Source organism: Paenibacillus sp. PSB04 (genome assembly GCF_025809195.1).
In the GTDB taxonomy this organism is placed as follows: domain Bacteria; phylum Bacillota; class Bacilli; order Paenibacillales; family Paenibacillaceae; genus Paenibacillus_AQ; species Paenibacillus_AQ favisporus.
Genome location: NZ_CP081301.1, coordinates 4168854 through 4284196, shown reverse-complemented (window position 1 = coordinate 4284196; position 115343 = coordinate 4168854). Strand labels below are relative to the sequence as shown.

Here is a 115343-nt window from a genome sequence, read left to right as displayed (position 1 = left end):
CCCATAATTGGGCAGCATAATGAACGGCGCTGTCTCCGATGCCGACGAGCAGCCTTAAGACAAACCACACTTTCACGCTCGGCACAAGCGGAAACAATATGACGGAGACGAGCACGAGCACGAGGCCGGCGCTCACCAGCTTCTTAAAGCCAAGCGCGCCCAGCGTCCGCTCGGCGACAAGCGTCATGGCGAACGATCCGACGTACAGGGCGGCTGCGTTTAATCCGTTGACGGAAGACGATACGCCCATTTGCTCCAAAAATATGGACAGGACCGGCAGCAGCAGCCCCTGACTGAGCCCTGCTGCAACGATCACGGTGATCAGAATGAGGTAATGAATAGATAATCCGCGATTGCTGTCGTTCTGTGTTGACAATGAAAATATCCTCCTTGAGTGCAAATCCGTTCAAACTCCCTGAACATTATAGTGGACAACCCTGCTATCAACAAGCCATAATGGAATGAGCGCACAGATTTCATAGGAGGTTATTGGTTTCATGAACTATGAAGTAAAGGTTGACGTTTCACCGATTTACGAGCTGCTTAGCAGCTTTATGGTGTACATTTCGAAGAAATGGATTCGCAACCTCGACATCGGGCCCGAATGGATCGGTGAAGTGAGCGGCAAGCTTCCACCTGAAGTGACGTCCGCCTTAGGCCCGGCCGCAGCTTGGCCATTCGACGATTACGACGTGCTGTATGCCTGGGCGATTCACCGCGCAAACGGCGATACCGTCCGCGCCTTTTTGGATTGCCTGCATGAAACGCCGGCAGAGGTGCTGTACCAAGCCGCCTCCCCTTACCTGCCTTCTTTAACCGTAAAGGAAGCTGAACGAATTCGTGATTCATATACACCGCTGCTCGAGTTATGGTATGAGCATTATTTCAAGCATGAGGAACCCGCCATTATCCCGCTGATCGAAGAGGATGCGGAGGAGAAGCGCATGCTGCTGACCAAGATGGAGCCTCAAAGCCTGGTAGAGTACGCTTCCGGCGGACTGGTGGTTGAAGATGTTCCCGGGCTGGAAACCATCGTGTTATTCCCGACCGTGCACAACCGCCCGATCAACGCTTACTGCTTTTACCGGAAAATGATGCTGATCCAGTATCCTGTTGACGTCCCTGAAGAACAGGAGGATGAGCCGCCGACCTGCCTGCTGCGCATGACGCATGCGCTGGCTGATCCGAAGCGGCTGCGCCTGCTGCGGTATGCGGCGGAGAAGCCGCGTTCCCTGGACGATATGATGCGGGATCTGAACCAGACCCAGGAGCTGCTTAAGCACCATTTGATGATCCTCAGGGTAGCGGGTCTGCTGCGCATCCATTTGGGTTCCTACAACACCGAGAAATTCAGCATTCGTCCGGACGGAGCAGCGGAGCTTCAGATGTTTCTGGAGTCCTACATCCGTCTTTAAGGAGTGACCTAACGTGAAAGCACCTGAGCAGCATATTCTGTTCGATCTGGATGACACGCTGATCCACTGCAACAAGTATTTCGGCATCGTCCTCGGGGAGTTTTTTGAATGGGTACAACAATGGTTTGAGCCCCACCAGATCAAGACAGAAGAGATTCGCAGCAAGCAGATCGAGATCGACGTTGCGGCCGTCAGCCAAGCTGGCTTCAGCAGCGGCATCTTCCCCAAATCGCTGATCGAAACATATCGCTTCTTCAGCCGCAAGTTTAACCGCCCCGTTCAGCCGGACGAAGAAAAACAGCTGATGGAGCTCGGCTTGAGCGTGTACGAGCAGGAAGTGGAACCCTATCCGGGCATGGTAGAGACGCTGGAGTCGCTGAAATCACAGGGACATCATCTGTACCTGTACACTGGCGGCGAAACGGCGATACAACAGCGGAAGATTGACCAGATGAAGCTGAGCCAGTACTTTGACGACCGGATCTACATTACGCAGCACAAAAACGAAGCGACGCTGGAGAACATCCTGAAGCAGGGCGGCTTCTACCGTCCTTCCACCTGGATGATCGGCAACTCCCTGCGCACCGATGTGATGCCGGCATTATCGGCAGGAATCCACAGCATCTATATCAAACAGCAGAACGAATGGATTTATAACATGGTGGAGCTGCAGAAGAAGCCGGACAGCTCCCTTTACACGGTCACAAGCATCGAGGAAGTTCCCGAGGTTATCCACAGCAAGGGCATTGTAGCTTCCGCAAACGCCTTGAGACAGTGAATGTGCCGCCTCGATAAAAAAAGGCAAAAAAAAGAGCGGGCCCGCCAGGGTCCGTTCTTTTTGGTTTGATTTAAGTCGAACGCTCGATGCTCAGTTTACCGGAACTTCGATCCTGCAGCACGATCCGCGCTTTATACGGTCCCCCGGTTCCGCTGAAGGACAGCAGCTGCGTACGGCCGGAAGCCAGCAGCGATTTCAGCATGTTGGCGCTGATTTTTTTGCCGGAGAACTCCTTCCAGATCACAAATCCGCAGCCGTCTTTGAATGCGGTACAGCCGTAACCCTTTTTACCTTCGATTATCTGGCCGTGGCAGCCCGGCCGAGGACATGGCCCATGTGTAAGCCGTTCCCCCGGCGGTGCGGGGGGCGCGGCAGCAGCGGCCGTTTCCGTGCGGGTCGTTCGCGAAGCGGCTCCTGTCCCCCGCCTGCCCTTCCCTGCTGCCGACCTTGAGCGCGGCTTCCCCCGGCCCTGCTCCTGATCCGTACCGAAGAGCGAAGATGGCGCCGCCTGCTGGACACCAACCTTCTCGATGATGGAGACGGTAAATTTGCGGACATTGTCCATAAATTTAACCGAGGCTGCCTCGCCCTTGGATATTTGATGCAGACGCCGCTCCCACTGCCCGGTCATCTCGGGAGAAGTCAGCAGCTCGACGCCTGCCTGGCGAATGAGCTCGACCGCCGTCCTGCCCTTCTGGGTAATCGTGATCTTTTTGCCCTGCATAGCGATATATCCGACCTTCTTCAGCCGTTCGATCGTCGCCGCCCGGGTGGCCGGCGTGCCGAGACCGCTGTCCTTCATCGCGTCCCGCAGCTCGTCGTTTTCAATCGTCCGGCCCGCGCTTTCCATCGCCTTCAGCAGGGTGCCCTCCGTATAGCTCTTCGGCGGCTGCGTAGCTTTCTCTTTGGCTTCGCTCTTGCCGCATTTCACCGGCTTCTCGGGATCCAGATCGAAAGCCCGGTCATTCCACTCCAGATTTTCTTCCTCTTCCTCCTGCTTTGCGGATTTCGTTTTCTTCCCGCTCTTATCGGTGCTCGGCATCAGAACCTTCCATCCCAGCGACAGCAGCTCCTTCACGTTCGTTTTGAACAGGTCACCCTCTACTTCGGTCAGGACTGTATGCTGCTTGTACAAGGCGGGCGGATAGAACTGGGACAAAAACCGCAGAATGATCAGGTCGTACAGCTGCTGTTCCTCCTTGCCCAGCTGGCCGGGCCGCTTAAGCGTCGGCAGGATGGCATGGTGATCCTCGACCTTCTCCGGATTGCAGATCGCCTTGTTGTTCTTGTGTACCAGAGATGCGTTGGCCCCTTCAGCCTGTTCCTTATATGAAGTGGATTTCAGCATATGCAGCGCCTTATGCATCCCTTCAATATTTTGCTCATTGACGTAATTGGAGTTGGTCCGCGGATATGAAATCACTTTATGCCGTTCATACAATGCCTGCGCGATGTCCAGCGTCTTCTTGGCGGAGAAGCCGAACTTGGCGTTTGCGTCCCGCTGCAGCAGCGTCAGGTCATACAGCTTAAAAGGATACTCCTTCGTATCTTTGACTTCGTATTTGGCGATTTTGCCTTCCTTCCCTTTGACCCTGGCGGCAATCGCCTCGGCCTTCTCCTTGGAGGTCAGCCGGTCCCCCTGCCACGTTCCCGTGTACTCCAGCGCCTCTTGACGAAAATGAGCCTTCACCTCGTAATACGTCAGCGATTCAAACGACTCGATTTCCTTCTGCCGGTCATAAATGAGCGCCAGCACAGGCGTCTGAACCCGTCCGACGGACAGCAGGGTGTTATGCTTCGTCGTAAACGCCCGGGTCGCGTTCATGCCGATAAGCCAGTCGGCCTCGCTGCGGGCCCTGGCGGCCTGCGTCAAATTTTCGAATTCCTCGGCGGCGCGCAGCTCCCTGAAGCCCTGGGCGATGCTCTCCGCGGTCAGGTCCGAAATCCACAGCCGCCGGACGGGCTGCTTCAGCTTCAGCTGCTGCTGGATCAGCGCAAAGATGTACTGCCCCTCCCGCCCCGCATCGCAGGCATTAACGATCCGGTCGCAGCGTTTTGCCAGCTCCCCGATCGTTTTCAGCTGGTCTTTCGTTTTATAATGCGGCACGATTTTGAATTGGTCGGGCATGATCGGCAGATCACGAAAGTTCCATTTCTTGTACCGGTCATCATAGGCATCCGGCTCTGCCAAACCGACGAGATGTCCGATGGCCCAGGTAATGATATACTGCTCCCCCTCCAGATAGGAACGGGCATTCTTCGCCCTCGGCTCAATGACCGCGGCAATGTTGCGCCCCATATCCGGTTTTTCTGCTATGACTAGAGTTTTCAACAATCATTCGCTCCCCGCATGGAAAAAGGCCGAGAATAGCTGCTCCCGGCCGGTTTATTCATGGATAACTTCCACGTTCTGATAGAATTGACTCTAAATTATGATAGCATACGGGAGGCCCGTTTTTCAATGCAAGCGGGAAAGCCTTTGGAGAGTCATCTCTTAGCGGCGGGGCTTCCCGCTCCAAGAATCAAGGAGGGTTACAACCAAAGCGTTGCCAGTCCCTGACGATGTCTTCTTTGGTTTCAGTCACTTGCTTTTTTTGCGGTATAGCTGAAATGCAAGCGGCATAAACACGGCAATGATACATCCCAAGCTTATCAGCGTGGCGGTCAGGGCAGCTGTATCCGCCGTACCGTGCATCAATGCCCGGGCCGATGAGGAAGCCAGGCTGACGGGGTTGTAAGCAACGACCGGACCCAGCCAATCCGGCATGGTGGACGTATCGGCAAACACGTTGCTCGTAAACATGAGCGGGTACAGCACGAGATAGGACATCGTCGTGAGCGATTCGGTTTTCCGTACGGTCAGTCCCAGGCAGGCAAAGATCCAGCTGAAACTGAAAGCATAAAGCATGACGAGCAGCATGGACAGGAGCACTCCAGACCATCCCGCTTCCGGGCGAAATCCGAGCAGCATTCCGAGCCCTAACGTTGTGATGAGTCCCACGGCGAAGGAGATGAGGTTGATGGCCATCGTACCGATGATCGCAGCGGGCTGCCAGAACGGCAGCGTTCGGAATCGGTTGAAGACACCGCGTTCGATATCCGTTTTGAGATTGATGCCGATGTACACCGTCATGGTGGTGACGGTATACACCATCATGCCTGGCAGCAGATACTGCAGGTAATTTCCCGTTGATCCGGAGATGGCGCCGCCGAACAAATACGTAAAGATCAGCAGAAAGACCGCCGGGAAAATGATCGAATCGATCGCTAAATATGCCGCGTTGCCGCTCGTTTTCCGCCATGAGCGCCAAATAAAGGTCCATACCCCCTGCGGCGCGCTCGGCCGCGGCGGACGCTCCCTCAGGTTCAGGGCTGCCAGCATTCTGGACTGTGGTTCACTCATCGGTTCTCCTCCTTCAAAGGTTCTGCTTGAGCGCTCCTGCCGGTCAGCGTGAGAAAAACCTCATCAAGACTAGGCTCTCCAAGCGAATATTGGTGCGTATAAATGCCTGCCTCACTCAGTTCCGTCAGCGCCAGTGCAGCCTGCCGCGGATCGGAGACTTGAGCCGACAGTTCGGCGGGATTCGCATGAAGCCTGGCTTCTGTTTGAAGCACGCGCCGCAGGACCTGCTCGGCTTCTCCCCGCTGCTTCGGGTCGGCCAGCCGGATTTGAATCGAGCCTGAGCCGATGGAAGCCTTTAGTTCGGCGGGCGTGCCTTCGGCGATGACGGCGCCCTCGCCGACCACTGCCACGCGGTCCGCAAGCTGGTCCGCTTCCTCCAGATACTGGGTCGTCAACACCACGGTTGTGCCATGGTCCACCAAAGCGCGCACGATATCCCACACTTCGCTGCGGCTCCGCGGATCCAGACCGGTCGTCGGTTCGTCCAAAAACAGAAGGTCCGGGGCGACGAGCATCGCCGCGGCAATATCCAGCCTCCTCCGCATGCCCCCCGAATACTTTCCGGCCGAACGCCCGGCCGCATCGGTCAGGCCAAATGCATCCAGCAGCTGTTCGGCCCGCACTTTGGCCGTTTTGGCGGAATAACCCGCCAGCCTGCCGAAGAGGACCAAATTATCGCGGCCGCTCATCCCCTCGTCCACCGCGGCGAATTGCCCGGTGAGCCCAATCCTTCGGCGCACGGAATCGGCTTCCCGCACGACGTCGAGTCCAAAGATCCGGACCGAACCGGAATCCGGCGCGAGCAGCGTGGACAAAATGCTGATCAGCGTCGTCTTGCCTGCCCCGTTGGGACCGAGTACGCCGTACACGGTTCCCTGCTCAACCCGCAGGTCCAATCCCTTCAGAACATCTTCCTTGCCGTAAGCTTTCCTTAGCCCGCGCACGTCAACGGCTGCTTCTTGTTCCATGTTCTACCTCCTACCTTGCGATTGAAATTCAACTTACACCCAAATTTTATAACACTCATGCAAATGGGAAGGCAGGCTTAAATTTTCGCTTGAAATCACAGTAACCCTGTAACAGAACATTATCATGTCCCTTAAAGCTTTTTGTGCAGCTTTTGCCGGCATGTTATCCTTGGGGGAGTGAAGATAGTCGAAGCGCATAAGGGGGAAGGGAAATGCGTTATTATAAGCCGATCGAAATCGCCAGGGAATTGCATATCAGCACAAGCGCCCTGCGCCACTATGAATCTTGGGGGGTCGTCCCCGAGCCGGAGCGGTCGGATAACGGGTACCGCCTGTACACGCAGCTGCACCTGGCCTATTTCCGCTGCCTGCGGGCTATGTTTTCAGGTTTCGGGGTCGGTATTACCTCTGAAGTGCTTCGCTTGATTCAACAGCGTGACATGGACGGAGCCTTCTGGCTCGTCAATCAGGAGCAGGCTCGTCTGCAGCATGAAAAAACGGTTGCCGAACAGACCCTGGCCTTACTCCAAGATCCCGAACTGCCGCTTGTCTCGGGCAAACGATTGAAGGGCCGCATGACGATCGGCGAAGCAGCTGAGCTTACGGATGTGCAGCCCTCGGCGATCCGGCATTGGGAAAAAGAAGGGCTGATCCAGCCGGAACGGGATCCCGAAAACGGGTACAGGCTGTTTACCCCCACGCATGTCCGGCAAATTTTGCTGATCCGCACATTAAGGAAGACGGTTTATGTGCTGGAAAACATGAAAGAAATTGTGCAGGGCGTCGAGCAGCACAGCGTTGAAAAAGCGAAGAAGGTGACGCTGGAGGCGTTATCGAGTATCCATGACCGGAACCGGCGGCAGTTCTTCGGGGTTCACTTGCTGGTCGAGCTGTGCATCGAAGAAGGACTGATCGATCCGGTAGACTACATTAAAGGCTTGTGGTTTGATTATTTCCAAAAAGCCAAAGCGGAAAAAGCACCCGGCGAAGCTCCATGAAAAGGGAGCCCTCGCTTCGGATGCATTTATTAACTTACATATGTATCAGCAGCTCCCCATTTGATAATCCCTGACCTTAGGAGAGCTTGATGTTTTTAAAGAGGAAGGTTGAGCCTGCCCGTTTACCGTTTCAGCTCCAAATGCAGGAGCGGGAACGGCCGTCCGGAACCGTCCAGCTCGGACCGTCCCGTCCGTACAAATCCATACCGCTGATAAAACGCGAATGCCCCATCGTTCTGCTCGTTGACGTCGACCCGCAGCCGGCTTCCCTTCAGCTGCTCCGCATACCGGAGTAAACGGGTGCCGATTCCTTGTCCATGCCGGTCGGGATCGACGAACAGCATTTCCACCATACCGCCGTCCAGCCCAATGAAGCCCAAGGGAACGCCGCTGTCATCCTTTTCCACCCACACCTCCACGTGCTTCAGCGCCTGCTCGTCTACAATCCGGCGGTAAAATGCGATATCTGCCTCGGTTAAAAAAGCATGCGTCTCACGAACCGCCCGGTACCACAACTCTACCAAATAATCGTGATCCTCTTCCCGATATGCCGTTATTTGTCCCATCGATTGCTGCCTCCTAACTTACATCGGTATTTGACCTGATACAGAAAAAACAGCAGCCCCGCAATAATGCGGAGCTGCTGTCCTATCATACCCGGGTTATGAGCCGACGATCTTATACCAGCACTGTCGAGCCCATCAAATATTTGTCCACTTCACGGGCAGCTTCGCGGCCTTCGTTGATGGCCCATACGACCAAGCTTTGGCCGCGGCGCATGTCGCCGGCTGCGAAAACTTTGTCCACGTTTGTGTTGTATTTACCCTTCCGCGCCTTTACGTTCGAGCGGCGGTCTGTTTCAAGGCCGAGCTGTTCGGTAATCGTCTGCTCCGGTCCGTCGAAACCGATGGCAATCAGCGCCATTTGCGCTTTGAATACCCGCTCCGTTCCCGGAATCGGCTGGTAGATTTTACGCCCGGTTTCGTCCACCATCCGCTGAATTTGTACGGTGTGCAGCTCTTGGAGGTTTCCTTCGTCATCACCCACAAATTTGGTAGTCATGATGGAAAATTCGCGCGGATCGCTTCCAAAGACCGCTTTCGCTTCTTCCTGGGCGTAATCCAGTGTGTATACGTTCGGGAACTGCGGCCAAGGGTTGTTGATCGGATCGCGCTCCAGCGGCGCCTTCTCATGCGTGCCAAACTGCGTTACGCTTGCACAGCCATGACGAAGCGCTGTTGCGACGCAGTCCGAACCGGTGTCGCCGCCGCCGATCACGATGACGTCTTTCCCTTCTGCGGAAATGTAGTTCCCGTCGGCAAGACCCGAGTCCAGGAAGCTCTTGATCGTACCGTTCAAGTACGTCATGGCATAATGAACCCCGTTCAGATCGCTGCCTTCAATGTTGAATTCGCGCGGTTTGGTAGCTCCGCCGCACAACACGACTGCATCGTAGTCGTCAACGAGCTGCTGTGCAGGAATGTCCTTGCCGATTTCGGTATTCGTAATAAACTGGATGCCTTCCGCTGCGAGCAGGTCCACACGGCGCTGAACGACGGATTTGTCGAGCTTCATCGACGGGATGCCGTACATCAGCAGGCCGCCGATGCGGTCCGCACGCTCGTACACCGTCACGCTGTGGCCCGCTTTGTTCAGCTGTGCTGCCGCGGCCAGTCCTGCCGGGCCCGAGCCCACGACCGCCACGCGTTTGCCTGTACGTTTCTCCGGTGGGTTCGGCACAACCCATCCTTCTTCAAATCCTTTATCAATAATGGCCTGCTCGATCGTCTTGATCGTTACCGGCTGGCCGATCAGGCCGACGGTACAAGAGCCTTCGCATGGAGCAGGACAAATCCGGCCGGTGAACTCCGGAAAGTTGTTCGTTTTATGCAGGCGCTCCAGCGCTTCTCTCCACAAGCCGCGGTAGATGAGGTTGTTCCATTCCGGAATCAAATTGTTGACCGGGCAGCCCGAGGTGCCTCCAGCCATATCGATTCCCGTATGACAGTAAGGTGTTCCGCAATCCATACAGCGTGCGCCCTGGGTGCGCAGTTCTTCTTCGGACATATGTTTATGGAACTCTTCCCAATCCTTAATCCGCTCTGCAGGATCGCGATCCGCCGGAAGCTGGCGGCTGTACTCCATAAAGCCTGTTGGTGTTGACATGACGCATTTTCCCCCATCCGTTCTTTTCTATCTTGTTGAAAGTTACTTCCTATCTATCACATTAACGACACGTAGATAGATTGAACCAAACCTGTACATGTATTATCCCCTGACCACGGCGCAGCTTTCGTGTTAGAGCATAATACGCTCTAGTTCATTCTACATAGATATTTCAATTATAGTATCATTTGAAACTTTGAATATTAAATGGATTATCCGCATAATTATTTGTACTATTTCACATCGAGATCACATGTCATGATAACATGAATTTCGTTTAACTTTTGCGGATATAGGTGCAGAAACGGTAGGAATACGGGTTTTTCTCATCCGTGATCCCTTCGATCTCTTCTTGCAGAATCCAGTCCCCGAAGTCTACTTCAGGGAAGTAGGTGTCGCCTTCAAACGTCTCGTCGATCCGGGTGACGATCAGGCAGTCCGCTACCGGAAGCAGCTTATAGTAAATTTCGGCTCCTCCGATCACCATGATCTCTTTATTCTTGCCGAGCTCAACCGCTTCTTCTATCGTATGAATGATCTGGGCTCCCGGTGCCTCGTAATCCGGATCGCGGGTCAGGACGACGTTGTCGCGTCCAGGCAGCGGCTTACCGCCGAAGGATTCCCACGTTTTGCGGCCCATGAGGACCGTTTTGCCCATCGTCTTTTCCTTGAAAAAAGCCATATCCCGCGGAAGCCGCCAAGGAAGCTTGTTGTCCCGCCCTATTACTCCGTTTGAGCCCATGGCCCAGATAAACGTCATTGTCATGGTCAAAAAGCTCCCTTCAACATAAAATGAAAGCCGGCTAGATGGCGACCGGCGCCTTAATGCCTGGATGATGCTGATAATTCACGAACTCGAAATCCTCGAACTTATAGTCGAAAATCGATTCGGGTTTCCGTTTGATCACAAGCTGAGGCAGCTCAAATGGCTCGCGCTCCAGTTGGGTTTTGACTTGCTCCAAATGGTTTGAATAAATATGCACGTCGCCGCCGGACCAAATGAATTCACCGACTTCAAGCCCGCACTGCTGGGCCACCATATGCGTCAGCAGCGCGTAGCTGGCAATATTAAACGGCAGACCGAGGAACGTGTCGACCGAACGCATCGTCAGCATGCAGGACAATTTGCCCCCGGCCACATAGAATTGGAATACGAAATGGCAAGGAGGAAGCTTCATGTTCTCAATCTCCGCCACATTCCATGCGCTCACGATATGTCTGCGGGAATCCGGATTCCGCTTGATCGATTCGATCACATTCGCAATCTGGTCGATATGGGTGCCGTCCGGTGCCTCCCAGTTCCGCCACTGAGAGCCGTACACCGGTCCCAAATCCCCGTTCTCGTCAGCCCACTCGTCCCATATGGAAACGCCGTTTTCTTTCAGGTACCGGATATTCGTATCGCCGCTCAAAAACCACAGCAGCTCATGGACGACCGACTTCAAATGGATGCGCTTCGTCGTCACCAGCGGGAACCCCTGGGATAGATCGAACCGCAGCTGTCGTCCGAAGACGGAAATCGTGCCGGTTCCGGTCCGGTCCTCCTTGGGGGTACCGTGTTCCAGTATGTCCTGCAGCAGCTCCAAATAGTTTCGCACTTTGTATCCTTCCTCTCAATGCCGAATGTCTATATATCTGTTGATTGTGTATATTCTAGTTTACCATGTGGGGGCATGGTTGATAAACACCTAAAAAAGTCCATCCCCAGCGACCAGAATCCGCCCGCTTGCCACGTACGGGGAACTCACTACAAAAAACGGTTCCCAGGGTCTACCCCCAAGAACCGTTCCATGCCAAAGCCTTGTTGCCGTTTCATCATCTCGAGATTATTCATATGAAAGACGCTGCGTTACCCTTTAACGGCTCCGATCGCCACGCTCCCGATGATCTGCTTGGAAAAGACCGCAAACACGATGATGATCGGCACGATGGAAATCGCCACACCCAGGTACAACAGGCCGTAGTCCATCCCGTAATAACCCTGCACGAGCGCGACCAGAACCGGCAGCGGATATTTGCTCTGCGAGAAGAACAGGACGAGCGGGCCGAGGAAGTTGTTCCAGGAGCCGATGAACGTAAAGATGCCGAGTGCGGAAACCGCAGGACCCAGAATCGGCAGGATGATCTGGTTGAACGTCCGGAACTCGCCCGCACCGTCGACCCGCGACGATTCGATGATTTCGTCCGGAATGCTTCCGTCGATAAATTGCTTGATGAAAAACACGTTAAAGGCGTTCGCTGCCGCCGGCAGAATGATAGCCGCGTAGCTGTCGAGCAGGCCGAATGTGCTGAACAGCCGGTATACCCCAATCAGGGCCAGCTGCCCGGGCACCATCATCGTGGCCAGCAAAGCGAAGAACAGCTGCTTGTTGCCTTTAAACCGGAATTTGGCGAAGCCGTAGGCCGTCAGCGCCCCGATGTACAGGGACAGCACCGTCGTGGACCCCGCAATGAAGAAGCTGTTCATGAATCCCCGCCAAATGTTGATTTTTGCGGCCATGTTGCTGTAGTTCGCCCACAGATCCTTCCCCGGCAGAAAGATGAACGATGAGGCGATGTCGGCATTGCTGTGGCTGGAGTAGATCAGCATGAGATAAAACGGGATGATACAGATGATGGCAAACCCGATCAGAAAAATATACAGCAGCACCATGCCGGCGGACAGGCGGCGTTTGGGCTTGGCGGCATACGGAAGTTCCCGCCGGATCGGTCTAATCGCTTCCATGTTATCGACTCCTTCCTCAAGCCTTCTTCCGGTTCGTCAGCACAAACGACAGGACGGAGAACAGAATGATAATGATGAACAGGCAAAACGCGATGGCGGCTCCGTAGCCAAACCGCGTGCTCTGAAACGCGACGTTGTACAGGTACATGATGCTGGTCATGGATGCGCGGTCTGGCGCTCCCGTGCCATTGGTGAGGGTAAAGGGCTGATCGAAGATCTGCATCCCGCCGATGATCGAGGTAATGACCTGGAACAAAATGATCGGTTTCAGCATCGGAACCGTAATGTGCAGGAAAACATGCTTTTTCGTGGCCCCGTCGATTTGGGCGGCCTCGGTCAGCGAAGGATCGATTCCCTGCAGTCCGGCCAAATAAATGATCATGGAGTAGCCGAAGTATTGAAAGAACAAAATCGAAGACACAATCAGCCGCATGAACCAGGCATTGTTCTTCCAGTTGATCGGATCGTGGATGATTCCGCTCTCGACGAGAAAGTGGTTCAGCCCGCCCGACTGCCAGTCGAAGATCAGGCTTACCAGCAGCCCCAGCGAAGCGGCGGTGACGATATGCGGGAAGAAGTAGACGGCACGGAATATGTTTCTTCCCTTGACGAACTTCTCGTTTAAAATAAAAGCAAGCACAAGCGAAACGGTCAGCTGAGGGATGACGGACACGCCCCAAATAAACAGCGTGTTGAGAAAGGTTTTGTAAAATATCGGGTCGTGGAATACCGCAACGTAGTTACCCAGCCCCACGAATTCCGGCGTCCGGATCCCGTCCCAGTTCGTAAAGCTGATATACAGCGAGTATAGGATCGGATACAATCCGAACAGGAGAAAGATGATAAAGAACGGTGCAATGAAAAAATAACCGTAATGGTCCTTCCGTATCGATTTGGCAAACATGGACGCACCTCCTGGTATAGGTTGTTCCAACGTTGTCGCAGCCGAATAATCAACCGCTAAGCGTCAATCCACCTCCAGCTCGGGGTACCTGAGCTTGACGTCCCGTTTAATTCTTTGGATGGCTTCTTCTTTCGTCTTCATCTTGTTGTTCAGGTACAGCTGCAGCACATTTTTGTAAATGTCATTGTTGATCACTGTATCAAAAGGCGTCCGCTGATAGCTCGGCACGTTTTTCGCTTCCTCGGAAAAGAACTCGAAGTGCTTCTGGTTCCCCAGGTAAGCGGAAGTCAGCGTCGGAGCCAGCTGGTCGTCCACCACCCGATTGCTCGTAAAGTAGTCTTGGTCATGGGCCAGCTCGGTCAAAAACTCGTGGTCGAAATTGTAGAAGTGGATAAATTTCCACGCCAGATCCTTGTTTTTGCTTTTGCTGTACATAGCGATATACGTTCCCCCGGAGCTGAACGAGGCCGGGCCGTGCGCGAGTCCCCATTTTCCCGACGTATCCGGTGCATTCGCCTTGAACGTGTATTGCAGCGCCCAGCTTGCGCCCGGATAGAACATCACCTCGCCCTTTTGCATGGAAGCTGCATATCCGGCGCTCCCGTCGTCAAATTCGGCCAGCACATGCCGCTGCCGCGCTTCCCTCACCATATCGAGCACCTTCAGGTAAGCGTCGTTGATGACAAGCTTGTTGTCCTTGACCCATGGAATGCCTTCATATGAGACGGAAATGGCGTTCCAATTCGCCAGGGCGTGCACTTTGCCCCCGCTTTCTTTGGCAACCCTTTCGCCGATGTCGAAAATTTTGTCCCAGGAGTCAATCTGCTTGCTGACTTCCTCCGGATCGTCTGTGCCCAAATATTGTTTAGCCAGGTCCCGGCGGTAATAAATGCCTCCAGGTGTCGCCTGGTAACCCAGTGCCTTGACGTTCCCTTCAGAGTCCTTTTCGTTGGCTTGCACGAAGGGATACTGCTCAGGAATTAGCTTGTTTGCATCGTACGGAGCCGCAGACAGGTTCTCCAGGTAGGGAACGTCTATCAGCTCACGGATGTTCCCGTTTTCGAGCATGAACACGTCCGGTGCCTTGGAAGCCGTCTGCAAGGCGGATTTCAGCTTGGTGATGTAAAAGTTGCCGGGGATGTTGACGAAGTTCACCTTGACCCCGGGGTACTTCTTCTCAAACTTATCAATGGCGTAATTCGCCTCATCGGTAAAGCTCCATACGGTAATTTCCTGGCTTGAGCCCGTTCCTTTTCCCGAGACCGTACACCCGGCCAGCAGGATGGACAAGCCCAGCAGACTCAGCATAAAGGTATATCCCCAATGATTTCTTCTCATGAGCACCCGTCCTTTGCTTTTCGCTTGATGTTGGTCAATCCCAGGATAACAACTAGTCCCCCCTCATCCACGATTAAAAAGGAAACGCTTACATCTAAGTTTGTTATCATTTTATGGGATTTTTGCCGGCCGGGCTCATCGGATATTGGTCTGGATTGTTCATTTATTGCGCAGTCCTGCCGCTTCGCTTGCGAAATTCGGATGGCGTGCAGCCATTGTACTTTTTAAAAATGCGGTTAAACGAGTTCAGATTGTTAAATCCGTTCCGCACAGCGATCTGCAGAATGGATTCAGAACCGCCTAGCAGCTCCCATTTAGCCTGTGCAATCCGGTATTGATTCAAGTAATCCATAACCGTCATGCCGCGGGCTTCCTTAAACAGCTTGCATAAATAAAATTTGTTAAAGTTCGTATGGTCGGCAATGTCATCCAGCTTCAGCGGCTGGTCGTAGTGCCTTTCTAGATACTCGCACACCGCCTCAATAAAGGCGAATTTTTTGCTCTCGGAGCTGGCGCCACCTGGATAATCATCCTCCATTTGCCCCGGCTTGAGCCGGATCAAACGAACGATCAGGTCGTACAACCTTGCTTTCATGGACCATTTATAACCGGGCTGCCTGCCCGATTCTTCTTCAGCAATCGCTTTCATCATCAGCGCCAAATTTGCCTTCTGCACTTGATGTGCCGGAATGACGGTATTGTGCGAAACGAGCGACTTTAAGCTTTGCTCATCCGGGCCGCTGGGGTTCGTTCCTGTTAAAAAGTGCATGCGAAATACGATAATCAGCAGCTTGCCGGTGCCGGGCAGAAAAGAATGGACTTCACCCGGCTTGATCATCAAAATCTCCCCTTTCTTCAGCTCACATAAGTGATGGTTCAGTTCGATGCGCGCCCCGCTTTCGGCCACATATACAATTTCGACTTCTTCATGCCAATGCGGCGCAAAAAGAAACGTTTCTTCTGTCTGAACCACACGAATCGGAAAATCTTCGTCCATCAGTCCTCTTTCCAGAAATGAGGTCATCGTTCCCATAACATCCCCCACCTTCCCTAGAATGAAACGTTCTGCTCTTTCTATTGTAGCAAAATCCTAGACCGGTCAGCATCATCACCCAGATGATCCCATAATTAGAAAAACAACATATCCCTCTTAATATGATATGGGTGGATTGCAAAACAGCCCCTTCTAGATGATTATTTACAGCGGTTAATGGATCCGGCTCCTTTGGCGCTAATGCCTGAAATGACGAAGTCCCTTCTATAAAAAAAGAAAGAGCCGCATGAGGCGGCTCTTTCCTTGAGTTACTTCTATACTATGATGATAACTTAGCGGCGTGGTGCGATCACGTGAATCGGATTGCCCAGCGCAAGCTCGGCGGTTTCCATCACGATTTCGCCCAGCGTTGGATGCGCATGGATCGTCAAAGCGATATCTTCCAGCGTGGCGCCCATTTCGATAGCGAGGCCCAGCTCAGCGATCAGGTTGGAAGCTTCCACCCCGGCGATGTGGCATCCCAGCACGAGCTGAGTTTCCTCGTCAAACACCAGCTTCACGAAGCCGTCCGCAGCGTTGAGGGACAAAGCGCGTCCGTTGCCCGCAAATGGGAACTTCGCTGCTTTTGCTTTGTAGCCTTTTTCTTTTGCTTCTTTTTCGGTGTAGCCTACGCTCGCGCATTCAGGATCGACGAATGCTACAGCAGGGACGACTTTGTAGTCCACGACGGAAGGATGTCCGGCGATGGCTTCAGCCGCTACTTTACCTTCATAGGAAGCTTTGTGTGCCAGCGCAGGGCCTTTAACGATGTCGCCGATTGCAAAAATATGCGGCTTGTTCGTACGTCCTTGATGATCGACTTTGATCAGACCCCGGTCATCCAATTCGATACCGATCAGGTCGAGTCCGAGCTCTCCGTCGGTGTTTGGACGGCGACCAACCGTAACGAGCAGGTAGTCGGCAGTCACTTCTTTCGTTTCGCCGTTCACGGAGTATTTCACCGTAACTTCGCTGTCGGTTTGCGTCGCGCTTTCCGCTTTGGCGTTTGTGATGATTTCCACGCCGGTTTTGGTCATGCTCTTCACAACGAGCTTCGTCATGTCCGGATCGAATCCGTTCAGGATGGAATCCAGTCCTTCGATGATCGTTACTTTTGTTCCGAATTTAGAGTACATTTGGCCAAGTTCGGCACCGATGTATCCGCCGCCGATGACAACCATGCTCTTCGGAATTTCAGGCAGGCTCAGCGCTTCTGTCGAAGACAGGATGCGGCCGCCGAACGGGAACGCTTTGAGCTCGATCGGACGGGAGCCGGTAGCGATGATGCAGTTTTTGAAACGGTAGCGAGGGGACTCGTGTTCGTTGAACACGCGCGCCTCGTTTTCGTTAATGAACATGCACTCGCCGTTGAAAATTTCAACCTTGTTGCCTTTGAGCAGGCCGGCAACGCCGCCGGTCAGCTTTTTCACAACGCCATTTTTGAATTCCTGGGTTTTGCTAAAGTCCACTTTCACGTTCTCAGCAGTTACGCCGAAAGATTCGCCGTGAACGGCAGACTCATATTGATGAGCAGCTGCAATCAGGGCTTTGGAAGGGATACATCCGCGGTTCAAGCACACGCCGCCCACTTCGGATTTATCCACAATCAGAACCTTTTGTCCTAGCTGTGCAGCACGGATAGCTGCCACGTAACCGCCGGGACCAGCACCAATCACTAATGTATCGATATCGAGAGAAGCGTCACCTACTACCATATCTTACACCTCCATAACCAGCAGCTCAGGGTTGCTGAGCAGTGATTTAATATAGTTCATAAAGTTTTGGGCTGTAGCACCATCGATGATGCGGTGGTCAAAGCTCAGGGACAGGGCCATAACTGGAGCTGCCACGATTTCGCCGTTCTTCACGACAGGTTTTTCGGTAATGCGTCCGGTACCCAGGATCGCCACTTCAGGGAAGTTGATGATCGGAGTAAAGAACATGCCGCCGGCGGAACCGATATTGGTGATGGAGATCGTGCTGCCTTTCATTTCTGCCGGAGCCAGTTTGCCGTCACGGCCGCGTGCCGCAAGGTCACGGATCGCGTCAGCGATCATCCAGATGCTCTTACGGTCGGCATCTTTGATGACCGGTACGATCAGACCGTTATCCGTATCGGTTGCGATACCGATGTTGTAGTACTTCTTGTAGACGATTTCGTTGTTTTCTTCGTCGATCGTCGCGTTCAAAGCAGGGAATTGACGGCTGGCCGCCACAAGCGCTTTGACGATGAACGGCAGATAAGTGACCTTCGTGCCTTTCTTCTCGGCGATCGGTTTCATGCGGGTACGGAATGCCACCAGCTCGGTTACGTCCACTTCGTCCATGATCGTAACGTGCGGAGCTGTATAAGCCGATTTTACCATGGCGTTAGCGATCGCTTTACGGATTCCTTTGAACGGTACGCGCTCTTCTTCAGCACGCGGATCTGCAGCAGGCGCTGCCGCCGCTGCAGGAGCCGCCTTGTCTTCAGCTTTCGCTGCTGCAGGTGCTGCCGCTTGACCGCCGCCGTTCTTGAAGGCTTCAACGTCTTCTTTAGTCACTTTACCGTTGTTGCCCGTTCCGCTCACTTGCGTGATGTCAACGCCTTGCTCACGCGCAAACTTGCGCACGCTTGGCGTAGCCAGCACTTCTTTGTTCGGAGCTGCAGGAGCCGGAGCTTGGTCAGCGCCGCCTTCTTTGGCATCAGCAGGGCTGCTTGCCGCAGGGGAAGAAGTTGTATCCGCGCTGCCTTTTGCTGCGTCTGCTTCTTGGGCACCGTGATCGCCGGCAGGAGCTTCCTGCTCAGGCACTTCGCCTTCCGCATCGATAATGGCGACTACTTCGCCCACACGGCACACCTGTCCGTCCTTCGTGAATACTTCCTGTACTGTGCCGTTAACCGGACAAGGCACTTCTACAACCGCCTTGTCGTTCTGCACTTCCATAATGATGTCGTCGTCTGTTACTTTATCGCCGGGCTTGATATGCATTTTGATAATTTCGCCTTCATGCAAGCCCTCTCCCAGTTCGGGGAACCGATATTCAAATTTTGCCACGTTACTACCTCCCTATTGAATGACTGCGATTCTTAGAATTCCATGACTTTGTTGACTGCAGCGATGACTCGAGCCGGTGTAGGAAGCCATGTATCTTCGATTTGGGCAAAAGGATATACCGTGTCAGGTCCAGCTACGCGCAGTACTGGAGCTTCCAGGTGAAGAATCGCTTTTTCGTTGATTTGAGCAATGACCTCAGCCGCTACGCCGGAAGTTTTTTGCGCTTCCTGTACGACGATGGCACGGTTAGTTTTCTTGATCGATGCAACGATCGTATCGATATCCAAAGGATTCAGCGTACGCAGGTCGATGATTTCGGCTTTGATGCCTTTTGTTTTCTCAAGCTCTTCCGCTGCTTTCGTAGCGGTATGAACCATCATGCCGTAGGCGATGATCGTCACGTCGGAACCTTCGCGGACCACGTTAGCCTTACCCAGCTCAACGACGTAGTCCTCTTCAGGAACTTCGGCGCGGAACGCGTGGTACAGGTTCAAGTGCTCCATGAAGAACACCGGATCGTTGTCGCGAATCGCCGCAATCATGAGGCCTTTGGCGTCGTAAGGGTTCGACGGCACTACCACTTTAATACCCGGTGTTTGAACGGCCAAACCTTCCAGGGAATCGGTGTGAAGCTCAGCCGCTTTAACCCCGCCGCCAAACGGTGTGCGGAATACGATCGGCGCGTTGTAGCGTCCGCCGGAACGGAAACGCATGCGGGCTGCCTGTACAAACATTTGGTCGAGCGCTTCAAAGATAAAGCCGACAAACTGGATTTCGGCTACCGGACGGAAGCCTTGGATCCCGAGGCCTACAGCCAGGCCGCCGATCGCGGATTCAGCCAGAGGCGTGTCAAAGACGCGTTCCTCTCCGAATTCTTTTTGCAGCCCTTCCGTCGCACGGAATACGCCGCCGACATTACCTACGTCCTCACCAAACACAATCACGTTCGGGTCACGCTTAAGTTCCACGCGCAGCGCATCGCGGATTGCTTCCTTCATATTCATTTGTGCCATTGCTTCATTTCCTCCTTAAACATTCGTTAAACTACGCAAAACGGATCAAACGATTTATTGGAAATCGGCCTTTTGTTCTTCCAAATGTTTCGGTGTTTGTTCGAACATGCTGTCGATCAGGCCGGGAACGGTCATTTTTTGAGTCTGTTCCGCTTTTTTGATCTCTTCGTTTACTTTCGCTTTGGCTTCCTCTTTCACGCGGGCCGTGTCTTCTTCCGACCACAGGCCTTTCTTCTCCAGGTACTTGCCGAGGCGCGCGATCGGATCCTTCGCGTTCCATTCTCCTTCTTCGTCCTTCGTGCGGTATTTGGTTGCATCGTCGGACAAGGAGTGCGGACGGTACCGGTAAGTTACACCTTCGATCAAAGTTGCGCCTTCGCCGTTGCGTGCTAGCTCAGCAGCTTCTTGAACAGCACTAATAACGGCAAGCACGTCCATACCGTCGACTTTTACGCCGCGGATACCGGCTGCAACCGCTTTGTGTGCGATCGACAAGGCTGCCGTTTGTTTTGCGAAAGGAGTCGTAATGGCGTAGCCGTTGTTTTGTACGAAGAAAATGACAGGAAGTTTGAAGCGTCCGGCATAGTTCAGGCCTTCGTAGAAGTCGCCCTCGGAAGATCCGCCGTCACCTGTGTACGTAATGACCACTTGCTTCTGCTTCTTCAGCTTGTAGCCCATGGCAATACCCATCGCGTGCAAAATTTGCGCACCGATAATAATTTGTGGCATCAAGACGTTAACGCCCTCAGGAATGCGGCCGCCTTCTTGATGTCCGCGGGAGTACAGGAATGCTTGGTATAGCGGAAGTCCGTGCCATACGATCTGCGGCATGTCGCGGTAGCCCGGGCAGATAAAGTCATCTTTCTCCAGCGCGAATTCACTGCCGACCATCGTCGCTTCCTGACCGGAAACCGGTGCGTAAAAGCCGAGACGGCCCTGACGTCCAAGGTTAACAGCACGGTCATCCCAAGTACGTGTAAATACCATACGGTACATAATTTCTTTTAACTGATCATCAGTAAGTTTAGGCATTTTCGCTTCATTAACAATTTCACCGTCCGGAGAAAGCACGGAAAGCGCTTCGACTTCCTCGGTGTACACTTCATAAGGAACCTTGCTCATTCTCTTCACCTCAACAAAAAAATTTGAATATCAAGTTCCGCTGTTATAGAATTATTATACACCTGTTTTATTCGTTTCGTCAAAGCTATTGCGGATTAAATTTCAAAATATTTGCGCTTTGTATGTATAACAGGCGAATGTATTTTGTATAACAGACAGAAAGCTTTGACTGGAACAGGTACAAAATCGGCAAACATGGGTTATAGTAACTTATTGTTTTCCCGATTGCAAAAATTAACCGCACGAAAGGTGATCATGAATGACGGATTCAAAATACTTGAAACGAACCATTCACAAGGAACAACTGGAGAGCCGCTTTTTGAACGAAAGCCGTAACCTGCGCGTGTATCTCCCGCCTGGCTACCACGAGGTCGTCAGCTATCCGGTCGTCTACTGCCAGGATGGCGAGGAATTTTTTAATTTCGGCCGGATCGCGACCATCGCCAATCAGCTGATTCTGGACGATCTCGCCGAACCCTTCATCGTCGTAGGCGTCGAGGTCGACACCTCCGTGCGAACCGAAGAATATGCGCCGTTCGGAAGCCGGTTCGAGGCCTACACCCGGTGCTTTGCCGAAGAAATTATTCCCTTCATCGAGCAAAAATATCCCGTGCGGCAAGACCCCGGGCAGCGCGTACTGGCCGGCGACTCGCTGGGAGGATGCGTTTCGCTCCACCTGGCTATGAACTATCCGGAGATGTTCCACCGGATTATCAGCTTGTCCGGCGCTTACTATACGGACACCCAGGAAATCGTAGCCGAAAGCGACGACTTGTCCTGGCTCGATGTCTACATGATCGTCGGCCTGCAGGAAACCCATTTCGAGAGCGACCTTGGAGTCTACAACTTCGTCGAGATTAACCGAAGCATGAAAGAACTGCTGTTGGACCGCGGTGCAACCGTTCGGTATACCGAGAAAGACGGCAAGCATATTTGGGGCTTCTGGCAAAAAGAACTGCCGGATGCACTGCTCTATTTTCTTCGCGCCTGACCCATTACCCTCTATTGAACAGCACAAAGGTGAACATGTTCCGGTATGAATGCTAATGCAGCAGCCACAGCTCAGCCGACGTTCACCTTTTTTATCCCCGCAAGTGGTTACGCTTTCAATTCCAGCCTGAAAAAACGGCAGTGCGCCTGCCGCTTTCCTTTTTGATCATAACCTCGTTCGGGCGTGTCTTTTCTATTATAGCTTTTCTTGGCATATTTTGTCCAAAAGTACCTGGCAGCCCGCGTCCATCAATTCGTAAACCAGCTCGAAATTCCCCGTATAATAAGGGTCCGGCACTTCGCGAAGCTCATGATCCGGTAGCAGGTCCATAAACTTCAGGACGGTCGCCTGTTCTCCCCCCGGAAGCTTGCGCAGGTTCGCCGCGTTGCTGTCATCCATGCAGACGATGTAGTCGAAAGTTTCGAAATCGCTGCTCGCGACCTGCCTCGCCTTCATTCCCGCATAACTGATCTTGTACTGATCCAGCATCCGCCGGGTTCCTTCATGTGGAATCTTGCCGAGGTGCCAGTCCCCCGTGCCGGCGGAATCCACGCTGATCTTTCCATCCAGCCCTGCCTCGCCCACTTTATGTCTCAGGATCGCCTCAGCCATCGGTGAGCGGCAAATGTTGCCCAAACAAACAAATAAAACGGAAATCATGTCAGTCTCGTCCTCCTAGCTTTATGCTGATTCCTTGTGCCGTTCGTCGCGGATGACGGGCTGTATGGCAGATGGCTGCAGCGAACGCCGCGGGAGCTTCCATTTATAGAAAACAGACAGCATCCGGAACACCACCACCGCCGCAAACAAAACGATCACTTCCAATGTAGTCTGGATCCAATGCAGTCCGATGGCTACTCCGGCCAGCATCGCCCATACGGCATATATTTCATCTCGAAGCACAAGCGGCTTCCTTCCGGCGAGCAGGTCCCGGATAATTCCTCCCCCAATGCCTGTCAACACGGCGGCAACAACGACCGCGCTGAGCGGATGATGCATGTTGGCGGCATACAATGCGCCTTGGATCGCGAAGGCTGACAATCCCACCGCATCCAGCAGCGCCTCCGCCCTTTTCCAGTGCCTAATCCAGTTTACAGGCAGCAGGAAAGCGACGATCACCGCCACGATCGCCAATTTGATCAGCAGTCCCTGGCTCCAGAGTGTCGTCACCGGCACACCGATCAGCACATTGCGGATGACCCCGCCGCCGAAGGCAGTCACCAGGCCGAGAACCAAGATCCCCAAAATGTCGTACTCTTCCTCCATGGCTACGAGCGCACCGGACATGGCGAAAGCAATGGTGCCGATCATGCTGAATAGTTCAAAAACGTGCATGTCCACTTTATTTCTGACCTCTCCCTAACATATGCTGTCATCCATTGTAGCCGCTGCCGGCCGAATTGTGCAACCATCTATTCTGATTTATACTAGAATAACTTCCAAGCCCTTTCGAAAAACAGCGAATTAAAGGGCTTGCCAAGAGCCGTCAATGCGACAATCGGAGGTAAATAGGATGGAACAGAAACGGGTATTGATCTTTTCCGGAGGCGATCTGCACAAGCAGTACTTGAAGGAAATCAGGCCTTCCGACTTTTTGATCGGTGCCGACCGGGGAGCGTTATTTTTAATAGAAAACAATTATAAGCCTGATCTGGCTGTAGGTGATTTTGACTCCATATCTCCGGCTGATTTGCAAAAGGTTAGGAGCGGCAGCAAGCAGCTCATTGATTGCGATCCCATCGACAAGGATTTGACCGATACGGAGCTTGCGCTGGACCTTGCCATCAAAGAACAGCCGGATATCATTCTGCTGATGGGAGTGACAGGATCGAGGCTCGACCACACGTTAGCCAATATCCAGATGATGAACCGGGTATTGCAGCACCACATCTCCTGCGCCCTGCTGGATCGTAACAATTATATGACACTCACCGGCTCTTCCATTGAGGTCCAGGACAGAGGGTATAAGTATGTTTCCCTGCTGCCTATGACTCCCGAAGTGACCGGAATTACATTAACAGGATTCCAATACCCCTTGGACAACGCCACGCTTAAAATGGGAGAATCCCTCGGCATCAGCAACCAATTAACCGGTTCCCAAGGCACAATCACCGTGGAAGGCGGACTCTTGCTGGTCATCCAGAGCAATGATTAAAATAGCAGCAGCTTTTGTTTGACAACAATTTTGTAACCGATATGAAAATTGCAAAAAACAATGAAAACCCTTGATTTATCAAGGGTTTTTTTATTTGCTTCAAGGATGGGTAAATGTATTTCTTAATTTTTTGTAACTTTTAATCGTTTTTTAATAAAAGCCCATTTCCCTTACAGCCACAACGTTTTGTTACACATCATCCAGAATTTAGGTTGTTTCAAAGCTGTTATACTCGGAGACGAGCTTGAGAGAAAACGAAATTTGGAGGTAATACAACATGAACAAACAACTGATCCAAAAAGTAGTAACCGTAGGGTTATGTGCATCTATAGGTTTTGGTGGAATGATCGCAACGAGCGCACAGGTAACGGAAGCCTCTGCAGCTAACACTCAAGTTGCAACGACATCGACAACGACTGGTCAAAAAGTCGTAAATTACGGTAAACAATATATGGGTACTCCATACAAGTTCGGCGCTTCGACCAGCACAACAAGAAATTTTGACTGCTCTTCTTTTATGAAGCATATCTTTAAGAAGTACGGCGTAAACTTGCCGCGTACTTCTGTGGCGCAATCCAAAGTCGGAAAAGCCGTATCGAAAGCAAACCTGAAGCCCGGAGATCTCGTATTCTTCTCCAGCGGCAGCAGAGCCAACGGACATAACGTAACTCACGTGGCGGTGTATGCCGGCAACGGTAAAATTCTGCACACGTACGGTTCTCCCGGCGTAACGATTTCCAATCTGAACTCCGGCAACTGGAAGAGAACTTATCTGAAAGCACGCCGCGTACTGTAGGTTATAATAGACATCAACGTGGAAGGCTGGTAGTCCTGTAGGACTATTGGCCTTCTTTTATTATATAACCCACTCCGCGCACGGTGTGAATCAGTTTTTGCTTAAATCCGCGGTCAACCTTTTTCCTCAAATGCCGGATATATACATCCACGACATTGGTCACCATATGAAATTCGAATTCCCATACATACTTCAAGATGTCTTCACGGCTGCACACTTGGTTGACGTGCCTGGCCAGATACAGCAGCAGGTCATATTCTTTTGCGGTCAGTTCAATAGGGATTCCACCGCGCGTTACCGTCCGGCTCTTGGGTTCGATGTCCAGGTCGGCAATCGTGACCGTCTGTCCGTACTGCTCTTCGATCAGCCCGAATAGCGACAGCAAATTGCGGATCCTGGCTAGCAGTTCGTCGGTGTCGGCAGGCTTTTTCAGCACGTCGTTTGCGCCTGCACGGAAAAGCCTGGACACAGGCAGGTCCATATTGGACGGCGTCAAAACGACGGCGGGGAACCGCCGGCCCTTCTGCTCACGCTGGACGGTGCGAATGAGCCGGGTTAAAGGCACAGCGGAGTCGGTCAAATCCATGAGCAGCAGGTCGACCGGATGGCTGCGCGCGTATTGAGCAGCTTCTTCTTCGTCCCCGGCAATATATATTTCGAACCGCTCTTCCAGAAGAGCGTCAACGACCTCACTTTCCCTCGCCAGCCCCATAGCCAGGATGCTTTCGTGCATGTCAGCCCACCGACTTTTTTAGTATTAATGACGTGCGGTCAGTACCACTTGCTCCGGCGATCACGCCGATTGCTTCCCTTTAGGGTGGCCACAAAATAAAAAACCATTCCGGAGTACGGAATGGTCTGAATTTGAAAATGATACCTTTTACCCAAAATACCGATGATACAGCGACCTGGCCTCGGGAATATCCTTGGTGCCGTGCACCAGCACCCTCCCGTCGGCAAAGATGACCATCCGCTTCGATTCCAATTGAAATGATACCAGAAAAGGGTTGGCGTCGATGATGCCCTCTCCGAGCTTGGACAGCCTGTCGGCCGTTTCCGCCAAATCGAGTGACCGCTTGCTTCCGGGACGGATCTGGACGGTGTCGCGCCCGCAGAGCACGTCGGTTTTCTCCAGATTTGAAGCTGACAGGTAGGGGTATGTCCGCTGATGTCCACAGGTCGGGCAATCCTCCATTTTTGCATGGTCAACGCCGATTGTGATCCACTCGTTGCGCCATAGGTCAAAGGACACCAGTTTGTTCGATAGCGCCTCGGGATGCCCGCTTAATAGCTTCATAGCCTCCGTAGTCTGGTGGGCCGTCACCATCTGTACAGCCTGTGGAATGATGCCCACTGTGTCGCAGGTGTCTCCACCGAGCGGGACTGTGCCCAGCAAGCAGTTCAGACATGGCGTCTTGCCGGGAAGAATGGTGTAGGTGATGCCATAGCTGCCGACACAGCCCCCATATATCCAGGGAAGGTCATGCTTGTGAGCCAGATCGTTGATCAGTAGACGGGTATCGAAATTATCGGTACCGTCCATGATCAGATCCACTCCGCGGACCAGCTCCTCCAGCTCATCGACGCGCACATCCATAATGTGGCTGTCAATGACAATCTCCGAATTGATCGCCTCTAGGCGCTGCTTGGCCGCTACCGCCTTCGGCAGCCGCCGCCGGGCGTCTTCCTCGGAAAACAGCTGCTGCCGCTGAAGGTTGCTCCATTCCACGTAATCCCTGTCGGCGATCGTCAGATGCCCCACCCCGGAACGGGCCAGCGTCTCGGCGATCGAAGTGCCAAGCGCCCCCGCGCCGATAATGAGAACGTGGCTGCCCGCCAGCCTCTGCTGGCCTTCCCTGCCCAAGGGGGCAAACCGCTCCTGCCGGGAGTAACGGTCTCCTGTATGTTGCATCGCTCATCGTTCCTTTCATAAAAAGCCGCAATCCCGAAGGAAAGCGGCTATCATATGCTTTTGGTTATTGTCGTTACGAGTGCTCGATATTTACAGGGCAGTTAAGCCCGCTGCGCGGACCACTCTTCCACGTTCCAAATTTTGGTGACCCAATCCTCATAAAAATCCGGTTCGTGGGAAACGAGCAGCACCGTCCCCTTAAATTCCTGAAGGGCGCGCTTCAGCTCGGCTTTGGCCACGACGTCAAGATGGTTTGTCGGTTCGTCAAAGAGGATCCAGTTCGCTTCACGCATCATCAGCTTGCACAGCCGCACCTTCGCCTGCTCGCCGCCGCTGAGCATATTGAGCGGACGCGTAATGTGTTCGTTCTTCAGGCCGCAGCGGGCCAAGTGAGCACGGACTTCGTGCTGGTTCAAAGACGAGAACTCATTCCATACGTCGTCAATCGGCGTGATGTTGCCGGGGCGGACCTCCTGCTCAAAGTAGGCCGGATACAGAAAATCGCCAAGGTACGTTTTGCCGCTGATCGGCGGGATTTTACCCATGATCGTCTTCAGGAGCGTCGATTTGCCGACGCCGTTGCAGCCGACGATAGCGATTTTTTCCCCGCGTTCGATCGTCATGCTCATTTTGGGAAGCAGGGCGTGGGTATAACCGATCTCGAAATCGATCCCTTCAAACACCGTCTTGCCGCTGGCCCGTGCCTCTTTAAAGTTAAACACCGGCTTGGCCGCTTCTTCCGGACGATCGATCCGCTCGATGCGCTCCAGCTGCTTCTCCCGGCTCTTCGCCCGGCCGGAGGTCGAATAACGCGCCTTATTCCGCTGGATAAAGTCTTCCTGCTTCTTGATAAATTCCTGCTGCTTCTCATAGGCGTCGATATGCTGATTTTTTGAAATATCCGCCATCTCCAAAAACTTCTCGTAATTGGCCGAATACCGGGTCAGTTTAGCGAATTCCAGATGGTAAATGACATCGACGACCTGGTTCATGAACTCCGTATCGTGGGAGATCAAGATAAAGGCATGCGGATAATCCTTCAGATACTGGGTCAGCCACTCGATATGCTCCACGTCCAAATAGTTGGTTGGCTCGTCGAGAAGAAGAACGTTCGGTTTCTCGAGCAGCAGCTTGGCCAGCAGCACCTTGGTGCGCTGACCACCGCTGAGGGCGGCTACGTCCCGGTCCAGCCCAATCGCATTCAGGCCAAGACCGTTTGCCATCTCTTCCACTTTGACGTCGAGCATGTAGAAATCGCCGATATCCAGCTGTTCCTGAATATCGCCCATCTGCTCAAGCAGCAGCTCCAGCTCTTCGGGAGACGCATCGGCCATTTTCTCGGTGATCTCCATCATCTCTTTTTCCAGCTCGAGCAGCGGCAGGAAGGCATCCTTAAGCACATCGCGGATCGTTTTACCCGGCGTCAGCTTCGTATGCTGGTCCAAATAACCGTAGCGGACCTTCGGCGTCCATTCTACCTTGCCGCTGTCCTTCAGCAGCTGCCCCGTCAAAATATTCATCAAGGTTGACTTTCCGACACCGTTGGCACCGACGAGACCTACATGTTCGCCGGCCAAGAGGCGGAAGGATACGTTTTTAAACAACGTGCGTTCCCCGAAATTGTGGGAGACGTTTTCAACTGTCAATAAGCTCATAGCTGCTTTTTGCGCTCCTATCTATGATAAAAATTCAATTTAAGCATCAAGTCATTGAAATGACATTCAAGACATCATTTTATCATAAGAAGGAGCCGGCCGTAAAACAGAAATCCACGAAATCATGGTTTCTTAATTGAAGAAACCATTACGGCTCGAAAGCCCGTGTGCACGGTTTCTCAAAATAGCCGTTTGCAGCCGCTTCTTTGGTGCTCGTGAAGGTCTCCGCAGCGTCCAAATCATCGGCGCAGTCATCTCGGGAATAATAACGGATACCTGTTCGGTGATCCACCCCCGCCTTGATAACGTTGGACCTGACCAAACGTCCGCTGCCCAGCGCGTAATTGTTCAATGCTTGCTCGCCAATAGGGATGCCTTGGATAAACGCCAAGATGCCGATATCGTCGATCGAGTTATTCCACTCCTCCTGTGAAATGAGCGGAAGCGTAAATACGTACGATGCGCCGCTTCGGACTGCCTTTTCATTATGCCTGTTAATAACATTGGCCAGATCGTCCTCGATCGCCTGAACGATAGTCGTTCTTCTTACCTGCTCATACCTGACCCCATCTTGCAGCAAAGGAATGGACGAAGTCGGTCCGAGCTCCCTTTGAAGTCCCCGGATCCATGTGCCCGAGCCGGCTTGATAAGCTTCTACGACATTATCGAGCGTAAAATGGACCATATTGCCTGCCCGGTCGCTGTAACTATACGGCTTTTTCGGAAGCCATAGATGCTTGGCATATGCCATGCCGTCAGCTCCCTTATATTCCTCCTCCGCGTACACCCAGTATCCGTCGTAATCGATCACAACTACGGCCGGAATGTAACGGTCCAGCGCCTGCTGGGCAGCCGCATCCTCTTCGATCCCCAAATTGGCATACAGTGTATGGTAAAACGTATCAAGGGCAAGCTCCTTATCCGCTTTAAAAAATTTCGCCGAGCCGTAGCCTGACTCAAACTCCTGCCGCTCATTGACGTTCAGCATGCTCCCCGCGTCCTGAACGGCTGTTCTCAAGGCTGTAACATACTTCAGCTCGGTAATACGAACATTCCGCTGATCCTGAACGTGGTAACCCATGATCAAAAAGACCGGAAAGAATATGACGATGAATACGAGGCAAAAATCAGTAATCTTCATTAAGTACCATGCCTCCATACGGAAAAGCGATCACTGCGGCCTCACCGGTCAATGCCCCTGTAACGAAATCGAACATAACCGTTCCCGCCGTCCGGTTCACATTTTTGACCGTAACTTTAAAAAAGTCTCCGGCCGTGAGCTTGTAGACTCTCGATTCATCGTCTTTGGGAACCGTAGTGTTGGGAAATATATGATCCATAATGTCAGAGGTATAATATCCGTCATAAACGGTGCTGAACTTGTTTTGAAACGTACCCGGGTCAGCCGCGTCGATATATTCCGGATGATATTTCTTGTGAAGATGCTCCATCTGCACGTCGAACTCGTTGCCCGTCGCCTGAATTTCTTCCAGAAACTGCTCATACATCACCGGACTGATATAGCCCTTGTTCCTTACGGCATCCACGAACTGCGTCACTGCATTATAGACGACGATGCGGGACAGGTCGTCCTGCCGCTGCGAAGCTTCCGCTGCCGGATAAATATACATAATGATCACGGCCAGCAGCACCGCCGCAAACTTCGAGATGGCGTTACTCATGGCTGGTCTTCTCCCTATTCTCCGACTTCTCAAAATGGATGCCGGTCAGGACGCCGGAGCCGTCCCACTCATAAACAACGGAGTACATCACGCCGGTCTCGATCATTGAGAAATCAAACCCATCCTCCCACGAACCTCCGGGAACATTTGCACCGTCAACCGAAATCCGGACACCCGGATCATTAAGCCCCATCATACTGAACACAACTTGAGAGCCGCTTACCCAATCCTCATGCGATGCTTCCAATACGGGCTGTACGCTTCTCAACTGTCCTTGGGCGGCGCGCCCTACCCCGTTCACGGTACGGTTCAGTTCTCCGGTTAAGCCTAGAGCGAAGATGCAGGCGCTGATAAACAAAATGAAGGCTAAACTGACGGAAATCATGCTTTCTGCATGCTGATTCATAACCTAAGCCACTCCTTCACCGTCCCTGCCTACTGTTCAAATATAAGTCCCCGTACCACATTGGAGCTGTCCTTCACGATGCTTGCCTTAAACTTTCCGCTTGGATTGACATACTCATTGCTGGACTCGTTGGCAGTTTCCGTCAAGTTTCCTACACGCTGCCCTGTATTGATCACCGAACCGTAATTGTCGCTCGCAATATCGGCGCTGATGTTGAGCTGATTGCCGTACCACTGACCCTGCCTGTTTTTGCCCGTTTTCACCAAAATGCCGAATTGGTCCTTATCCTTGAACTTTCGCAGTGCATTCGTCACCTGGGAACCGCTGATGCTTGTTCCGTCGTAAACCGTAAACGAAGCCTGGGACAGCTCGGTCTGGATGTCCGAGAAATTGTTTTGCGCGGTTTTTGTGGCTTCCTGCGCCGATATAAACAGAATGACGACAATCGTAATGAGGGCGATCGTCAGAAAAATGCCTGCGGCTACTTTTAATGCACTGGACGCGTTGTTCATAGGTTTACATCTCCTTATATTTTTTGAATTTGCTCGTAATAGATGTTCATCTGCATGAAGCTCATCGCAATCAGCGGGATGACCAAATAGATGAAAATCAAGGAGTACATGGGTGCAAAGCCGATCAGCCTGCCAAGACCCGCTTTTGTATCAATGATCCGCTCATAATCCTGTTTTCGCTGCTCAAAATAAAAGGACATCTCGTCTTCCAAATCGTCGAAAGCCTGGCTGATCGGTATTTTCTCCACGGAAAGGAGCAGCTTGTCCACGATTCTTTGAAACTCGGTGAACCGCACCTCCTCCTTCAATTGCTGGAGAGCCATTTCCCCGCCGTGGTCATAATGAATGAGACACTTCTGAATCGGAATTTTGAATATGACGGCAAAACGGTCCATCCACTCTAAAATTTCCTCCACCGAAATCCGGTCCATCTCCCTCAGCATCGAAATGACAGTCTGGTACTGGTAGACTTCATGCCGCATGTCCATATAGCGGAGCTTCCTCTGGAACAGAAGCAGCCAGAAAGGCCATTCGTATCCAAGCATGCCGGCGAAGAGGCACAACACAAGCTCCCACCATTTAAAATACTCGTTGTGATAAGCCTGAAGCTTGCCGAGGATCCGGTTAGCCGAGTCTACAAGCTCGTCTTTGCCGAGACCTTTGCTTTCAGCCTGCTGCAGCTGTTCAGCAATCTCCGCATAGGTAGCTTCCGGCGACATGTTCACCCTTCTCATGATCTCTAGGTCCCGGCTGCTGAGACGCTTGCCTTCCTCTTGCTGGGTGATGGTGGTCTGCCCGAAGAAGCTGTCCTGAACCACCGGATCGTACATGATGTGATTCCTGGACATCTGATGAAGATACAAAGTCATCGTCAGCGTAACCGCAAACACAATGAGGCTGTAGACGACCCGCCGGATGTAAAACCATTCATAGGTCAGCTCGGTTCCGGTTTCCTTCATCAAGCGGACCACTTTGGAATAATCAGCGCTTCCCGGATGGGGGGCAGCCCATGCGGCCATAACCCGGAATAACGGAACACGCGATATTGCTTTCTCCCATGGGCGGCTGTTTCTTCCCGCCCGGTATGTAGTTTCATCATTCTGCTGAAGCTTTTGCAGCAAAACAAACGACAGGATAATCACGATATAAATGAGAATTTTGGCCGCATACCCGAGCTTGCTCATATAAAACTCATCCATCGCGGGAAAGCTGCTTCTGGCCCATCGCTCGATCGGCTTGGTAAAAAACAGGGGAACTAACGCGATCACGTTGAGGCCTTTTAACAGATAATCGAGCTTGCTTCGCCGCAAAATTTCCAGATGGATCTCCTTCGTCAGACCGCTAAGTCCCTGCAAATAGATGGAGCCCTGCTCCTTCACCTTGTCGCCAAACTCCATGATCATGTAAGAAATACCGGCAAATGCTTTTAAAAAACGGTTGGGTGCAGCTTCATAGTACTTTTCCATTTCTTCGGAAGGATTGTTGCTGATCAGCGCCTCGGCAATTTTTCGGGTATGAAGGCCTGCCTCGTCCTCTGCCGATTCAGCCGCCTCCTGCAGCGCTTCATCCACCATCCCGTGCTGGTGATACCGGTGGCGGATGTCCGAAAACAGATCGAGCATTTGGACGAGCAGCCGCCGCTCCAGCCGGTTAACCACCATGTCGATCAACAGGCTGTTGATCACCACCGCAGTTAGCAGAACCAGCAGAAGGAAACTTAAGCTAGGGTTCAGCAGAAACAGCATCGCAACTGAAATACCCAGTGTCCCCAGTATGGAAAGTGTAACCTTCATGACCTCATGGCGAAGATAAAATTCCTCATACGCATGAACGCCGCTTACCCGTTTCCGTACTTTTCGGATATAGGCTGAAAGAAGCGGTACAGAACAACCTACGATATAAGCGGTTTGAAGAAATTGCTGCCATCGTTTGCGCAGCATCCATTCATCCTTCGGACGCGCAGGATCGCTCAGAAGCTCCAGCCGGTTCCGCCGCGACCTGTTATTCTGCCACATCATGACAGCATAGACTGACGCAAACAACGCCAGAGAAATGATCAGGACCAGGAACAGCAGACGCCTAATTCCCATACCCATTCCCCCAATTCGTCTGAGCAAAATCCTTGAACATGACCGCATCTTCCACGCTCATCTGCTCGGCCATTTCCCTGAAGTTCCTCTCGGAAATGGGTTCTTCGGCCACATATCCTCCATCGCGAAACTCGATGATGTTCCGGGAGGAAAAGGAGCTCTGGTCATGAACGCGGCGATAATATTCCGCCTGCAGTTGCATGAATTGGCCAAGCATCTTCCTAACACTCCCGTGGGTGCCCCCTTCAATCATGCCCAGCGCCTCCTTCTCCTTGGGGATGCATTCGGTAATCCGTTCGATGTACCGTTTGCCGGCAGCATCCCGTTTCAAATGAATGTCAAAGTTGATGACTTGAACCACCTGCTGTTCAGCAACGGCTTCATGGTGAAACACACCGCTCTTCAGCAGGGAATTCCGCAGGGAGAAGATCAAATCGCGGAACGTCTTGGCGTGATGTGTAAATACGGTAAACAAGCTGGCGACCTGGGACATTTGGATCATCCAGGAGGAAACCCCGTCGCTGGCCACCTCGCCCAATATATTGACCGTGCCGTCCGTCTTTTTCTGAAGGTCCAATCCTTCCTGTCCGGTAATGCGATCTGTCTCCCGGAACGATAATATGTTTCTTCGGCTGTAGATCTTCCGGAGGTGGAGCTCGAACGCCATTTCCTGCACCCGGAGTGTATAGGTCGGGTAGATATGCTCGATCATCGCCATCAGCAGCGTCGTCTTACCAGAGCCCTGGGCTCCCGTGATGGCCGTAATTCGGCTCCCTTTCATGAGATAGCGCAGCATTTGGATCGGAAGCTGGGCGTTCTCCCCGGTGACCAGCTGCTCCAGCGTCGCGCTGCGGATGTCAAACTTACGGACGAAAAAAGCCCATGACTCCGAAAACGGCGGCCTGACCACCACGACGCGCGACCCGTCCTTCATTTCGTTTACTTTGTAGCCGTTAGCTTCCGACAGCTGGCCGGGGTGATTGTATTTATAAATGTTCTGGCAGACACGCTTCAGCTCAAGCTCTGTCCCGAAGGACAGGCAGGCCATATGAATCGTTTTGCCCCTGTAAAATATCCACACGCTTTCGGTCATTCTGGCTTTACGATCCGGCTGAACCGAAGCTTGCAGCATACGCAGCGGGTCCAGTCCATAGGAGGCGGCGAATGACTCGTCAGCCAAAATACCGCTCACACCGCCGCTGACGCCGTCAATCCGCTGATCCCTGAGCTCATCGATAACCGAAAACCCTTTAAACTGCTGGTAAATACGCTGAACGACAATCTCCAGCTTCTCCGAAAACGTCAGGCTTCGGGATTCATTAGTATACATTTGTTCCACATCGCTGGCGGTTACAGCATAAACTGGCTCATCCCCATAACCAGGAAGCACGCGCAGGTCGGCTAGACCATGCAGTTCGAGCATCATCGACAGCGCGTCCTGGCCATACTGCAGTTTGTATAAATAAAAGATGATTTCGAATTGATCCTGTACGTTCAAAAGCCTCGGATCCGCAAACGGAATCGCCTGATCTATGTTGCCCTCCGTCACGCCATAACTTTTGACCAGCAAATCGGCCATAAACTGCTTCACGTATTGCTTTTCATGAACATCTCCGGAAATGCAGTTCTTCAGCGCTTTGCGCAGTTCACTGCGCTGATTCAGCCTGCGCTTGTATTCTTCTTCATGCAGTCCCAGGTCGGTTAGTTGACTGTGGGTCAGCTCGTGAAGGGTCTGTTTGACGAACGATGTCATCGCTTCGATCGTAAATTCAACGCCGGTTGTCCCGGATACAGGGGGCCGTTTGCGCAGATCAAGCCATCTCAAGTAAATGAAAAGAGCTGCAAATAATAAAATGATTGCCATAAACAAAATGTTGAACAGCGGTCCGGATAACATTCAAGCTCCCCTTCCCACCATCTTCAAAGCGGGTATTTCAAGCATATTCATCAGGTCTTTGGCCAGCTGCCTTATGCTGCCGTAGAAGTGTGCCGATGGGTGCCGCTCGTTCAGATTGCGGCTGCGCTGCATATAGTTCATGACACCATGCATGTTCCAGGCATCCATGAAATCCGTATTGTAAGGAACTCCGTGAAGAATGCCCTTATACCCGAACCTGCGTTTAATGTTGTGAAGCGTGCAATGGGATTCTTTGTCGTAGCGCCCAAGGACAAGGATAACCGGCTTATCCTTTAACTGGTCGGGATAGTGTCTCCCGCTGAAAAAGTGTTCCAATCCATGAACGCTCTGCGTCAGGCTGACAACGATCAAATCCGCCTGCTCCAGCATCGTCCCGTCCCCTGGATCCCCGGCTGCCTCCATCCCGCACCCGGCATCCAGGAGCACCAGATCATAACATTGGTTGGCGATCGTTACGATGGACTGCACCGATTGCGCGCGATAACCCGGCAGCGTTCCCCCCCGACGGTCATTTCCCTGGACGAGGTCGAGACGCTCAGGCAGCACAGGGATCGTGTAATCCCGGAAATTGTCCCTGAATAAACGCCGGTTAACCGCTAGCCTTTCCAGCGCGTCCATTCCGTGATCGTGAAACGACACGAGGGAATGGTCAAGAACCAGCCTGCTGCTTCGGAACGCCCCTTCAACACGTTCACCCGCCGTACCACCGTGACCGAGAAGGACGCGCAGGCGATAATCCAATCCGAGGCAAGCCGCAGCCGCGGCTGCGTGCGCCGAACTTCCGCTCCCTCCCTCTAACGGGCTCCAAAATGCTACTGTACTCATACTTTGCTCCTTTCTGCGCTCCGTAAGGCGCGATGGATTGTTTTCGGTTCCATATCTGTCAGAAGTCTCATCAGCAGGCATAATTTTTTTTTATATATTCGGCTTAAGTGTCTGATCCGTACCTTCCGGGTATGATCGTTCTGCAGCTTCAAGGCATAATCCGTCTCGACCCACGGGATGACAACAGACGCTTCCTTCCATAGCACAGGGAGGCCGCCGAAATATCCTTCCGCGTATCCCTCGTCAAAAAAATCATCCATTGCCCGGATGTACACTTTATAGAACTCCTGCGGCGTACTGCCGAGATGCCCGCGTAGCAGTTCTTCCAACCAATCTCTCCCTCGCTCCAGCGTCCAAATCTCATAATCGCTGACCCATACCAACGCGGCAGCGTTGTCCCAGGAATCACGGGGGCAAAATTCCGCCTGCTCCATATCAAAAACGACCACGTCGTATTGCTCAATCGATGTCCCGACTAACGCTAGATGTTCTCTGAGTTCGGTTTCATCCGCAAAACCCGAAGCGACATCAAAGCCGGAAAATTCCGTCACAGACAGCGGTTTGTCCAGCTGTCCGATATACAGCGGATATTTATGCTTCTCGGTCGCATCCACCAGCAATACCTTTTGCCCTGCCGCACGAAGCAGCATGCACACATAGAGCAGAAGCTCGCTCTTGTCACATATCCCGGCAAAGATCCACGTCTTCACCTCATCACCCCTGGCCAGTCGATATTTTCAAAAGTTCACGAATCGTGTTGCTTTGCTTACATACAGCTCCGGCTGCTCTTAACTATGGTTGATCCGTTGAACTTCCACCCTCTTTCACTGCCTGTTCAAGCAGCTTGTTCTGCTGTGGTTGGTCCAACGTAAACGAGTCCTCTGACTCCCCGGCAGGGGTTGAACCGTTCGTTTGGAACGAGCTTGGCGTGCTAGAGGAAGATCCTGAGGCCTGACCATACCCTGAAGAATATTCCGACGCCGAAAATGAGCCGTTCCCTGGAGATTGTGCATCTGCGCGGGCAAGGTCGCTCTCCAGCGCTGTGCGCACGGCCTCAGCCAGCGTCTGCTCCGCTTTATTTACGATGTTAGGGTCGCTCGCGATCAGTTTCATCACGGCTTTATTTACCGGATAGGTCGGGACCGCCCTGCTCTGCATTTCCGGTTCAACGTAAGTGAGCGCATATAATGCGGCATCATGCAAATAGGCATCCACCATGGCGCTCGACAAAGACAAAATCTCCTGCTCATTCATCTTGATCCACATCGTTGGCGATGCAAGCTTATCTATCTTTTTCTTGGACAGCACGATGTAGTCCTGACCGGAAGGAAACTGGATCCGTATGTCGACGGAATCCCCTTGCCTCAGGTTGGAGGGCAGTGAGACCGCCTTCATCTCCCGGTTTCTTAAATCCGGTGCGGTCGGCTGGCCTTCATACAGCATCGCTTCGGTTAGAGGCGTACCTTTGCCCAGCTCGATCTTGGCCGTCCTTCCCGCAGCTCCGTCCTTGTCCGTGATCAGGTTGCCAGGGGCAGCCTCGAGCGGAAGCCTGATCTGAATCAGATCGCCCTGCTTGATCGTCTCTCCGGGAGCAACATCGCGGGAGATGGTCCACCCGGATGCCATCGACTTCTGCGACTGGAGCTGAGCCTCCTCCAAATCGGCGATTTGCCGCTGGTAGTGGCGCTCTATCGCTCCCTCCCGTTTGTTGTGCTCCATCGTGTTCCAGACCGCATAGCCTGCAAACAGCAGCCCCATCGCCGAAGCGCCTGCCAGGCCTGCATAAATCAAGTGTTTCGTTCGCTGCCTTAACTTTGACATACTTCCCGATTACTCCCTCCTTCATCGTCGCCTCTCAGCTTAAGCCAAACCTGAACTTTCGTCTGCGCTCCGCGACCGGCAGCAGCCCTTGGAATATCCGGACAAATGCCCGGTCCATCTCATCGCATTGGTCAAAAGGATCCACCTGAAGCGGGATGGAAAATACCCGGGACGTGCCCAGCGTACGCCGCAGCCGGTGCACAGCGTCCTGCGGTGCGAGCGGAAGAAAGTACATCCACTTATGCTGCGGATGACTGGACAATTGCTGGACGAGCCCGACCAAATCCTGGTGCTTCCACTCCGCTCCCGATCCGACAATAATGGGAATATCCGCACGAAGAAATTCCTCCAGCCGGTCATTACTGAAATAAGCTCCCAGATCCATCACCACAAAGTCGTAACTTCCACCAAGCAGGGAGATCACGTCAGCCCTCCCGGTTTGCCGCCAGTAATCCACGCCCTGCACCTCAAACTTGCGCTCACCCGTTTGCACGCGATCTGTCCTGCCGGCCGCGATTCTCTGAATCCGGCCGAACGCCGGAGATTGCAGATTCATCTCGACAAGGGCCACTTTGCCGTAGCTTCGGGCCAAATAATGCGCGACGGCAATCGCCGTATGGGTTGTCCCCGTGCCGCTGCCGGCACCCATGACCGCGATCGCCAACGTTCCCGGAAATCCCGGCTTCCTCCCCGCTTTCAGTCCCACCGGTCCTGTACCCAGCATCCCGATGGAATCCAGGACCGAGCGTACCTCCTTGGCCGATTGGTACCTGTCTTCGGGTTCAATGCTCAGCAAGCGGCGGATAATAGGGATCATGCCTTTCGGAATATCGGGGCGGATCAGTTCCTGTACCCCTTCCTTCCATTCGCTGCATTTGCCGCCGGTGGACAAATACAGCATCAAGGCGCCCAAGCCGTACAAGTCCGACCTTGCGTCGCTTTGCCCCAATCCATACTGCTCCGGGGCCGCAAATCCGACCGTACCGAGCTTAACGGTGTCCTGATATTGATCCTGCTTGTAATTTCTGGCGATCCCAAAATCGATCAATCGGACTTCCAGCTGGCGGGCAAGCATAATGTTGGATGGCTTCAAGTCGCGAAAAATGACCGCGGGTTCATGCTCATGCAGATACTCCAGCACTTCCAGCAGCTGATTTGCGATCTGCAGAATAGTTCCAGCCGAGAGCCTGTATTGGTTCTCCTTAAAATACTTCTCGAGCGTGACACCCTGAATGAAGTCCATGACCAAATAAGCGAACCCTTCTTCATCCGATGCGAAAAAATCGACGATTCGCGGGAGACGGGGATGGTTCAATGAGATGAGAAGCTCAGCCTCATCCTGCAAGCCCTGAAGCAGCTCGGGCCTCGACGGTGTCTCCTTGACGGCCCACTGCTTGCCTGGAAGCTTCAGGTCCGCTGCCAGGTATACCCGGCTCATACCCCCTTCACCAATGCCGGCGATTACTTCATACCTCCCTCCAATCCTTTGTCCGGGACGCAGCCTGGAAGGATGACTCATCGTATACACAACCTTTCTGAACGACAAAAAAGGAAAGCACCCTCGGATGACGACGTGGCCTGGGCCACGATCGTACTCCGGGATGCTTTCCCTATATTATCGTTTGGTTAATTTTGGTACTAGTATAAAATAAATTGTCGGATCTCGCAAGAAATATTTTCCAAACTGCATCATTGCGACAAATACTGGCAAACCGGTACTACATCATTAACAACCTTAATATTTTATCATATAAAGTGTGATCTCGTCCCGATTGTGAAACAGCTGCTTGGCTCTCTGAACCTGCATCTCAGCCTGCTCAAACGACGAAATAACATCATCAATTAATGCCATCGGTTTCTTATGCATCAGCTTCACCGTTACAACCGCCGTTCCTCCCGCAGCCAGGCTTGGCAGCAGCTCCTTCACCAGCTTCACCATCTGTTTCGGACTCCAGCTCATATCACATACAAGAAGATCAAATTCCTCATCCTTGAATTGTACCTCTGAGGCATTTTTCCGGAGGATCCGCAGCGCGGGATGCCCCTGCAGCGACTCATGCATGACCGCCGGGTCCACGGCTGTAACCTGTAAACCGCGCTCCAGCAAAAAGGACGTCCAGCCTCCAGGCGCCGCTCCGATGTCAATCGCCTTGTGAAAAGCGGTGAAATCGATGCCAAAGCTGTGTTCGGCTTCGAGCAGCTTGAATTTGGCCCTGGAGATCTGTCCTTCCTCACGCTGAAAGCGGATTGCTCCGCCGCTCCAATCCGACAAGTTGTCGGATGGCCGTGAAACCCCGGCGTACAGCATGCTTCCGGCGGCAAAAATAGAAATGATCCACTCCGGATCCTGCACGACGAAATCCGCCCCGAGGTCGCTCAGCATCTCGGCCAGCGTTTCGCGCAGTTTGCCCGCGCTGTCCTGCCACAGGCTGTCGTCGGCTTTCCGAACCTGAAGCGACACGGCTGCGCCATGAAGCTCCTTCCGGTTCCGCAGGAAGGCGCTGACCTCACGGACCGCCTGATCCATGTCTTCTGCATTTTGCTCCAGCTGCACAGGCTGGATGTGACGCAGAAAGATCGGCGGGCTGCTGATAATCATGTCTACGGCTCGGCCGGCTTCTTCATTTAGCGTTAACAGGAACACTTCTCCCGACACGAGCACGCGGCTTTTTAGGCTGCCGAATTTGCGGCGCAGCTCTTCCTGGGCATAAGGAGCGAAGCCGTGGTTTGCCGTGCATATAAATCTTGAGATGGAATCTCCCGATTCCTCGCTATTTTCATTATTCGATAAGTTATGATCAGTCAAAATGGGTTTACCCTCCAGAAATCACTTTAATCCATGGACGTCCTTCTTCCCATTCCAGTTTGGCAGGAATGTCGTAAGTCCGCTTGATCAATTCGTTAGTCAGCACCTCTTGCTTTGGACCGGAACCGGCGATTTTGCCGTCACGGATCAGCGCCACATGGGTGAATAGAGGCACGATCTCTTCCACATGGTGGGTCACATACACTACGGTCATATTCCGCTGGCGAAGCCGGTCAACCTCGGCCAGCATCTTTTCCCGTTCATATAAGTCCAGGCCCGCACACGGCTCGTCCATGATCAGCAGCTTGGGGTCTGCCATCAAGCAGCGTGCCAGCAGTACCTTTTTCCGTTCGCCCTGGGAGAGCGTGCCGAAGGGATACTCCGCATGTCCTCCCAAGTGCATATCCTTCAGCAGACTATAAGCCTTCTCTTTTACGTCCGCCGGAATCTCCTGATAAAACCGCAAAAAAGCGTACGCTCCGGTGGCCACTACTTCCCACACCGGGTCGCTGAGCGACAGCCTTTCGATCAGCGAAGGGCTGATATAGCCGATTTCTTTGCGCACTTCCCGGACATCGCACTCGCCATATACATTACCCAGTACTTCAATTGTACCCGAGCTGGGAAAAAGATAACCCGTCATCATTTCCAGCATCGTCGTTTTACCCGAGCCGTTTCTCCCGAGAATCGCCCAATGCTCCCCGGGTTTTATTTCGAGAGACACATGGTCAAGAATGAGGTTGTCCTCTCTTCTCAGCGTCACGTCCTTCATCGAAATCATGATATCACTCCCCTAATTTCCTGCAGCAGGTCCTCCACGGAGCCCATGTTGTACCGGATGGACGGTTTGGCGCTGCGGTTCGCGTCGGTGACGAGGAGCGCAGGCACACTGCGGATCTGATACTGCTGAACGACCTGCGGCAGCATGTTCACGTCCGCATCCGCCACGATGCCCTCCGGCAGCAAATGCTCCGCCACTTCAAGCATTCGTCGGGCTGCTTTACACGTGCCGCAGAAAGGAGTATACAAAAAGACGGCCAGCGGCTGCCCCTTAGTCCAAAGCTCCTTAAGCAGCTCCTGCTCACTTAGATGCCTCATTGCGTTTCCCCTCCCGCAATCCGCTCAAGCACATCCGGAGGCATTGGGCCATTATGAAGCACGACATGCTCTGGCTTATGATGATAGAGCAGCTCATACATTTCCTTTTTCCCCCACATACTCGACGTATGCAAATAAATCTCCTGCGGGAATAAGGCGTCCGTAATCATATGCTTGACCACGTCCTTGCCGGTCATTTCCCCGGGTCCCAAGTCAAAATCAAGCGATAATATGCCAACCTCGCACTCCTTGAGCATCAGAAGGCATTCCTCCGCATTGCGAGCGAGGGTAAAGCCTTGCGGACAGCGGCGGTAGTCATCCAAAAACAGATGGATCACGCTCGGGTCCCTCCTTCCCTAAAAAAAACAAAACGAAACGGCTATTCGATCGGCCAGCTTTTCACCTTGGCGATATCGCCGCGGTGCGTACCGTCTTCGCCTGCGTCCGTCTCCAGTACGAGCGCCTTGCCATGGAATTCCGGATATGACAGCAGCGCCTGAAAGGCTTCCTCGCCAATATACCCCTGACCGATCCGCTCATGGCGGTCTTTTCCCGACCCGAGCGGGTATTTGGAATCGTTCAGGTGGACTGCGGCCAGATCGCTCCAGTATCCAAGCTCTCTGCCCCGCTCAACGAGCGCATCCGTCGTACGCGGATCCCACACGCCTGATGCGTATGCATGGCAAGTATCCAGGCAAAAGCCGATTTTCTCCGGGTAATCGCTCAGCCGCCTGATGTTTACCAGCTCATCAAGCGTAATGCCCATTGAGCCCGGGGTGCCGGCCTGGTTTTCCAGCAAAATCTTCGCGCTGCCCTGCCAGCCTGACAGCGTCTCGTTTAAACATTGTATTATATTTTTGTAGCCTTGTAATGCATCGCGCCCTTTGAAATGTCCGAAGTGGACCACGATGCCGACCGTGCCGCAAGCCTCGGCGATGATCAGATCGTTCTGCAGCGACTTGACGGTCAGCTCGTACAGCTCCCGGCCCCGGCTGTCGCCGATTGCGATGTTGATCGGATACGGGGTGTGGGCGATGCTTGGCATGCCGTGCTCCCGGCAAAAGGTAAGGCAGTCCGCCGCAGCAGATACATCCAGCGTTTTGATCGACATGCTGCGGGGATTTTTCGGAAAATATTGAAACGATCTCGCTCCGATTTCCCATGCCCGCCGGGCAGCTCTCCCATAACCGCCGCGCGTGCTGACATGGCAGCCGATGAGCAGCTGGTTACTGCTCATGCTGGCAGGACGGACAATAAAAAACCTTCCGCCCGTTTAATTCGGATTTGTTGATCGTACCGCCGCAGCGGTAGCATGCTTCCCCTTCACGGTCATACACTTTGCACTGATCGTCATAGCCGCCGGTTAACTGATCTCCCACCATAAACGGAGTATCCATATAGCCCCCGCCTTCAAGGGCTTCACGCAGCACTTTCTGCATGGCATCATACAGCCTCGCAACCGATGCTTCCGTCAAGTCCTGAACCTTCACCGAAGGCAGAAGACCGGCTTCATACGCGATTTCATCCGCATAGCAGTTCCCGATGCCGGCAATGACATGCTGGTTGACCAGCAGCGATTTTAAAGATCCGCGCCGCCCCTGCAATATTCCTGCAAACTTTTCCGGGGTCATCCGGCGGTCCAGCGGCTCCGGTCCGAGGGGAGCGAACAGCTCATCGACTTCTTTTGCCGAATGCAGATGAAGATGGCCTAGCCGAAGGCCGATAAAATACAGCGTCCGGTCCCCAAACGAAATTTCAATCTGGGTAGTACGTTTCGGGCGATCCTCTTCGGTTCCGTAATACATCGAGCCGCCCAGCATCAGATGCAGGAGCAGCCTGCGGCCGTTGTTCAGGTGGAAAATGAGGTGCTTTCCGCGCCGCTCCACAAAAATCGTTCTCGTACCAAGCAGCTCCTCTTTGAAGCTTTCAACGGGAACATTAATGGATTTCTCCCGGTTGACGACCACGTTCGTAATCGGAGCATTGATAATCAGTTCTGACAGCAATCTTCGGTAATTTTCCATTTCCGGCAGTTCCGGCATCTTGTTCATCTATCCTTTCAAAATCCATCACGGATGTTCATGTAAATGTATATAAAACGGTCCCTGAAGGTGTCAAGGACACAACAGCTGAGTCAGCTCGGTCAGATCACGGCAAATGATGTCCGGAGAGATGCCGGCTGCATCGACGTGCATCTGCAAGTTGCTCTCCGTCGTCAGCCCCGTCAGGACCAAAATCGTCTGACATCCCGCGGCAGCCCCTGCCGCAATGTCCGTACGCATATTATCACCGATCACAGTGGCTTCGGTCGGGGACAGCTGCAGCCGATCCGTAGCATATTTCATCAAGTGGCTCGAAGGCTTCCCGATAATCACCGGTTTGACACCGGAAGCCGCTTCAATTGCTGCTCCAAGCGATCCGGCCCCCGGGACAAGCCCGTGATCGGAAGGAAGCAGAAGGTCGGGATTGGTCAGCACAGAACGGGCGCCTTCACGGATCCAGCGAACGGCCTGGGCGAGCGTATCGTAAGTAAAAGAGCGGTCGATGCCTTGCACGACAAATTCAGGCGCATCGTCGACGAGCTTGAGCCCTTCCTCAATCAAAGCCTGCCGAAGCCCATCTTCCCCTAGCATAGCCACTCTGGCCCCAGGAGATTCTTCAGCGATATACCGCGCAGCGGCAAGTGACGAGGTGCAAACCTTCTCTTTGTCGGCGGGAACACCCATTTCGTTCAAATGAGCAGCCACCATTTCCGGCGTTTTCGAAGAATTGTTCGTCACGAATAAATAAGGGATTTCCCGCGATTGCAGCGTTCGAATCAGAATGTCCGCTCCGGGTATCATATGTTTCCCATGATATAACGTTCCGTCCAGGTCAATCAGCAGACCGCGGGTAGTTTTCAGCGTGTTCAATGGACATACCTCGTTTCATCTAGTAAAACTTTTGGCTGCGAAAAGCCTGGCTCCCGCTGCAACAGTCGATTTTCAGGCTTCCTGTAACCCAGCTTGTTCCATTGTAAAAGAAAACGGAGGAATGTGGCAACCGGAAGCACGACGACAAGGACGTTTATCTCCATTATTTCGTCATGCGTTTACCCTGAAACCTATCACGGGAAGTCCAATTGTGCAAAGTTGTGTCATTTCCTGCGCTTTCCCGGAAAATAATGATTATCCGGGAAATGAACCGCTGCAGTAAGAAAAACGTCTATCGACGTACCTTCAAAGAAGACAGACCGCGTTTAGCTGAAGTTTTTCTTGCGATTATAGAATGGTTCAGCTTCGCTGAAATTTATAAATTCTATAATCTTAAAGAAAAAAGGCTCGCCCGGAGCCTTCATACCATTATCGCCTGCCCTATGTCTTCACTATTCTTCGTGGCGGGTCACCGGAAACAGCACCAATTCTTCGGCCAGCAGCGTTTTTGGAAAGAGTGACCTGGCTTCCGCCAATAGAGGCTGCAGGTGCTCCATATCCTTGTAACGTGAGCTGAAGTGCGTAATAATGAGCTCCTTGGCCCCCGCGTCGCGGGCAGCTTCTGCGGCTTGAAGCGCCGTGCTGTGATGATAGTTGTGTGCGGTCTCATGAAGCTCATGCAGAAACGTGGCCTCATGAACGAGCAGATCCGCCTGTTCGGCCAGCGGCAGAACGTTGGCACAAGGGCGGGTATCGCCCAAGATCGTAACGACGCGCCCCTTCTTCGGCGCACCAAGCACGTCTGCCGGTGTAAGCACCCGGCCGTCTTCCAGGTCGATGCTCTCCCCGCGCTTCAAACGGCCGTAAATCGGCCCCGGTTTTAACCCGTACTCGGCCATCCGTTTCAAGTCCAAGCTGCCTGGCTTGTCTTTTTCCATGATCCGGTATCCATAGCTGTCAATGCGGTGCTCCAGCAGACGGGATTCAACCCGGACCTCCCCGTCTTCAAAAATGACTCCCCCCGTGTGCTCATTCACCTCAAGTTCAAACTCGATTCGCGACTGGCTGAGGGTAAGTGACGTGTCTATGTATTTTTTGATCCCCGGCGGTCCGTACAGCTGCAAGGGCGTGGTGCCGCCCTGGTTGGACCTGCTGGAGAGCAGCCCGGGAAGACCGAATATATGATCACCGTGCAGGTGGGTAATGAAAATTTTCTCCAGCTTGCTCAGCTTTAATGAAGACCGCAGAATTTGATGCTGCGTGCCTTCGCCGCAATCGAACATCCAGAAGCTGCGCCGCTCCTCGTACATCCGAAGCGCCATCGATGTCACGTTCCGCTGCAGAGAAGGAACCCCCGCATTGGTACCCAAAAACTCCAGTTCCATAACGCTATACCTTCTTTCCAAGAATGCGCCAGCAAAAAACCCCCGAACAATCGGAGGGTTTTGCTGACATTTGCTTCGGTTCGGCTATGAACCGAATATATATTATTTTACCTTGTCGACATTAAAATACCGTGCTTCCGGATGGGCAAACACCATCGCCGACACCGAAGCTTCAGGCTCCATCATAAAGCCTTCGGTCAGATGTACGCCGATATCCTCCGGCTGCATCAGCTTGAAGAGCGGCTCCTGATCCTCCAGATCCGGACATGCCGGATATCCGAAGGAGACGCGGATGCCTTGATACCTTGCCCCGTGACGCTGCTTCATCGTCATATCGGCCGGGTCAGGGAAGCCCCACGTATCACGCATCATATGGTGAACGCGCTCGGCCAGCGCTTCGGCGGTCTCAAGAGCCACCGATTGCAGGACATGGGACTTCAGATAGTCTCCTTTATCCTTCCACTCCGAAGACAGCTTCGAAATGCCTTGTCCCGCGGTGACGACCAGGAAGCCGACATAGTCCATCTTGCCGCTGTCGACCGATTTCAGGAAATCGGCGAGGCAGAGGAACGGTGCCACGTTCTGGCGCGGGAACGTAAACGTATGCAGTACCTTGGTGTGATCCTCCGGATCGTAAATGACAATGTCGTTGCCCCTCGACTGCGCAGGGAAGAAGCGGTACATCGCATGCGCCTGGATAATCCCCTCGCGGGCGGCCTGATCCAGTACATCATCGACGGTTGCTTTCAAATCCAGCGCTTTTTCGTCACCTTTCTCCAGCAGCTGCTCGACCTGACCGCGCAACCCCAAATGATGGCCAAGCAGCATCTGCATGTTCATGTATGGGATGATGTGGCTGATCGGATAGTTGCGGATGATGTGCCGCTCCAAATCGGGCGGGTTAAAGACCGGGACATCCGTCGACACGTTGGACTTGGCCGCACGGGTCAGTTCCGGCAGCTCAACCGGTTTTTCAGCTTCCGCCAAAAGCGCTTCGAGCTCCGCGTCCATTTCAGCCTGCATCAGACTGCGCTGCTCCGGATCCATCAGCTTGTTTGCCAGGTCAAGCCCGTCCATAGCGTCCTTCGCGTACACGACCATGCCTTCATACTCCGGCCGGATCCGCGTTTTGGTAAACCTGCGGGTCAATGCCGCTCCGCCAACCATAATCGGCACCTTCACGCCGGCATTTTTCAAGTCCTGCGCGGTCACGACCATTTGCTGTGCGGATTTCACCAGCAGACCGGATAGTCCGATCAAATCGGCCTGCTCCTTCCGGTAAGCCTCGATGATCGTCTCCGGTGGTACTTTTATACCCAAATTGACGATTTGGTAACCATTGTTCGAGAGGATAATCTCGACCAGGTTTTTACCGATATCATGCACGTCGCCTTTAACGGTGGCCAGCAGCATCTTCCCTTTGACGGACGTTTCGTTCTTTTCCATAAAAGGCTCCAGATAGGACACGGACGCTTTCATTACCTCGGCGCTCTGCAGCACCTCCGCCACGATCAGCTCGTTGTTGTTGAACAGACGACCGACTTCGGACATGCCGTCCATGAGCGGCCCGTTGATGATCTCCAAGGCGCCGTACTTCTGCAGCGCAGCATCCAGATCGGGAATCAGCCCTTCCTTGGTGCCTTCAACGATATAGGTAGCCAGCCGTTCTTCCAGCGACAAGTTCGAAATTTTCTCTTTCTTCTCGACCTTTTTATTCCGGAACGCCGCCACAAACGCGGCCAGCGTCTCGTCGTTCGTATTGTAAATCAGCTCTTCGGCCAGCTTCCGCTCCGCTTCTGGAATCGAGGCATAGCGCTCCAGCTTCTCGGTATTCACGATGGCATAGTCCAGGCCCGCTTTCGTACACTCGTACAGGAAAACGGAGTTCAATACTTCGCGGCCCGCTTCCGGCAAACCGAACGAGACGTTGCTGATGCCAAGGATCGTATGGCACTCCGGCATCGCTTCCTTGATCAAACGGATCCCTTCAATCGTTTCCTTGGCGGAACCGATGTACTGCTCATCACCGGTACCAACCGGGAACACCAGTGTGTCGAAAATCAGGTCCTCAGCGGGAATGCCGTATTTATGAACGAGCAGATCGTATGATCGCTTGGCCACATTCAGCTTGTCGTTTCGGTCAATGGCCTGTCCGCTCTCATCGATGGTCCCCACCACGACGGCAGCCCCGTATTTGTGGATGAGCGGAGCCACATGTTCGAACTTTTCTTCACCGTCTTCAAGGTTAATGGAGTTAATAATCGCTTTGCCCTGAGAATATTTGAGCGCAAGGTCGATGACCTTCGGATCGGTCGTGTCGATCATGAGCGGCACTTTGACCTTTTTCACCACCAGCTCCAGGAACTGTTTGATATCCTCCGCTTCATCCCGGTCCGGATCCTGCACGCAGACGTCGATGACGTGCGCTCCGTTTTTGACCTGGGCCCGGGCGATCTCCGAAGCTTCCTCGTACTTCCCTTCCACGATCAGGCGCTTGAATTTGCGGGAGCCGAGCACGTTGGTCCGCTCTCCCACCATATATGGCCGGTTGTCCGACTCAATGTACACGGGCTCAATTCCGGACAGCGCCGGCGGATGGCTCCCTTCCATTTGACGAGGCTGGTAACCCTTCATGACCTCGTTCAGTGCCCGAATATGATCCGGAGTCGTTCCGCAGCAGCCGCCGGCAATATTGAGCCAGCCCTGCTCCGCAAAGTCTTCCATCTTCCGGGCCAGAGACTCCGGAGATTCATGGTAATGCCCGTTCTCATCCGGAAGGCCGGCATTCGGATAGCAGCTGACCGCCGTTTTGGCCATGGAGGCGAGCGAACGGATGTGATCGCGCATAAATTCCGGACCTGTCGCACAGTTAAGGCCGACCGAAATCGGATTCAGGTGCTCCAGTGAAATGTAGAACGCTTCAATGTTCTGCCCGGCCAGGGTCGTCCCCATCGGCTCGATCGTACCGGAAATCATAATCGGCAGCGTGATCCCAGTGCTTGCAAAGGCATTCCGGATTCCGATGCTGCCGGCCTTAACATTCAGTGTATCCTGGCTCGTTTCAAGCAACAGGGCGTCGACTTTGCCCTCGATCAGGGCAACCGCCTGCTCCTCATAGCTGCTCACGAGCTCTTCAAAAGTTACGCCCCCGGTCACCGACAGCGTCTTCGTCGTCGGTCCGATCGCGCCGATTACGTACCTAGGCTTGTCCGGCGTGCTGAATTTATCCGCCGCTCTGCGGGCAATTTCCGCAGCAAGCAGATTAATCTCCCGCGCCTTCTCGGGAATATCGTATTCAGACAATACGACCGAGGTAGCGCCGAACGTATTCGTCTCTATGAGATCCGCCCCGGCTTCCAGATACTTCTCGTGGATCTGTTCGATCACATCGGGACGGGTAATGACCAGCATTTCATTACAGCCTTCCAGCTCTTCTCCACCAAAATCCTGAGGGCCAAGGTCGACCTGCTGGATCATGGTACCCATGGCACCGTCCAATATCAATATTCGTTCTTTCATTAATTCCTTCAAGTCAGGTCTGTTCACTGTATGTCCCCCCTGCCAAACGTTAAATCTTAGTTTATCAGAATAGCCCTTATTAGAAAAGTGCAAGAAATGCCTTAAGGCAGGGTTTTGCTCCTGATTTTCGTGTAATATATAATCGACAACAAAAGTATCGTTCGTTATAATATGAATTAATCCAAGTGGAAAAGAGGGTTTAGAGATGGCTGAAATCGTGATTCGCAATACGAACGAACGGATTACCGGCGACGATAATGTTCGTGAGTTCCTCAACAATCAAAACGTTCTTTATGAAAAATGGGATGCTTCCAAGCTGCCTCTGGAGCTTCAAACCAATTTTCAACTGAACGACGAGCAGAAAAAGCAAATCCTGGACACCTACGATGAGGAGATCCGTGATCTGGCCGCCCGCCGCGGCTACAAGATCTGGGACGTCATCACGCTGTCCGACGCTACGCCGAACCTGGAAGACCTGCTGAATAAGTTCGAAGAGGTTCATACCCACACGGAAGACGAAATCCGGGCGATCGTGGGCGGCAAAGGAATATTCGTAATCAAGGGCGCAGGCGACATCGGCTACTTCAATGTCGAGCTCGAAGCCGGTGATGTCATCTCCGTTCCGGAAAATACAAACCACTTCTTTACGCTGATGGACAACCGTAAAATTATCGCCGTCCGCCTCTTTATCGAGGAAAACGGCTGGGTCGCCCATCCGGTTCAGGACCCAAGCTTTCAGTCCTAATCCATAAATATAGCGATATACGCAGCAACCCCCGCCTTCGCCAGGAAGAACGGGGTTGCTTGTCGTTATCAAACGAATCATGATGCTGATTATTCCGTCACGGTCAGCTTTTTCGTCGGCATCGTATGCTGTGGTCCTACCGTAACATGGGACGTGATGCTGTAGGTGCCCGCCTGATCGAAGGTTTTATCGAGCGTATACTTCCCTCCGCCTGCATTCTGGGCGGCCACCTTTTCATGGCTGCTGCTGTCGCCTTCCTTCGAGATTTCAATCATAACCTCATCGGCCTTATCGACTGGTTTATCCTTTTGCGTTACGTTCACCTCGATGGTAACTTGGTTACCTACCTTGGCCTGCTCGGGCGTCCAGCTAAGATCCACCTGCACCGGATCCATCATGCTCTCGCTCATGTCCATGCCCGCATGACCACCGCCGCCGCTGCCGCAGCCTGCTATGCTCCATACCGCCAGCAGCAGCAGAGCAACAAAACCGTACTTTCTCAAGCGAAGTCACTCCCTATACGTCTATCTATGTAAGCTGTTTGTCCATATTCTTCATCATTATACATAATTATCGCCTCACCCAAACCATCCATCTGTTAACAAAATGGAACAAATTGACCGGAAAGGGTCAAGCTTGCTCAGCAAGCGGGGCATTCATATACACAAGGTATAATAAAAGCCTGCCGGACGAAGGATTCCCCTCTGGGCAGGCTAGCATATAAGACCGACTCAAGAACGTTCGGCGATGATGCGATGCAGTTCAGACAGATGCTTGATTTCGTAATCAGGCTCAATGGACGGATCTTTTACTTTTCCGTTGCGGTTGATCCATACTGTGGTCAGTCCGGCACTATTTCCGCCTTTGATGTCGGTTGTCTGCTTGTCGCCGACCATGAGCGTCTGTTCCGGTGTTAATCCAAGTAATGAAAGCGCATGTTCGAAGATGGTCGGATCCGGTTTGCCTTTGCCGTATGTACCGGAAATGACGATCTCGTCAAAATATGGAGCAAGCTCAGGAACGCCGGCGATCTTCTCCTGCTGGAGCGCGGGACAGCCGTTCGTCAGAAGAAGCAGCTTCTTGTTTCCTTTCAATTCGTCCAGCACTTGGAAGGTCTCTTCATATACATGGGGGCGGGAGCGGCGCTCGGCGGCAAATTGCTCGGCCAATTCTCCGGCCAGCTGTTCATCGTCAACCCCAAGCTTCAGCAGACCACGCCGCCATGATTCCTTGCGGTAGCCTGGAGCGAGCTCCTCAAGTCTGCGAAATTCAGGTTGTTCGCCTGCGCTGAAGTTGGCCCACAGTCCTTCAAACGGGTTAATTCCAATCATTTGGGTAAAGGCAAACGTGTCATAGGATTGATATAACGCCCTTGCCTCATTGCGGACCGCTTCCTCCAGCTCCTTGGCGTCAATGCCCTTCGCCATGGCGGCCGTCTCGCATACCGCTTCAAAGGATTCCTTCACGCTGCGCTCATCCCACAACAGCGTATCGTCCAAATCGAAAAAAACAGCTTGTACCGGCATCCTCTTCCATCCTCTCCATCTGCTATCTCTTATATTTGTTTATTTTTCCAAAGGGATATTATGGGTCTGCGCAAAACGCTCCAGACGTTCCCCTATGGCATCGGTATCGTAGCGGTTGATCAGGCGCGTGAACACCCAGTTGCCGCCTTTGCCCTTCGGCTCAATCACGACAGAGCCTTTGGCCAGCTTGATCTTGGCGATATTGTCTGCGGTCAGTCGCCGATCCCGGTTGAACTTGATCGTCGATACGGCGTTTTTCTCCACGCGCAGGAAAGGCCTGCGCAAAAAGATCATCAAGCCCAGGAACACGTACATGGCCATAATGATCCAGGTCATGCCGCTGTTTCCCGCCGTACCCTCCTGTCCGAGCATTCCGAGCAGGAAGTAAACCGCGGCCAGAGCGACCATCGTAATCGGAAGCACATAGTTTCTTCCTTTATAAATGTCAGCCGATGGACCTCCCGTGCTATAGATGGATGGCTTTCCCTCTTTCTTTCTCTGCTTGTTCAGCTGCGCTGAGTTTTTTCTTACCTGTCTTTCCCATGAACGGGCCATTCACGAACCTCCTCAAAATGCTTTCGGCTATATAGTTATTTACTTCCTCATATATAACGGCCCAATACTGCTTACAGCAATTATTCCTGTAGTTTCACATTCTATATAATAGAAAGCAAATGAAGGAAAACTTGGTGCGCTTACATAGAAGCATTCTGTTCTCGGTAGTGAGCCATACAAAACCTTGAGTCAGTCTATACCATAATCGAATGTATGAGTCTAAACCAGCAGCGGGTGTTATTTCTTCTCTTCATCCACCCATTCAATCGAGTCCAGCTGCTGTCTGAAATTTCTGCGGACATTCTGAAGGTATCTCTCACGAAGCTTGGCCCGTTCTTCGATTTCCTCTTCGGTTAAACCGGATTCCTTTTGCTTGCGCGCAAGCTCATTAATTCTCTCTACAACGCTGTCGATATCCATACAATTACTCCTCCAATATTCAAGTCATACCTAACTTTGCCATGATAAAAAGAGCTTGTCAAGGTTCACACCTTTCCAAGCTCTTGATCATTTATCTTCTATTAATATTGTGGGAGTGCCAATACTTCTCCGGCTTGAATTTCGCTGCTGGTTAAATCGTTATACTTCTTCACCGCCATAATGTATGCGCGGATATCCATGTCTTCCGGCTTATGGGCAGAAGCGATTCCCCACAGCGTATCGCCTTGCTGAACGATGACATTTTTCTCTAACCGAACATCATCCGAGGTTCCCGCGAATACGCGAACGACACCTGTGCATCCCACCAAAATAATCAGGGCCGCCAGGATCAGTTTGATCAAGGCAGGGCCAGGCACGAAGGACTGGAGTTTCTTCAACCAAGGAGATGCTATAGCTTCATTGATGGATGGGTTAACGGATGGGTTATTATAAATACTTTGGTATGTAGTGTGTTTCAGCATAAATATTACGCCTCCAAACGTTTGTTCTTGTTTCATGAGAACAATATAACACGAACATTTGTTTTGTTCAATACTTTTTTCGAACAATTGTTCCTATGTTTTTAGAGGCGGGCTTCCTTCATTCAGAAGCCGCGAAAATCCCGCTCCATCAAAGCAAAATCATTTAGAACTTATGTTTGTACGAACGGCAGTTCTATGTTATAATTTTACCAAACGTTACTAAATGGGGTTGATGGGGAATGTCAAAGATATCTAGCCGGCAGCAAGCGATATTGGAATTTATCAGAAATGAAGTCCGCGCCAAGGGTTATCCTCCGTCCGTCCGAGAGATCGGTGAGGCGGTAGGGTTGGCTTCCAGCTCGACCGTACACGGCCATTTGGACCGACTGGAGAAGAAAGGCTTGATCCGCAGAGACCCTACGAAGCCTCGTGCCATCGAACTGTTGGGACAAGAAGAATCCGAGAGCAGCAATCTGTTCACGCATACGATCGCCAGAGTTCCCGTAGTAGGCAAGGTCACAGCTGGGGTGCCGATCACGGCAACGGAGAACATTGAAGATTACTTCCCTCTGCCACAGCACTATGTTGGAGATGAGAAAGTATTTATGCTTTCCGTCGTTGGGGACAGTATGATCGAGGCGGGCATTCATAACGGTGACTACGTCATCGTGAGACAGCAGCAGACAGCCGATAACGGGGACATCGTCGTTGCCATGACGGATGAGGATGAAGCAACCGTGAAGACGTTTTACAAGGAGAAGGACCATATCCGGCTTCAACCGGAGAACCCGGCTTACGAACCTTTGCGTCTGAACCATGTCACCATTCTGGGTAAAGTCGTCGGGCTGTTCCGCGATATTCACTAGCAGATGATGCTGGACAAGCAGCAATAGAGCCCTTGCTCTTCCTTACTCAGGAAGGTCAAGGGCTCTTTTCGGCGTTGGGATCAAGGCAGGATGATTCAGGTGGGACACACCTCACGGGAATCCGCCGTTTGCTCCAGACGGTACTCCGTCGGGGTTTTTCCCGTTTTTTTGCGGAACACCTGGGTAAAATGCTTGACGTCCACATATCCGACTTTGTCCGAAATGTCGGCCAGCTTCAAATGCGTTTGCAGCAGCAGCTTGCAGGCTTGTTCGATCCGCAGATTGGTGACGTATTCCTTGAAGCCGCTTCCTGTCTTCTGCTTAAACAGCTGGCTGAAATAGACCGGATTCAGGAACACGACCGAAGCTACCTTTTCCAGGGACAGATCCGTATGATAGTGTGCTTTGATGTACTGCACCGCAACCTCGATCGCTCGGTTACCGCCCGGGTTGTTGTATTCGTACTCCAGCGATGCCGATTCCTGGCGCATCCGCCGCACTTCCTCCGGCACCCGGTGAATGTCTGTGATAAGTCCCGTCGACTGAATCTGGAAAGGCACCTTGACGCATCGTTTCAAGTTAGCGCGCAGCTCATCCGTCAGACGTTTCATGCCTCCCTCTTCCCCCAGTGAGACGAGGCCGATCAGGCTCGTTTCGTCCATGCTTGTCACAAATCCGCAGCCGTGCGCTTCAATCAGCTCACCAAGCACATTTTCAATAATAAAATGCTCCAGATGCACCGGCGCGTCGCTCTCCATCTTAACCATTACCAGTTGGAATGCGGGGTAGCTCTCAATTATAGACGCGACGTCAAGGCGCCCAGTATCGAGTCCGCTCGCCCAGCGCTGAAACACAGCCTCACGCAAATACTTCAGGTTAGACTTCAGCAGCTCCGCCTCGCGCACGATTTCATTCTCCCGATCCATCTCCTGAGCAAGTCCGGAAATCATGGAGAGCAGCAGCTCTTTCCCGATCGGCTTGAGCATATAGTCCTTAGCCCCAAGCTTGACGGCTTCCTGGGCGTAGGAAAACTCGGAATAAGCCGAAATGATGACCCATTTGATATGCGGATAACTGCCTTGGCACAGCTGCATCAATTCAAGGCCCGTCATTCCCGGCATGAGGATATCGGTCAGCACCAGATCAATCCGGTGTTTGCGCAGCTGCTGAACCGCTTCCTCCGGATTCGCCGCCAGGTGAACATAATGCTGCGGATAGGCCCGGTGGATGGTGCGCTTAATTCCGTCACGGATCACATGCTCATCGTCCACGACTAAAATGTTCATCTTCCATTCCTCCTTGGTGCCGGATTGGTAAACGGATGGTTACCGTCGTTCCTTCCCCTTCTTGACTGTCCAAGTATAAACCGTACGGACTGCCGAACATCATTCGGATCCGCTCATGCACATTGCTCAAACCGATGCCACGGCGAAGCACGGGGCCGTCTCTGTCCTCCGCTTTGGGCGACGTGCGGTTGCCGCCCTCCAGCAAGCTTCTGACCTGCATCAGCGTGTCTTCGTTCATTCCCTTCCCGTTATCCCGAACGACGACATGGAGATCGTCCATGACCTGCTCCGCCGTAACGAGCAGCATGCCCTGCCGATCCAGCGGCTCCAGTCCATATTTTACAGCGTTTTCAATAATCGGCTGAATCGTCATTTTCGGCAGCGTGACGTCCATCCACTGTGGATCCACATCGATCTTCGGTGCAAGCCTATCCTTCAGCCGGTTCTCGATAATCGTCAAATAATGCCGGATCTGTTCCAATTCCTGACGCAGCGTCGTCCGGGAAGCCTCTTCCCAGTTGCTGCTGTAACGGAACATTTGCGACAGTGACAGAATGACCCTGCTGAGGCGTTCATTCCCTTTTTCATCCAGCATCCAGTAAATCATGTCCAGCGTGTTGTACAAAAAATGCGGATTCACCTGGGACTGCAGCGCCTGCAGCTGCGCGTTTTTCTCGCTGACGGTCGTGACCTTGATCGTCTCAATCAGCTCATCCATCCGGTGCACCATCCGGTTGAAGGAAGACACCAGGCTGTTGATTTCGTCAAACGAGTCGACATTAACCGAACCGCTGAAATTGCCCATCTCCACCTTTTTCATTTCCCGGATCAGCAGCTTCAGCGGGGAAGCAATGTTGCGCGATACCAGCGTGGCCAGAACCGTGGAGACGATAATCAGCACGATTAGAACGATAACGAGGTATTGGGTCGTCTGGTTCACTTCCGCCTGAATGTCGTGCTTCGGGGTAAAACCGTAGATCGTCCAGCCCGCCATGGGCGTATTGGCAGCGACCACCAGCTGGCTTGAGCTGTCATCCACCAGAATACCGTCCTCGGCACCTGGCTTCGGAATGCTGGCAAAGTCCGGCGCCTCCGTCCCTTTTTTACCGGTCGAAGCGATGATGTTGTTGTTCTGATCGATCAGGTACACGCGGCTGCCCGGGCTGATCGTCACATTGGACATCGCCTCCATGATGGACGAAGGATTCGCTTCGATGACCATGATGCCAAGCTGCTTGTGCGTGTTCAGATCGTACAGCTTCCGGCCGAACACAAAGACGTTCTCTTTCTGCTGCAGCGTGTTGATCGGCGAACCCGGCATCATCCCGAGCCAGACCATATTGCCCGACGAGGCGTTCAGCTCGTTGTACCAGGACGTCTGGGCGTAATTGTTGTCGATGACCCCGGCGAACTGGCGCTCATAGCTGTACACTTTGCCCCTGTCGGTCAGAATATGGATGCCTGTAATATCGTTCCTTGAATAGTAAGCCGCCCCGATAATATTCGTAATCGTTCGTTCGTTTTCGATGGCGACGGTCTCTTTTACATGGGTCTCTTGAAGCAGCCGGGTCAGCTCGTAGTTGCTGTTGAGCGACTTGGAGAGACTGTTGTAGCCTTGAAGCAGCGAGTTGAACAGTCCGGCGGTCTGCGAAATGTTCTTCTCGGCGATATCATTCACCTTGGTATGAATAATGGAAATGGTGCGGTAATAATACACGACGCTGATCAATATCAATATGCCGGTCATGCAGCATAGAAACAGCAGAAAAAGACGGCTGTGAATCGAACGAAAATGTCGCCCCACAGATACATTCCCCTTTCGTATCCGGTCATCCATTTGTCATTCTATCACAGAAACCGTCTTTGCCCTACTAACCTTTTACTGCACCTGCTACCATACCCTGGGTGATCTTGTCGGCGAGCAGGAAGTAGATAATGATGACCGGGAGCGCGCCCAGCACAAGAAATGCGCCGATGGCCCCGTAGTTGACCGAGTATTGGCTGACGAAGCTGTTGACGCCGAACGGCAGTGTTTTCAGCTTTTCCGATGAGATAAACGTCGCAGCCAAAATATATTCGTTCCAGATGTTGATGAATGTCAGGATACACACCGTCATTACCGGCGGAACCGAAATCGGCAGGATGATGCTCGAGAATATGCGTCCGATCCCCGCTCCGTCCACCACCGCGGATTCTTCGATTTCATGCGGAATGGTTTTCATGAACCCGCTAAGAATAAAGATGGCGATCGGCATGGAAAATGCCACATACGGCAAAATGATCGACAGATGCGTATTCAGAATATGCATGTTTTTGAAAATGATCATGAGCGGCAGCAGCGTCGCCTGCATCGGGATCATCATTCCGATCAAGAATACGACCATGACCGCCCCGCCAAAGCGCCACCGGAAACGGCTGATCGCATAGGCGCACAGGGAGCTGAGAATAATGACCGCAATCATCGTCACGGATGTGACAAAGATGCTGTTCAACAAATAGCGGAAATAGTTGCCCTCCAGCGCAGCGCTGTAATTGGCCCACTGCGGCGAATGCGGAAGGGCAAAGAAGCTGCCCGACAAAATTTCTTCATTGGATTTCAAGGAATACAGGAGCAGCCACAACAGTGGATACACCTGGGTTACAAACAGAATGCCAAGCACCAGAAACACGATGGCCTTCGTAACGGAAAACCGTTTGCGTCTGGTTACGGCCACCTGCTTCTTCAAAGCGACGGCTGTGCTTGTGTTCATTGGCGGTTTCCTCCTTTACGAGTATCGTTTCTCCAGTTTGTTGAAAATGAAGTTGATGCAGAATGTGGCGGCCAGACAGAGCACCACCAGGAATGCGGCGATCGAGCTGCCGTAACCGTATTTCATGGACGTGAACGACATATTGTACATGTGCGTGGAAATGACGTCCGTAGCATGCGCCGGTCCGCCGCCCGTCATGACCATGATCATGTCGAAAGCCTGAAGCGAGCCGATGAAGGCCAGCACGATGGAAATTTTGAAAATCGGGACAATCAGCGGAAACGTAATGTGCCAATCCGCTTTAAAGCCTTCGGCACCGTCGATACGGGCCGCTTCGTACACATCGTCCGGGACATTCGAGATGCCTGTAAATTGAATGAGGGTGTGGTAACCCAGGTACTGCCACAGGGCGACGAAATACAGCGAATACATGGCGACCGAAGGATCGGTGAGCCAGGCTTTACCCCAGGAATGCAGTCCCACTGCATCCAGGATTTGATTCAGCATACCGCCCATCGAAGCCGGGTTATAGATCGTTTTCCACAGCTGGCCGACGACGACGACGGACAAGATGACCGGTAAAAAGTAACTGGAAACCAAAAAATTCGGTTTTCGCACGTAACGCTTCAGCAGTATGGCTACAAGCAGTGCGATCGGAATCTCGGCCATGGAGAACACCGCAAACATCAACGTTCTCCGCACCGACGGCCAAAATACCGAGTCGTGGAACAGCAGCTTTTTGAAATTGGCCAGACCCACGAACGTCGATTCGCCGATCCCGTTCCAGTCCAGCATACCGCTGTACATGGATACGAGGATGGGAACAAACACAATACCGATATAGATGATTAAGCAAGGAAGCACAAACGCGGCAATCGTCCAGCGGGAGACCTTCAGCACGTTCACGACTTACCTCTCCTCCTTCTCCTTCTTGGCTGCAATATTCCTCATGGGAATTGAAGGGAACGGCATCCGAAAATGCGTCCCCTTCATGTTTAAATACCTGTTCTCTCTATAAAAAGCTGGATTTGTATCCGTTGATTATTGATTGTTATCTTCGAACCCGGCTTGATGCTCTTTGGCCACGTCCGCCGAATTTTTCTTCTGGGCGAACAGGTTTTGAATGCTGGAGAGGTGAACCTGGGCCGTGCCCGGATTCATCGTGTTGTCAAACGCCAGGTCTCCGCCTTTGACATCCTTGAACATGTTCAGCACGTCCATCGCCATGTCGGAATATCCTGCAGCCTTGAAGTCGCCGTCCACTTTCTGGCCGATCCCGACCGCGCCTTTAGCTTCAAAGGCTTCTTTCGGGAAGTTCAGCATGAAGTAGTTGAGGAACTCCTTCGTTTCGGCAAGATGCTTGCTGTCCGCTGCAATAGCGAAACCACTGCCTGGTGCCAGCATGAATTCGTCCGGGTTGCCCTTGCCGCCGATCGTCGGGAATTTGAAGACGCCGACTTTGCCGTTAACGGATGACGATTCAATGCCGCCCGTTGCCCACGTTCCCATGTAGTACATCGCTGCTTTACCGGTTTTGAACAGGTTCTCGCCGGCATTGTAGTCGAAGGATGTTGCACCTTCCTGGAAAGCTCCAGCCTGCACGAGGTTCTGGAACGCGTCTACCGCCTCTACGAAGGCTGGATCTTCAAATGTCTTTTTCTTGTCGAGAACGTCCTTCAGGAATCCAGGGCCGTTGTTCGTGCGGAGCAGCATGTTCATGAACAGGAACGAACCCGTCCAGGTGTCTTTCTCGCCGATGGCCATTGGCTGGATGCCTTTGGATTTCAGCGTTTTGACGACGTCGACCATTTCCTCAAACGTGCTTGGAACCTTCACGCCGCCCTTTTCAAACAGTTCTTTATTGTAGTACACCACGCCGATGTTGTTGCCGTCCGGTACCGCATACGTGCTGCCGTCAAAGCTGTACCAGTCCAGCAGCCCGTCCTGGAACGTGTCCTTCAGACCGTTCTCGGCCAGCATATCATCAAGCGGAGCCAGCAGCTTGGCATCGACAAAAGGCTGCATTTGCGCCGCCGGGTTCACGACCGTAATGTCCGGAATTTCCTTGGAGGCCGCCTGCGTTTTCAGCTTCAGCTTCTGCTGGTCAGTGTTGAGCGAATCCAGTTCGATTTTGATATTCGGATGATCCTTCTCATACTGGTCCACAATCTTGTTCATGATCTTGTTCTTCGGATCCGTCGGGTCCGGATAGATGTTTTGGAAAGTAATCGTAATGTTCTTATCCTTCGATGTGTCGGATGTGCTGCTGTTGGATCCGGCCGCGCCCGATGCGCTGCTGCCAGAATCCTCCTTGTTACCGCTTCCACAAGCCGTAAGACTAAGCGCCAAGGTGCCTGTAAGCACGATGCTTAATAATTTCGACATCTTTGCCATCTTGTTATCCCCTTTTTGTTTGGTATGGGTTCATTATGCCGCGATTCGACTCGAAAAGGGAGGTGAGAAATTCAGGAAATAGGTTTAATTTCTAAAGGTCCCCTTAAATGATTGCCCCAGACAATGCAATATTATAAACGAGGCATTGCTGAACAATCGACAAAAAAAGGAACCCTGTAAGGGTCCCCTGAGAATCCTTTCATCCTCATTTATAGCGTGTACATCCCTCAATCCATCCAATCGGTGCAGGTGTCGGCGAGCTGCTGCAGCTCTTGCAGGAACATCCCGGCATGATACCCGTCACAGACGGCATGATGCACCTGCAGCGAAACCGGAAGCAGAACGTGCTTCCCTTCCCGAAAATACTTGCCCCCTGTGATGATCGGCAGCAGGTAGCTTCCGCCATGATCCAGATTCAGGTTAAAGCCGGTAAAACTGACCCATGGAATCATGGATACGGAGAAGGTATGAGGCGGCATGTCTTTTTTCGTAAACAGCCCCATACTCTCCCCATAACGGAGCTGATCCTCCCGGTAAAGTTCCATAAAGCTCCGGCAGCTGCTGCTGTACTCCGTCCAGATCGCGGAGAAGGTATGGTTTTCCGGATGAAAAATTGTATAACACGGACTCATCTGCTCCCAGTAGCCAACCTTCTCCTCCCGAATATCCATCCGAAACTCCACATGCGCATTTACGATTCTGGACAGCATGTACAAAAAGGCGGGGTACAGCTTCATCCCCCTCTTTTTCAGCTCGCCCAGCAGCAAGGTGATTTCGATGTTGGCTGTCATGCTGAAGGTGCACCGGTTCTGTTTGAAATAGTGGTCAAAATAAGGCTGTCTGTCCCACTGCCCGTCTTGGATCGGAATAAATTTCATGTATGAACCCTCCTAAAATGTGTATTTCGCGATTTTAGGAGGGTAAATCAACGGATTTCACCACGACACTCACTCCATATGCAGGATTGGTTACTATGCCATTGTATCCAATTTCGCAGGACAACAAAACAATTTTATAGAGTTATAGACTCCTGCTTTACCTTTTAACCGCTCTATTGCATAAGTTAGAGCAACGAGAGAGGAAAGGAGAAATCCGCTTATGAACATCTCCAAATCGCTGTGCGACCGGTTGGCCGCCATTCTCGGGGGCAAAGGCACATCGGACGGAAAAAGCTGCTCCATCATGATCGAGAGAAAGCTGAATGCCAAAATTCTCGGCAGAAACTATGAAACCGAACACGAAATCACGATTCAATCTTTGAAAAACGGCACAACGCTCAACACAGCGGAAATCACGCTGCTTCAGTCGGAAGTCCAGCGCTTTACCAGTGCCGCCCGCAAGGAGGGTTTTAAAGTGACCGCCATCCACAATCACTGGCTCTTTGAAAAGCCGAGACTGATGTACCTTCATTTGGAAACAGTCGAGAACCCCGTTACGTTTGCCAGAAAATTAAGAGCGGCTTTACATGTGCTGAAAAAGTGATCTGTGTGCATCGCTGAAAGGATGATGCCGGTCACGACAAGAAAAGCCCGCCGGCAGATGCCAACGGGCTTTCAGAAGCCTTTATTTTAGTAAATAAAGGCTTTTGTGATGATGACCAGCAGGATGAAGAGGACCAGGATTGCTCCTACGCCTCCGCCCCACAAACCACCATAACCGTATCCTACTCCAACGCCTCCAACGCCATCGCTCATGTGATAACCTCCTTGATTTATAAGGTACACCATATTCATATGGCGAAAAGCATAAAGAGGTATAGGCTAAATGGTAAGAACAGTGAGATTGGGCAGCGGCCTGTCAGCCTCAAAAAAATCCCCCGCACCGGTCAGGTGCAGGGGTTGTCCACTCTTAGTACAGCGTGATGTATTGATCGCGTTCCCATTGATGAACTTGTGTTCTGTACATATCCCATTCGATTTCCTTCAGTTCGTAGAAGTGAGCCAGGGCATGCTCGCCGAGCGCGTCGATGATGACTTCGTCGCGGATGAGTTCGCCGAGGGCTTCTTTCAGGTCGGCCGGCAGGCTTGGGATGCCTTCTTCAATGCGCTCTTCTTCGGACATCACGTAGATGTTGCGGTCGATCGGTGCCGGCAGCTTCAGCTCGTTGCTGATGCCGTCAAGGCCGGCTCTCAGCATAACGGCAAGCGCCAGGTACGGGTTCGCTGCAGGATCCGGGTTACGAACTTCGACGCGTGTGCTCAAACCGCGGGAAGCCGGAATCCGGATCATCGGGCTGCGGTTGCTGCCGGACCAAGCCACGTAGCACGGAGCTTCATAACCTGGAACGAGGCGCTTGTAAGAGTTGACCGTCGGGTTCGTGATGGCTGCCATGGCGCGGGCATGCTTCAGCACGCCTGCCATGTAATAGCGGGCGGTGGCGCTCAGGCCCAGCTCGTCGGACTCGTCGTAGAAGGCGTTCTCGTTGCCTTTGAACAGCGACTGGTGGCAGTGCATACCGGAACCGTTCACGCCGAACAGCGGCTTCGGCATAAAGGTCGCATGCAGACCATGCTGACGGGCAATCGTTTTAACGACCAGTTTGAACGTTTGGATCTGGTCCGCTGCCTTCACGGCGTTCTCGTATTTAAAGTCGATCTCGTGCTGTCCCGGCGCCACTTCGTGGTGGGAAGCCTCGATTTCAAATCCCATTTCTTCCAGTGTCAATACGATCTCGCGGCGGCAGTTCTCGCCGAGGTCTGTCGGGGCCAGGTCAAAATATCCGCCCTGGTCGTTCAGTTCCGTCGTCGGATTGCCTTTCTCGTCGGTCTTGAACAGGAAAAATTCCGGCTCCGGACCTACGTTCATGGACGTGTAGCCCATCGCTTCCGCTTCTTTCAGGTTGCGTTTCAGAATACCGCGAGGGTCTCCGGCAAACGGAGTGCCATCCGGCATATAAATGTCACAGATGAGACGCGCAACGCGGTCTTCCGTCACCCAAGGGAAAATGACCCAAGTGTCCAAATCCGGATACAGGTACATATCGGATTCCTCGATGCGCACATAACCTTCGATAGAAGATCCATCGAACATCATTTTATTGTCGAGCGCCTTCTTCAGCTGGCTGACGGGAATCTCCACATTTTTGATCGTTCCCAGCAAGTCCGTGAATTGAAGACGGATAAAACGGACGTTCTCTTCCTCCGCAATACGCAGAATATCCTCTTTAGTATAACTCACGATATCCTCTCCCTTTCTCACATGTGATTCCTGTTATTTTTTATTAAAAAACCGGGACAGCTCGCCTTGAATCAATGAGACCTGACCCGGTCTCTTACCAGATACCAGCTGCTGCTTCAGCAATCGGTGCAGCTGAGATTCCGACAGTTCTCTGCGCTTTACCTCGGTGTCGGCATTAAGGACAGTGGCTTCCTCAGACTCTTTGGACACAGGATTCATGACCTGCTTGATTCCCGCGATGTTGACGCCCTTCTCAATGAGCGCCTTAATCTCCAGCAATCTCTCCACATCGTTAAACGAGAACAACCGCTGGTTGCCGGAGGTGCGCGCAGGCACGATCAAATTGTGCTGTTCGTAATACCGGATCTGCCGCGCGGACAAATCGGTCAGCTTCATGACGATACCTATCGGGAATAATGCCATGTTTCTGCGAATTTCATCACCCATGACTCATCTCAACCTTCCACATGAACTATTTCTCATGTTCCATTGTACATTTCATGATATCACACGTCAATAACGTGTCAGATAAACTTACAATAATTTTCGATTTTTCATCGTCTGTAACGCCATCATTACGCCATATTTGACGTGTGAATAGGTGAGTCCGCCCTGCATGTATCCGATATAAGGCTCCCGGATCGGCGCGTCTGCAGACAGCTCCAGGCTTCCCCCTTGAATGAACGTCCCGGCCGCCATAATGACCGGATGCTCGTAGCCGGGCATGTCCCACGGCTCGGGTACGACGTGGCTGTCGACCGCTGCTGCGCGCTGGATCCCCTGAACGAAAGCGATCAAATGATCCGGTCCGGTAAAGGAAATGGCCTGGATCAGGTCGGTGCGCTTCTCGTTCCATGCCGGCTTGCTCTCGAACCCCGCCTGCTCAAACATCGCGGCTGCGAAAATGCTGCCCTTGACCGCTTGTCCCACAAGCGTTGGCGCCAGGAAGAGTCCCTGGTAAATCCCCCGGGTCGCTCCCAGCATCGCTCCCACCTCACCGCCGATGCCCGGGGCGGTCAGCCGATAGGCTGCAAGATCAACGAGGGCTTGTTTGCCGCAAATATAGCCGCCGGTTTCGGCAATACCCCCGCCGGGGTTTTTGATCAGCGACCCCGCCATCAGATCTACTCCGACCTGCGTCGGCTCTATTTCCTCCGTAAATTCGCCGTAGCAGTTGTCCACGAACACGATCACATCCGGCTTGATTCGCTTTACGCGCCGGACCATTTCGCCAATCTGCTCCACCGTGAACGAGGAACGCCAGTCATATCCGCGCGACCGCTGGATGCCGATCACCTTCGTTGAGCTGGAAATGCCTGCCTCTACAGCCTCCCAGTCTACGTCTCCTGACGCAGCCAAGGCAGCTTCGCGGTAAGTAATCCCGAAATCGGCCAGGGAGCCCGTACCATCCCCTTTGCGCCCGATCACCTTATGTAATGTATCGTACGGCCGTCCGGTAATGTAGAACAGCTCGTCGCCAGGACGGAGCACCCCGAACAAGGCCGTTGAAATCGTATGGGTCCCGGAAGCAAAATGCGGGCGTACCAGAGCGGCTTCGGCTCCGAATACGTCCGCATACACCAAGTCAAGCACTTCTCTTCCTCGGTCGTTATAGGCATAACCGGTTGAGCCGGCGAAATGAAAATCGCTCACCTGATGGCGCTGGAACGCTTCAATGACCTTCCACTGATTATGGTCCACGATTCCGTCCACCGTCCGGAGCTGATCTTCGATCCGCCGCTCGGCTGTATCTTTCCACTGTATAAGTTCGTCTGCAAATGTTACCATGTTCCCGGTTTCTCCTCACTTCTCATTGGTCAGAAGGTCTGACCTGTTCTTTATAGCTCTCTACGATGTAACCGTACTTCTCATAGTCAGGCTTGTGCACCTGCACCGTATAAATCATATCATCATTGTCGGCATCCTGGCCAATCACTTCGCCGACCCGGTGCAGCTGGGACAATATATCACCGCGTCCGGCAGGTACGCGGAAGGTTAATGTATCTCCCGTCAACCTAGTCTGTACTGCTTCGCGAACAGCCAGCAGATCTCCTTCCGCAAAAGCGCTGATTTTTAAATAACCCGTCCCGGACGGCAGCATCTCCAGCTGTTCCGGGGTGCAGGCGTCTTTTTTGTTAAAAAGGATCAGCTGCGGCTTGTCAGCCGCCCCCAGCTCTTCCAAAATGGAATCCACCACCCGCATTTGTTCATCGCGCATCTCCGACGATGCGTCTACGACGTGCAGCACGAGATCCGCCTCATTCACTTCCTCCAGCGTGGCACGGAACGCGGCGACGAGGTCATGCGGGAGGTTCTGGATGAAGCCGACCGTGTCGGTCAGGATCACTTCGCTGCCGCCGGGCAGCTTCATGATGCGCGAGGTTGGATCCAGCGTCGCAAACAGCTGGTTTTCGATATAGACGTCAGCGTTGGTCAGCTGTTTGAGCAGCGTTGACTTGCCCGCGTTCGTGTAGCCCACCAGCGCGACCTGGACCACCCCGCTCTTCTGCCGGCGGCCGCGGTGCAGCTTCCGGTGCTTGGTAACCTCTTCAAGCTGGCGTTTCAGGTCGCCGATTCGACCGCGGATGTGCCGGCGGTCGGTTTCCAGCTTGCTTTCCCCCGGTCCCCGCGTCCCGATTCCCCCGCCGAGACGGGAAAGATTCTTGCCGTGTCCGGACAGCCGTGGCAGCAGGTACGTCAGCTGAGCCAGCTCCACCTGAATAATCCCTTCGCGCGTTTTGGCGCGCTGGGCGAAAATATCCAGGATAAGCTGGGTACGGTCGATGATTTTGGCATCGAGGGCCTCCTCCAGGTTCCGGACCTGGGCGCCGGAGAGCTCCTGATCAAAGATGGCCGTATTGCCGCCATGCATTTCCAGGGCCTGCTTCAGCTCTTCCACCTTGCCCTTGCCGATAAACCATCTCGCATCCGGCACATCCCGGTTCTGCACTAGCATTTCCAGCACTTCCACGCCGGCCGTCTCGGCCAGCCGGACGAGCTCTTGAAGCGAGTGCTCCGTGTTCATGCCGGATCTCTTCACCTCGTCGGTCACCAGGCTGACCAGTACGGCCCGGTCCGGAATTTCATGATTCGTGTCATACGTTTGGTTTGCCATGATGATCTGCTCCTTTTCGCTTCAGCATCCATTGCTGCAAAATAAAGATCAGTTCAAACTGCCGGGCGCGCCTTTGGCTTCCAGCTTAAAATCCTCGGTCCGGAGCGTCATAAGCTCCAGCTTACCCGGGTTGCTGTGCGCATAATGATTCAGCAGCCGCACAGCCTGATTCCGGATGGACTTCTCGATCGTGTTGCGTACGTACCTCGCATTGCTGAAGGCGTGCTCGCTTTCGCCTTTCTCCTGAATCAGGTGCTGCCTCAATTTTAGTATCGCCTGCGGCATCAGGATGTAGTCCCGCTCCTTGGCCATCAGCTCGGAGATCTGGATCAGCTGATCGATCGTATAATCGGGGAAATCGACCTGAATCGGAAAACGCGACGGCAGCCCCGGATTCGTTTGCAGAAAAAAGTCAATCTCCTCGGAATATCCGGCAAGAATCAGAATGAACTGATTTTTGTGGTCTTCCATCGCCTTGACCAGCGTATCGATCGCCTCTTTGCCGAAATCCTTCTCGCCGCCTCTGGCCAGACTGTACGCTTCATCGATAAAAAGAATGCCGCCAAGCGCCTTCTTGACCAAATCCCTGGTTTTTTGCGCGGTATGTCCAATATACTCACCGACAAGGTCGGCGCGTTCCACTTCGATCAGGTGGCCTTTGCTCAGCACACCCATTTTTTGAAACAGCTTGGCGATGATTCGTGCTACTGTGGTTTTACCCGTGCCGGGGTTCCCTTTAAACACCATATGATATACATGTCCGCCGCTGGCCAGCCCCGCTTCCTGACGCATATGGGCGATTTGGAGCATGGCGTAAATTTCAAACACGAAATCCTTGATGCTGTCCAGCCCTACCAGCTGATCCAGCTCTTTTTGAATTTCCTGATACAGGCTGTGCTGAGCTGTATTCTTCTGGGCAGGGACCGATTCCTTCTCCGGAACGGCGCTGCTGACGACAGGAGGCTCCTGGCTGCGCAAAATCACATTGATTTGTCTGGATGGCCTGCCCTCCGGCCGGCCGTTCGCGGCCGCTATACGCCCGTTCATGCATCCATCACCTCATTTATCTACAGAGATGTATTCTCTATTCAATGTATTCTACTTGCCCAGGCGATATTAGCAGTTTCCCATCTATTTCAGGCCTGTCAGCAGCAGCAGCTCATCCAGCTTCCATTTGGTGTAGGCCAGCACTTCCCGCGGCTTGTGATACTTCATCGGCAGCGTTCTGGACTCTGTTAAACCAAGGGCCGGTCGGGTGTAGTCCAAAAATTTCGCAATGTCCAATGAGCGCATGCCATGGTATTGATGCGTAACGATGACGGCGCTTTGCCATCCCCGCTCTCTCATAATCTCCCGGCTGAACAGCAAATTTTCATAGGTACTCGTCGCCTTGTTTTCCAGAATAATAGCGGAAGCCGACACGCCGTGGTCCACCAGGTAATTCCGCATGCCTTCGGCTTCGGTATACTTGTAATCCGCCCGGTCCAGGCCGCCGGTGACGATAATATACGGAAACTTGCCTTCCTGATAGAGGCGGAGCCCTTCGTCCAAGCGTTCCCGGAGACCGGGGCTCGGCGAGTCCCCCCACATCGATGCGCCGAGAATAATGCCGACATCGCTTGCCGATGCCGGTACGGAGCTGTGGGCCCCGTTCATGAGCCGCCATGCATACCCGACCCACAGCAGTCCGAGCAGGACCAGAACAGCCAAGGTAATCAGCAGCTTCCGAAGCACGGACATTCTCTTATGCTTGGTTACGGCCACCGGCCCCCCGCTGCGGACGTTCATGACTTCCTCCGGAATTCACCGTTGTCAAATAGTCTCTTCCGGTCCTCAAGGGACATGAGGAAGTACGGAAACTGATGCGCATCAATGGCTTTCATTACGTTCTTCGCCGTTGAGATTGCCAATTGGTAGTCTTCCCTGGTGATATCCCCACGGGTCAGCGCATCATCCAGTTCGTCCTCATCCAGCAGGAACACCTCTCCGTTTCGAAGGACGACCACATCCAGATACAAATCGTCAAACCAAGGCACGCCTTGTTCCGTGACCCCCTGCGTTTTGCAGGTGTCGATGTACCATTGGATAATTTCGCTCCGTTCGTCGAACATCGCCGTGACAATATAATGGCTGTTATGTGGAAAGTACTGCAGCCATGAGTATCCTTTATCCGCGATGCGGTAAGTGTGATTTCCGTAGTTTTTCCAGAGCGGCTCTTTCAGGTTGTAAATCGTGTACAGCGTAATATAACCTGTGAATGCATCGCTCTCAACATAACGGCAGGCGAAGCGGCGGCGGGAAATCCGGCGCCAGTTCGCTCGATCTCCAAATTTTCGTTTCATGGAAAATTCCCTCTCCAATATGGTGTCTTCAGCTTATCACATTTGGGAATCACACTCAAAATATTGCCTGACAGAGGTGCGGACAGCAAAAAAAAGACCCCCAAATGAAAGGGGTCTAAACCAAAACTTATTCTATTCGGTTACGGAGTGGTCACGGTTCCTGTGCTGCCGGAACTGGAATCACCCGGGTTTTGGAAGGTCGTTCCGTCGGTGCTCCCGGTTCCGTCACTGCTGCCATTGTCGGTCGTTCCGCCGTTCTCTGGCGGGGTTATCGTACCTGTGCCGCTATCGCCGGTTGTATCCCCGCTAGATCCGTCGCTGCCGTTATTGGCGCCGCCTCCATGGCCACTGCCGTTGTTGCCATTGGAACCGCCGTTCCCGTTGCCGTTTCCATTGCCATTGCCGCTATTGCCCGGGCCGCCGTCATTCCAATTTCCATTATTGCCGTTATCGCTCCCATTTCCGTTACCCATATCGCCGTTATCTCCGCCCTGGCCGTTGTCGGTATTGCCGTTATCCGGGTTACCGTTTCCGTCCTGACCGTTATCTCCGTTGTTCTGATCAGGCGGGGTTTGTTCGTCAGGCGGTGTATCGATCGTGATCTGCACCGTATTGGACGGATCCGACTCGGTACCCGAATCCGGGAAGTATGCCGTGACATAGTATTCGTACGTCATACCCGGCAGTGCTCCCATATCCTGGGCCGTCGTGCCGGCTACGCCATCCAGAATCAGCGAGTAGTTCGCTTCGGACGATTCTTTGCGGTAGATACGGTACTGGGCGTCGCCGGAATCTACGCCGTTCCAGCCCAGCGTAACCGTCTGCGTGTCGATGTTGTAATCGGCGCTCAAGCCGCTTACGTGGCCCTGGTTCTGATCCTGCTCAGGTTCCTTCACCGGCTCCTGATCTTTGACTTTGTCCGGAACCGGGAACTCCTTCTGAGGGAAGTCCTTCACGACCTGGTCCATGACCTTGCCCCAGAAAGCCGCCGCCAGAGGACTGCTGTTGTGCAGCAAATGCGTTTTGTCCGGCTTGTCATAGCCCATCCAAACCGCAGCGGTCAGTTCAGGCGTGTAGCCGACGAACCATACGTCGCGGTTCGATTTGACACCGGTATAACCGCTTTGCGTTGTGCCTGTCTTACCCGCTACCGGACGGTCAATTCTGGCCTTCCGGCCCGTACCGTCTTCAACGACCTTTTTCATCATTTCGGTCATTTGGTATGCGGTATTTTCGCTCATGACTTTCTTAGCGCTGTCTTTATGCTCATAAACCAGCTTTTCGTCGCTGTCGACGATCTTCTTGATCGAGTACGCCTCGTTCATCTTGCCGCCGTTGGCAAAGGCGCTGTACGCCTGAGCCATTTCCAGCGTGTTCGTTCCCTTGCTGATACCGCCGAGCGCCATCGCAAGGTTCTTGTCATCTTCGGTCAGCTGAATGCCGAGGGATTCCGCGAATTTGAAGCCGGTATTTACCCCGATTTGGTTCAGCAGCCATACAGCCGGAATGTTCTCGGATTTCTGGATCGCTTCGGCCATGCCGATCGTATCCGAGTATCCGTGCAGGTTGCCTGGGCAGTAGCTGCCGAAGCACTGCTTCTTGTTGCTGAGCGACGAGTACATATCAAACTTGCCGCTTTCCAGTGCAGGCGCGTACGAGACGATCGGCTTAAAGGCCGACCCCGGCTGCCTGCGGCTGTTCGTGACACGGCTGTAGCCGCCGCGCGTATAATCCCGTCCACCGAGCAGAGCGACGAGCGCTCCCGACTCCTGGTTCATGATGACCATGGAGCCCTGCACCGGCTGGTCATCCGGGCTTTTCTCGAAGTTCGATTCGTCTGCAAACTCTTTCTCCAGCACTTTCTGGGCATTCGCATCCATCGTCGTATAAATTTTGTATCCGCCGATGTTCAGATCGTCTTCGCTGAGCCCGGTAACGTCTTCCGCCTCATTCATGACATAGTCCATGAAGTTCTGATACTGCAGCTGTTTTTTCGGCGGTTTATACGTATATTCGACTTTTTTCGCGGCGTCGGCCTCTTCCTGCGTGATGTACCCTTCCTGGGCCATCAGGTTCAGCACGACGGCGCGGCGCTGCATAGACAAGTCCGGATTGCGCACCGGATTGTATTTCGAAGGACCCTTTGGCATAGCCGCCAGGGTGGCCATTTGCCAAACCTTCAGCTGATTCAAATCGCTTACGCCGAAATAATACTTCGACGCTTCCTTGATTCCGTAGATTTGCCCGCCGAAATTGATCCGGTTCAAGTACATCGTAATGATGTCGTCCTTGTTCATGTTCCGTTCCAGCGCCATGGCGATGGACACCTCGGTCGCCTTCCGGAAGAACGTTTTGTCCCGGGTCAGAAAAATGTTTTTGGCGAGCTGCTGCGTAATGGTACTGCCGCCTTCGACCTTGGATCTGGCGATGACGTCCTTGACGGCCGCCCGGCCGATCGACCACAGATCGACACCGCTGTGCTCATAGAAGCGTTTGTCCTCTGTCGCCACAAAAGCCTCCTTCAGCAGCTTCGGAATATCCTCGCTCTGGACCGGATCGCTCTTCTGCAGGGACAGCTCGCCCATCAGATTGCCGTTGCGGTCGAATACCTTAGATGTTTCGTGTACGGTCAGCTTATCCTTGTTCGCCTGCAGCAGGCGCTCCCCGTTGACCGTAATATACAAATATCCGGCAAGCGCACAGAAGATAGCAAATGCACAGGTGAAAAATAACGTCCAAAACACGCGCTTTCCGGATATTTTTTTCTTTTTATTCTTGGTTGTCTTTTTCATTGTCTTGGGCTGTTCTTTGTTTCTATCAGACCTCGACAGCTTGTTGTTGTCCATGGTACCCTCCTGACTCCCTTTTTGATTTCTAAGCTCGGAATGAAAAGAACAACCCTTGCAGGTTGCTCCGCTCCATTTCCTATGCTTACAGAATGAACGTCTATAACGGATTTACCCGCATCCCCGCCATTCTATACTCTTTAACGAAAGTCATTTGAAAAAGTTTCAGCTATGAGGCTTGTCCTGTTAAATTATACCTCGTTCTGGGTTTCCTGCATCAGGGATACATTGCGTTGAGGCGTAACCGTTGAAATCGCATGCTTGAACAGCATTTGCTGCTTGCCGTCCGTATCCACCACGACGGTGAAGTTGTCAAACGCCTTGATTAAGCCTCTGATTTGAAATCCGTTCACAAGAAAAATGGTGACAGGGATGTTTTCTTTGCGAAGCTGGTTTAAAAATGTATCTTGGATATTGATGGATTTGTTCATTAGCCGTACCCCCAACGATTCAATTAGATTGTTTTGAAGTATATTCAAGATTTAAGAGAAACTTTCCTGCTATTATATCACGGATTGCGGCGAAATTCGCGAGAAAATTTCCCGTGTCCGTGACGTCCACCCACTGGATTTCCTTCATGTGGCGGAACCAGGACAGCTGGCGTTTGGCAAACCTGCGCGTATCTCTCTTCAAAATTGCAACAGCCTCTTCCAGGGTAGCTTCACCCTGCAAATATGAGATGATCTGTTTGTAACCCAGTCCCTGCATCGAGACCAGATCCGGTCCGTAGCCCTTATCCAGCAGAGAAGAAACCTCTTCTACCAAACCCTGCTCCAGCATCTCATCGATACGGGCTTCAATACGTTTATATAGCATTTGCCTATCCATTGTCAAACCGACCAGGCATAATTGATACGGCGATTCCCGGGTTTGGCTCTTCAACTGGGCCGAAAGAGGGATGCCCGTCAAATGATAGATCTCAAGCGCCCGAATAATGCGCCTTTGGTCATGGGGATGCAGCCTCAGGGCGCTCTCCGGGTCGACTTCCGCCAGCCGGGCATGAAGTGCCTCGGCACCGTAACGCTCCGCATAGTCGGCCTGCTCCTGCCTGAACGCCTTGTCCTCTCCCGCTTCGGCAAACTGAAAACCGTAGCAGACCGATTCCACGTACAGACCGGTTCCCCCGACGATAAAAGGCAGCTTGCCCCTGGCATGGATATCCGCAATCAGCCGGGAACATTCTTCCTGAAACTCGGCGACTGAGTAGGCTTCGTCCGGCTCGTGTATGTCGATCAGGTGATGAGGGATGCCCTGCATCTCTTCTTTGGTAATTTTGGCTGTCCCGATGTCCATCTGGCGGTAGACCTGCATGGAATCCCCGGAGATGATTTCGCAGCCCAGCGCCTTGGCGATCTCAATGCTCATTTTGGTTTTGCCGACGGCCGTGGGGCCGATCAGCACCAGCAGCCGCGGCTTCGTCTCAGTTGTCAAGCGGTCGGTCAACACATATCACTCCATACGAAATTTTTGAATGCGGCCGGTCGACCGGCACGAAGCCGAGACGGGCAAATTCGCCGCTGCCTTTTTTCTCCTTCAGCACAACGGTCTTGCGCGCGACCCGGACGGCTTCGCGGATGCTCTCCGGCTGCAGCGGGTCGCTGTTGGCAAACCCGCGCAGCGGACTGATGGACGAAGAATCCATCAACGGCTCGCGGAACATCGGGTCGAAGTATACAATGTCCACGCTGTTGTCCGGCTGTTTGCGCAGCACGTCCAGATGATGGCCGCAGGCCACCCGGATCCGGCGCATGGCGTCATCCACCTCGGCCAGGCCGGAACGGTAGTGAGCCAGCCCTTCGGCAAGCAACGCCGCCAGGGCCGGCGAGCTTTCAACCGCGGTGACATGCGCGCCGGGCCCTCCTTGGACCGCAAATACGAGCGAATCCGACCCGAGGCCTGCCGTACAGTCGAGCACCGTGTCCCCCGCAGTCATCGACGCCGCGTCCAGCATCGGGTCGCTCTCGCCCTTGAGCAGCCGCTTGGCGCGGACAAAGCCCATGCTGGGATGAAACTCCATCGGCGGACTTCCCGGCCTGACAAGCCTCGCTCCACCGTCCAGCACGACGATGATTTCGTCATCGCCGTGCATTTTGGCCATTCTTGTTAATGGGGTGTGGCTTCTCGGGACATATTTGCCCCCCGTCTCGTTGGCCAGGGCGACCGCCCTGCCTACGATCGATTCAGCCGCTTTATCCCCCGTCGTAATAATCATGACAATCTCCAATCCTGTATAAAATCGGGCACCAGCCAAGCAAATGCGCTGTTGGTTTAGTTATACACCTTAATTCGTTTTATGAACCGTCCTTCTCCGTCACTTTCCGCTGCCCGCGTTGTTGAACCGCCTGCCGCGTTACATAACGCGCTTAAACAGTTTTTCCAGGTCATAGGTCGAAAAGGAAACGACGATCGGCCGCCCGTGAGGGCAGGTATAAGGTTGACGGCATGCCGCAAGGCGGTCCAGCAGCGTCGTCGCTTCCTGCTCGGTCAGCTTCTGGTTCGCCTTGATTGAAGCTTTGCAGGAGCAGAGAATGGACGACGTCTCGCGGAGCTTGGCCAGATCGATGCTCCGCTCACTGAGGACCCATTCGGCCATCTCTTCGATCAGCGCCTTCTCCTCCCCTTTAGGGAACCAGTATGGATGGGAAACCACGCGGAAGGTTTGCCCGCCGAAATGCTCCAGATATACGCCGACCTGCTCAAACCAGTGCAGTTTCTGCGTCAGCTGCTCCGACTCCGACGGCGTAAACTCCAGCGTGATCGGCAGCAGCAGCTCCTGGGAGGCATCGGCCGGACGGCCGAATTTCTCGTAATAGAATTCGTAATTGATCCGCTCATGCGCTGCGTGCTGGTCGATCAGGAACAGCCCGTCCGCGTTCTGGGCGATCAGGTACGTCCCGTGATGCTGGCCGATCAGCGTCAGCTCCGGAAAAGGCGGAATTTCGGGCGGCGCCTCTGTGCTCGCCAGCAGCCGGCTGGCCAGCGCTGGATTCGAGCTCTGCGATACCCGCCCGCTCTGCGACAAGTTCAGCCGGTATCCGGGAACCGTATTTTCGCGTACCGTCTCGCGCGCAGAATACGGAATCTTCTGCTGCGCATAGGCAGCTTCACCGGGGTTGCGCACGCTTCCTGCATTCGGGCTGCTCTGACCGGAATAGCCTTGCTGCGCCGGTGCCTGTGCACGCGGGCCGGAGAGGCCCGTGCCGGCGCTTTCCGGCCCGGCAGCTAGAGGCGACTTCACCGGCAAGCTGCCTGATGCGCTCACCGGAGTGAGGGAGCCGTTAGCGTCCGAATTTCCGGTGTGACCGGCTGGGCCGGGATCCTGCGTCAGCGGGACTTCCCCGCCGTCCATGAGCCCGTCCATCGGACCGGCCTGCGGGGCCGGGCTTTTGGAGAAGTGAAATTGCTCCTGAATAAACGATCCTTTATCCTTACCGCCGATGCTCTGCTTAACCGGCTGCGGAATGAGCACTTCCTGCCGGAGCACCTGATGGATGCTGCTCTCCACGAACGGGAACAGCTCCTGCTCTTTGCTGAAGCGCACCTCCAGCTTGGCCGGATGCACGTTGACGTCCACCAGGGACGGATGCATCTTGACTTCCAGGACGGCGAGCGGGTAGCGGTTGATCGGCAGCAGCGTATGGTACGCCCGCTGAATGGCCTGATTCAGGCCGTAGCTGCGGATGTACCTCCCGTTGACGATGATCGAGATCCCATTCCGGTTCGAACGGGTCCAATCCGGACGGCTGACGTACCCGTCGATCGTAAAGTCGAGGTTCTCCGCATGGATCGGCAGCAGTGCCTTGGCGGCCTGCCGGCCGTATATGGCGGCGACCACCTGCAGCAGATCCCCGTTCCCCACGGTCTGCAGCAGCACGTTTCCGTTATGCCGCAGCGTAATCGCGATCTCCGGATGCGACAGGGCGATGCGGTACATGTAATCGGAAATATGCCCCAGTTCCGTCTGGATCGTCTTCATATATTTCAACCGTGCCGGCGTGTTGTAGAAGAGTTCCCGGACCGTCAAGTCGGTTCCCTTCGGCGCCGCCGTGTCCTCTTCGGTCACGAGCCTGCCGCCTTCGATGACGATTCGCCGCCCGAGCCCGTTATCGGCGCTCGCCGTGACCAATTCCACTTTGGCCACGGCGGCGATGCTCGGCAGCGCCTCGCCGCGGAACCCGAGGCTCGTGATGTTAAACAGATCCCTGCTGTTTTCGATTTTGCTCGTCGCATGGCGGTAAAAGGCGGTGCTAACGTCTTCCGGCTCGATCCCCGAGCCGTCGTCGGTTACGCGGATGCTTTCAAGCCCGCCCTCCTCTACCGTGACTTCGATTCGAGAGCTTCCGGCATCAATGGCGTTCTCCACCAGTTCTTTCACAACCGAGGCGGGACGCTCAACCACTTCGCCGGCCGCTATCTGGTTGGCTATGTGCTCGTCCAAAACGCGAATTTTCGCCATACCGTTCCCCCATTTCAAAAAAAGATATGAACGGACAATCGGCCTTGTCCCACTTGTTTACAGATCCTTTGCCTTCATTTTCAGCTCGTTCAGCAGCTGCATGGCCTGCAGAGGCGTCATGTTCATGACGTCGGCGCTCTTCACCGATTCCAGGATTTGCGTTACCGCTGGATGAACCGGCTGCGGTTCAGGAGCGGCAACACTTCGCTTCACCGGCTCCAGCTCCTCATCCCCGAATATCGAGAGCTGTACGACTTCCGCAACGCTTGACTCTCCCCGGCCTGAAGCCGTCTCCTGAACGGAAGCTCCGACGGCCGGTTCGGCGTGCCCTGCTTCCGCATCCGTCAGCGAACGTTCCCATTCACCAGCATCCGCCCGCTCCCTGAGCTGTACCGGCGGTTCAGCCTTGGTCGCTTCTGCGGCCGCAGCGGTCTGGGCCGCGCTTTCCTCAAGGCCCTGCAGCAGCGTGTATGCCCGTCCAATAATGGACGACGGCAGCCCGGCCAGCCGGGCGCAGTAGATGCCGTAGCTGCTGCCGGCAGGCCCGGCGATCAGCTTCCGCAGGAAGTGAACCTTATCGCCGCTCTCCTGCACAGCCATGGAGTAATTGCGCAGGCTCTGCAGGCTGTCCTCCAAATGCGCAAGCTCGTGAAAATGGGTCGATACGAGCGCCTTGCAGCCGATCGTATCATGGACATATTCGATCACCGCCTGGGCGATGGCCATGCCTTCGCTGGTCGACGTGCCCCGCCCCAGCTCGTCGATAATGATCAAGCTGCGCGGCGTCGCTTTTTCGGTCATGACCTGAATGTCGGCCATTTCCACCATGAACGTGCTCTGGCCGCCGATCAGATCATCCGCCGCTCCGATCCGGGTAAAGATCCGGTCCACGAGCGGAATTTCCGCCGCCTTGGCCGGCACGAAACACCCGATTTGCGCCATGATCGAGATCAGCGCCACCTGCCGCATATACGTACTCTTTCCTGCCATATTCGGCCCAGTAATGAGCAAAATCGCCGCTTCCTCCCGGGTCAGCCGGGTCCCGTTGGCAATGAAGGAGGCGTCCTTCATCACCGCCTCGACCACCGGATGGCGCCCGTTCTCTACGACCAGGTCATAACCTTCGGTCAGCTTGGGTTTCACAAAGCCCTGCTCCGCGCTGACGGCTGCCAGCGACTGATAGACGTCGGTGACGGCGACCTTCTCGGCGAGTGCCTGCAGCCGCGGGATTTCCGCGCTCAGCCGGTCCCTTAGTCCGCTGAAGAGGGAATATTCGAGGTCCACCATTTTGTCCTGGGCTTCGAGAATGAGCCCCTCTTTCTCCTTCAATTCCGGCGTTACGAACCGCTCGGCATTGGCCAGCGTCTGCTTCCGTTCGTACCGGCCTTCCGGGAGGGTGCCCAGATTCGATTTGGTCACTTCAATGTAATACCCGAACACTTTGTTGAATCCGACCTTCAGCGAGCGGATGCCCGTCGCTTCACGCTCCTTGGCCTCAAGCTCGGCGATCCAGCGTTTGCCGTTCACGCTGGCTTCTCTGAGCTCGTCCAGATGATCGTGATAGCCCGGCTTGATCAAACCGCCGTCCCTCACAGATACGGGCGGATCGTCGACGATCGCCGCGCCGATCGCTTCATAAAGATCGCGGCATTCGTCCATCTCCGCCGCCAGCTTCCGCAGGGTGGAAGACGCTGACGACGCGCACAGCTCCTTCAAGGAAGGAATTTGCGCCAGCGACAGCTTGAGGGCGTTCAGGTCCCGCCCGTTCGCATTGCCGAAAGCGATTCTTGCGACCAGCCGCTCCAGATCGTAAATGTCTTTCAGCGCAGCCCGCAGGTCTTCCCGCAGGATAAACTGGTTGTAGAGATGCTCCACGGCTTCCAGGCGCTCTTCGATCGGCCCGCGGTGCAGAAGGGGCTTGTCAATCCATCTGCGCAGCAGCCGGGCCCCCATCGACGTTTCGGTCCGGTCCAGCAGCCAGAGCAGCGACCCTTTCTTGGATCGGTCGCGCACCGTCTCGACGAGCTCCAGGTTTCGCCGCGTGAACGGATCGAGAATCATGTAATGGCCGGGTTCATAGGGCGAAATTTGCGTCAGCTGGCCGAGCGAACGCCGCTGCGTCTCGCTCAGGTATGAAATAAGCACGGCCACGCATGCCTGCCGCTCCGGATCAAGCCGGGCCCAGGCCGATTCGCCGAACTGCGCGCGGACCGTCTGCTCCTCCCTTTTCTCCCATGACGTGTAGACGACCGGCCGGCTCCACTGGAGCTGTTCCGCCTTGATCAAATCCAGCATCTTCGGGTCCCCGATCACTTCCGCCGGTTCGTAGATGCCGATTTCGTCGCGCAGCCACTCCACGGATGCGGGCATGGAAGTCACGTACAGCTCGCCTGTCGTCAGATCGCAGGCCGCCAGCGACATCATGCGGTCGGTCTCGGTCACGCATACCAAATAGTTGTTGGATTTGTCAGCTACGTTTTTGCCTTCCATGATCGTCCCCGGCGTCACGACGCGGACGATGCCGCGCTTGACCATGCCTTTGGTCACCGCCGGGTCCTCCAGCTGCTCGCAAATGGCTACTTTGTAGCCCTTCTCGATCAGCCGCTGTATGTAACTCTCAGCCGAATGGTAGGGAACCCCGCACATCGGGATTTTTTCGTCCCCGCCGCCTTCCCGGCCGGTTAACGTAATTTCCAGTTCCCGGGAGGCCTTTAAGGCGTCCTCGAAAAACATTTCGTAAAAATCGCCCAGGCGGAAAAACAAAAACGCATCCTGGGCTTGCTGCTTGATTTCCAAATATTGTTCAATCATTGGCGTATACTTGGCCATGAGGTACCTCCAGACTTCACTTGTGCTCACGCCCTATTATAACAGAAAGTAAGTGGGCGGGAATCAAGGTTCGACCGGAATGTTCCACAGCGGCCGGATATCCCTGCTCTCGTTCCACGTTGTTCCCCGCTCGATATGCGCCAGGAGCGGTTCGATAGAGCCGGCGTAATTGCCGTAATCCGGCAGCTGCCGGATCTCACCGAACAGCGGCCGAACAGCTGGCTTCAGCACCTCGCGGTCACCCCGGTAATACGCCCGGTGCACCCGCTCGCTCGCGTCCAGCGGCCGCATCTTCAGCGCTCTGTAATGGCTGACGATCAAATAGGAGAGGTACACCACCCCTTTGGCCAGCAGGGGAGACACAAGAAAGCTCGGCAGCGTGCGGTATTCGAAGCCGCCGTGCGGCTGGCGGCGAAAGTCGCCCAAATAGCCGTATTTGGGCCGCCGCGCCCGGCTGTTCTCGTCTTCGAGCAGTGAGACGGGCAGCGTCAAGTAGTTATCCAGCGCCCGCAGCAGCTCCGGGGTAAGCACAATGCCGCTGAAATGCAGATGCCCGCCCAGCGGCAAACCGGGTCTGGGCATGCCCCCCGCCTGCCAGATGAGCGACCGGTCCCCGATCATCCGGCCGGCGGCCTGCATCGTGAACATCAGGCGCTTGAGCAGACCGGTGGGGTCCCCGCTTGGATCCGGGCGAAGCTCGGCGATGGGGAAGGTCGTAAAGCCCTCGCCGTGGACGGCGTCGCAGCCGACCTCCCCCTCCCGGTCCAAAAACCGGGATGCGGGAACCATCTCGTTGCTGCCCGCATCCACAAGCACAAACTCCGGATCCATGCCCATCACGAGGCGGATCCCTTCCTCCTCTTCCCGCCGCAGCCGGCGGGCAAGCTCCGTCTCCGCCCGGTCATAACGTGCCTTGATGCGCGGATCTTTGAGTCCGGAGGAAGGCGTGACACGCTCAACGCCGAACTTCCGCTCTCCGGAGGAAGCCAGCACGACTTCGCCCGAGTCCAGACCAAGCGTATAAAGGGCCCGCACCGCCGCCTTCTCCAGGCGGGCATACAGCCCGATGAGCGGTGCCTCACCCGCGTGGGCCGAACCGACGGGAACACGCAAGCCGTCTGCGCTTCCCTCGACGCGCTTCAAGTCAACGGCTTGCAGGCAAGTGACGTTAACGGCGTATCTTCGCCGGTATCGGGCGGACTCCCGGGCAGCCGCGTCCTCTTCCGGCAGCAGGAGGGAGCTGATGCCGGAACGGACCAGACGGGCATGCTTGACCCGGTCGGGCCAGCCGGCATACCGGGCTTCTTTTTCCTCCTCTGTCACCCTCATCCCCCCCTCACTCGCTGAAAATAAAATAAAAAAAGGAGGGCATCCGCCCTCTTCGCCGCCGCTCTCCCGGCATATAGTACATCATACCTCTTTTCCTTGCTCTACGAATTACAGCTCATCATCAAGGGAATCGGGATCGAGATCCTCATAGTCCCCATCGTCGCCATCGAATTCGAATTCTTTGTCGTCGTAGTCGCCATGGCCGCGGCTGCACACCAAAACACGCACCTTGGTCTCGGCGACGAGCTCGACCGCAAATTCCCGCTCCACGCGGATGATGACATTGCCGCCTCCCGAAGAGACACTGGCTTCAACGCAGCTCGGCTCCTGCGTGGCCTCCGCAGAGACTTCGACGGTTGAAGCCCGGTGTTTCGGATCCAGGTAAGACAGCGGTACGAATTCTACATAAGATACCGTTTCTTTGGCAACGTCAGTTTGGGAGTTTTTGTCGTAGGAATACCAGATGTTGCAATCGTAAGTACCAATAACTTCAATTCCGTCGCCTGCGGCAACCGCTTCGTACTGATGGTTTATAATCCATGCCCCCAAAATACTGGTAGGATTATGAGGCGGAGTCACGGTATGTGTTACGGTAGAGAACTTACGACCCTTGCCGCAGATCGCTTTCGTGATGATCTCTCTACATTGATGTTTATCGCTTAATGACATCTTTGAACCTCCTCCATACAATCATTCACTTAAGTGTATGCAGGACATAGGCATTTGTTGATTAAACGAGCATAAATGAATGAAATATTATTGTGATCGCCCGGCTAGAATAGGAATAATGCTATGACGCGAGCGCCGAAATACCTTGGCTGGCCTGCATTTTACGGCCCTTATAATCTAGTCTGAAACTTTTCGTCACTCTACTTTATGCGGCTTTCATTGTATAAAAACCCCTTGGCAGCTGCCAAGGGGTTTCTTTGCGTTTTCAGGACTCGGCAGAGGGTTTTCGCAACTTGCCCGGTGCCGGCGTCTTATTTTTTTTCGCGATTTTCAAATATTGTCCCAGCTCACGAATCAGCTGCAAAATGGCCGATCTGACTTCAAACTCCTCCCGCGTCGCCGGAAGCTCCATTTCCTTAAATTCCTTCTCGAGGGCGACCAGCAGCTTCTCCGTGCGTCCCGTGTAGTTTTCCTCCGTTACGTCCCGGCTGAGCTGTTCGAACAGCTCGGCCACGTCATCCGCCTGCGGGAGCTTCTGATAGACGTGGGAAATGAGCTGCAGCATATTTTGGATCGACTCCAGCTGCTCTTTTCTCATATAAAAATAGATGGTCCACGACTCGTCAGGGTGCAGCACCTGGTTTTCCATCTCCCGGCTCGCGGCTTCCTTGCCGCTCTGAATCGCTTTTCCCGCGGCGATGAGTTCATGCCCGTCCCATACGTAGGAAGGGTCGCGAAGGGTTAGTGCGATCTGTCTGAAGATTTTTGAAAACTGCTCATCCACCCGCCTGCGGATCGACGTCATTTGCTCAGAAGCCGGGGGCATGTACACCATGTTGACGAGCATGGCCGAGCCAAGCCCGATCACGAGCAGCTCAACTTGCGTCACGATGACATCCGTGCTGACTTCCGCACTGCCAAAAACCCGGAACACTACGACCGAGCTCGTAACGATGCCTTCCTTGAAGTTCGCCCGGGTGATGGCCGGAAAGGCGATCAGAATATATATCGCGAGCACCCAGTAATGGAAACCAAGCAGTTCAAATAAAATGCAGGCAAAGAACAGTCCAAGCAGCGAGGCGAAAAAACGTGCGGATACCGTCTTCAGGCTCCTTTTTCGCGTCACATCGACCCCGAGCACGGCCAGGATCCCCGCCGACAGCGGTCCCGTCACGCCGCACGCATCCGAGACCAGAATGGCCATCAGCGTCGCAATAGCCGTTTTAATAATACGAAAACCCATGAAACCGCCTCTCTCTATACATGTTGACGTATTTCATGGTACTTGATTTTGATGCTTCACACAACGTGACATGGATATGAAATTTTCAGAAATACATTCAATGTTAATCAAAAGCCGGTGAGGCTGCGGTCCGGGAAAGGGCAAAGGCTCTATGCCACAGCAAGTATATCCGCACCCATCTTCTCTTTCCCGTCCCTGCAGTCCCGGCCCTTCCAGGCTGCTCCCTACTGCCGATGCGCAAGCAGCTTTCTTTCAATATAAACGACCAGCTGGTACATAGCCGTGGCGACGACCGCGATGATCATCAGGCTGGCAAGTACCAGCGTAAAGTTGAACACCTGGAATCCGTAAATGATCAAATAACCGAGACCTATTTTTGCGACAAGAAACTCGCCGACGATCACGCCGACCCATGCCATGCCCACATTGACCTTGAGCGTGGAAATGATGGTCGGAAACGACGCCGGGAGGATGACCTGGTTGAATATCTGCCTCCGGGTTCCACCAAACGTGCGGACGACCTTGACCAGGTTCGGGTCCACTTCCTTGAATGCGTTATAAACGACCAGCGTTGTCACAATGACGGTAATCGACAGCGTCGTAATGGTGATGGCCATAAAGCCTGCCCCAAACATCACGATGAAGATCGGACCAAGCGCCACCTTCGGCATGCTGTTGAACACGACCATATACGGATCCAGCACTTTTGAAAGAAACGGCGACCACCAGATTAAGACAGCAAGCAGCGTCCCAACGATCGTTCCCAGCAAAAATCCGACGACTGTCTCGCCTACCGTCACGCCCAAATGTCCCCACAGCTCTCCGCTGACCGCATCCTTCCAAATTTGCGCGAATACCTTGCTCGGATAGCTGAACAGCAGCACGTCGATCCATTTCAAACGTCCGGCGACTTCCCACAAGGCAAAGAACAGCACCAGAATGGCCATCTGAACGGACAGGACCTGTGTCCGCAGCTTACGCTGGCGGCGCAAATGAGCTTGATGCAGAGCATCGAGGCTGGAACCCCGGTCCCTCCGGATCACTTCATCCGATCTAAGCACACTATTCATACGCGCCGCCTCCCTTCTTCCATATGTCAGTCTTCCTCCGACTCCATCTCGCGCCAGATTTCGTGAAACAATTCATTGAAACCTTCCTCCTTTCTGGCATAGAAAGGCTGTGTCTCCCGGATGTGCCCGGGCACTTCAAAGGTACGGCGGATTCGGCCGGGATTTTTACCCAGCAGAACGACCCGGTCGCTGACGGCCACGGCCTCGGATAAATCGTGCGTGACCAGAATGGCCGTCTTGTTCTTTTCCCGCAGCGTCCCGGCAATTAAATCTTCAAGCTGCAGTTTGGTCTGATAGTCAAGCGCCGAGAAGGGCTCATCGAGCAGCAGCAGTCCGGGATCGGTCGACAGCGTCCGTACCAAGGCAACCCGCTGCCTCATCCCACCCGACAGCTGCTGCGGGTACAGGCTCCCCGTTCCTTCCAGTCCCATTTCGTCAAGCAGCTGCGTCAGGTGATCCATCGATTCCCGCTGCAGGCGCCCGGTTACCTCAAGCCCGATGGCCGCGTTCTGAAGGATTGTGCGCCAAGGGAACAAATAATCCTGCTGCAGCATATACCCGACATCCGGGGAAGGCCCCTCCACCTTCCGCCCATAGACAAGCACCTCACCGTTCGTCGGATGCAAGAGCCCGGCGATCATGGACAGAATCGTCGTTTTTCCGCATCCGCTCGGTCCGACCAGGCTGATGAACTCTCCGGGATGTACCGTCAGATTCAGTCCTTCGACAGCAAGCGAAGCTTCTCGGTCGTTAACGTATACATGCGTCAAATTTTTAAGTTCGACTACCGGCTCCATGCGCACGATCTCCTTTCCCTAACCATTATTTCACGGACGATTTGGCCTTTTCGGCAAAACTGTTGTCCACGATGGCGGAGGCAGGCACCTTCTCTTTCAGTTCGCCAGCCTGATTCATGACGTCCAGCAGGTTGTTCCACTCCGTCTCATCCACGACGGGATCTGTCGCGTACGTTCCCTGATCCTTATACCGTTTGACCGCCGAGACAACGATATCCTTATCGGTGTCCTTAAAATAAGGAAGAATGACGTCGGCGATCTCCTCGGGGGTGTGCTGCTGGACCCAATTTTGGGCTTTCTGAAGCGCGTTCGTAAATTTCTGAACCGTCTCGCCGTTCTTCTTGATAAAGCTCTGCTTGCTCATAAAGACCGTATAGGGCAGATGCCCGCTCTCCACTCCGAATGAGGCGACGACATGCCCTTTGCCTTCTTTTTCAAAAATCGAGGCCTGCGGCTCAAACAGCTGCACGTATTCGCCCGTTCCGGACAAAAACGCCGAAGCAATATTGGCAAAATCGATGTTTTGGATCAGGTTCAGATCCTGATGCGGATCGATGCCATGCTTTCTCAGCGTAAACTCACCGGCCATCTGCGGCATGCCGCCCATGCGCTGACCGAGGAACGTTTTCCCTTTCAGCTGATTCCAGTCCAGCTCTCCTTCATCCTGCCTTGAGACGAGGAACGTGCCGTCCGTCTGCGTCACCTGACCGAAGTTGATCACGGGATCGTCCGAACCTTGCTGATATACGTAAATCGAGGTCTCGGATCCGACCAGGGCCACATCGATGGCACCCGAGAGCAGTGCCGTCATCGTTTTATCACCGCCGGGAATCGTCTGCAGCTCCACATCCAGTCCTTCTTCCTTAAAAAAGCCTTTCCCAAGCGCCACATATTCCGGAGCGTAAAATACCGAGCGCGTCACTTCGCCGATTTTGACCTTCACGTCACCCTTGCTTCCGGAGCAACCGGACAGCACGGCTGCGCAAAGGAGAACTGCCGCAAGCACCAGGGCGAATCCACGTTTACCCTTTCTCATTGTCATTGTCCTCCATCCTTCTTCGCGTTCCAGCCATATGCCATCTTATGCATGCGCCCAGCAAAGGGTTAAACATGGCCACGGACGAACACAAAAATACCCCCGCCATTTCCTCAAGCAGCCTCGGGGCTTCTTTACGGAAGTGACAGGGGTGCTTCTGTGCTTACGCTTGGATGGTTGGATCTGATGTCAAGCGTTCCTGCGCTGCATTACAATTGATAAATTTCCTTATACTTCGTTTCGAGGTATTCGGCCAAATAGTCCGGGTTCAGCTCTTCGCCGGTCACCTGCAAAATGATCTCGGACGGCTTGCGGCTCTTGCCGTAGCGGTAAATCTTCTCCGTCAGCCATTCGCGGATCGGTGCCAGGTTGCCTTCCTTAATATGCTGATCCAGCTCTGGCATCTCCTTGCGCAGCGTGTTCATGATTTGCGCAGCATACATGTTGCCGAGCGAATAGGAGGCGAAGTAACCGAAATCCCCGCCGGACCAGTGCACGTCCTGCAGGACGCCCAGGCTGTCGCTTGGCGGCGTAATGCCGAGGTACTGCTCGTATTTCTCGTTCCATACCTTAGGCAGATCCTTGACCTCAAGCCCTTCATTAAACAGCATCTTCTCGATTTCATAGCGGATAATGATGTGCAGGTTATACGTCAGCTCATCAGATTCGATCCGGATCAGGGAGTTCTCCACGCGGTTGACGGCCCGGTAGAAATCATCCAGCTGCACGTCCTTCAGCTGCTGCGGGAAATGCTGCTGCAGATCGGCATAGTAGCGTTCCCAGAAGGCGCGGCTGCGTCCGATCATATTTTCCCACAGGCGGGACTGCGATTCGTGAATGCCCATGGACGTTCCTTGGGCGAGCGGCGTTCCGGCCAGCTCCTTGCTCACGTTTTGCTCGTACAGGGCGTGGCCGCCTTCATGCAGGGAGCTGAACAGCGCGCTCGTTACGTCGTCCTGCAAATAATGGGTCGTAATCCGCACATCTCCCGGGTTCAAGCCGGTCGCAAACGGGTGTACGCTCTCATCGAGGCGCCCGGCTTCGAAATCGTACCCCATTTCGCCCAGAATGAAGCGGCTCATCTTCGCCTGCTGCTCCTGCTCAAACAGCTGGTCCAGGAACGACGTATCCGGTTTGTTCGGAGATGCCGCAATCGCCTCCACGAGCGGCACCAGCCGGTCACGAAGCTTGCTGAACACCTGGTCCAGCTTCTCAACCGTCATATCCGGCTCATAACGGTCCAGCAGCGTGTCATATGGCGTTCCTTTGACGCCCCAATATCCGATGAATTCCTTCAGCATGCCCACGAGCTTCGTCAAGTTCGGCTCCAGCATGGCAAAGTCGCTCTTCGCCTTCGCTTCCTCCCAAATCGTCTGGGAATGGGATGACAGCACCATAAATTCCTGAAACTTTTCCGCCGGGATGCTTTTGTTCTCGTCATATTCTTTTTTACACTCGTCAACGATCCTTCTGGAAATATCGTCCAGGCCCTCATATGTATCAGGACGGGTCAACGCCTCCAAATACGAGCCCATTTCATCCGAAATTCGGAGTTTGAAATCTTCCGCCGACAGCATCCCGATCACCTCGGAACGCTGCTCTGCTCCTTTACGAGGTGCGCCCGTCCGCAAGTCCCAGTGCATCAAGCCGATGGCCTCGTCATAGCTTCTGATTTTGCGGACCAGTCCGAGAAATGAGTCCAATGTCGCTTTTGCTTCTTTTTCCATAATTAGGTTCACCTCACGCCGAATTTTTTCTTCCTTCTTGATGATACTTTTACTGGAAAGTATAATCAATATTTAATAGACGCTATTATCCTTTTTACATAGGGAAGGAGCCTGAAACCCGCCGTGGTTATCCAAGTTACCGAAACTGCCAAAAAGCATATCGAGTCGCTTGCCGGGTCGGAGTCAGCCATCATCCGGCTTGCCTACGATTCCGAAGGCTGCGGCTGCGGCGTCAACGGGCTGCCGGCACTCTGGATCGTTTCCGCCAAAGAAGCCGATGATGTGGAAATACAGAGTCATCATCTGCATTTTATTATTCACCGCCTGCAGGCGGTTTTTTTCGAAGAGCATCTATACTTGGACTCCGAAAAAAACTATCCATCGTTCCGGCTTTCCGGTGACGGGCAGCTGTACGGTCAAAATATCAGGCTAGTGGATAAGCGTTGACGCCTTACATCATGCATCATTACCCAACTATGGAAGGAGCAATTCATTATGACAACCGTTTCGCAGATTTTGGAGTTCAACCAGCAGTTCGTAGAAAGTAAAGAGTACGAAAAATACATTACCGGCAAGTTCCCCGAGAAAAAGCTCGTCATCGTCACCTGCATGGATACGCGCCTCGTAGAGCTGCTGCCCAAAGCGATGAACGTCCGCAACGGCGACGTGAAGCTCATCAAAAACGCCGGTGCGATCATCTCGCATCCGTTCGGCAGCGTCATGCGGAGCGTTCTCGTCGCTCTGTATGAACTGAAAGCTGACGAAGTCATCGTCGTCGGGCATCTGGACTGCGGCATGGCGGCGCTCAACGCAGACGTCATGATCGAGCATATGAAGGAGCGCGGCATCTCCGATGAGGTGCTGTCGACGCTGGAGAACTCCGGCATCAATCTGAACGATTGGCTGCGTGGATTCGATAACGTACAGGAAGGCGTAAAAGGAACCGTGGGCCTGATCAAAAATCACCCGCTTCTCCCGCCGGGCTGCAGCGTTCACGGCATGGTCATCGATCCGAAAACAGGCCATCTCGAGCTGGTTGTCGACGGTTACGATAAGTAGAATACCCTTGGATTTGCAAAAACACGGATGATCATCATCCGTGTTTTTTCTATTTTGTGAACAGCGGGCAGCGGTCCAGCGCCGAACCGGCTCCTTTAAACTCGATTTACCAGTGTTAGACGAACATCATTTTCTTTTTCCGTTCCGGTCCATGTTTTTCAGTCATGAGCTCAGGTTGAAAACCATACAGTTTAAGTGTACACTTTGGTTGAAAAGACCATCTCACGTATAGGAGATATGCTAATGAATACACTTTCCTATGGACTACTAGCTTTCCTTGCACGGGAACCCGGATCAGGATATGATGTGATGCTCAAGATTCAGCCGTTCTGGCAGGCTAAGCACAGCCAAATCTATCCGCTGCTGGCGCAGATGGAAGAGAACGAGCTGCTGAGCTCCCATTGGGTGAAACAATGCGACAAACCGGATAAGAAGGTATACTCCATTACGGACAGCGGCATCCGCAAGCTCAAGGAATGGATGTACAAACCGCTTCCCGATCCGGTGACCCGCGACGAATTATCGATGAAAACCTTCTGCATGTGGATGACCGACAGGGATAACGCCATCGATATCGTGGAAACCCGCAAATCTTACTTCATCCGCCGGCTGGAATCGTTCCAATCGATGCAGGGCAAAGTGACGGATGAACATAAGAAATTCGGTACCCGGGAGTTTTACGATCACCTGCTGATCCAGAAAGGCATCTTTAATGCGGCAGCCGGCTTGGAATGGTGCAATTGGGTTCTGGGCATATTGAGAGAATGCGATTATTCGGAGCCTCCGGCATTAGTCAAACCGTAAACTGAATGATCTGACATTATTCATCTTTTATCGGCAAAAATTAATTTAATTAATTTTGAAACCTTAAGATATTTGGTACGTAATGTATTATGAGATAGACATGCTTTCACCATTCTCAGGGAGGTATATTTCAAACCATGAAAAAATCTTTACAGAAGTGGATGCTGATTGCTTTGGCGTTTACGTTCTTCTTCGCCGTTACCGTACCGGATAACGCGGACGCCAGACGTGCAGGCGGTGGATTTAAATCCGGCACAAGATCCTACACGAACACGCCGAGCAAGTCGACGCCGAACAGCAACGTCAAAAAGTCGACCAACAACACCTCGAGTACAGCCGGCACAACGGCAAAACGCGGCTTCTTCAGCGGCGGCAGCTTTATGAAGGGACTCATGATCGGCGGATTGGCCGGACTTCTGTTCGGCGGCATGTTCAGCAACATGGGATTCATGGGCGATTTCTTCGGATTGATCATCAACCTGCTGGCCATTTACGTTCTCTTCTCGCTCATCCGGGCCGGATACCGAGCGTACCGCAACCGGAAGCGACCGAATCCGAATGATGGACGGTATTAATCATGTTGATTCTGACCATGGATGAAATCGTGAACGCGATTTGTCTTCATACCGCCGAGCGTAAGCAGATCCGTCCGACGGATGTGCAGGTGGAGCTGAGCTGGGACGAGGAAACGGGATATTCCGCAGAGGTTTGGGCACAGGGACGGAGCCAGTATTTGGTCGAGTCCAACATGATTGAAGCCATCCTGCGTTACCTCTACAGCGAATATAACATTCGGGCTTACCGCGAGCAGGTGACGCTGGATTTGGATGAAGAAATCACGGCTCACGTTGATGTTGAGGTTGAACAGGCGTATTAATTTATACCGAAGGCTAGGTGTCCGTTTTGGATGCCCGGCCTTCTTTTTGATGTCATAAAAACAAAATAAAAAAGGATGCACATTCCGGGAATGTGCATCCTTTTTCTTCATTGCTCCAAAGCAGCCGCTGCCCATCGGCTTCGAAATTACCGGTTCAGACGATACCCGCCGTGGAAGACCGGCCCCACGTATTCGTTGAACTGGTATCCGCTGCGGATGGCCGCCGACACAAAATCCTTGGCTTTGGCCACCGCATCTGCAACAGATAGTCCATTCGCCAGTCCGCCCGTAATCGCCGCGGCGAAAGTACAGCCGGCACCGTGGTTGTAGGCCGGTTCGATCTTGTCCGTCTCCAGGACGGTAAAGTCCTTGCCGTCGAAGAAGACGTCGATCGCACGGTCTCCCCCGAGTGCCTTGCCGCCTTTGACAACGACGTTTTGGGCGCCGAGGCCGTGAATTTTGCGGGCCGCCTCCTTCATGTCCTCGACGCTGGTCAGCTTGCCAAGGCCGGACAGCACGCCGGCTTCAAACAGATTGGGCGTAACCACCGTGGCCAGCGGAAGAAGCAGGTCGCGAATCGCCTCAGCGCTTTCGGGATTCAGCACTTCGTCTTCGCCTTTGCAGACCATAACCGGGTCAATGACCACGTTTTTCTGCTGATTGCTTTTGATCGCCTGCTCCGCTACGCGGACGATGTCCACGCTGCCAAGCATGCCTGTCTTCATGGCGTCCACCGGTCCACCGGCAAAGACCGTCTTCAGCTGCTCCGCAACCAAGGCCGAATCCACCGGATATACGTTATGGTGCCAGTCGTTGTCCGGGTCCATAGTCACGATCGTGGTCAGCGCGCTGAATCCATAAGTGCCGTACTCTTCGAAAGTTTTCAAATCCGCCTGAATGCCTGCGCCCCCGCTGGAGTCGCTGCCGGCAATGGTTAACGTCTTCATAATCTTCGGCATGTGAATTTCCCCTTTGTTCTGCGTGAATGCTTATTTTCTGAAACTGAGTTGATTATACCAGAAAATTGTCGAATGCGTTATTCCTGCGGTCTCCATTTTAGGATGTACCCAAAGCATTCAAAATAGCCGGATCGTTGGCATCCCCTCAACAATAGCTGTATGGAACTGATGAACCTACCCCTGAAAACTTAAAGCAATGCCAATCTATTGCAGCTTTTATCCTTATATAAGCAAGCGATAGAGATCCCCGTGTCTTGTGAGGTTCCTGTCTAGCACGTTTTCTATCTCCACTGCATTGAATATAGCGAACTACTAGAAAAGAGGTGAGACGCTATGCCCCGTCGTGTGAAGGCTGTCCGGCAGCCGGACCTTGTACTGATCAGCTGGTCCAGAAACCCGCTGGTTCCCGGTTCTGCACGCAGAATCGTCGCTGCTCGCGTCATTGGCAGCGCCGCTCCCTGCAGGCAAGACTTAAGACCCAATGCGCTGCTCAGCACTGCATTGGCTTGTCTACAGGATCATGATGTAGGATTTAAAATCGTATTCCGCAAAATGACTTCCGATATCAGCGGGTACCTGCTGCTGCAGCGCAATTAATCTTTTATGAAAGAGGAGGAAGCCGGTTGGCTTCCTCCTCTTTTCAGCTCGTGTATGAATATATCAACATCCAAGATGAAAATTTCAGTCATCGTTGGATCATTTTATTTCCAGCAGTTCTTTCTCTAAACTCTGAAGGGTCGATATTCGTTCTGACGGTGATTGACGGTCAAATAACAGCTGTTCAATAAAATCCCATACATCCTCCAGCTTCCTTCTGATTTGGTAGAACGTCAGTGTCCTGCCATTCAGCGTGAAATCGGGATGAAATTGCCGGTAAATCTGCATAAATTCATTAAAGTAGGATTGGTCAACCACAAACATCAGGTCCGCTTCCACAGGAGCTAGCTTTAGGCCTTCCCAGTCAATTAGCATCAGTTGACGGCGGCTTTGAGGCTGCATTACATTCCAAGGATGGATATCCGTATGACACAGCGCAAGCGGAAGGTGGCTCTGTTTTAGCACGGCTGATAGTTCATCAGCATTGAAGATCATCCGGTTTAACGCTTCAACGTATGGCCCCAGCAGATCATATAGATCGCCTGGAAGACCGGCACCCTTAGTCATCAGGATATTTTTCAAGCTTAATGCAAACGGCAGCTCGAAATTTTCCACGATATTTTCGGACTGAACAGGCAGCTCTTTACCGCAGCTATGCAGCTCGGCTACAATTGCCGCGAGCTGGCAAATTTGTTCGTGTGTTAGCGGTTTGTCCCCAATGGTCTCACCATCAATATAGTCATAGAGGAGATAGATGCCATAATCATCTTCACAACGGTAATGGCCATGGGTCGTCATCATCGGAACAGATATTTTCCCTTGCAGCCCTGTAGACCGCTCAAGCCAATTTGTGATGGGTACATATTGATCAATCCGCGCGGTCCATTTGGGCGTGGAGGATCTGTCTTTTTCATATACCTTCAAAAAGTAGGAGCGGCGGCTTTCCGGTTCCGTCACCTTATAGGCCAGCGCGGCCCATCCGCCCTTCTGCCGGAGAACCTCCACCTGCTCCAGTCCGTAATACTTGCTCAGGATGGCAGTGAACTTGTTCATAAGATTCATTCACCCGTTGTTCCGGTCTTGATCTGACCGAATGATCAATCACTAATGTTACTCGTGTAATACTCTATAATAACCTTGCGGCGGATGATGCCGATAAAGATCTCGTTTTCATCTACGACGGGAACAAAGTTTTGGTCGGCAGCCAACTCCAGCATATCTTCCAGATGCGCATGGATTGAAACGCATTCATTTTTAATCCGGCGCTTAATCTCATGGACCTTGACGGTATCCAAATTTTGAAAGCTCAGCCCGGGGGTATTCTTCATTTTCCACAATAGATCCCCTTCGGCCAGCGTGCCTGCGTATTTCCCCTCTTCATCGATGACGGGGATCGCCGAATACTGGCTTTGCTCCAGCTTGTCCATAGCCTCCTGCATTGTGGAAGAAGAATGAATGTAAGCCACTTTGTCTTTGGGGAACAGAAAATCGGATATTTCCATCGAACAAAAGCTCCCTTCTCATTCAATTTGCGCCGCTGCTAGTGCGTCTGTAGTGGACAGGAGCGATTTGCCGCTCGCTCTGTGCCTTTGTTGTAAGTGTAGCATACTCGAAAAAAAGAAAAAACTTTCGATCCTGCGCAAGACAAATGAAGCCGCGGTCCGCGGACATTCGAAATGGGAAGTGAGCACCTCTAATAAGCAGACAGAGTCCGCATAAGCAAAAAGCCCATTCGGCTTCGATATCTCCATGGAATGGGCACTTTGTTTTGATCATTTTTTTTCGTATACATCGTCAAACTTCAGCGGATTACACTAGTTCTGAAGGGCGGCGGCACCAAGCTTTATTAGTTTGTAAGCTCCGTCCGCAGTGCCAATAAGCAGCGTCTGCCCATTCTGTAAAGGCTGTACGAGTTCACCGGCATTGTAGCTGGCACGGTTAATCACTTTCGTCCAAGTCGCATTCCCGTCAGGACCGATTCCCCAAATCCCTTGTCGGGATACCGTCCCGTGCCAATCCTCATTCACCTTCCCCGTCGCGATAAATCCGCCGTCTGATGCAGGTTGGATATCGTTCACCATGCTGCGGTCAAACGCAGAATCAAGTATCGTTGTCCATTGCAGCGTGCCGCTGCGATCCACCGACAGCGCAAAGCCTGTAGTCAAATACCGGATCGGATCGTTCGGGTTCGGATGGTTATAATAGCCGGCGGCCACGATACTGCCGTCATGTCCTTCGGCGAGCGACAAAACTTCAACGTTCTGGGAATCGTCTGCCACCGCGATCGATTGCTTCCACTTCACTTGACCCGATGGAGCGAATTTGGCCAGCACCACATGCCCCTTCTCCCCATCCCGGTACTCACTGCCGGATACGAGAAACCCTCCATCCGACGTGTGCTGCACGGAATGAATCCGTTCGAAGGCAACGTCTACCAGATCTCCTTCATGCAAGGCTTTTCCCGCTTCGGAAAATACGATCCAATGCAGCATATGGCTATTGGAGGTGCTTCCAGGTGTATCCACTGCAGCCGCATACTTTCCGTTTTTCAGTTGATCCACCGAAACGATATAACTGTCCGCCTTCTCCAGGGTATAAGCCCACTCCTTTTGCCCTTTTTCTCCTACCTTTAATATCTGTGATCCACCTCCAGCGATATACCCCTGATCCTGGGTGTGATGAAACTCCGCGATATATTCAAGCTCATGTTTGGGAAAGCTGATTTCCTTCTTGATTTGACCATAGGCGCCGATCGAATGGACGACAACCTGTTCTCCTTCAATTCCGGCATAGGAAATCGCATTCGTCCCGTGTTCAAAAACCTCACCAGCATGAACATTCAAGTCTGAGTAAGAAAGCATCTCCGGTGGGTTCTGGGCGGACGGCTCCGCAAATACATGGCTGCCGGCGATTATGCCCCATAGGCCAACAGCTGCACCTAACAGCCATTTGCGGACATTCGATGGTTTACTGGACCGTTTAGTGATCGTCATCATCATTTCATCAGCTCCTTGTCAGAATTGGGACCCGTTTCCATTATGGGCGGTGATTCGCTCTCCAACAAGCGGCAAAAGGGCTGGATCGCCCCCCCTGCCAAACTGACCAATACACAAGTACATTTTGACTAATATAAGGTACCTACTCTGCCATCTCCCGGAAATAGAAACGGCTTACGTCCAGTGGATGACGTAAGCCGCAGTAAAAATATTAAAAAGACCGAAAACGTATCTCTAGGTTGTTTAATCCAACGCGCTGTAAACGACGTTGCGGATCCGGTTCGCAATATAAGGCTCGCGGCTCGGCAGCATCTGCTGCATATACACGAGGGTCAAGTCTTCCTGCGGGTCAATCATAACCCAGGAACCGGCCATGCCGGCCCAGCCGTATTCCCCGATCGAGCTGCCTGTGCCGCCCGCTGCCGGATCGATCATCACCCGAACGCCAAGTCCGTAACCATATCCGTTTAAATGCCCCCAATTGTAATCATTCATCTGTTGTGGGGTTAAATGATTTGTCGCCATCAATTGAACGGTCTTTGGACTCAGCAGCCGGTAGCCGTCCAGTTCCCCGCCACGAACGAGAGCCTGTGCGAAACGGGCGTAATCACCGATCGTCGACAACAGCCCTCCCCCGCCGCTCTCGAACCGGCATTCCGGTTGATACGGGGTTTCGAGCGAGTTGTTGGGCGTTAGCGTTCCGTCTTCCGCAAGATTGTACATCACGGCAAGACGATCCCGCTTGCCTTCACTAATCCGGAAAGAGGTGTCTTTCATACCCAGCGGGTCGAATATTTCCCGCTTCAAGTATTGTTCGAACGTCTGTCCGGACAGCACTTCAATCAGCGCCCCGAGCACATCGTGGCTCAGGCCGTACTGCCAGCGTGTTCCGGGATCGAAGGCGAGCGGAACTTCCGCCAGCGCGCGGGTGAAAGCACGCACGTCCATCGACGTCGGAGCTTTTTGATAAATCGGCCCCGTTAACCGCTCCGTTTCCGATCCGCTGCCGCCATAGGTGAGACCGGACGTCATCGTAAAGAGATCCCTGATGCGAATCGGACCCGCTGCTGGGCCGGCCACCATGTTACCGCTTTCATCTTGACGAAATACCGACGGGTTCTTGAACTCGGGCAAATATTCCTCCAGCGGATCATCAAGCAGGTACAATCCACGTTCATACAGTTGGAGAGCTGCTGTGCATGTGATGACTTTCGTCATGGAATATATGCGATAGATGGTGTCCGATTGGATAAGCTGCTTCGTTTCCAAATTCGCATATCCGAATTTCTCATCATAGACCGTTTCACCTCTGCGCATCACCAAACAGGCGCAACCGGCAGGTCCTCCCTGTTCCATATACCTTTTGAACAGCGGGGTCAAACGTTCGAAACTGCTCATAGCCTTTTCCCCTTTCACAAAATGTAGCGCTCCGCAGTGTGTCATCATGCCGCCTCCCGCATTGCTGGGTCAAGAACGCCGACTTGCGGACGCCTATCTCGTTCATATATACCACTCTTTTACTACCCGATTCAACCATCGGTCTTCAACGTTAAAAGCCCTTGTCCATCGTAGGGGACGGATTGCGGTACTCACGGGGCGTAACTCCGTAATATTTGCGAAATTGGTCGGCAAAGTGGTTGTAGTTACCGAAACCGACCTCTATGGCGGCTTCTACCGCCAGCCTCCCGGAATGCTTCATCAGCAAAGCCGCTTGACGGATGCGCATTTGATTGACATGCTGCACAATGGTGCGGCCCGTCTCTGCCTTAAACAAATGTGCCAGGCGTGAAGGGGACAGCCCCACCTCCCGGGCCAACAAATCAACCCTGATCTCCTCCTTCATCCGGCTGGAGAGGATGCCCAGCGTCTGTTCGATTCTGGGATCAAACCGTTTCTTCGTCCGCTGCGCAAGCAGAAGCAGTACTTCACGAATCGTGTTCTCGCACAAGGGCTTCCACAAAACGGATCTGTCGCGCGAATCCTGAAGGACGTTGCGAAACGCCCGCTCGATCCGGTCTTTAATGCGTTCTTCGGACAGCGTTTCAATCAGGATGTCATCTTCGGGCAGATAAGCGTTTTCCGGGAGTCCGGGATAATGGATCCATAAAAAATTCCACCATGATCCGCGGACCGTCCCGTATTCATGCGGCACGCCTGACCGGAGCAGGCCGAGCTGCCCGGCTCCGCACCCCTTCTTTCCGCCGGGTGTCATGAAGTAACCCTCGCCGCTAAGCGTATAGACCAGCAGCCAGTCCCGCATCCCGTCTGGCCGGTGAAGTCTGTAGGTGTCATCTTTTTCAAAATGGTCACCGAATATTGCTGCGCCAGTACCTTCAAGGACGTCTGGTTGACGAATAAACCCTGACACATTCGCACCTCCCCTCATTTCGGATGATAGCAGGATTCCGTGACTTAATAGCAGATTTCAGCCTTCTCCTTAACATAGAGTTACCGTATGCTATTGTCAATCAGTATCCATTACGAATCAGGGAGGGACACCCCATGCAGACGAATCCGCAAGTTTTGACGGAAGAACAGCTGCGAATGTTTGAAACGGAAGGGTATTTAATTGTAAAGGGGCTTTTTCAGCCGGAAGAATTGAGAGACATTGACGCTACCTTCGAAGAGATCGGCAACACCGTCGTACACGGACACTTCGAGCCGGTGCTCGATCAGGAAGCTGGCGATCCGCTGAAGCGATATCCTCGCGTCATGCATCCCCACCGGTTCAACGCTACCGCAAAAAAGTATATGCTGCATAAACCCGTGATGGATGTGCTCGCCGATTTGTACGGCGAGGAAGCATTGGCGGCACAAAGCATGTTTTATTACAAACCGCCGGGCTCACGCGGGCAAGCGCTGCATCAGGACAACTTCTACTTGCAGGTCGAACCGGGTAACTGCATTGCGGCCTGGACCGCCATCGACCCGGCGGATGAAGAAAACGGCGGAATGCTCATCGTTCCCAAAACGAGCGATTATGCACTGGTATGCCCGGAGGAAGCAGACTCCAGCGAATCGTTTACGACTCATCTGGTCAAGCCGCCAAAAGACAGGAAAGCCGTTCCCGCCATCATGGACCGGGGAGACGTTCTGTTCTTCAACGGTAATCTGATCCACGGGTCTTACCGCAACAAATCGCAGAATCGTTTCCGGCGTGCTTTTATTTGCCATTATGCCAACGCTTCCGCTACCCAGATCAGTTCATTTTATCGGCCGTTGTTCCGCAGGGACGGAAGCGAGGTCGATCTCGATGTCAATCCGGACGGCGGTCCTTGCGGCATCGAATTCGGCACCGCTTACCCGCACTAATGAATCAATGAATTTTTCATGTGGCAAACAAGCGTGCAGGATGAATTACGAGATTAGCAGCCGTTCTGGCCACGCTGACAGGGGCGGTATTCACAGCGGATCCCCCCAAGCAAACGCTTGGAGGGTCTGCCCCTTCAGTTCCGCGAAATCACGATACGATCGGTATCAGTATATCTGTAATTTCGTTTCGTCCTTGATCGGTGCATAAATATCATAATCAAAGTAGTCGATGTCATCGGCAGGAATCTCAAAGGGATTTACCGGTTGAAGCCGGTTCATTTCATAACCAAATGAGCCATCATGTACATCCCTTTCATAAGGCCCTTGCTCAAACCAGCCGAACAACGCGCCGTACGCTTCTTCCATATGAGTTCGATTCCCACGGACGGTGAGCTTGGCATAGCGTTTCGCCGGAATGGTGATTTGCTGAAGTTCTGCAGGCAGTCCTTCGAAATGGTCCACCACCATGCCGACCCATAACGTGGTCACTTCCGTTGACCACTGCCACTCCGGAATAAATACGTATCCATGCTCCCGATCCGCAACCCCAGGGTGATGTTTAAGCCTTGCAGACACTTGGGCCCAGGCATCCCGCACAAGGCGTCCGTCTCTCGGAATTTGCAGCACGGCCGCCTTCAATTCCGGCCTTTCCACGATTTCTATGTTCATGACTACACCCCCGTATGCTCCTGGCAAATCATGATCGTGTTGCCGTCCTCATCCCTGATATTGAAGAAGGATACTTGCGGAAGCCGCTGGATGCCGTATACGATGTCGAAACCGATCTCCTGCGCTTCCTTTGCGGCTTGATCGATGTCATATGTACTTAGTTTAAAAAGAACCGGCCCCTTCTCGGCTATAGGAACATCCTCCATACCGTTGGAATCCAGCATGAGCTCTGAACCGTTGTCAAGACGAAACACATGAAGATGGCGATATCGGTCCTGTTTCCGCACCTCAAGCCCCAACAGCTGTGAATAGCGTTCCACCGCGCGGTTAAGGTCCCTCACCCATAAAAATACAGATTGGATATGAGGATCGATGCTGCAGTGGGCACGGCTTCCGTCCACGCCGCCGAACGCCAGATGATATCCGTCCGGATCTTCGACCACAAACTCCTTCCATGGGCCGCCATCCGCAAAAATCGTCGGCTCCATGGCGAAGACGGCCCCTTTGGACTTGAACTCCTCATACAGACTGTCCAGCGCTGCCCAGGTGTCAACGTAAGCCGAGACGTCGATTCCGAGTTCGGAGCCGGGTTCCGGAGGATTGGGATAAATCCGGGCAGGATCCGGTGATTGATGAAGCTTGAGCGCAAGCCCGGATAATCCGTCACGCTGGGCCCACCAATCTGTCACGTCAAAGCCGAGCACGTCACGGTAATAGGCTCTGGATCGGGCCACATCCGAAACGGATAACACGGTTAGCGAACTGCTGATTTGTTTTGGCATGCCTTCAATGTCCTTCCTCGTTCATTTGTGCAATGATGATCCGGTTCCCATCTGGGTCCAGAAGGGCAAATTCGCTCAGGTCAGGGAAGATTTGCGGTTCACCGGCCAACTCAAAGCCGTTAGACTTTACAAATTGGAGTGCCCCGTCAAAATCCTCTGTTTCGAAATAAAACAGCTCCGAAAACGACTCCCCGTTCAGATGACGGTTATGGTCAAGCAGAAGCGCGGCACCGGGTGCCGTCGGAACGGAATAAATCCGCTGCTCGGCGGCCGCTTCATCATATTCCACACCAAGCAGTCCCGAGTACCACCGGGCAGCCGCAGGCATATGCTTCACGTCAACAAATACGCCGCCGATTCTCGGCAAAATCGGACTTCGGCTTAATCCTGCCAATGATGAGTCTTCCTCGCGGTTCTCGGCCCAGCATGCCATCTGTACGTTCCCCTCCGGATCGCGGAAGTTAAAGTATGCCATCGGCCCGTGTCTTTCCGGTTCAGAGAGAGGCGTGCCTTGTTTCCGAATAAAAAGGTATGCCGCGTCAATATCCTTGGCAGGCAACATCATGCGCGGCATCATGTCTTCCCTCCAATCCGGATTTTGCCTGTTCCCCGAATTGGAATCCAGGATGAGATGCGTACCTTGAAAATCAAACCAATACACCGGTCCGCCGTTTAACCGTTCTTCCTTGATCGGAAGACCCAGCAGGCGGCTGTACCACTCGGCAGATTGCCGAAGATTCGTGACATGCACAAATACGCTCGCAATTCGGTTCTCGAACGGGATCGCGGTAGTGCGATTCATTTCTTCATGTTGAGACAATTTGAATCAGCTCCTTTTCCGATATACGGATGATTAAACCTTCCGGAGAACAAATGTGAAACCTGTTGACTCCATCCTGTTCCCGGCATGATCCGGCCGGGACGCCTAATTGGGACAGCTGCCGGTAAGCATCGTGAATGCTGGGCGTTTGCAGCGAATAATAAGCCTGGCCGTTCAGCCTCAGCAAGGCTTGACGGTGCAGCTCTTCGTCCATAACAATCATTGTAACAATCGTTTCTCCCCTGCCGATTTTGAGATCCGCCCCCTGCCCCCAATGGTTTACCAGCTCAAAACCAAGCATATCCACGTACCATCGGATCGAGGACTCCAAATCTATAACGGGAAGAAAAACGGCGAGAATCCGGTGAAACATCGGGGGAACCGGTCCGGGAGCCGGTGTGTAGAAGAGCGAATTGCTTTTTTCATGGCAGATCCCGGTCACGTTTCCGTATGGGTCGATCATCTCGCAAACGTTCATGTGATCCGTCTGCATCGTTGACGTGACCGAAATGTTCCTGGAACGAAGCCAGCCGCTGTGCAAATCGTCCCAATGACAATAGAAGTTGAAGCATGGAACGTGGCCAGAGGCGTCCAGGTGGATAAGCGGCTGATAACGCTGGTTTCCGGATTGTTCCGTCAGCGTAAGCAATGTTTCCCCATCTTGTATCCGCAAGTCGATCTCCTTACTGCCTCTGCGCCCGATCCTGAATTCAAACTCGTTGATGTACCATTCCGCAGCCGCCTTGGCATCAGGGACCGGCAGAATGACTCTGTCGATGCATACAAATGAAGCGCCGCCTGATGGCATGAATCTCTACCTCCTCTCTAGCTTAAATGCCCTCACATGTAAATAACGATGAAGCTGCCTGCAACCATACACAATCGCCTAAGATGATGATTAAAATGTTTCGCTCACCATAAAAACATTGCCGTCCGGATCCTGAAAAGTAAAATAAAATCGACCATCTCGGGTCCGGATGTCCGCAATGCGGCAGCCGTTCTCGTACACCTGGAGATAAGCTTCATAAATCATGTGGGGATCATGGCGGATAAAAGCAGCGGCAACCGCTTCAAGAAGCCTGGCGGCCGACTTAGGATCTCCCGGCCGGCTCCGCGGCGCGCATGCATCGCTCCAAATCCCTTCCGGCGTATGGAGCGCCAGCAGGCGCAGCCGTTTGCGCGCCCGGGAAAGGGCAACCTGAACGGCCCCCTCCGCCATGTTGATGCAGTTTCCCGCTTCCTTGGCGGTAAGCCCGAATACGTCGCACAGAAGAACCATGACGAAAGCCTTCGGCTTCAGCCGGTACATCAGCTCTTCCAGCAGATCGCGGGTGATCAGGTTGTCCGCGAAGGGTTCCGGTTCACTTCCGTAAGCCGATTCAAATTGTTCGACCGACATGGTGACGAGCCTCCGGCTGGACCTGCAGCGGTCGATCCAAAGATTGCGGGCCGTGCGAAACATATACGGCTTGCTCAGGGTCATCTCTGGCATTTGTATACACCGGTTCATCAATCTGACCATGGTATCCTGAACCAGGTCCTCGGCCTCCCATTCCCGATGGGTCAGCGATCGGCAGTACTGCAGCAGCTGGGGTCTCACTTCGGCCAATAATCCGGCAAATTCCCCCGGGAAGGAAAAATTAAGGGTTGTTTCCGTCATATAACTCACCTCGCTCCCCTGTCCCAACGTCGCATATGACCTGCCTATTTGGGATTGTTAATAAAAAAGCACCACGCAAACAAATGTTCCTATTCAAGATATTCTATCTCTATTTTGCTTTTTCCTCTTTTTTCTCAAAAAAATATTCTGATCTTGCCCCCTCCCTGTACCGCCTTTCATACAGCCCCCATCGTTTGGAAAAATTTTGATTAATGCAAAATGAAATCGGTCAAGCTAATGGTTGGCAATGAAATATGGATGGAGGCTCAACAGACATGCTTGACTCTAAAACGATCGAGATCGTTCAATCGACTGCTCCTGTTCTTAAGCAGCACAGCGAGCAAATCGGAAAAAAGTTTTACGAATTGTTGTTTGCCAAGGCTCCGGATCTTTACAACCTTTTTAACCAGACCAACCAGAAGCGCGGGCTGCAGCAGGAGGCATTGGGTTATGCGGTATACGCCGCGGGTGAACATATTACGAATCTGGATGCCATCATGCCGGTCATTACCAGGGTCACCCAAAAGCACCGGGCTATCGGCGTAAAACCGGAGCAATACCCGTTGGTCGGAGAGACGCTTCTCGAGGCAGTCAAGGAGGTGCTCGGAAGTGCAGCTACCGATGAAATTATCGGTGCGTGGGGTAAGGCATACGAATATATTGCCGAGGCCTTTATTCAAATCGAACAGGACCTTTATAAAGAAGCAAAAGAACAAGCCGGAGGATGGGAAGGTTTCCGCAGCTTTACGGTTACCCGGAAAGTAACGGAAAGCGACGATGTGACCTCCTTCTACCTAGAGCCTTCGGACAAACAGGCTCTTGCTGGCTTTGAACCCGGCCAATATCTAACGATCAAAGCGCAAGTTCCGGGCGAAAAGTATACGCACATTCGTCATTACAGCCTTTCGGACGCCCCGGGCAAAAGCTATTACCGGATCAGCGTGAAGCGGGAGCGTTCGAACGAGGGGAAGCCGGCCGGGATCGTATCCAACGATCTGCATGACCGCATTCAAGAAGGGGATTCTCTCCTCTTTTCTGCGCCGGCAGGTGATTTCACCATGGACCATACCAACGACCACCTAGTCCTCATCGGAGGCGGTATTGGAGTTACCCCCTTGATGAGCATGATCAATACCGTTGCCGATCAATTTCCAGGCCGCGAAGTAACCTTTGTGCAAGCGGCCGCGAACGGGAACAACCATCCGTTCAGGGAGCATCTTGCCGAGTTGGCCAACAGCCATCCGAACCTCCACTGTTTCACAGCGTATTCTTCTCCAACCGAGCAAGACCTGGGTTCAGGAGGCTTTTCACACAAGGGCTATGTTGATGCGGAGTGGCTCCGCTCCATTCTTCCGTCCGGGCCGGCAGTGTATTATTTCTGCGGATCCGTCTCCTTCATGAAAGCAATCAATCAAGCATTGAAAGAGCTGGAAATCCCTAAGGAGCGCATTCATTATGAAGCCTTCAGTCCGATCGCCATACTGGATGAGGAATAGCGGGGTTTGGGGCAAACGCCTTCAAAACAAACAAGAGCGCGGCACAGGTGCCGGGCTCTTGTTTATGAAAAATACAGAAGGCTAGATTCATGACTCCAAAAAAGTCCAGGTGCCGTGATTCAGTCCTGTTCGCCTTTCTCCTGAACGACCGGCATCATCATGCCGTCGTCCATCCCCATCATCGTCACGCTGGTGGACTCGGGAATCTCATCATGCTGCGTAATATCAACTGGCGTATCGAATAGCGGTTCGGCATATGCCAGATGCGTCCGTCCGCGCGCCAAGATTTGGCGGTAATTCCCGCTGTCGCCCTCGTAGCCGTCATGGTCCCATGGAACAAATGAACGGGCATTGCAGTAATGGCACACATACGATCGGCGGTAACGGTCCGTCGTTCGATTCGGGTAGGAGCGGTGAAACAGGTGTGAATGGAAGAACAGCACGTCCCCAGGCTTTAACGGGACTGGAATCGGGTCCGGATAATGGGACACCACCTTCGACAGCGTGTTGACTTCGTCATCCAGGTGACTGACATGCTCCACGGAATGGAGATCGGAAAACGCCTCCCTGGCGTGAACGTTTCCGCCATGATCTCCCGGCGGCGGATAAATCGGCTCATGGTTGGAGCCGGGAACCACCCACAGGCAGCCGTTCTCTTCATCGGCATTCTCAAGCGCGATCCAGGCTCCGATCAGCGTGTCGGGATGGGTTTTGATGTAGTATGCGTCCTGATGCCATCCCTGTCCCCCTTTTCCGGGTGGATTAAAAAAGATCATGGACTGCAGGGCATACACATCCGGACCTGTAAGCGCCTCAAGCACGTCGAGTATTCGGGGATGCAGCATCAGCTGCTCCCCTTCCGGATAGAGGCGGGAGATCATATGAACCCGCGTTTTTTCGGCGAACTCCGCTTTCAGCGGGTCCTTATCCTCTTCGGATGCCTGTACGCGCTTTCCTTCATTCTCGATCCGCAGCCGTTCAGCCCACGCGGCGTACTGTTCGATTTCTTTCGGATCCAGCAGCCCTCGGACGATGACGAATCCGTCCTTGTGATACTGCTTATACTCTTCCACCGTCACATAATAACGGTCCTCTCTTAGTTTGGCTTTCGGCACATACGTCTGTCCCATGGTTGATCCCTCCACACGCATTGATTACCTTAAGTGTGAAGGATTTCGAAAGCGTTCTCAATGGAGAGGACACGGAAAACGGTGGACGGATTTGATATCCGCTTTACCGGGAATCACTATGATCCAGTACGACAAAATGCCGGTTCAAAGGATACGCGGCCTCCTCCTCTTCGATCACAGCCAAATGACGGAACAACGGATCCGCGAACCGGTCACGAAACTCCAGGGCCGTCATTCCACGGGTTCGCTTGAACATGCGGGAGAAGTAGTGCTCATCGGTAAACCCGACATCGTAAGCGATCTGCTTGATGGTCCGCTCCGCCTGAATAAGGAGCTGTTCAGCTCTCCGGAGGCGGCGTTCCAGCAGCGCCTTCTGAGGCGGAATGCCCATCCAGCGGACGAACATCCGGGTGAAATGCTCATGGGTCCAGCCCGAGCTGGCCGCGATTTCTTCAATGGTAATCTGGCGGTGAAGCTGCTGCTCCATATAGTCCATGGCCCGCATGATGGGAGCAGGCAGCGAAGCGGCCGACATCGACTCGTCTTCCTCGATCGCCTGCCATTCCTCAAGGACACCCATCAGCAAAACGGACGCCCTTCGCTGCCAGCCGGTCGGCTTGATATGCGCGATCTTCAGCATCTGCTTAAGCATGGAGGGAATCAGGCTCCCTCCGGCAATGACCGACCAGTCACGGAAATGTTCCCGATCGTGGTCCGGCCTGCAGAAGGCTTCCCGAAATGCAGCAAATTCGAAGTGAACGAATAAGTGCCTTGTGGGAAGGCTAGGATCAAACCGGTACCGGTGCGGTTCTCCGGGGCAGGTGAACACGACTCCCGGACGGTCCAGCGCAAACGGCCCCCGGTCGATTTCATAAACGGATCGGGTTCCTGCCGGGAAGTATACCAATTCGAAATCGTCGATCGTACGCATCCCGAGAACGGATCCCGGCTTCACGGCGATGTCTCCCATGGCATGAATGACGGGTAATGTAAGCAACGATCCACAACCTCCCTAGTTTCTGGCCCTCTCGCTGCCGGATCGGAACCGCTCGTATTAATAGCATGATACACGATTAAACCGCTCTCTGCAGCCCAAAAAAAGAGAGATGACCGCATGCCCTGCGGCATCTCTCTCTTTAGTGCGAACCCGGGACGGATTCCGCACGCCTTGCCGTGCAGGGTGAGAAGCCCTGTCTAGCAGAGCTTAGCTTATTGCTCCTTGAACCGCTTCCGGCTGCCGATGAGCGGGAACTCACCGATCCGCAGCCGCGCACTACCGTAAGGGATCAGCTCAAGCTCCGCCACAGGCTGACCGTTACAGTCGGGATGAATGGGCGGTGTGCCTGCATTGTTGCCTTCCATCTTCCAGTCTTTGACCAGCTGTCCCGATGCTGTGATCCGCACGGGGGCTCCATCCGCGGAGAACGGCTGGCTTGGAATATCCGCCTCGGTTACCTCAAAGCCGGTATCGGCCAACAGGCCGTATTTCCAGGCCGATCCCGGATACAGCTCCCAATCATGGAACATTTCACGCTCACGCACCATCTGCCATTGCTCCCGGACCGGCAGCACATAGACAAGTGGTCCCCTCTCTACGCTGACCGCATAAAGGTTGCGCGACGTCGTGTTGACGGCCATCGGCAGCGTCAGTTCGATCCGGTCTCCACTCGCCCACTCGCGGTTGATTTTGGCATAGCCGTTCTCGGTCTGAACGTTCACCAGTGTACCGTTGATCTGGATTTCAGGCTGTGTACACCAGGACGGGATCCGCAAGGAAACCGTAAATGTTTCCGGGCGCTCCAAAGTGATTGAAATGGAGACACGGTCCCGGAAGGGATATTCTCCGCTGACAGCCAGCTTGGCCAAGGAACCGTTGCCAACCGGGGTCTCGACAGTACACGGCGCATAGGAAACGGCTGCAAGCCCGCCTTCATGGTCCTTCATCCACAAGTGCGACGTCAGCTTGGGCCATCCTTGGTGCATATTCGCGGTGCAGCAGCCGAAATGCGGCTCCAGGCCGAATAGGTTCGCGTCAGGCCCGTTCACCCAGCTGCGGGGAGCGACGTTGCACAAAATCTGGTTCACCTGCTGATCGTACTGATGGGAAGTCCAATCCGGAGAGATTGCCGCCGGCAGCGCATTAAACGCCACTTTCTCAAGAATGTCGCCGAACCTGCCATCGCCGAATATCCGCGTCAGCTGCTCCATCGAAAACATGTATTCCACCACGGCGCACAGCTCGACGCCCTGGCTCGGATGCGTGCCAGAGAGCCACTCGTCACCCGAAAACATGCCATGTGCCTGACCGTGGTATGTCATCAGCGAATCGATTCCGCGGTGCACAGCCTCCCTTAAGACGGCATCTCCGGTCAGTTCGTACAAAACACCCGGCGTCTTGATCCCCATCGCCACATTGACCACATGCGTCGTCCAGTCCCACTCCTCTACCTTGCGCCAGAACGGGAAGTCGTAAAAAATATCGGACCAGTCTGTCGTCTGCTTGGCTACGATCTCCGCCACTTCCAGCAGCAAAGGATCCTGCGTCCTTTTATACAGCCATACCAGGCAGAGCAGCATTTCTGCTCCCCGGGTTTTCGCCCAGCCTTGAAGCGGATTCTCTTCAATGGTGCGGCGGACGTAGCCGAAAAATTTCGTCAGAAAGGGAACGATCCTCTCATCTTTCGTCGCTTCTTCATGCTGCATCATGACCTTCAGCATGATCATGTAATGCCACCAATCGTGCTTTTTATCGACCTCACGGTTGACGGTTTCGATCCGTTTCGGACCGAAGTGGCCATCGTCCTGTTGACTCGCAAGCGACCATTCAACCCACCGGTTGGCTTTGGCGATCAACCTTTCATCTTCTAGCAAATAGGCAAGCGGAAGAAGTCCGTCCAAGTAGTACGGTCCGCGTTCCCAGCTTTCTCCGCTGCCTCCGATCCACCCGTTTTCGGGCCCGACATCCGCCCAATGCTCCTCCAAATGCCCGGTAAGACCTTTTGCTTGAATCATCAGTTGCTCCTTAAGCCAACCGGAAGGTTTAACCGCGCCAAGCGGCAGTTGTTCATAAGCGGTTTTAACGAATTTCATAGCTCGCCACTCCCTTTTCATCTTCGGTTTACTTCGGCTAACGCTATGAAATATACCATGTCCCCCGCTATTTACCGATACCGGATATCAACATGTTTTTGTCCGATCACAACCTCATCATGCAGGCAAAACATATGGCTTCGCCATATGCAATCCTTTATGATAGAAGCAATTCGATTCGAAGGAAGGAGGATCGCCATGTTTCAATTCATCGCTCCGCCTCTGCCTCATTACATTACCTGCGGGGAGGACATCTACCCGATTGGCGGAATCCATCCGGACCGCAGCGGCATCGGGGTCTTTGACCTGATCTTCGTGACGAGGGGTTGCCTGTTTCTGGAGGAAGAGCTTACGATGCTCACCGTCTCGGCGGGACATTACGCCATCCTTCGGCCCGACCGTTCGCACCGGACCGCCCGGCCCTGTTTGGAAGAAACGCATTTTTACTGGCTGCATTTTCAAACCTTGGGCAGCTGGAACGAAGTTTTCGAGCAGGATTCCTCTTTACCGGCATTTGAAGGCCATCCGCTCTATCAGATCGAGAAATTCTCAATCTATATTTCCCAGCAAGGAGCTCCGCTTCTCCCAGGTCAAGTGGAAGAGCTCCTCCGCAGGCTGATGCTGCTGCACCCGGAACAGACTGTATCCGCCCGCTGGAAGCAGCAGATCTGCTTTCAGGACCTGCTGTCCATGCTGCAGCAGACGGAAGGGGGAGAAGTACAGAATCCACATCTGAAAGTGGCGGAACTGGCGGGCGAATATCTTCGCCGGCATTACCGGGAGCCCATCAGCTATAAGCGGATGTCGGAAGCCCTGCACTTTCATTCCAACTACATCGCTATATGTATGAAAAAGACGTTCGGCTGTACGCCGCTGGAGTATTTAACGCGGCACAGGATCGAGCAGGCCAAGCAAACTCTAATCCATACCGACGATCCGATCGGACGCGTCGCCGAGCAGACGGGTTTCGGATCCTTTCCTTATTTCGTTAGGAGCTTTGCGAGATATACTGGTCATACCCCGAAGTCTTTCCGGCAGCTCTACCGAAAATAATTTCGGCCAGATGTACCTGCATCCATGACAAAAGGCTGCCCGCATGCGGTTGAAGCACTGCGGCAGCCTTTTTTGCATTCTTTTACATAGGTTCACTTATGTTTGTCAGGTGGCTTTCACGGATTGGGTTCGTTCAAAGTTTTCACGGTATTGTTCTACCGTCCACTTACATACCTGCCACAAATCCGTCACCGGCTGATTGGTAAAAGGCAGCGTGTGAAGATAACCCGGCGGACCGTATTCCGGCGTAAAGGTCAATTCGGAGGCACCGGCTTGCTGCCTCGCATCGGCGATCCGGTTCCACCAGTCAAAATGCCGAGCGACTTCATGCGCGTACTCGGGCGCCCGCGGATCCGGAACTTGAGGGCCCTGCGCATAACCGACACGCCCATGGATATGTACGGTGCGGGCGATAGCCAGGTCCAGCTCGCTCTCGAAATGTTCCAGCGTCGATTCGGTAACGCAGCACCAATGGCTAAAATCGGCCGTCAGTCCAAGTCCAGGGACCGCATTCAGCACCTTCCCCGTATCCCAGGGATTAAATAAAGCTCTGCCCCGGTGGGTTTCATGGCCCACCTTGACGCCAAGCTGCTGCTCAAGCTGAACGGCCCGCCGGAAATAATCGATCTGCTCCTCCAGCGGGACATAGTCCTTTAAGGAATGCGCAGTAACATGGATCGGCCCAAACGACGTTGCCCGTTCCAATTGTGCTTCGAAAGAAGCATAGTGGTCCGGCCCTTCGGTAAAAATCATCGCTACATAATCAAGTTTATGGCTTGCGAGGAGCTCCTTAAACCGCTGTTCGTTTTCAGGTGCCGGCAGGGGCGCCTCAACGCCATCATAACCGGCGGAAGCGATACGCCCCACCTGCTCTTCCAATGTACCCGTTCCCTCCATGCCCCACAACGCCTTGATCAATTTGAGTTTCATCCTTTTCCACCTCTCCCGGTTGATTGGACACCGTTTCCCCCATTGTTTCCGATCCTCCGCCAGTTGTCCATGGATCCAAGGGCATGATTCGTGGATGGATTTGATATGTCTTTTGTTCGATCACATACGGATTCACACTGGATCGTTCTTACAAAGAACTACGGCCGATGTCGCCAAGTTACGATTCGTGATGCGTTTTGCCGGCAAGGAGGGTAAATCGGTCGACCAGGTCGCTGATCTGAAACTTCTCCGCGTTCGTCATATACGTTGTGACCGTATCGTGAAACGGCTCAACCCAATGCTCCGGTACGCCGGATTTCCCGACGATCGCGCCAACGATGCTGCCGGCCGTCGCAGCCGTACAGTCGTTGTCCAGTCCCATGGCAACCGTCTCCGAAATCACCTTGGACACATCGGTCCCCCCGATCATCAGGCCGAACACCGTCAAGCAGGCGTTGTTGTTGGTGTGTACACCCGACATTCCCTTGAAGCGCTCATCGACTGACGCTCTGGCTTCCTTGTAATCATGGATTTCACCGCTTACGGCAAGCGCCCACTCCACATCCTTGTAAAGGCTGCATTCCTTCGGAATTTCGGTCAAGCCGATGCGGAGCGCCTGCTCGGGATGATCGACGGCGAACGCCGCGGACTGCGCAGCACTGAAAAACATCTCCCCGTAAATCCCGTTCCGCCGATGGCTCAAATAAGCATCCCGATAGGCGTATTCCGCCGCTTTCGCCGGGTACGCCGGAGCCATATAAGCCCACGGATCCGAGCGGATATCCGCACCGATCCACTGGCAGAACGGATTGTTGACGTCAGCTGCTTGCACCGCCGGGATGCCCGCCTTCAAATTGTTGAGAGCAGCCTCCTCCGCAGTACAAGCAACCGGCAGGTACTTGAGCCAGCTTTTTCCCACATCCTCTGTTGTGAAGTTGAGGCCGTGCTCTTCCGCAATAAGCAGTCCGAGGATCGTATAAGTAATATCGTCATCGACAGGGACTTGGGACAAGCCTTCCAAGGTATATTCATAAAAGGTGCTTTTGCCGTAACGGAGATCGTTCGGATTTTTGATTTTGGACCAATAATGCTGTGGAGGAAAGGCATCCCCGATATATGCGGCCCATTTCTCCATGTCGCTCACTTCCCAGAATTCCACCGGCGCCCCCAGCGTGCATCCGGCAAAACGGGCGAGCATTGCCCCTTCGAGCTTTTCCTTGTAGACCGACTTGTCAAACGATCCCCACAGCCTTCTTGGTCCTTCAGTACGCTGCGCTCGAATGGACGGCAGATCGTCCGGCTCCCGCTCCTTAAGCTCTGCGTCAATGGGTAATCCCTGCAGTCTCTCCAACGTTTCTTTCATCTTCTCTTCCACGTCGATCCAGGCATCGGCCACGCCCCGTCCTCCGTATTCGTGCGCGAGCCGCCCGTACTCAATAATTTTACCTGCCAGTTCGTGGATCCTCGGTTCCTTAGGATAAGCCATATCAATAAACTCCTTTCCCAAGATCAATGAATTTCGTTCAAGGATAGTTTATTATAATGAAAACAATGACTTCCGCCGAAAAAGGACTGAAAACTGTGCAGAATCGACCATTTGATTATAAAGTCGTCTCCCAGCCTTATATGCTTCCTTCCGATTTCCCCGTGGATTGGCTCAGCAATTATATCCAGGGAGACAACGAGATTACGTATTTGCACTTTCACAACTGCATTGAGATCGGCTACTGTCTGGAAGGCTCAGGCGTCTTTTTCGTTGAAGACAAAATCCTGCCCTACACCCAAGGGGATGTGAGCATCATCTTTCCGAATCAGCTGCATCTTGCCCAAAGCTTAAAGGAAAAAGAAAGCAGGTGGCATTTCTGCTTTATTGATGCGGACGCCCTCTTTTCGTCTGACCAGCTGTCTTCCGGATTCTGGGACCGGGTCGGAACGGATACGTATTCCCGGTTCAACAACATCGTCACCCCGGATGATCACGCTGAGGTCGTCTGGCTGACAGATCGCGCGATGAAAGAGCTGGAGAAACACGGGCCGGGATATGAATCGGCTGTAAAAGGATACATCTGGACGCTCCTGACGCTGATCGGCAGGCAGCTGCTGCTTCAAGAGAGCGGCACCGCAGAAACTGCGGCTGGCGGGGCCGACCGGCGGGCGATGCAGCAAATTTCAAAAGCGCTCGAGTACATTTCCCAGCACTATATGGAACCGGTCCCGATCCACCGGTTAGCCGAGCTATGCTGCCTCAGCGTCACCCATTTCCGGCGCATTTTCCACAAATGCATGGGCATGGCTCCGCTGGACTATATCAACAACGTGCGCATTCAGGTTGCGGCTGCCCTGCTGTGCCATAGCGGCAGCAGCATTTTGGCTATTTCCGAGGAGGTCGGCTATGCGACCTTATCCAGCTTCAACCGGCACTTCAAGCGGCTGATGGGCGAAGCCCCGAGCCAATGGCGGTCCAAAAACAGATGACAGAGGCAGCAAATATTTTGTGCTGCGGCAAAATCATTTGTGATTGGCAGACAATTAGAGACGCGGCTCAACCAACTCAAAATGGCGCCCCCTGCAGCCCTTGGGCTTATGGAGGCGCCATCACGGTCACCGGAATGATATACGAGAGAGTAAACGACTACAACGATCCGGCCAGCCCGCGGTGCTTACGACGTTTCCATGATTTCTTTGAGCACCACCGCCTGATTCATGGTGGTATCCTTTGCGGCATATAACAGCGTAACCGTGCAATCCTCCGCCATCTCCCGGATTTGCCGTAAAAGCTGGGAAGGCTTGTCCTGCTGCAGCTCCTGCAGGTAGAGCTCTTTGAACTTCTCGTAATGCTCCAGCCGATGCGCGTACCATTTTCTCAGCTCATGACTGGGTGCGATCTCTTTCATCCATTCGTCGACCGCGGCCTGCTCTTTCGTGAGTCCCCTCGGCCAAAGACGGTCGACCAGGATTCGTTTGCCGTCCGATGCCTCAGGCTTTTCATAGACCCGTTTGATATGAATCGGAATGGTGGACACCTCCTTATTAGACTATTCATGCCCAAGCACCCGATCCTTACCCTCTTAATATAGTGTAGGAGTGAAAGGCGGGATGCGTATGAGCAAGGCAGACGATTTGCAGCAGCGTACCATTTTTCTGGCGGCCATCTGCGGACAGACCTATGCTCAATTTGAGAATGCGGACGGGGCGTTTGTCGTCCCTTCTCCATACACACGGCTTGAGACGATTGAGGCCAGGTCCATTACGAACGACTGGGAACGCTTCGGTTTTATTCTCGATTCGGATCAAGAGGTCATCATTGCATTTCGGGGAACCAGCACGACGACCAACTGGATCGCGGACCTGATCGCATCTCAGAAGAAATACAAATACATTAAAGAAGACTGTATGACGCATCGGGGTTTCACGGACATTTATGCCTCCGCAAGGACCCGCATTATCTCGACACTGGCTAAGGTATCCCGCGGAAAGACGCTGTTTATTACCGGTCACAGCCTTGGTGCGGCGCTGGCGACCTTATGCGCGGTCGATGTTGCAGCCAATACCGGCTTCCGCTCCCCTTACCTGTTCACATTCGGTTCACCGCGGGTAGGCGATCCGGCCTTTGCCAAGGCTTGTGCCAGCTATGTCCCCAACAGCTTTCGCATCGCCAATCTGTTTGATGTCGTGACCCATGCGCCCCCTGCCGTATACAAACTGCCGAAACGGTCCAAAACATTTTATTACAGCCATGTAAAGAACTTGTCACCCCGGCATTTTCAGCTCGGATCCTTTGGAGGGAACCACGTCATCTCCAGCTATTTCAACGAGTTATCCAAGCTTCAGCCGGAATATACCAAGATGCTGTCCTCAGCCAACCCTGGCTTCTGTCCGTTCCCTGAACGCGTCCTTTAACGCCATCCGTGTCAAAATTGACATATTCTTTCACGGAATCGTAACCCAATCTCCTTAGGGTTCTATTATGCTGTAGAAGAATTGAATCTTACGAAGAATGGGTAATAAAAACATAGAGACCCCAGAAGTTACAAGGAGAGGATACAGCATGAACATCACAAAACCTGCAAAAAAAGCAATCATGGCCATGACCGTGGCCGGCATGGTAGGCCTGGGAGCCGTAGGCGCAGGCACGACATATTCCGTACATCAAGCAAACGCTGCTGCGGCAGCCGATGCAGGTTACGCATCCAAGCAGGCACTCCAGACGCTGAACAGTTTCTACAAACCGGCGCTGAAAGGCCAGTTCCCGGGGGCGGTTAGCGGCCTCAGCGTTGGTAAGAGCACCCGGCAGGATGTCCTGCACAAGATCGGGGAACCCGAAAATCCGATGAAGGATGCCGATGGGTTCGATGTATACAGCGCGAATATGGGCAATCCCGGCTACGCAATCAATTATAAGCTCGGCAAAATCCGTGAAATGCGCTACTTCGGCACCAACGTCGAACGCCAGACCAATATCGGCGGCATTACGATGAAGATGCTGAAGCAGAACTGGTATGCACCAAGTTCGGTGTCCACCTTCAAAGCCGGGAAGAAGACACAGACCAAGCTGACGTACAACCGCGGCAACTATAAGCTTGAGTTTATTTTCAACAGCAGCACGGAGCTTGATCATATTAACCTTTTAACCAAATAACAGCCTTCGCCGAAGACAGTGGTTCACCTGAAGCCGCTGTCTTTTTGCGTGTATAGATGAGGTTCAAGCGGGCTAAGTATTCATTATAAGTGCTGGTCCTTCGATCGAAAATAGCCATTGGAGCATCGTCCGAACCTTGTCCGGGAGGCGTCAGTTTGCCATAATGGATAAGCGGCGTCATGCCACAAAAGCCATACTTAACAAAGGAAGATTCCCATGAATATATCTGCACTCGCTTCAACGATCGCACCGGTCGACCTGAGAAGCTGCCTGATCAGCCAAAACGGCAGGCTGGTGTTTGAGCACTACCGTCATCCCCGCATCCCTGACGAGAAGGCGAAGGTCAATTCCTGCACCAAAAGCTTTCTGTCAGCCCTGATCTGCATCGCAATGGACCAAGGCATCCTGCCGGGTGCGGAGACGCCGATCATCGAATTTTTCCCGCAGCTACGTTCCGCTTCCGATCCACGCAAGCGGGAGATTACGCTGGAGCATCTGCTGACGATGTCAGCCGGCTTTGAATGGAGCGAATTCGGTGGGATCAAATCGTTTCCGCGCATGACCAGAACCGGCAATTGGGTCGAGTTTGTGCTCGAGCAGCCGATTTCCGATACACCTGGGACCCGGATGGAGTACAGCTCGGGAAGCTCCCAGCTTCTGTCCGCGATCCTGGTTCAAGCCGCCGGCAAGTCAACGGCCCGGTACGCCGAGGAAAATCTGTTTGGACCACTGGGCATCGAAGACTATCGCTGGGAGTCCGACCCCCAGGGGATCCACACCGGAGGCTACGGCTTATGGCTCTGTCCCGGGGATTTGCTGAGGTTCGGGCAGCTGTATCTGCAGCAGGGACGCTGGGAGCAGCGGCAGCTGATCTCCCGAGAGCTTGTGAACCGGTCCGTACAGCCGTCCATCCCCGCTGGTCCGCCAAACCGCGGCTTCTACGGCTGGCATTGGTGGACGGATACTTTTGGAGCCGGGCTTGGTGGTCATTCCGCTGCTGCATCCCCGCTTTCATTTGACTATTTTTACGCACGCGGATATGCGGGACAGTTCATCTATATCGTCCCCATCCTGGAGACGGTAGTGGTACTGACCGATGACAAGCGTAAAAAAGAGCGGCATCCGGCGAATGTGTTCCGCGATTTCATCGCACCGCTGCTGCTCGAAGATTTGAACTAAGCTGCGCCGATGCATGGTAAACCGCTGTTGCCAGCATGGTCAGCGCCGACAGGCAATATAGAAAGGGGCTATCGCCAATCGATAGCCCCTTGTCTTCATTCCCGCCGCATGCCGCTTATTTCTGTGCAAACTCCCGCGGATGGCGGCGCTTCAGCTCGTCCACGGCATGCCCTCTCCCGGTCTGTTCCAGCCGCTTGATGTACATCGGCAGATGCCCTTTCGCATGATACGGCCCGCCTTCCTGAAT

At 53.3% G+C, this 115343-nt stretch carries 112 protein-coding genes (2 of these 112 cut by a window edge); 22 read left to right on the top strand and 90 right to left on the bottom strand.

Going from position 1 to position 115343, the window contains the following annotated elements:
- Positions 1–376 carry the 5' portion of an MFS transporter gene (locus tag K2F33_RS19895; protein WP_263878339.1) on the bottom strand. Its footprint begins 812 nt before the window's first position, so the window shows 376 of its 1188 coding nt (coding positions 1–376); the start codon lies at positions 374–376; its stop codon lies off the left edge, out of view.
- 121 nt (positions 377–497) lie between these two features.
- Between K2F33_RS19895 and K2F33_RS19890 the strand changes: the two genes are divergently transcribed.
- The gene (locus K2F33_RS19890; protein WP_089547872.1) at positions 498–1415 is read left to right on the top strand and encodes an ArsR/SmtB family transcription factor; all 918 of its coding nucleotides are present in this window, start codon (positions 498–500) and stop codon (positions 1413–1415) included.
- A gap of 13 nt (positions 1416–1428) precedes the next feature.
- Positions 1429–2193, top strand: coding sequence for an HAD family hydrolase (locus tag K2F33_RS19885; protein ID WP_263878338.1), 765 nt, complete (start codon positions 1429–1431; stop codon positions 2191–2193).
- Positions 2194–2263: 70 nt separating this feature from the next.
- On the opposite strand, the gene K2F33_RS19880 is transcribed toward K2F33_RS19885, so the two are convergent.
- The 3 genes from K2F33_RS19880 to K2F33_RS19870 form a co-directional block, all read right to left on the bottom strand.
- Complete coding sequence (locus tag K2F33_RS19880) at positions 2264–4525, bottom strand: type IA DNA topoisomerase (RefSeq protein ID WP_263878337.1); 2262 nt, start codon at positions 4523–4525, stop codon at positions 2264–2266.
- Between the two features lie 249 nt (positions 4526–4774).
- Entirely contained in the window at positions 4775–5596 is an 822-nt protein-coding gene (locus K2F33_RS19875) for an ABC transporter permease (RefSeq protein ID WP_263878336.1), read from the bottom strand.
- A complete protein-coding gene (locus tag K2F33_RS19870) occupies positions 5593–6564 on the bottom strand; it encodes an ATP-binding cassette domain-containing protein (protein WP_263878335.1) in 972 nt (323 codons plus the stop codon). The genes K2F33_RS19875 and K2F33_RS19870 overlap by 4 nt, the downstream gene beginning before the upstream one ends.
- Before the next feature lie 212 nt (positions 6565–6776).
- Between K2F33_RS19870 and K2F33_RS19865 the strand changes: the two genes are divergently transcribed.
- On the top strand, positions 6777–7562 hold the full coding sequence (locus tag K2F33_RS19865; protein ID WP_263878334.1) for a TioE family transcriptional regulator: 786 nt from the start codon (positions 6777–6779) through the stop codon (positions 7560–7562).
- A 122-nt stretch (positions 7563–7684) separates the two neighbouring features.
- Here K2F33_RS19865 and K2F33_RS19860 read toward each other — a convergent pair whose 3' ends face one another.
- The 12 genes from K2F33_RS19860 to pdhA form a co-directional block, all read right to left on the bottom strand.
- Positions 7685–8128, bottom strand: coding sequence for a GNAT family N-acetyltransferase (locus tag K2F33_RS19860; protein WP_263878333.1), 444 nt, complete (start codon positions 8126–8128; stop codon positions 7685–7687).
- A 112-nt stretch (positions 8129–8240) separates the two neighbouring features.
- Complete coding sequence (locus K2F33_RS19855; RefSeq protein ID WP_076171352.1) at positions 8241–9728, bottom strand: glutamate synthase subunit beta; 1488 nt, start codon at positions 9726–9728, stop codon at positions 8241–8243.
- 277 nt (positions 9729–10005) lie between these two features.
- On the bottom strand, positions 10006–10494 hold the full coding sequence (locus tag K2F33_RS19850) for a dihydrofolate reductase (protein WP_076171350.1): 489 nt from the start codon (positions 10492–10494) through the stop codon (positions 10006–10008).
- 37 nt (positions 10495–10531) lie between these two features.
- Complete coding sequence (thyA, locus tag K2F33_RS19845; protein WP_076171348.1) at positions 10532–11326, bottom strand: thymidylate synthase; 795 nt, start codon at positions 11324–11326, stop codon at positions 10532–10534.
- Between the two features lie 251 nt (positions 11327–11577).
- Positions 11578–12453 (bottom strand): carbohydrate ABC transporter permease, encoded by an 876-nt coding sequence (locus tag K2F33_RS19840; protein WP_084203934.1) that lies wholly within the window; start codon positions 12451–12453, stop codon positions 11578–11580.
- Positions 12454–12469: 16 nt separating this feature from the next.
- Positions 12470–13357 (bottom strand): carbohydrate ABC transporter permease, encoded by an 888-nt coding sequence (locus K2F33_RS19835; RefSeq protein ID WP_076171346.1) that lies wholly within the window; start codon positions 13355–13357, stop codon positions 12470–12472.
- 63 nt (positions 13358–13420) lie between these two features.
- On the bottom strand, positions 13421–14695 hold the full coding sequence (locus K2F33_RS19830) for an ABC transporter substrate-binding protein (RefSeq protein WP_244364426.1): 1275 nt from the start codon (positions 14693–14695) through the stop codon (positions 13421–13423).
- Between the two features lie 163 nt (positions 14696–14858).
- Positions 14859–15728: an AraC family transcriptional regulator gene (locus K2F33_RS19825; protein WP_212967974.1), complete on the bottom strand. Its 870-nt coding sequence runs from the start codon at positions 15726–15728 to the stop codon at positions 14859–14861.
- Between the two features lie 293 nt (positions 15729–16021).
- The gene (lpdA, locus tag K2F33_RS19820; protein ID WP_076171339.1) at positions 16022–17443 is read right to left on the bottom strand and encodes a dihydrolipoyl dehydrogenase; all 1422 of its coding nucleotides are present in this window, start codon (positions 17441–17443) and stop codon (positions 16022–16024) included.
- 3 nt (positions 17444–17446) lie between these two features.
- Complete coding sequence (locus tag K2F33_RS19815; protein ID WP_263878331.1) at positions 17447–18766, bottom strand: dihydrolipoamide acetyltransferase family protein; 1320 nt, start codon at positions 18764–18766, stop codon at positions 17447–17449.
- Positions 18767–18798: 32 nt separating this feature from the next.
- Entirely contained in the window at positions 18799–19779 is a 981-nt protein-coding gene (locus K2F33_RS19810) for an alpha-ketoacid dehydrogenase subunit beta (protein WP_076171334.1), read from the bottom strand.
- A gap of 54 nt (positions 19780–19833) precedes the next feature.
- Positions 19834–20901 (bottom strand): pyruvate dehydrogenase (acetyl-transferring) E1 component subunit alpha, encoded by a 1068-nt coding sequence (pdhA, locus tag K2F33_RS19805; protein WP_212967973.1) that lies wholly within the window; start codon positions 20899–20901, stop codon positions 19834–19836.
- 259 nt (positions 20902–21160) lie between these two features.
- Here pdhA and K2F33_RS19800 point away from each other — a divergent pair, with 259 nt between their 5' ends.
- Positions 21161–21892 (top strand): alpha/beta hydrolase, encoded by a 732-nt coding sequence (locus K2F33_RS19800; protein ID WP_076171330.1) that lies wholly within the window; start codon positions 21161–21163, stop codon positions 21890–21892.
- A 195-nt stretch (positions 21893–22087) separates the two neighbouring features.
- Here K2F33_RS19800 and K2F33_RS19795 read toward each other — a convergent pair whose 3' ends face one another.
- Both K2F33_RS19795 and K2F33_RS19790 read right to left on the bottom strand, forming a co-directional pair.
- Complete coding sequence (locus K2F33_RS19795) at positions 22088–22552, bottom strand: low molecular weight protein-tyrosine-phosphatase (RefSeq protein ID WP_263878330.1); 465 nt, start codon at positions 22550–22552, stop codon at positions 22088–22090.
- A 21-nt stretch (positions 22553–22573) separates the two neighbouring features.
- Positions 22574–23227 (bottom strand): trimeric intracellular cation channel family protein, encoded by a 654-nt coding sequence (locus tag K2F33_RS19790; RefSeq protein ID WP_089550280.1) that lies wholly within the window; start codon positions 23225–23227, stop codon positions 22574–22576.
- Positions 23228–23405: 178 nt separating this feature from the next.
- On the opposite strand from K2F33_RS19790, the gene K2F33_RS19785 reads away from it, so the two are divergent.
- A complete protein-coding gene (locus tag K2F33_RS19785) occupies positions 23406–24047 on the top strand; it encodes a thiamine diphosphokinase (RefSeq protein WP_076171326.1) in 642 nt (213 codons plus the stop codon).
- Between the two features lie 277 nt (positions 24048–24324).
- Positions 24325–24843, top strand: a complete 519-nt coding sequence (locus K2F33_RS19780) for a C40 family peptidase (RefSeq protein WP_089547886.1) — start codon at positions 24325–24327, stop codon at positions 24841–24843.
- 43 nt (positions 24844–24886) lie between these two features.
- On the opposite strand, the gene K2F33_RS19775 is transcribed toward K2F33_RS19780, so the two are convergent.
- The 22 genes from K2F33_RS19775 to metH form a co-directional block, all read right to left on the bottom strand.
- The gene (locus tag K2F33_RS19775; RefSeq protein ID WP_263878329.1) at positions 24887–25576 is read right to left on the bottom strand and encodes a response regulator transcription factor; all 690 of its coding nucleotides are present in this window, start codon (positions 25574–25576) and stop codon (positions 24887–24889) included.
- Between the two features lie 147 nt (positions 25577–25723).
- On the bottom strand, positions 25724–26755 hold the full coding sequence (locus K2F33_RS19770; RefSeq protein WP_263878328.1) for a thiazole biosynthesis adenylyltransferase ThiF: 1032 nt from the start codon (positions 26753–26755) through the stop codon (positions 25724–25726).
- Positions 26756–26856: 101 nt separating this feature from the next.
- The gene (locus tag K2F33_RS19765) at positions 26857–28410 is read right to left on the bottom strand and encodes an ABC-F family ATP-binding cassette domain-containing protein (RefSeq protein WP_076171317.1); all 1554 of its coding nucleotides are present in this window, start codon (positions 28408–28410) and stop codon (positions 26857–26859) included.
- A 148-nt stretch (positions 28411–28558) separates the two neighbouring features.
- The gene (locus K2F33_RS19760; protein ID WP_263878327.1) at positions 28559–29551 is read right to left on the bottom strand and encodes a hypothetical protein; all 993 of its coding nucleotides are present in this window, start codon (positions 29549–29551) and stop codon (positions 28559–28561) included.
- A complete protein-coding gene (locus K2F33_RS19755; protein ID WP_089547890.1) occupies positions 29538–30092 on the bottom strand; it encodes a hypothetical protein in 555 nt (184 codons plus the stop codon). The genes K2F33_RS19760 and K2F33_RS19755 overlap by 14 nt, the downstream gene beginning before the upstream one ends.
- Positions 30085–30498, bottom strand: coding sequence for a hypothetical protein (locus tag K2F33_RS19750; protein WP_263878326.1), 414 nt, complete (start codon positions 30496–30498; stop codon positions 30085–30087). Before K2F33_RS19750 ends, K2F33_RS19755 begins: the two co-directional genes overlap by 8 nt.
- Before the next feature lie 29 nt (positions 30499–30527).
- A complete protein-coding gene (locus K2F33_RS19745) occupies positions 30528–31010 on the bottom strand; it encodes an ABC transporter permease (protein ID WP_076171305.1) in 483 nt (160 codons plus the stop codon).
- A 14-nt stretch (positions 31011–31024) separates the two neighbouring features.
- Complete coding sequence (locus tag K2F33_RS19740) at positions 31025–33100, bottom strand: hypothetical protein (RefSeq protein WP_263878325.1); 2076 nt, start codon at positions 33098–33100, stop codon at positions 31025–31027.
- A complete protein-coding gene (locus K2F33_RS19735) occupies positions 33090–34997 on the bottom strand; it encodes an ATPase, T2SS/T4P/T4SS family (RefSeq protein ID WP_263878324.1) in 1908 nt (635 codons plus the stop codon). The genes K2F33_RS19740 and K2F33_RS19735 overlap by 11 nt, the downstream gene beginning before the upstream one ends.
- Positions 34998–35843, bottom strand: a complete 846-nt coding sequence (locus K2F33_RS19730; protein ID WP_163876145.1) for a P-loop NTPase family protein — start codon at positions 35841–35843, stop codon at positions 34998–35000.
- Positions 35840–36553 carry a hypothetical protein gene (locus tag K2F33_RS19725; protein WP_263878323.1) on the bottom strand — a complete coding sequence of 238 codons (714 nt, stop codon included), beginning with the start codon at positions 36551–36553 and terminating at the stop codon, positions 35840–35842. Before K2F33_RS19725 ends, K2F33_RS19730 begins: the two co-directional genes overlap by 4 nt.
- An 82-nt stretch (positions 36554–36635) precedes the next feature.
- Positions 36636–37664 carry an SAF domain-containing protein gene (locus tag K2F33_RS19720; protein ID WP_263878322.1) on the bottom strand — a complete coding sequence of 343 codons (1029 nt, stop codon included), beginning with the start codon at positions 37662–37664 and terminating at the stop codon, positions 36636–36638.
- A 34-nt stretch (positions 37665–37698) separates the two neighbouring features.
- Positions 37699–39183 carry a serine/threonine-protein kinase gene (locus tag K2F33_RS19715; protein WP_263878321.1) on the bottom strand — a complete coding sequence of 495 codons (1485 nt, stop codon included), beginning with the start codon at positions 39181–39183 and terminating at the stop codon, positions 37699–37701.
- Positions 39184–39399: 216 nt separating this feature from the next.
- The gene (locus K2F33_RS19710; protein WP_263878320.1) at positions 39400–40470 is read right to left on the bottom strand and encodes a 23S rRNA (cytidine(2498)-2'-O)-methyltransferase RlmM; all 1071 of its coding nucleotides are present in this window, start codon (positions 40468–40470) and stop codon (positions 39400–39402) included.
- A gap of 7 nt (positions 40471–40477) precedes the next feature.
- The gene (locus K2F33_RS19705) at positions 40478–41251 is read right to left on the bottom strand and encodes an ABC transporter ATP-binding protein (RefSeq protein WP_263878319.1); all 774 of its coding nucleotides are present in this window, start codon (positions 41249–41251) and stop codon (positions 40478–40480) included.
- The gene (locus K2F33_RS19700) at positions 41248–41568 is read right to left on the bottom strand and encodes a thioredoxin family protein (protein ID WP_076171275.1); all 321 of its coding nucleotides are present in this window, start codon (positions 41566–41568) and stop codon (positions 41248–41250) included. The genes K2F33_RS19705 and K2F33_RS19700 overlap by 4 nt, the downstream gene beginning before the upstream one ends.
- Positions 41565–41906: a cyclic-phosphate processing receiver domain-containing protein gene (locus tag K2F33_RS19695; RefSeq protein ID WP_076171273.1), complete on the bottom strand. Its 342-nt coding sequence runs from the start codon at positions 41904–41906 to the stop codon at positions 41565–41567. Before K2F33_RS19695 ends, K2F33_RS19700 begins: the two co-directional genes overlap by 4 nt.
- Positions 41907–41947: 41 nt before the next feature.
- Positions 41948–42805 carry a deoxyribonuclease IV gene (locus tag K2F33_RS19690; protein WP_089547901.1) on the bottom strand — a complete coding sequence of 286 codons (858 nt, stop codon included), beginning with the start codon at positions 42803–42805 and terminating at the stop codon, positions 41948–41950.
- Positions 42795–43610 carry a DNA-formamidopyrimidine glycosylase gene (mutM, locus tag K2F33_RS19685; protein ID WP_089547902.1) on the bottom strand — a complete coding sequence of 272 codons (816 nt, stop codon included), beginning with the start codon at positions 43608–43610 and terminating at the stop codon, positions 42795–42797. Before mutM ends, K2F33_RS19690 begins: the two co-directional genes overlap by 11 nt.
- 72 nt (positions 43611–43682) lie before the next feature.
- Positions 43683–44471: a TIGR01457 family HAD-type hydrolase gene (locus tag K2F33_RS19680; RefSeq protein ID WP_076171769.1), complete on the bottom strand. Its 789-nt coding sequence runs from the start codon at positions 44469–44471 to the stop codon at positions 43683–43685.
- Positions 44472–44932: 461 nt separating this feature from the next.
- A complete protein-coding gene (gene rnz, locus K2F33_RS19675; protein ID WP_116229864.1) occupies positions 44933–45865 on the bottom strand; it encodes a ribonuclease Z in 933 nt (310 codons plus the stop codon).
- 102 nt (positions 45866–45967) lie between these two features.
- Positions 45968–49384 carry a methionine synthase gene (gene metH / locus K2F33_RS19670; protein ID WP_373319010.1) on the bottom strand — a complete coding sequence of 1139 codons (3417 nt, stop codon included), beginning with the start codon at positions 49382–49384 and terminating at the stop codon, positions 45968–45970.
- Between the two features lie 205 nt (positions 49385–49589).
- Here metH and K2F33_RS19665 point away from each other — a divergent pair, with 205 nt between their 5' ends.
- Entirely contained in the window at positions 49590–50129 is a 540-nt protein-coding gene (locus K2F33_RS19665) for a 1,2-dihydroxy-3-keto-5-methylthiopentene dioxygenase (RefSeq protein ID WP_076171258.1), read from the top strand.
- Between the two features lie 89 nt (positions 50130–50218).
- On the opposite strand, the gene K2F33_RS19660 is transcribed toward K2F33_RS19665, so the two are convergent.
- The 5 genes from K2F33_RS19660 to K2F33_RS19640 form a co-directional block, all read right to left on the bottom strand.
- A complete protein-coding gene (locus K2F33_RS19660) occupies positions 50219–50632 on the bottom strand; it encodes a FixH family protein (protein ID WP_076171256.1) in 414 nt (137 codons plus the stop codon).
- Between the two features lie 228 nt (positions 50633–50860).
- Positions 50861–51655, bottom strand: a complete 795-nt coding sequence (locus tag K2F33_RS19655) for an HAD family hydrolase (protein ID WP_263878318.1) — start codon at positions 51653–51655, stop codon at positions 50861–50863.
- A 39-nt stretch (positions 51656–51694) separates the two neighbouring features.
- Positions 51695–52210: a hypothetical protein gene (locus tag K2F33_RS19650; protein ID WP_076171250.1), complete on the bottom strand. Its 516-nt coding sequence runs from the start codon at positions 52208–52210 to the stop codon at positions 51695–51697.
- 237 nt (positions 52211–52447) lie between these two features.
- A complete protein-coding gene (locus K2F33_RS19645) occupies positions 52448–52630 on the bottom strand; it encodes a DUF896 domain-containing protein (protein WP_076171246.1) in 183 nt (60 codons plus the stop codon).
- A gap of 101 nt (positions 52631–52731) precedes the next feature.
- A complete protein-coding gene (locus tag K2F33_RS19640) occupies positions 52732–53112 on the bottom strand; it encodes a LysM peptidoglycan-binding domain-containing protein (RefSeq protein WP_263878317.1) in 381 nt (126 codons plus the stop codon).
- Between the two features lie 239 nt (positions 53113–53351).
- Between K2F33_RS19640 and lexA the strand changes: the two genes are divergently transcribed.
- On the top strand, positions 53352–53978 hold the full coding sequence (gene lexA / locus K2F33_RS19635; protein WP_076171240.1) for a transcriptional repressor LexA: 627 nt from the start codon (positions 53352–53354) through the stop codon (positions 53976–53978).
- Between the two features lie 95 nt (positions 53979–54073).
- On the opposite strand, the gene K2F33_RS19630 is transcribed toward lexA, so the two are convergent.
- The 6 genes from K2F33_RS19630 to catA form a co-directional block, all read right to left on the bottom strand.
- Complete coding sequence (locus K2F33_RS19630; protein WP_212984257.1) at positions 54074–55264, bottom strand: response regulator transcription factor; 1191 nt, start codon at positions 55262–55264, stop codon at positions 54074–54076.
- On the bottom strand, positions 55239–57068 hold the full coding sequence (locus K2F33_RS19625) for a sensor histidine kinase (protein ID WP_263878316.1): 1830 nt from the start codon (positions 57066–57068) through the stop codon (positions 55239–55241). The genes K2F33_RS19630 and K2F33_RS19625 overlap by 26 nt, the downstream gene beginning before the upstream one ends.
- Positions 57069–57135: 67 nt before the next feature.
- Complete coding sequence (locus K2F33_RS19620) at positions 57136–58014, bottom strand: carbohydrate ABC transporter permease (RefSeq protein ID WP_263878315.1); 879 nt, start codon at positions 58012–58014, stop codon at positions 57136–57138.
- Between the two features lie 15 nt (positions 58015–58029).
- On the bottom strand, positions 58030–58920 hold the full coding sequence (locus K2F33_RS19615; RefSeq protein ID WP_076171233.1) for a carbohydrate ABC transporter permease: 891 nt from the start codon (positions 58918–58920) through the stop codon (positions 58030–58032).
- Positions 58921–59055: 135 nt separating this feature from the next.
- Positions 59056–60408: an extracellular solute-binding protein gene (locus K2F33_RS19610; RefSeq protein WP_076171230.1), complete on the bottom strand. Its 1353-nt coding sequence runs from the start codon at positions 60406–60408 to the stop codon at positions 59056–59058.
- Between the two features lie 227 nt (positions 60409–60635).
- Entirely contained in the window at positions 60636–61286 is a 651-nt protein-coding gene (gene catA / locus K2F33_RS19605) for a type A chloramphenicol O-acetyltransferase (protein WP_263878314.1), read from the bottom strand.
- A gap of 220 nt (positions 61287–61506) precedes the next feature.
- Here catA and K2F33_RS19600 point away from each other — a divergent pair, with 220 nt between their 5' ends.
- Complete coding sequence (locus K2F33_RS19600) at positions 61507–61890, top strand: DUF1259 domain-containing protein (protein WP_263878313.1); 384 nt, start codon at positions 61507–61509, stop codon at positions 61888–61890.
- Positions 61891–61976: 86 nt separating this feature from the next.
- Here K2F33_RS19600 and K2F33_RS19595 read toward each other — a convergent pair whose 3' ends face one another.
- The 21 genes from K2F33_RS19595 to K2F33_RS19495 form a co-directional block, all read right to left on the bottom strand.
- Positions 61977–62102: a sporulation protein YjcZ gene (locus K2F33_RS19595; RefSeq protein WP_143811875.1), complete on the bottom strand. Its 126-nt coding sequence runs from the start codon at positions 62100–62102 to the stop codon at positions 61977–61979.
- A 154-nt stretch (positions 62103–62256) separates the two neighbouring features.
- The gene (gene glnA / locus K2F33_RS19590; RefSeq protein WP_076171222.1) at positions 62257–63585 is read right to left on the bottom strand and encodes a type I glutamate--ammonia ligase; all 1329 of its coding nucleotides are present in this window, start codon (positions 63583–63585) and stop codon (positions 62257–62259) included.
- A 33-nt stretch (positions 63586–63618) separates the two neighbouring features.
- Entirely contained in the window at positions 63619–64032 is a 414-nt protein-coding gene (locus K2F33_RS19585) for a MerR family transcriptional regulator (protein ID WP_076171220.1), read from the bottom strand.
- 87 nt (positions 64033–64119) lie between these two features.
- On the bottom strand, positions 64120–65373 hold the full coding sequence (locus K2F33_RS19580) for a methionine gamma-lyase family protein (RefSeq protein WP_263878312.1): 1254 nt from the start codon (positions 65371–65373) through the stop codon (positions 64120–64122).
- A gap of 22 nt (positions 65374–65395) precedes the next feature.
- Complete coding sequence (gene hflX / locus K2F33_RS19575; protein ID WP_076171215.1) at positions 65396–66700, bottom strand: GTPase HflX; 1305 nt, start codon at positions 66698–66700, stop codon at positions 65396–65398.
- A 48-nt stretch (positions 66701–66748) separates the two neighbouring features.
- Positions 66749–67747 (bottom strand): AAA family ATPase, encoded by a 999-nt coding sequence (locus K2F33_RS19570; RefSeq protein ID WP_145132248.1) that lies wholly within the window; start codon positions 67745–67747, stop codon positions 66749–66751.
- 84 nt (positions 67748–67831) lie between these two features.
- Positions 67832–68488 carry a YdcF family protein gene (locus tag K2F33_RS19565; protein ID WP_263878311.1) on the bottom strand — a complete coding sequence of 219 codons (657 nt, stop codon included), beginning with the start codon at positions 68486–68488 and terminating at the stop codon, positions 67832–67834.
- Complete coding sequence (locus K2F33_RS19560; protein WP_076171208.1) at positions 68485–69042, bottom strand: ribonuclease FAU-1 family protein; 558 nt, start codon at positions 69040–69042, stop codon at positions 68485–68487. The genes K2F33_RS19565 and K2F33_RS19560 overlap by 4 nt, the downstream gene beginning before the upstream one ends.
- 140 nt (positions 69043–69182) lie before the next feature.
- Complete coding sequence (locus K2F33_RS19555; protein ID WP_263878310.1) at positions 69183–71888, bottom strand: penicillin-binding protein 1A; 2706 nt, start codon at positions 71886–71888, stop codon at positions 69183–69185.
- Between the two features lie 191 nt (positions 71889–72079).
- Positions 72080–72319, bottom strand: a complete 240-nt coding sequence (hfq, locus tag K2F33_RS19550) for an RNA chaperone Hfq (protein WP_076171204.1) — start codon at positions 72317–72319, stop codon at positions 72080–72082.
- A gap of 19 nt (positions 72320–72338) precedes the next feature.
- Positions 72339–73319: a tRNA (adenosine(37)-N6)-dimethylallyltransferase MiaA gene (gene miaA / locus K2F33_RS19545; RefSeq protein WP_076171764.1), complete on the bottom strand. Its 981-nt coding sequence runs from the start codon at positions 73317–73319 to the stop codon at positions 72339–72341.
- Positions 73309–74100, bottom strand: coding sequence for a class I SAM-dependent methyltransferase (locus tag K2F33_RS19540; RefSeq protein ID WP_076171202.1), 792 nt, complete (start codon positions 74098–74100; stop codon positions 73309–73311). The genes miaA and K2F33_RS19540 overlap by 11 nt, the downstream gene beginning before the upstream one ends.
- A gap of 138 nt (positions 74101–74238) precedes the next feature.
- Positions 74239–76344, bottom strand: coding sequence for a DNA mismatch repair endonuclease MutL (gene mutL / locus K2F33_RS19535; RefSeq protein ID WP_263878309.1), 2106 nt, complete (start codon positions 76342–76344; stop codon positions 74239–74241).
- Between the two features lie 57 nt (positions 76345–76401).
- Positions 76402–79173: a DNA mismatch repair protein MutS gene (mutS, locus tag K2F33_RS19530; RefSeq protein ID WP_263878308.1), complete on the bottom strand. Its 2772-nt coding sequence runs from the start codon at positions 79171–79173 to the stop codon at positions 76402–76404.
- 63 nt (positions 79174–79236) lie between these two features.
- Entirely contained in the window at positions 79237–80496 is a 1260-nt protein-coding gene (locus tag K2F33_RS19525) for a putative amidoligase domain-containing protein (protein ID WP_263878307.1), read from the bottom strand.
- Between the two features lie 114 nt (positions 80497–80610).
- Positions 80611–81171 (bottom strand): outer spore coat protein CotE, encoded by a 561-nt coding sequence (locus K2F33_RS19520; protein WP_089547919.1) that lies wholly within the window; start codon positions 81169–81171, stop codon positions 80611–80613.
- 265 nt (positions 81172–81436) lie between these two features.
- Positions 81437–82414, bottom strand: coding sequence for an aromatic acid exporter family protein (locus K2F33_RS19515; protein WP_076171192.1), 978 nt, complete (start codon positions 82412–82414; stop codon positions 81437–81439).
- A gap of 224 nt (positions 82415–82638) precedes the next feature.
- Positions 82639–83484: an ABC transporter permease gene (locus tag K2F33_RS19510; protein WP_263878306.1), complete on the bottom strand. Its 846-nt coding sequence runs from the start codon at positions 83482–83484 to the stop codon at positions 82639–82641.
- Positions 83485–83510: 26 nt separating this feature from the next.
- Positions 83511–84281, bottom strand: coding sequence for an ABC transporter ATP-binding protein (locus tag K2F33_RS19505; protein ID WP_076171190.1), 771 nt, complete (start codon positions 84279–84281; stop codon positions 83511–83513).
- A 25-nt stretch (positions 84282–84306) separates the two neighbouring features.
- On the bottom strand, positions 84307–85317 hold the full coding sequence (locus tag K2F33_RS19500; protein ID WP_263878305.1) for an ABC transporter substrate-binding protein: 1011 nt from the start codon (positions 85315–85317) through the stop codon (positions 84307–84309).
- A gap of 209 nt (positions 85318–85526) precedes the next feature.
- Positions 85527–87044 (bottom strand): carboxypeptidase M32, encoded by a 1518-nt coding sequence (locus K2F33_RS19495; RefSeq protein WP_212984269.1) that lies wholly within the window; start codon positions 87042–87044, stop codon positions 85527–85529.
- A gap of 123 nt (positions 87045–87167) precedes the next feature.
- Here K2F33_RS19495 and K2F33_RS19490 point away from each other — a divergent pair, with 123 nt between their 5' ends.
- From K2F33_RS19490 to K2F33_RS19470, 5 genes are all read left to right on the top strand, one after another.
- Positions 87168–87491 (top strand): iron-sulfur cluster biosynthesis family protein, encoded by a 324-nt coding sequence (locus tag K2F33_RS19490; protein ID WP_263878304.1) that lies wholly within the window; start codon positions 87168–87170, stop codon positions 87489–87491.
- Positions 87492–87539: 48 nt separating this feature from the next.
- Entirely contained in the window at positions 87540–88103 is a 564-nt protein-coding gene (locus K2F33_RS19485) for a beta-class carbonic anhydrase (protein WP_076171181.1), read from the top strand.
- A gap of 243 nt (positions 88104–88346) precedes the next feature.
- Entirely contained in the window at positions 88347–88907 is a 561-nt protein-coding gene (locus tag K2F33_RS19480) for a PadR family transcriptional regulator (protein ID WP_263878303.1), read from the top strand.
- Between the two features lie 137 nt (positions 88908–89044).
- Positions 89045–89482 (top strand): hypothetical protein, encoded by a 438-nt coding sequence (locus tag K2F33_RS19475; RefSeq protein WP_076171176.1) that lies wholly within the window; start codon positions 89045–89047, stop codon positions 89480–89482.
- A 5-nt stretch (positions 89483–89487) separates the two neighbouring features.
- Entirely contained in the window at positions 89488–89784 is a 297-nt protein-coding gene (locus tag K2F33_RS19470; protein WP_076171759.1) for a YxcD family protein, read from the top strand.
- A 146-nt stretch (positions 89785–89930) separates the two neighbouring features.
- On the opposite strand, the gene pdxK is transcribed toward K2F33_RS19470, so the two are convergent.
- Complete coding sequence (gene pdxK, locus K2F33_RS19465; RefSeq protein ID WP_263878302.1) at positions 89931–90743, bottom strand: pyridoxine/pyridoxal/pyridoxamine kinase; 813 nt, start codon at positions 90741–90743, stop codon at positions 89931–89933.
- A gap of 333 nt (positions 90744–91076) precedes the next feature.
- Here pdxK and K2F33_RS19460 point away from each other — a divergent pair, with 333 nt between their 5' ends.
- Positions 91077–91340, top strand: coding sequence for a hypothetical protein (locus K2F33_RS19460; RefSeq protein WP_089547926.1), 264 nt, complete (start codon positions 91077–91079; stop codon positions 91338–91340).
- A gap of 99 nt (positions 91341–91439) precedes the next feature.
- On the opposite strand, the gene K2F33_RS19455 is transcribed toward K2F33_RS19460, so the two are convergent.
- The 5 genes from K2F33_RS19455 to K2F33_RS19435 form a co-directional block, all read right to left on the bottom strand.
- Positions 91440–92393 (bottom strand): aminoglycoside phosphotransferase family protein, encoded by a 954-nt coding sequence (locus K2F33_RS19455; protein ID WP_263878301.1) that lies wholly within the window; start codon positions 92391–92393, stop codon positions 91440–91442.
- A 44-nt stretch (positions 92394–92437) separates the two neighbouring features.
- Complete coding sequence (locus K2F33_RS19450; RefSeq protein ID WP_076171166.1) at positions 92438–92842, bottom strand: CBS domain-containing protein; 405 nt, start codon at positions 92840–92842, stop codon at positions 92438–92440.
- A 312-nt stretch (positions 92843–93154) separates the two neighbouring features.
- Positions 93155–94339: a hypothetical protein gene (locus K2F33_RS19445; RefSeq protein WP_263878300.1), complete on the bottom strand. Its 1185-nt coding sequence runs from the start codon at positions 94337–94339 to the stop codon at positions 93155–93157.
- A gap of 240 nt (positions 94340–94579) precedes the next feature.
- Positions 94580–95734: a serine hydrolase domain-containing protein gene (locus K2F33_RS19440; RefSeq protein ID WP_263878299.1), complete on the bottom strand. Its 1155-nt coding sequence runs from the start codon at positions 95732–95734 to the stop codon at positions 94580–94582.
- Positions 95735–95885: 151 nt separating this feature from the next.
- A complete protein-coding gene (locus tag K2F33_RS19435) occupies positions 95886–96704 on the bottom strand; it encodes a helix-turn-helix domain-containing protein (RefSeq protein WP_244879315.1) in 819 nt (272 codons plus the stop codon).
- 134 nt (positions 96705–96838) lie between these two features.
- Here K2F33_RS19435 and K2F33_RS19430 point away from each other — a divergent pair, with 134 nt between their 5' ends.
- Positions 96839–97648, top strand: coding sequence for a phytanoyl-CoA dioxygenase family protein (locus tag K2F33_RS19430; RefSeq protein ID WP_263878298.1), 810 nt, complete (start codon positions 96839–96841; stop codon positions 97646–97648).
- Between the two features lie 165 nt (positions 97649–97813).
- Here K2F33_RS19430 and K2F33_RS19425 read toward each other — a convergent pair whose 3' ends face one another.
- From K2F33_RS19425 to K2F33_RS19405, 5 genes are all read right to left on the bottom strand, one after another.
- Positions 97814–98317 (bottom strand): GyrI-like domain-containing protein, encoded by a 504-nt coding sequence (locus K2F33_RS19425; RefSeq protein WP_263878297.1) that lies wholly within the window; start codon positions 98315–98317, stop codon positions 97814–97816.
- 2 nt (positions 98318–98319) lie between these two features.
- A complete protein-coding gene (locus K2F33_RS19420) occupies positions 98320–99099 on the bottom strand; it encodes a VOC family protein (protein ID WP_263878296.1) in 780 nt (259 codons plus the stop codon).
- 4 nt (positions 99100–99103) lie between these two features.
- Positions 99104–99919, bottom strand: coding sequence for a VOC family protein (locus K2F33_RS19415; protein ID WP_263878295.1), 816 nt, complete (start codon positions 99917–99919; stop codon positions 99104–99106).
- Positions 99906–100727: a VOC family protein gene (locus K2F33_RS19410; RefSeq protein ID WP_263878294.1), complete on the bottom strand. Its 822-nt coding sequence runs from the start codon at positions 100725–100727 to the stop codon at positions 99906–99908. Before K2F33_RS19410 ends, K2F33_RS19415 begins: the two co-directional genes overlap by 14 nt.
- A 90-nt stretch (positions 100728–100817) precedes the next feature.
- Positions 100818–101579, bottom strand: a complete 762-nt coding sequence (locus K2F33_RS19405) for a sigma-70 family RNA polymerase sigma factor (protein WP_263878293.1) — start codon at positions 101577–101579, stop codon at positions 100818–100820.
- 275 nt (positions 101580–101854) lie between these two features.
- Here K2F33_RS19405 and hmpA point away from each other — a divergent pair, with 275 nt between their 5' ends.
- Entirely contained in the window at positions 101855–103075 is a 1221-nt protein-coding gene (hmpA, locus tag K2F33_RS19400) for an NO-inducible flavohemoprotein (protein WP_263878292.1), read from the top strand.
- A 119-nt stretch (positions 103076–103194) separates the two neighbouring features.
- Here the strand turns inward: hmpA and K2F33_RS19395 are convergent, their stop codons facing one another.
- From K2F33_RS19395 to K2F33_RS19385, 3 genes are all read right to left on the bottom strand, one after another.
- Entirely contained in the window at positions 103195–104205 is a 1011-nt protein-coding gene (locus tag K2F33_RS19395) for a phytanoyl-CoA dioxygenase family protein (protein WP_263878291.1), read from the bottom strand.
- A gap of 103 nt (positions 104206–104308) precedes the next feature.
- Complete coding sequence (locus K2F33_RS19390) at positions 104309–105202, bottom strand: AraC family transcriptional regulator (protein ID WP_263878290.1); 894 nt, start codon at positions 105200–105202, stop codon at positions 104309–104311.
- Positions 105203–105414: 212 nt separating this feature from the next.
- A complete protein-coding gene (locus K2F33_RS19385; protein WP_263878289.1) occupies positions 105415–107295 on the bottom strand; it encodes a glycoside hydrolase family 127 protein in 1881 nt (626 codons plus the stop codon).
- Positions 107296–107493: 198 nt separating this feature from the next.
- On the opposite strand from K2F33_RS19385, the gene K2F33_RS19380 reads away from it, so the two are divergent.
- Positions 107494–108348, top strand: coding sequence for a helix-turn-helix transcriptional regulator (locus K2F33_RS19380; protein WP_263878288.1), 855 nt, complete (start codon positions 107494–107496; stop codon positions 108346–108348).
- A gap of 105 nt (positions 108349–108453) precedes the next feature.
- Here the strand turns inward: K2F33_RS19380 and K2F33_RS19375 are convergent, their stop codons facing one another.
- On the bottom strand, positions 108454–109278 hold the full coding sequence (locus K2F33_RS19375) for a sugar phosphate isomerase/epimerase family protein (protein ID WP_263878287.1): 825 nt from the start codon (positions 109276–109278) through the stop codon (positions 108454–108456).
- Positions 109279–109456: 178 nt separating this feature from the next.
- A complete protein-coding gene (locus tag K2F33_RS19370; RefSeq protein ID WP_263878286.1) occupies positions 109457–110764 on the bottom strand; it encodes an ADP-ribosylglycohydrolase family protein in 1308 nt (435 codons plus the stop codon).
- Between the two features lie 56 nt (positions 110765–110820).
- On the opposite strand from K2F33_RS19370, the gene K2F33_RS19365 reads away from it, so the two are divergent.
- On the top strand, positions 110821–111753 hold the full coding sequence (locus tag K2F33_RS19365) for an AraC family transcriptional regulator (protein WP_263878285.1): 933 nt from the start codon (positions 110821–110823) through the stop codon (positions 111751–111753).
- Between the two features lie 185 nt (positions 111754–111938).
- Here the strand turns inward: K2F33_RS19365 and K2F33_RS19360 are convergent, their stop codons facing one another.
- Positions 111939–112301: a DUF488 domain-containing protein gene (locus K2F33_RS19360; protein WP_263878284.1), complete on the bottom strand. Its 363-nt coding sequence runs from the start codon at positions 112299–112301 to the stop codon at positions 111939–111941.
- Between the two features lie 79 nt (positions 112302–112380).
- Between K2F33_RS19360 and K2F33_RS19355 the strand changes: the two genes are divergently transcribed.
- From K2F33_RS19355 to K2F33_RS19345, 3 genes are all read left to right on the top strand, one after another.
- Complete coding sequence (locus K2F33_RS19355) at positions 112381–113178, top strand: lipase family protein (protein ID WP_318670971.1); 798 nt, start codon at positions 112381–112383, stop codon at positions 113176–113178.
- 148 nt (positions 113179–113326) lie between these two features.
- Positions 113327–113917, top strand: a complete 591-nt coding sequence (locus K2F33_RS19350; protein ID WP_263878283.1) for a YjgB family protein — start codon at positions 113327–113329, stop codon at positions 113915–113917.
- 216 nt (positions 113918–114133) lie between these two features.
- Entirely contained in the window at positions 114134–115096 is a 963-nt protein-coding gene (locus K2F33_RS19345; RefSeq protein WP_263878282.1) for a serine hydrolase domain-containing protein, read from the top strand.
- Positions 115097–115211: 115 nt separating this feature from the next.
- Here the strand turns inward: K2F33_RS19345 and K2F33_RS19340 are convergent, their stop codons facing one another.
- Positions 115212–115343 carry the end of a sulfatase family protein gene (locus K2F33_RS19340; RefSeq protein ID WP_263878281.1) on the bottom strand. It continues 1335 nt past the right edge of the window, so the window shows 132 of its 1467 coding nt (coding positions 1336–1467); its start codon lies off the right edge, out of view; its stop codon occupies positions 115212–115214.

Coding starts and splice junctions, on each gene's coding strand:
- hfq (WP_076171204.1), bottom strand. CDS start 72,319: ATGAACAAATCCATCAATATCCAAGATACATTTTTAAACCAGCTTCGC.
- K2F33_RS19890 (WP_089547872.1), top strand. CDS start 498: ATGAACTATGAAGTAAAGGTTGACGTTTCACCGATTTACGAGCTGCTT.
- mutL (WP_263878309.1), bottom strand. CDS start 76,344: ATGGCGAAAATTCGCGTTTTGGACGAGCACATAGCCAACCAGATAGCG.
- K2F33_RS19500 (WP_263878305.1), bottom strand. CDS start 85,317: ATGAGAAAGGGTAAACGTGGATTCGCCCTGGTGCTTGCGGCAGTTCTC.
- K2F33_RS19580 (WP_263878312.1), bottom strand. CDS start 65,373: ATGGTAACATTTGCAGACGAACTTATACAGTGGAAAGATACAGCCGAG.
- K2F33_RS19425 (WP_263878297.1), bottom strand. CDS start 98,317: ATGAACATAGAAATCGTGGAAAGGCCGGAATTGAAGGCGGCCGTGCTG.
- mutS (WP_263878308.1), bottom strand. CDS start 79,173: ATGGCCAAGTATACGCCAATGATTGAACAATATTTGGAAATCAAGCAG.
- K2F33_RS19700 (WP_076171275.1), bottom strand. CDS start 41,568: ATGAGGCATCTAAGTGAGCAGGAGCTGCTTAAGGAGCTTTGGACTAAG.
- K2F33_RS19450 (WP_076171166.1), bottom strand. CDS start 92,842: ATGGAAATATCCGATTTTCTGTTCCCCAAAGACAAAGTGGCTTACATT.
- K2F33_RS19560 (WP_076171208.1), bottom strand. CDS start 69,042: ATGAAACGAAAATTTGGAGATCGAGCGAACTGGCGCCGGATTTCCCGC.
- K2F33_RS19380 (WP_263878288.1), top strand. CDS start 107,494: ATGTTTCAATTCATCGCTCCGCCTCTGCCTCATTACATTACCTGCGGG.
- K2F33_RS19765 (WP_076171317.1), bottom strand. CDS start 28,410: ATGAGCTTATTGACAGTTGAAAACGTCTCCCACAATTTCGGGGAACGC.
- K2F33_RS19860 (WP_263878333.1), bottom strand. CDS start 8,128: ATGGGACAAATAACGGCATATCGGGAAGAGGATCACGATTATTTGGTA.
- pdhA (WP_212967973.1), bottom strand. CDS start 20,901: ATGAGCAAGGTTCCTTATGAAGTGTACACCGAGGAAGTCGAAGCGCTT.
- K2F33_RS19420 (WP_263878296.1), bottom strand. CDS start 99,099: ATGCCAAAACAAATCAGCAGTTCGCTAACCGTGTTATCCGTTTCGGAT.
- K2F33_RS19800 (WP_076171330.1), top strand. CDS start 21,161: ATGACGGATTCAAAATACTTGAAACGAACCATTCACAAGGAACAACTG.
- K2F33_RS19455 (WP_263878301.1), bottom strand. CDS start 92,393: ATGAACAAGTTCACTGCCATCCTGAGCAAGTATTACGGACTGGAGCAG.
- K2F33_RS19555 (WP_263878310.1), bottom strand. CDS start 71,888: ATGGACAACAACAAGCTGTCGAGGTCTGATAGAAACAAAGAACAGCCC.
- K2F33_RS19620 (WP_263878315.1), bottom strand. CDS start 58,014: ATGAACACAAGCACAGCCGTCGCTTTGAAGAAGCAGGTGGCCGTAACC.
- K2F33_RS19475 (WP_076171176.1), top strand. CDS start 89,045: ATGAAAAAATCTTTACAGAAGTGGATGCTGATTGCTTTGGCGTTTACG.
- K2F33_RS19785 (WP_076171326.1), top strand. CDS start 23,406: ATGGAACAGAAACGGGTATTGATCTTTTCCGGAGGCGATCTGCACAAG.
- K2F33_RS19365 (WP_263878285.1), top strand. CDS start 110,821: ATGAAAACAATGACTTCCGCCGAAAAAGGACTGAAAACTGTGCAGAAT.
- K2F33_RS19345 (WP_263878282.1), top strand. CDS start 114,134: ATGAATATATCTGCACTCGCTTCAACGATCGCACCGGTCGACCTGAGA.
- K2F33_RS19865 (WP_263878334.1), top strand. CDS start 6,777: ATGCGTTATTATAAGCCGATCGAAATCGCCAGGGAATTGCATATCAGC.
- K2F33_RS19540 (WP_076171202.1), bottom strand. CDS start 74,100: ATGATTATTACGACGGGGGATAAAGCGGCTGAATCGATCGTAGGCAGG.
- K2F33_RS19735 (WP_263878324.1), bottom strand. CDS start 34,997: ATGTTATCCGGACCGCTGTTCAACATTTTGTTTATGGCAATCATTTTA.
- K2F33_RS19630 (WP_212984257.1), bottom strand. CDS start 55,264: ATGAACATTTTAGTCGTGGACGATGAGCATGTGATCCGTGACGGAATT.
- K2F33_RS19385 (WP_263878289.1), bottom strand. CDS start 107,295: ATGAAATTCGTTAAAACCGCTTATGAACAACTGCCGCTTGGCGCGGTT.
- hflX (WP_076171215.1), bottom strand. CDS start 66,700: ATGGCAAACCAAACGTATGACACGAATCATGAAATTCCGGACCGGGCC.
- K2F33_RS19460 (WP_089547926.1), top strand. CDS start 91,077: ATGCCCCGTCGTGTGAAGGCTGTCCGGCAGCCGGACCTTGTACTGATC.
- K2F33_RS19760 (WP_263878327.1), bottom strand. CDS start 29,551: ATGAAGATTACTGATTTTTGCCTCGTATTCATCGTCATATTCTTTCCG.
- K2F33_RS19485 (WP_076171181.1), top strand. CDS start 87,540: ATGACAACCGTTTCGCAGATTTTGGAGTTCAACCAGCAGTTCGTAGAA.
- K2F33_RS19775 (WP_263878329.1), bottom strand. CDS start 25,576: ATGCACGAAAGCATCCTGGCTATGGGGCTGGCGAGGGAAAGTGAGGTC.
- rnz (WP_116229864.1), bottom strand. CDS start 45,865: ATGGAACTGGAGTTTTTGGGTACCAATGCGGGGGTTCCTTCTCTGCAG.
- K2F33_RS19750 (WP_263878326.1), bottom strand. CDS start 30,498: ATGAATCAGCATGCAGAAAGCATGATTTCCGTCAGTTTAGCCTTCATT.
- K2F33_RS19370 (WP_263878286.1), bottom strand. CDS start 110,764: ATGGCTTATCCTAAGGAACCGAGGATCCACGAACTGGCAGGTAAAATT.
- K2F33_RS19570 (WP_145132248.1), bottom strand. CDS start 67,747: ATGAACGGGCGTATAGCGGCCGCGAACGGCCGGCCGGAGGGCAGGCCA.
- K2F33_RS19665 (WP_076171258.1), top strand. CDS start 49,590: ATGGCTGAAATCGTGATTCGCAATACGAACGAACGGATTACCGGCGAC.
- K2F33_RS19790 (WP_089550280.1), bottom strand. CDS start 23,227: ATGCACGTTTTTGAACTATTCAGCATGATCGGCACCATTGCTTTCGCC.
- K2F33_RS19510 (WP_263878306.1), bottom strand. CDS start 83,484: ATGAATAGTGTGCTTAGATCGGATGAAGTGATCCGGAGGGACCGGGGT.
- K2F33_RS19690 (WP_089547901.1), bottom strand. CDS start 42,805: ATGAGCAGTAACCAGCTGCTCATCGGCTGCCATGTCAGCACGCGCGGC.
- K2F33_RS19655 (WP_263878318.1), bottom strand. CDS start 51,655: ATGCCGGTACAAGCTGTTTTTTTCGATTTGGACGATACGCTGTTGTGG.
- K2F33_RS19515 (WP_076171192.1), bottom strand. CDS start 82,414: ATGGGTTTTCGTATTATTAAAACGGCTATTGCGACGCTGATGGCCATT.
- K2F33_RS19755 (WP_089547890.1), bottom strand. CDS start 30,092: ATGAGTAACGCCATCTCGAAGTTTGCGGCGGTGCTGCTGGCCGTGATC.
- K2F33_RS19410 (WP_263878294.1), bottom strand. CDS start 100,727: ATGCCATCAGGCGGCGCTTCATTTGTATGCATCGACAGAGTCATTCTG.
- K2F33_RS19375 (WP_263878287.1), bottom strand. CDS start 109,278: ATGAAACTCAAATTGATCAAGGCGTTGTGGGGCATGGAGGGAACGGGT.
- lpdA (WP_076171339.1), bottom strand. CDS start 17,443: ATGGTAGTAGGTGACGCTTCTCTCGATATCGATACATTAGTGATTGGT.
- K2F33_RS19520 (WP_089547919.1), bottom strand. CDS start 81,171: ATGTCATTAAGCGATAAACATCAATGTAGAGAGATCATCACGAAAGCG.
- K2F33_RS19350 (WP_263878283.1), top strand. CDS start 113,327: ATGAACATCACAAAACCTGCAAAAAAAGCAATCATGGCCATGACCGTG.
- K2F33_RS19825 (WP_212967974.1), bottom strand. CDS start 15,728: ATGGGAACGATGACCTCATTTCTGGAAAGAGGACTGATGGACGAAGAT.
- K2F33_RS19795 (WP_263878330.1), bottom strand. CDS start 22,552: ATGATTTCCGTTTTATTTGTTTGTTTGGGCAACATTTGCCGCTCACCG.
- K2F33_RS19355 (WP_318670971.1), top strand. CDS start 112,381: ATGAGCAAGGCAGACGATTTGCAGCAGCGTACCATTTTTCTGGCGGCC.
- K2F33_RS19565 (WP_263878311.1), bottom strand. CDS start 68,488: ATGAACGTCCGCAGCGGGGGGCCGGTGGCCGTAACCAAGCATAAGAGA.
- K2F33_RS19650 (WP_076171250.1), bottom strand. CDS start 52,210: ATGGCCCGTTCATGGGAAAGACAGGTAAGAAAAAACTCAGCGCAGCTG.
- K2F33_RS19745 (WP_076171305.1), bottom strand. CDS start 31,010: ATGAACAACGCGTCCAGTGCATTAAAAGTAGCCGCAGGCATTTTTCTG.
- K2F33_RS19770 (WP_263878328.1), bottom strand. CDS start 26,755: ATGCAACATACAGGAGACCGTTACTCCCGGCAGGAGCGGTTTGCCCCC.
- K2F33_RS19870 (WP_263878335.1), bottom strand. CDS start 6,564: ATGGAACAAGAAGCAGCCGTTGACGTGCGCGGGCTAAGGAAAGCTTAC.
- K2F33_RS19720 (WP_263878322.1), bottom strand. CDS start 37,664: ATGTCAAAGTTAAGGCAGCGAACGAAACACTTGATTTATGCAGGCCTG.
- K2F33_RS19430 (WP_263878298.1), top strand. CDS start 96,839: ATGCAGACGAATCCGCAAGTTTTGACGGAAGAACAGCTGCGAATGTTT.
- catA (WP_263878314.1), bottom strand. CDS start 61,286: ATGAAATTTATTCCGATCCAAGACGGGCAGTGGGACAGACAGCCTTAT.
- K2F33_RS19855 (WP_076171352.1), bottom strand. CDS start 9,728: ATGTCAACACCAACAGGCTTTATGGAGTACAGCCGCCAGCTTCCGGCG.
- K2F33_RS19610 (WP_076171230.1), bottom strand. CDS start 60,408: ATGGCAAAGATGTCGAAATTATTAAGCATCGTGCTTACAGGCACCTTG.
- K2F33_RS19730 (WP_163876145.1), bottom strand. CDS start 35,843: ATGAGTACAGTAGCATTTTGGAGCCCGTTAGAGGGAGGGAGCGGAAGT.
- pdxK (WP_263878302.1), bottom strand. CDS start 90,743: ATGCCGAAGATTATGAAGACGTTAACCATTGCCGGCAGCGACTCCAGC.
- mutM (WP_089547902.1), bottom strand. CDS start 43,610: ATGCCGGAACTGCCGGAAATGGAAAATTACCGAAGATTGCTGTCAGAA.
- K2F33_RS19585 (WP_076171220.1), bottom strand. CDS start 64,032: ATGGGTGATGAAATTCGCAGAAACATGGCATTATTCCCGATAGGTATC.
- K2F33_RS19440 (WP_263878299.1), bottom strand. CDS start 95,734: ATGAGCAGTTTCGAACGTTTGACCCCGCTGTTCAAAAGGTATATGGAA.
- K2F33_RS19505 (WP_076171190.1), bottom strand. CDS start 84,281: ATGGAGCCGGTAGTCGAACTTAAAAATTTGACGCATGTATACGTTAAC.
- K2F33_RS19645 (WP_076171246.1), bottom strand. CDS start 52,630: ATGGATATCGACAGCGTTGTAGAGAGAATTAATGAGCTTGCGCGCAAG.
- lexA (WP_076171240.1), top strand. CDS start 53,352: ATGTCAAAGATATCTAGCCGGCAGCAAGCGATATTGGAATTTATCAGA.
- K2F33_RS19640 (WP_263878317.1), bottom strand. CDS start 53,112: ATGCTGAAACACACTACATACCAAAGTATTTATAATAACCCATCCGTT.
- K2F33_RS19480 (WP_263878303.1), top strand. CDS start 88,347: ATGAATACACTTTCCTATGGACTACTAGCTTTCCTTGCACGGGAACCC.
- K2F33_RS19740 (WP_263878325.1), bottom strand. CDS start 33,100: ATGGGAATTAGGCGTCTGCTGTTCCTGGTCCTGATCATTTCTCTGGCG.
- K2F33_RS19810 (WP_076171334.1), bottom strand. CDS start 19,779: ATGGCACAAATGAATATGAAGGAAGCAATCCGCGATGCGCTGCGCGTG.
- K2F33_RS19495 (WP_212984269.1), bottom strand. CDS start 87,044: ATGGAAAAAGAAGCAAAAGCGACATTGGACTCATTTCTCGGACTGGTC.
- K2F33_RS19715 (WP_263878321.1), bottom strand. CDS start 39,183: ATGAGTCATCCTTCCAGGCTGCGTCCCGGACAAAGGATTGGAGGGAGG.
- K2F33_RS19875 (WP_263878336.1), bottom strand. CDS start 5,596: ATGAGTGAACCACAGTCCAGAATGCTGGCAGCCCTGAACCTGAGGGAG.
- K2F33_RS19445 (WP_263878300.1), bottom strand. CDS start 94,339: ATGATGATGACGATCACTAAACGGTCCAGTAAACCATCGAATGTCCGC.
- K2F33_RS19830 (WP_244364426.1), bottom strand. CDS start 14,695: ATGAGAAGAAATCATTGGGGATATACCTTTATGCTGAGTCTGCTGGGC.
- K2F33_RS19395 (WP_263878291.1), bottom strand. CDS start 104,205: ATGGGACAGACGTATGTGCCGAAAGCCAAACTAAGAGAGGACCGTTAT.
- K2F33_RS19595 (WP_143811875.1), bottom strand. CDS start 62,102: ATGAGCGATGGCGTTGGAGGCGTTGGAGTAGGATACGGTTATGGTGGT.
- K2F33_RS19780 (WP_089547886.1), top strand. CDS start 24,325: ATGAACAAACAACTGATCCAAAAAGTAGTAACCGTAGGGTTATGTGCA.
- K2F33_RS19405 (WP_263878293.1), bottom strand. CDS start 101,579: ATGACGGAAACAACCCTTAATTTTTCCTTCCCGGGGGAATTTGCCGGA.
- K2F33_RS19835 (WP_076171346.1), bottom strand. CDS start 13,357: ATGTTTGCCAAATCGATACGGAAGGACCATTACGGTTATTTTTTCATT.
- K2F33_RS19600 (WP_263878313.1), top strand. CDS start 61,507: ATGAACATCTCCAAATCGCTGTGCGACCGGTTGGCCGCCATTCTCGGG.
- K2F33_RS19840 (WP_084203934.1), bottom strand. CDS start 12,453: ATGGAAGCGATTAGACCGATCCGGCGGGAACTTCCGTATGCCGCCAAG.
- metH (WP_373319010.1), bottom strand. CDS start 49,384: ATGAAAGAACGAATATTGATATTGGACGGTGCCATGGGTACCATGATC.
- K2F33_RS19850 (WP_076171350.1), bottom strand. CDS start 10,494: ATGACAATGACGTTTATCTGGGCCATGGGCTCAAACGGAGTAATAGGG.
- hmpA (WP_263878292.1), top strand. CDS start 101,855: ATGCTTGACTCTAAAACGATCGAGATCGTTCAATCGACTGCTCCTGTT.
- K2F33_RS19705 (WP_263878319.1), bottom strand. CDS start 41,251: ATGATTTCGATGAAGGACGTGACGCTGAGAAGAGAGGACAACCTCATT.